Source organism: Nocardiopsis quinghaiensis (genome assembly GCF_008638365.1).
GTDB classification, from domain to species: domain Bacteria; phylum Actinomycetota; class Actinomycetes; order Streptosporangiales; family Streptosporangiaceae; genus Nocardiopsis; species Nocardiopsis quinghaiensis.
Genome location: NZ_VWVU01000002.1, coordinates 115,051 through 230,393, shown reverse-complemented (window position 1 = coordinate 230,393; position 115,343 = coordinate 115,051). Strand labels below are relative to the sequence as shown.

Here is a 115,343-nt window from a genome sequence, read left to right as displayed (position 1 = left end):
ATCCTGCTGGCCGACGAGCCGACCGGAAACATCGACCCCGCGACCTCCATCGGCATCATGAAGGTGCTGGACCGAATCAACCGCACGGGCACCACAGTCGTCATGGCGACCCACGATGCCGCCATCGTCGACTCGATGCGTAAGCGCGTGATCGAGCTTGAAGAGGGCCTGGTAGTGCGCGACCAGACGCGCGGCGTCTACGGCCAGGCGTACTGACCTCTTGCTGCGAGGACCGGCGCGGCAAAGCCCCAAAGGATGGACCTTTAACAGATCATGCGAGCACAATTCGTTCTCTCCGAGACGTGGATCGGCCTTCGCCGAAACCTGACGATGACCATCGCCGTCATCACGACTGTGGCCATCTCACTGACCCTGTTCGGCGCCGGTCTACTGGTCAACCAGCAGGTCTCCGAGATGCGCAGCTACTGGGACGAGCGGATCACGCTCACCGTCTACATGTGCACCGACATCTCGCCGACCCAGACCTGTCAGGAGAACGGCGCGGCCACCGACGAGGACCGTGAGTCCCTCGAGGCCACCCTGAACGGCCTGAACGAGGTCGCGAGTTTCGACTACCTCACCGCGGCCGAGGCCTGGCAGGACTTCCAGGACCGGCTCGGCACCTCCAACGAGGCGTTGGCCAACGCCGCGCAGGAGGGCGACATCCCGGACAACTACCGGGTCCAGCTCACCGACCCGTCCCACTACGACACCGTGCGCAACGCGGTCGAGGGCGCGCCGGGTGTGGACACGGTCTCCGACGACCAGCGTGTACTCGAACAGTTCTTCGGCCTGTTGGACGGTCTGCGGGCGGCAGCGCTGGTGCTCGCGGGTGTACAGCTGGCCGCCGCCGCGCTGCTGATCGGCAACACCATCCGGCTGTCGGCCTACAGCCGCCGCCGGGAGACCGGCATCATGCGCCTGGTCGGCGCGTCGAACTTCTACATCCAGCTCCCCTTCCTGCTGGAGGGCGCGGTCGCCGGTCTCATCGGTGGTCTGATCGCCTCCGGGTTCATCGTGGCGACCCGGTACACACTGCTCACGCAGATCGAGGACTGGTTCCAGTTCGACGTCGCCCTGGGCGCGGGGTCGCTGATGTACGTCATCGGCGTCTCGGTGATCCTCGGTGTCCTGCTGTGCACCATCACCTCGTTCCTCACCCTGCGCCGCTACCTCAAGATCTGACGGGACCATCAGGGGCGGAAGGATTCTCAGCCGGGGGGCCTCGTGCCCCCCGGACGTATGAAGGGACACACCTGTGGCACGGGAAACCGGGCGCAAGCTCATCGCCCAGAACCGGCGAGCCCGGCACGACTACCACCTCGACGAGACCTACGAGGCGGGCATCGCCCTCACCGGCACCGAGGTCAAGTCGCTCAGACAGGGCCGAGCCTCCCTCGTGGACGGGTTCGCCCACATCAGCGACGGCGAGGTGTGGTTGGAGAACGTGCACATCCCCGAGTACTCACAGGGAACGTGGACCAACCACTCCGCAAAACGACCGCGTAAACTACTCCTGCACCGCGAGCAGATCTCCCGGCTGATCGGCAAGACCCGAGAGCCCGGCCGCACACTCGTCCCGCTGTCCCTGTACTTCAACGAGGGGCGGGCCAAGGTCGAGATCGCGCTGGCCCGCGGTAAGCGTGAGTACGACAAGCGCCACGACATCGCCGAGCGCGAGGCGAAGCGGGACATTGAACGCGCGCTCCGCCGCCGTCGATGAGGCGCCCGAAAGGAACACACACGGTGTCCCCCCGTCCCCTTGGCCGGATCACGGCCGCCGGCAGCGGCCTGCTCCTCGCCGCGACACTGGCCGCGTGCACACCGAACCCCAGTCCCGAGGTGGCGGTCAGGTCCTTCCTGCTCGCCTGGCAGGACGGGAACCACGCGGAGGCCGCCACCTACACCGACGGTGACCCCGAGCAGGTGGCGGCGGCGCTCACCGACATGCGCGAGCAGCTCGACCTGGCCTCCCTTCGGTTCGACCTGGGACCGATCTCCCGTGAGGGCGAGTCCGCCGACGCCGAGTTCGGCGTGCACGCCGACCTCGGTATCGGCGACCCGACCTGGAACTACACCGGTCGCATGCCCCTGGAGTGGGGTTCCGACGGCTGGAGGATCTCCTGGTCGACGAGTGTCCTGCACCCGGACCTGAGCGAGGACGAGCGGCTCGCGATCAGCTACGAGAGCCAGGAGCGCGGCCAGATCCTCGACCGTGAGGGCGACCCCCTGGTCACCGCCGACAGCGTGACGGCCTTCGGCGTCATGCCCGGCGAGATGGAGGACAAGGAGGCGGGGGTCACCCAGCTCGCCGAGATCCTGGACGAGGACCCCGACCCCCTGCTGAACCGGGTGCGCTCGGCGCCGCCCGAGCAGTTCCAGCCGCTCGTGCTCCTGCGCGGTTCCAGCGTGAACGAGAAGCTGCTCGACGAGGCGGGGGGGATCTCCGGCGTGGACACGCAGGAGGTCGAGGTCAACATGACTCCGTCGGTGGCGCCCTTCCTGCTGGGCGAGGTCGCGGGCACCGCCGAGCACAGGGTGTCCTCCCGGGTCCCGGGTCCCTACCAGGCGGGCGACACCGTCGGTCTGAGCGGACTGCAGAACATCTTCCAGCACGAGCTGGCCGGTTCGGGAACCACGCGGGTCGTCTCCCTGGACCAGTCCGGTGGGATCACCGACGTCCTGGAGTCCTGGGAGGGCGAGCGCAGCGGCGTCATCGGCACCACCCTGGACATAGACGTGCAGCGGGCCGCGGAGGCCGCCCTGGAGTCGCTTCCGGCGGACGGGTACCTGGTCGCGGTGGACACCGCCAGTGGTGAGATCCTGTCCGCGGCCAGCGCCTCGGGCAGCACCGCCGACGACAACGCGCTCACCGGCTCCTACGTGCCGGGAGGCGCCTTCACCCCGATCTCCACCCTGGCCGCCCTGGAGTCGGGCGCGGCCGGACCGGACGACGTGGTGCCCTGCGGCTACTCCACCGAGATCGGCGGGCGGACCTTCCGCAACCCGGGTTCCGGTTTCCTGTCCGGTCAGCCGGACCTGGCCCGCAACCTCGCCTTCAACTGCAATGTCGGGTTCGCCGACCTGTCCGCCGACGTGGGTCCGGACGCCGTCGCCAAGGCCGCCGGCCACCTGGGGATCGGTGCCGACTGGCAGCTGCCGGTCCCGGCGTCCTCTGGCGCGGTCTCCATCGGCGACGACGACGTGGACGTGGCCTCGGCGATGATCGGCGAGCACGGCGTCCGGGTGAGCCCGCTGTCGATGGCGCTGGCGACGGCGGCGATCGCGGACGGTACCTGGCACGCGCCGACCCTGGTCCCGGAGGAGGGCCCCGCCCCGGACGGTGAGACGGTTGTGGACGAGGCCCACCTGGAGGTGGTCCGCCAGGGGATGCGCGACGCGGTGACCCACCGGATGCCCCAGCTGCTCACCGGCGGGGGAGAGGTGTACGGGCAGGCGGCCGCCACCGAGCAGGACGGTACCGTCCTGCACTGGTTCATCGGCTACAAGGACGGTGTCGCCTTCGCCGTGCTGTCCGAGGTGAACCCGGACATGAGCGAATGGTCGCAGTACGCGGTGGACGCCGCGGGCACCTTCCTGACCTCGATGGCCGACGGCGTGCCCGCGGAGGAGAACGGTCCTCCGCTGGAGGAACCGGGCACCCCGTCCGGCGACGCCGACACGGTCGGCACCGGGGGAACGGCCCAGGGGACCGGCTGATAGTGGTCCGGCCGTCGGTGGAGGCCCGCGCGGGACGTCCCTCCATCCGAACGGGGCGGAGGGCGGAGCCCCGGGCAACCTTCCGGGGCCCCGCCCGCGTCTTCCCCTATGACTGGACCGCGACAGGGGGTAGCGGGCCAGTGTGAGAGGCAGGACCTCATCTCGGGGGAGATCCTGTCGTTTCCCAAGGTCGGCCCGACCCTGCCGACCGCCCCCGCGGGCCGCGTCGACCACCTCTTGAGTCCGCGCCCGCGGGGGTTTCTCCCCGTCCGGGGGGCCGGGAGCGATTTCTTCCCCCGGCGGGGAATCAGCTTGGCCCCCGTACTGTTCAATCAGGTAGAGTGACGAACGCGCAAGCGGTTCGCCGCTCGCATGCCGGCCGCTCCGTCCACCAGGCGGGGAGGCTGTGACAAGTGCACAGGGGGTGATCGGTTTCGACTTCGGTAGTCGTTCCAGGGGAAGCGGGTCGAGGGTTGCGTTTGTGACCTCGTTAATCCTGCATTCGCGTAAACACAAGTGCCAATTCTAAGCGCACTGAGTTCGCTCTCGCTGCTTAAGCGATAGCGTCTCTGTCGGCCTGGGCTCGTCATCGGCCCAGGTACCGGCATCAGCTAGATGACTTACCGCTCAGATCAGGCCACGGGGCCTGAGCGGGACATTCACGTGGCTGGGCCTGTCAGCGATGTGTCCGTGCAAGCGCTGGGGCCGAGTAGAACGACAGCGCGGACTGCACCCGGAGAAGCCCTGGCTCGGTGCTGAAGGACGCGGGTTCGATTCCCGCCACCTCCACGAGACGCGGGCTGTCGCCCGGCGGACTTCGTCCGCCTCGCGGCGGCCCGCGATTCTTTTCGGGGGACGCCCCCCCGGTTTCGAGGCGACCTTGCTCGGTGGACTCCGTCCACCCCGCGGGGTCGCCTCGCCGTGTTCCCGGGGGGAGGACCCCCGGGCCCCCGGTGCGCCTCTCGGCCCTCGGCCGCCGTGCTTCAGGGCACGGCCGGTCCCGGGCCGAGATCGGCTCTCCACCCGGACCCGGTCGCCGCCGCTGCTTCCTGGGTGCCAGGGGCGCACTCGCCATGACGGGCCTGTTCTGGGGCGTCGCCCGGCTGGCGGCGGTCCGACGCGACCGGGTGCGGGACTGACGCCCGTCACCACTCCTGTGGTTACGATGGGCGAGGGGCGGTGTCCCCCTGTCGCAGGCGCCTTCGAGGAACTAGTCTCGGGTCTCCGCCGACCCCGTATCACGGGTGTGCCGGGTCCCTTCGACAGAGAGCCCTTCCGATGCCGAAGAAGACAGCAGCTTCTCTCAACGCCAACCGATCGTCCCTGTCCCACAAGGTGCGCTACGCCCTGCGCAACCCCGGAAGGGTGGTGCCGTACGTACGCCGCTCGGCCCGGGACCTGAAACTGCGCCTGACCCACCGCGACCACGTGGACTACTACCGCGCGGTGATGGCCTCCGACGCGGCCCGCAACCCCAGGGCGGCGGTGGGCACCCCGAGCGAGGAGCACTGGCTGGCACTGGGCCGGATGCAGTTCGACTACCTGGTCGAGCACGGACTCAGACCCGGGCACCGGGTGCTGGACATCGGCTGCGGGAACCTGCGCGCGGGGTGGTGGCTGATCGACCACCTGGACACGGGCGGCTACTACGGGATCGACATCTCCCCGGACATCCTCATCGCGGCCAAGGACGTGCTGGCCGAGCGCGGGTTGCAGGACAAGCTGCCGCACATGACCCTCACGCACGACCTGACCTTCTCCTTCCTGCCGGAGGGGCACTTCGACGTGGTGCACGCGCACAGCGTCTTCTCGCACTCGCCCATCGGGGTGATCGACGAGTGCCTGGCCCACGTGGGGCGGATCCTGGCGCCGGACGGGTTCTTCGACTTCACCTACGACCGGACCGAGGGCACCGAGCACCACGTGCTGCGGGAGGACTTCTACTACCGGACCGAGACGCTGGTGGGGCTCGCGGAGCGGCACGGGCTGTCAGCGCGGTTCATGCGGGACTGGGAGGAGCGGCCGCACGGCCAGTCCAAGATCCGCGTCACCGCGCGTAGCTGAGGGGAGGCCGCCTCACCGCCCCTCCGGTCGGGAGAAGGGCGCGAGCGCGACCGCCAGCCGTTCCCGCGCGGCCGTCATCGACGGTCCGTACCAGGTCAGATCCCTGCCCTCGACGAGCACCGAGGGCAGTCCGGGGAAGGCGTCCGGGCCGTCGTCGGCGGTGAAGCGGTAGGGCTCGTCCGGCAGCACCACGACGTCGGGTCCGGCCGCGGCGACCTCCTCCGGCGGGAGTTGTGGATAGCGTCCCCCGGCGAGCACGTTCACCGCGCCCAGCCGGGACAGCACGTCGTCGGCGTAGGTGTCGCCGCCGACCCACATCCACGGGTCCCGCCAGATCGGCACGGCCACCCGGGGGCCGGAGGGCACGGGTGCCGACCAGGCGGCCTCGGCCCGTGCCAGCCAGTCCGGGGACGCGAAGGCGCAGGCAGCGAACAGGCGGCGCAGGGAGGCGAAAGCGCCCGGGACGGTGCGGATGTCGGTCACCCACACGGGGATCCCGGCCTCCCGCAGCTCCCGTACGTGCCGTTCCCGGTTCTCCTCCCGGTTGGCCACCACCAGGTCCGGCGCCAGTTCCACGATCCGCCGCACGTGCGGGTTCTTGGTGCCGCGCAGCCGTTCCACCTCCAGGTCGGCCGGGTGCGCGCACCACACGGTCGCGCCGACCAGCGCGCCCCGGGCGGTGTGGGCGACCGCCTCGGTCAGCGAGGGGACCAGGGACACGACCCGCCGTACCGGTTCCGGCAGGGGAACGGGATTCCCCAGGTCGTCGACGGGGACTCCTGCGACGCGGGAACTGCTCATGCGGTCGAGTATGGCGCGGCGACGCCACCGGGACCATCGGCCAGCAAGAAAATCTACGTCGTAAAGCCCGGTGGGCCCCGGCCTCCTCCTCGGAGGGGGTCCGGACGTGGGACGGGGGCGGAGCAGGCCTGCTCCGCCCCCGTCCCACGCTGGTGTCACTCCGCGGTGGCTCCCACGAGCCACGCGACCTTGTGGGCCGTGACGCCGAGACTTCCGCTGCTGCCCAGGTAGACCCCGAACGAGGCGATGAACGCGTAGTCGTGTTCGCGACGCTCGCAGATCACGTCCTCGACCGCGCAGGCGGATGACGGGTTGTGCACCCGCAGGCAGGCTGACCGGCCGTCGACCATGTCCGCCCGCAGGTCGTAGCGGGACAGTTCGGCGGCGAGCTTGTCGAGGTGCTCGTGCTCCTCGGAGGACGCATGGGCCGACTGTCCGTCCTTCGCCTGTCTCGACTGGGTCATGGCGCAGATCCTTTCGTGTCGAGCGTGGTGGCTCTCCTCGATGCCCCGCCGCCATTGTCGCCCAGTGTTATGTTACTAGTCCGTAGCGAGGCGACGACACGCCGTTACGCTACCCATTCGCCCCGGTACATCACGTCACGGACCGTGAGATCACCGTCGAGCACGACCAGGTCGGCGCGGCCTCCGGCCTCGATCCGGCCCGCGCCCTCCAGGCCCAGGGCCGCGGCCGGGACCGACGACGCCGACCGCACGGCCTCGGGCACGCCCACGCCCAGCCCCTCCACCGCGTTGCGCACCGCCTGGGGCAGCACGATCGTGCTGGAGGCGATCGCGCCGCTCTCCACCACGCGCGCCTCACCGCCTCTCACCCGCACACGCAGGTCGCCCAGTGTGTACTCGCCGTCTCCCAGGCCCGTCGCCGACATCGCGTCCGTCACCAGCGACACCCGGTCCGCCCCCGCGGCGCGGAACACCAGTCCGGCCGCGCCCGGGTGGACGTGCACGTTGTCCAGGATCAGTTCGACCGTCACCCGGTCGTCGCCCAGCGCCGCCGCGATCGGGCCCGGATCGCGGTGGTTGAGCGGGCGCATCGCGTTGTAGAGGTGCGTGGCCACCGACGCCCCCGCGTCGAAGGCGGCCAGGGTCTGCTCGTAGGACGCCTCGGTGTGCCCCACCGCCGCCACCACGCCGGAGGAGACCGCGGCGCGGATCAACTCCAGCGCGCCCGGCAGCTCCGGTGCCACCGTGATCATGCGGACGTGTCCCCGCCCGGCCGCGAGCCAGCGGTCGAACTCGGCGGTGTCCGGTTCGCGCAGCAGGTCCGGATCGTGCGCTCCGCACTTGGAACGCGCGATGAAGGGGCCCTCCAGGTAGATGCCCGCCAGCTCTCCGGCGTCGCACGACCCGGCCAGCGCCGACACCTGGCGGACGGTGTCCTCGGGCGTGGCCGCGACCAGGCCGCCCACCAGCGCCGTCACCCCGCGGGCACGGTTGAACGCGACGATCTCCCCGGTGCCCTCCGGGTCGGCGTCGGGGAAGGCGTGCCCGGCACCGCCGTGGATGTGGGTGTCGACCATCCCCGGCACGACCCAGGACCCCCCGACGTCGCGGCCCTCTCCACCCGGGGCGGGTTCTCCCGAGCCGAGCGCGGCCACACGGCCGTCCTCGACCCGCAGCCATCCGTCGTGGACTCCGCCGGGGGTCACGACGCGCGCGTTGGTGAGCGTGACGGGGGTGTGGGCCATGTTCGGGCTCTCTCCTGTGTCGTGGGAGCGGACGGTGGGCGGGGCGGCCGGGAAGGGTGTGTCGCACATTACACAGATGTGCGCGGGGCGTTCGCGCGGGGGGAACCTCCCCCCGCCCGGGCCCTCGTTTCCCCGTGGAGCTGGGAAAATCCCGACCCCTGGGACGGTTGTCCGAGGGCTGGACCGCCCCGTGTGCGGCGCGACCGCCCCGAGGAGGGGCGCGCGCACGCATTGACGATAGCGGCCGGGGCGCAGCATGATGGAGGCATGTCCGCCGGTGAGCTGCTTGTCCAGCGCCTGCATGTCGATCTGAGGCATCAGGCGAGCGCGCTCTGTCCTAGTTAGCGCCTTGCGGGGCCGTGCCCCGCGCCACGGGGGTACCCCCGTGCTCCGTGCCCTGACGCAGACACCGGACGCTCATCTCTCCCACCTCTGGGTACCCGGGCCTTTCTTCGGCCCGAGGAGCAACCCTGCCAGGCCCGACACACCGAGTCCCGGACGACGAGGTCCGCTCCCCGTGTCGGAAGAGGAACGACGTCCTCTCCGGTGTCAGTCCGATCACCGCCCCCCGACGTTTCCTCCGGTCGAACCCGGCTCGCTCTGACCGAACCCAGGAGTTCTCGCATGACCCGCTTCACCGTGCTCGTCGCCGCACCCCGGATCCGTTCCTCCGTCTACACCGCCGCGCTGCGCGCCGCCTCCGAGGTGGCCTCCCGCGTCGGCGTCGACTCCGAGCCCGACGTCATCGACATCGCCGAACTGGGCGCCGATCTGCTCGCGGAGTCCTCCGCCGCCGTCGAGGACGCCCTGGGCCTGCTGAGCCGCAGCGACGTCCTGCTCGTCGCCTCCCCGCAGGTGCACGGCACCTACACCGGTCTGCTCAAGGTCTTCCTCGACCGCCTGCCCGAGCTGGGGCTGGGACACACGGTCGCGGTGCCGCTGGCCGTGGTGGAGGACCTGCGCAACAGCCGCGGTATCGAGGAGGACCTGCGCATCCTCCTGGCCGACCTGGGCGCCTGGGTGGCCGAGCCCGGCCTGATCCTGGCCGAGGAGGAGGCCGACACGCCCGACAGCGTCGTGCGCGCCTGGGCCGACGTCGCCGCTCCCGGTCTGCGCGAGGCCGTGTCGGTGGCCGCCTGAGCAGGCGCCGAGGCCGACCGGCCGGCTGAAGGGGCCCGTGCCCGAGGCGGGCGGAGGGGGCCGTCAGGGCTTTTCGGCGCGGGTGCCGCCGACGGGGGCGGGATCCGCGCCCCGCGCGCGCTTGCGGCTGGTGTCGGCCTCGGCCTGGGCCACGTTGCCGCGGACCAGGACGACCACCACCAGGGTCAGGGCGAACCCGCCGATCCGCAGGCCCAGCATGGCCGGGTCCTCGGGGAGCCGCTCGCCGAACAGGAGCGTGCCCATGACGACCATGAACACGTTGCCCGCGACGTTGGCCACCGGGGCGGTGATGGAGGCGCGGGAGCGCTGCATCGAGGTCTGGAAGAGGACGATGCCCACCGCCCAGCCGACCGCGTACAGGTAGGGGTGGGGGGACAGCAGCGCGGGGGCGATGGCGTTCCACAGGCCGTGGTCGGCCAGCAGTCCGCCCAGCCCCTTGCCCTGGAGGCCCGCGCTGCCCTGGGCGAAACCGGCGGCGATGCCCATCGCGGCGGCCGACACGTACCGCCCCCGGCCGCCGGCCAGGCCCACGACGGCCAGGCAGGCCGCCACGGTGGCGAGGCTGACGAGGACCAGCAGCGGGGTGTGGGCGGTGGTCCCGGTCTCGGCGCCGTCGGCGGTGGACAGGCTGAGCAGACCGAGGGCGACCGGCATGACGCCGAGCGCCACGTACTCGCCCCGTGTGAGGCGTTCGCCCAGGACGAGGGTGAGGACGAGGATGCCGCAGGCCACTCCGGCGGCGAAGGCGGGCTGGACCACCGACACCGGGGCCAGGCCGAGCGAGACGATCAGGCCGACGCTGCCCAGGGCGGCGAAGGCGCAGCCGGACACCCAGCGGGGGTTGGTGAGCAGCACCCGTGCCAGGTGGAGCGGCCGGTTGATCGAGATCGGCTCGGAGCCGTGCAGTGCGCGCTGTTCCACGGTCAGGCCGACGGTGTAGACCACGGCGGACAGCAGCGCCACCAGGAGTCCGGTCACGGGGCGGGCCTGCTTTCTTGTGGGAGATCGCGACCGGCTTCGCACCGGGCAGCCGAGACGGGGGGAGCGGCCGCTAACGTCGTTGTCGGGGGGTCCTGCCCGGCCGGGATCGTCGGAAGGTTGACGGCCTCCATGTAACCAGTTCTAGTCTGGTCTGACGAGTCCTTGCTCTTACTTGGTCGGTGTCATGGTCAGCAGGGGTGCTGGAGCAGGGATAGAACCTGTTCCGGAAAAACACGGTCCGACGGCGAGGGATGGGCACGGTGCAGGACCCGCGTGAGCCCGACGAGGAAGTCCCGGACCCCCCGGGCGAGGGGACCTTCCGCTGGAACCGGCGGATCCGGCTCCACCTTCGGGAACTGTCCTGGAGCGACCTCGTCCCGTGGCGCCACCGCTCCTCGCGCTTCGAACCCGGAGCGCTCGGGCTGCTCGGCGTCATGCTCGCGGCGATGGCCGTGACCCTGCTGTTCCTCCAGACCGGCTCGGGTGGAACGGACGGCTCGGGCGGTGACCGCGCCGACGAGCCCGTCACCGTTCCCGGTCCGCCCGGGGGCGAACTGCGCGTCATGGTCGTCGGCGACTCCCTGTCCCAGGGCAGCAGCGGCGACTACACCTGGCGTTACCACCTGTGGTCCCATCTGCGCGAGACCGGGGTGGAGGCCGACTTCGTCGGTCCCCACGACGGCATGTACGGGCTGGACGGGGAGGAGACCGGGAACCAGGACTACGCCGATCCCGGCTTCGACACCGACCACGCCGCCCGCTGGGGCGCCTCCGCCCGGGAACTGGCCTCCGACGCCGCGCGGGTGGCGGCCGAGCACGACCCGCACTACCTGCTGCTCCTGGCCGGGACCGAGGACATCCTGGCCGGGGACGGCGCCGACCGGGCACTGGCGGGGATCGGTGAGACGGTGTCCACGGTGCGCGTCGTGCGGGGGGAGACCCGGTTCGTCCTCGGGGAGCTGCCGCCGGTGGAGGGCACCGGGGACGACGACCGGATCAACGCCGAGATCGACCGGTTCAACATGGGCGTGGTCGACCTCGCCGAGCAGCTCACCGCCGACGAATCGCCCGTGGTGGTCGCCCGGGTCGCCGACGGATACGCCCCGGCCCGTGACAACTGGGACGAGGCGCGTCCCAACACGCGCGGTGAGCTGAAGATCGCCGCGGCCTTCGCCGACGCGCTCGCCGACCCCCTGGGAGTCGGCCGGACCTACCCGCGGCCGCTGCCGAACCCGCCGGTCGGGCCGCTGACCGCTCCCGAGCCGGTCGCGGAGGAGTCCGGCGACGGCCTGGTGCTCAGCTGGGAGGCCGTACCGGGCGCGACCGACTACCGGGTGGTGCAGCGCCGGGTGTCGCCCGACCCGGACGAGCCCTCCGTGCTGCCCATAGACGTGGAGGGCGACGGCGACAGCCGGTCCGTGCTGGTGGATGCGCTGTTCAGCGGGGCCCGGTACGAGTTCGTGATCCGTCCGGTCAAGGGCCGGGACGGGGGCGCGGAGTCCGAGCCCCTCCAGTTGGTGTGGGACGACGATCCGCCCCCGGCGCCGTCCTGGGTGCGGGTCGGCGACGGCGGGGCCACCGTGGAGTGGGAGGAGGTGGAGGGGGCCTCCCACTACGAGGTGTGGGCGCGCGTCCTGGAGTGCTCGGTGGCCGACGACCGGCGCCGGCCCGCGGACACGGTGGTCGGCGAGTCCCCGACGCGTGAACCGACCGACGGAAGCGGGACCGAGCCGCCCGCGGGTGGCGGCGGTTCTCCCCGGCCCGGACCGGAGCCCACGCCCGGGCCCCGGTCCGAGCCCGATCCGGATCCTCCGTCTCCCGTGCCCAGTACCCCGGAGCCGGTCGTCGGCTGCGAGCCGCGTGACGGGCACGGTCCCGAGGACGGGTGGGGATGGCGCACGCTGGGCTCGGTGGGGGAGGATCCGCGCTGGTCGGTGACGCTGTCCGGCTCCTACGAGATCGTGGTCCGCTCCTACCGCGACTACGTGGAGGGCGGCTACTCCGACAGCGTCCTGCTCACGGAGGACTGATGGCCTCCGCGCACGGGGACGGTGCCGGGGGCGGCGCCGCGGGCCGGTGGACGGCCCGGCTGCTGCCGTGGGCGGTGGGGCTGTTCGCCGGGGTGCTGGCGCTCGGCCCGGCGCTGGGGCCGGGGTACGTGCTCCGCTACGACATGGTGTTCGTGCCCGACCTGTCGCTCGGCACGGTGCTGCGGGGCGCGGACGGGTTCCCCCGGGCGATCCCCAGCGACGCCGTGGTGGCGGTGCTGTCCTCCGTCCTGCCCGGGGACGTCGTGCAGTCGCTCGCGCTGCTGGCGGTGTTCGCCGTGGGCGGGGCCGGTGCCGCGCGCCTGGTGCCGCGTGCGTGGTACCGCCGTGGTCCGGCCGGTGGCCCGCACACGGGGGCGGTCGGGGGGCAGCTGGCGTCGGCCGCCGCCGGGCTGGCCTATGTGTGGAATCCGTTCGTGGCCGAACGCCTGCTGCTGGGGCAGTGGGCGGTGCTGCTGGGCTACGCGGGCCTGCCGTGGGTGGTGGGGGCCGCCGCGCGGTTGGCCGCGGCCCGACCGGTGGCGGGCTTCGCGGGCCTGGTGCGCGCGCTCGTACCGGCTGCCGTGGGCGGGTTCTCGTCGGTGGTGCTGACCGCCCTCACCGCCGGTCCCGTCGCGCTGGGGGCCGACGGAGCCCGGGAGGTCCGCACGGGTGCCGGGGAGGCCGTCCGTGGCGGGCGCTGGTGGGTGCGGGCGGGCCTGTTCGCACTGGCCCTGGCGGCGGTCTCCCTTCCGTGGCTGCTGCCGTCCCTGTCCAGCGGCGCGGACACCGACCCGGCGGGGGCGGAGGCGTTCGCGGCCCGTTCGGACACCCCGTTCGGGGTGGTCGGCTCCCTGCTGCTGTTGGGCGGGGTGTGGAACTCCGGCGCGGTCCCGGCGGGCTACGGCGAGCCGGTGGCGGCCTCGGTGCGGCTCGTGCTGTGCCTGGTGGCGCTGTCGGGCTGGGTGTGGTGGCTGTGCCGGAACCGCCCGGGGTTCGGCACGGGCCTGTCGGCGGCCGCCCTCATGGGGTTCGCGCTCGCCCTGCTGGGCGCCACCGGGCCGGGGCGTGAACTGTTGGCCTGGCTGATCGCCCTCTGGCCGGGCTTCGGGCCGCTGCGCGACGGCCAGCTGTACGTGGCGCCGTTGGCACTGGTGCAGGCCCTGGGGCTGGGGGCCTTCGTCCGGTGGCTGACCGGGGGCCGGGCCCCGAGGGGAGCCGGCACCGGTGTGCTGTGGCGGGTGGGAGTAGCGGTGTTCGCGGTACTTCTGCCGGTGGTGGTCCTTCCGGGGTTGCTGTGGGGCGCGGGTGAACGGCTGGTCCCGGTGCGCTATCCCGGGGAGTGGCGGGCGGCGCAGGCGGCGGTGGCCGCCGACGACCGGCCCGGCGCGGTGCTGGTGCTGCCCTGGAACGCCTACCGCGGCCCGGACTGGTCCGGTCGGCCCGTGGTCGTGCTGGATCCGGCGACCAAGCTCTTCGACCGGCGCACCCTGTGGAACGACGACCTGGTGGTCGGTACCCCGGGCGGCGGATCCGTCGTGGTGGCCGGTGAGGACGCACGGGCGGACCGGGTCGCCCGGGTGCTCGAACCGGATCCCCGGACCGGCATGCCCGAGCGGCTGGACGCCGGGGCACTGGGTGCCTTGGGCGTGCGCCACGTGGTGGTCTCCGCGCCGGTCGATAACCAGTTCTGGTCAGAGTCGGAGGGCTTGGCCGTGGTGGTGGAAGGACCGGACATGGTTCTCCTGCGGGTTCCGGAACAGCATGTAAGACCCGACAAAGCTGTCATTCCGGGGTTGGAAGTTACCGGGGGGTTAGTTACAGTTGGGGCAATCATCTGGTCTATGGCTAGATCAGGTTCTAGTCTCGTTTTCCAGCGCTTCGGACCCAGCGCGGGACCGGGCGCGCGGAAGGAGATCCCCAAGTGATCAAGGTAATCGCCGCCTGCGTCATCGGCGCGGCCCTGGCGGGAGGTGCCACCTTCGTGGCCACCAGCCTCGCCACGGACTCGACCGCCACCGCGGAGCCGGTGAACGAAACCCTCTACAACTACGGCGACCGCTAGGTCTTCCGTACGGCGGAGGCCGTGGACGCCCCGCCCCCAGCGGGGCGTCCCACCCCGCGACCCCCCCACGGCCCCGGACACCGCCCCCGGGGCGCACACCACCACTGACGTCCGGTCCACGGGCCTGTCCGGCGTGCGCTCCACCCTTCCCCCGGAAGGTCGCTGTCCGTGTCCGCCATGAAGCCGAGGGTGTCCGTGTTCGCGTTCGGCCGGACACCGCGCGGAAGGAGAGCGTGTGGTCTTCCAGAAGGTCCACCGGGTCCACCAGGACGCGGAGCCCGGCCTGCCCGCGGTCGCCCCCTCCCCGAGGGCGGGGGCCGACGCGGGTGCGCGCGCCGAACCGGAGACCCGCACCGATCCCGGGCCGCGCCTGGACGGCGTCCGCCTGGTCATGATCAACTGGCGCGACCCCTGGCAGTCCGCCGCGGGAGGAGCCGAGGAGTACGCCTGGCGGATCAGCCGCCACCTGGCCGAACGCGGTGCCATCGTCACCTTCCTCACCAGCCGCGAGCCCCACCAGGCCCGCGTGGAGACCCGGGACGGCGTGGTCATCCGCCGCATGGGCGGCAGGTTCACCGTCTACCCGCGCGTCATGGCGTGGCTGACCCTGTGGCGCCGCGAGTACCAGCTCGCCTTCGACTGCATGAACGGCGTCCCCTTCCTCTCCCGGCTCGTGCTGCGTCGCCGCACCAGGGTGGTCAGCGTCGTCCACCACGTCCACGACCTGCAGTTCGACGCCTACTTCTCGCCGCCGATGGCCTGGCTGGGCCGGTTCATCGAGTCCTCCGTGGCCTCGCGCGTCTACCGCGGCTGCACCACCGTCACCGTCTCGGAGTCCTCCCGCCGGGCCATGCGCGACAGACTCGGCTGGCGCGCGCCCATCGAGATCGTCCACAACGGCGGACTCCCGGGGCTCTCCCAGACCCTCGGCGACGCCTCCGAGCCGTCGGCGCGCACTCCCTTCCCGGCGGTGGTGAGCCTGGGCCGCCTGGTGGTCCAGAAGCGCGTCTCCCAGGTGGCCGACCTCGCCCGCCAGCTCCGCGACGACCACCCCGGCCTGAGGGTGCACATCATCGGCCGGGGCCCCGAGGGCGCCCCGTTGGCCGAGCGGACCGAGCGCGACGGCACCGGCGACCGCGTCGTCCTGCACGGCTTCCTGCCGGAGGAGGACAAGAACGGCGTCCTGGCCTCCTGCCACCTCCACGTCACCGCCTCGGAGTTCGAGGGCTGGGGGCTGACCGTCATCGAGGCGGCCCGCCTCGGCGTGCCCACCGTGGCCTACGATGTGGACGGACTTCGCGATTCGGTCCGCGACGGTGAGACCGGGTGGCTGGTGCGCGACGGCGAGAACCTCGCCGACGTCGTCGCCCGGGCCCTCAAGGAGCTCTCCGACCCGCGGCGGGCCCGGGAGGTCCGGCGCGCCTGCCGCGCGTGGGCGTCCCGGTTCACATGGGAGGCCAGCGGCGCGCGGATGACCCGACTCGTCGCCCGGGAGCTCGGCCTCCCCGGCGGCACGGTCCCCGACACTCCCGACGCCCCGTGCGCCCCCGAGGCTCCGGGCACCGCAGGCGTCCCGGACACGGAACCAGGCAGGAAAGCGACAAGGTGACTTCGACGGAATCCACCGCCAGGCGCGAACCGGAGGATTCCAGCACACCGTCCTCCCCGTCCCCCGCTCCCGCCGGGGGCAGGGACGAGCGGCTGCTCACGCGGCTGAAGCTCGTCACGGTGTGCCTGCTCCTGGGAGCGTTGACGGCCAGTATCGACCCCGGCAGGGTCGTCGGCGACACCAAGCTGGACCTGACGGCCAACCCCCTGGGGTTCCTGGAGCGCGCCCTGCACATGTGGGACGCCTCCTACTTCGGCCAGATCCAGAACCAGGCATTCGGGTACTTCTTCCCCAACGGCCCCTTCCACCTGCTGTTCGACCTGCTCGGCATGCCCGACTGGCTCATCCAGCGCCTGTGGATGACCGTCCTGCTCACCGCGGCGTTCACCGGTGTGTACAAGGTCGCCGAGGCGCTGGGCATCGGCACCGTCAACACCCGCATCCTGGCCGGGACCGCCTACGCCCTCGCCCCGCGCGTACTGACGCTGCTGTCGTACAACTCCGCCGAGCTGCAGCCGATGCTGCTCATGCCGTGGATCCTGCTGCCGCTCGTGCTCGGCACCAGGCGCGGGTACCCACCGGTCCGCATGGCCCTGCTCTCGGGGCTGGCCTTCCTGCTGTGCGGCGGCACCAACGCCGCCTCCGAGCTTGCGGTACTGGTCGTTCCCGGCCTGTACCTGCTCACCCGGGAGAACGGTCCCCGCAAGTGGCGGATCACCGCCTGGTGGGCGGTCGCCCTGGCCCTGGCCTCGTTCTGGTACATCGTGCCGCTGCTCGTCATGTCGCGGTACGTGTTCTCGTTCATGCCCTACACCGAGCACGCCGCCGTCACCACCGGCATCACGTCGCTGCTCAACACGCTGCGCGGCACCTCCAACTGGATGGGCTTCCTCCCCGACCAGGGCAACACCGCCCTGCCCTCGGGCGCGGAGCTGTCCGTCACGCCCTGGCTGATCGCGGCGACCGCCCTGGTCGCCGGGCTCGGCCTGGCCGGGCTCATCAACCGGCGCACCCCCGAGCGCCTCTTCCTCACGGCGAGCCTGCTCACCGGCACCGCGATCATCGTCGCGGGCTTCACCGGCGACCTCACCGGCCCCTTCGCGGGGACGGTGCGCGAGCTGTTCGACGGCGCGCTGTCCCCCTTCCGCAACGTGCACAAGTTCGACGCGCTCGTGCGCCTGCCCCTGGTCCTGGGCCTGGCCCACCTGCCCGTGGTGGTGGCCCGGGACCGGGCCGACCGGCACGGCACCCCGGTGTCCGGAAGGGTGCGCCGCGCCGTCGCGGGCGGTACCTCCGCCGTCTTCCTGGTCACCCTCGTGCCCATCGGCACCGTCGGCGTCGCCCCCGCGGGCTCGTACGTGGAGATCCCCGACTACTGGCACGAGGCCACCGACTGGCTGGAGGAGCGCTCCGACGATCGCGGCATGACCATGGCCCTGCCCGGCTCGGCGCGCGGGGAGTACGAGTGGGGCCGTCCCATGGACGAGCCCATGCAGCCGCTGCTGGAGGGCGCGTGGACCAACCACCAGATCGTCCCGTGGGGTTCGGCGGGCATCTCCCGGATCACCCACGAGATCGACCAGCGCGTCTCCTCCGGGCGCGGTTCGGCCGGGCTCACCGCCGCCCTCACCCGCATGGGCGTCACCCACCTCATCGTGCGCAACGACCTCCAGCGCGCCGGTAACGGCGGCGGCTGGCCCTCCCGTGTCCACCAGGCACTGCGGGACTCGCCGGGGATCGCCCTCGCGGCCGAGTTCGGCCCGTTCATCGGCTCCTTGGACCACCAGTCCGCCTCGCAGTGGTTCGACCAGCCCTACCGGTCCCTGACGATCTACGAGGTGGAGGACGCCGCGCCCACCGTCGGTACCGTGCCCGCCGGCGAGACGCTGCGGGTCACCGGCGGCCCCGAGTCCGTGCTCCACCTGGCCGAACAGGGACTGGTCGACGACGACCGCCCGATCCTGCTCGGAGACGATCCCGGAGCCGAGCGGATTGCCGCCGGGGACACGGTCGTCACCGACACCGCCCGCCGCCGCGAGGTCGTCTACCCCGACGTGCGACGCAACGTGTCGGCCACCCTCACCAAGGACGAGGAGATCGAACGCGACGTCCCCGCGCCCGACGTCCTCGATCCGGCGTGGGAGGACCACGTCGCCCACGCCGAGGACGTCGGGATCGCCTCGGTGCGCGCCTCCTCCTCCGAGGGCGGGGCGGGTGCGCGTCCCGCCGACCGCGACCCCGGGCACGCCCCGCACGCCGCGCTCGACGACGACCTCGCCACCTCGTGGCGGTCCAGCGCCTTCACCGGCGCCCTGGGCGAGTGGATCGAGGTCGAGTTCGGCGAGCCGCAGGACCTGACCGGGCTCAGCGTCGCCTTCGAGCGGCTGGACGACGATCCGCCGCCCTCCCGGGTCACCCTCGTCACCGACAACGGCGAGGCGCGGGTACCGGTCGCCGAGACCGGCGAGCCCCAGGAGCTGGCGGCCCCGCCGGGATTGACCACCACACTGCGCGTGCGTGTGGACGAGCTGGCCTGGGAACCGGAGTACCGGTTCGGCACCCGGGTGGGCATCGCCTCGATCTCCGTACCCGGTCTGGACCCGGCCCGTACGCTGCGGGTGCCCGGCCCGGCCGACACCGGGACCCTGCTGTTCACCGGCTCCACCGGTACCGCGCCCGGCTGCATGGAGGGCTCCCATGTGTGGGTGTGCAACCCCCGCCTGCAGGTGCGGGGCGAGGACGCGCGCCGCCTGGACCGCACGTTCGAGCTGTCCGCGGACTCGGCCGCCGCCACGCACACGGTCTCGGGCGAGGTCGTGCTCACCGACCCGAGGGAGGCGGAGAACGCCGCCAACCGCGCCGGCCCCCCTCCGCACGTGACCTCCTCCTCCACCGCCGTGCAGCACCCCGCCGCCATGGGCCGCGGCGCGCTGGACGACGACGAGAGCACCGTCTGGTACCCGGACCCGGAGGAGAAGAACCCCTGGCTCGACATCGAGCTGGGCGCACCCACCGCGGTCGACCACCTGGAGGTCGACTTCCCCCGCGTGGACAGCGTGCTGCGGCCGATCCGGGTCACCGTCGAGGGCGGGGACACCGTCCGCGAGGGATGGCTGGACGGCAGCGGCCGGGTGGACTTCGCCGAGCTCACCGCACAGTCGCTGCGGGTGACCTTCGAGCGTCCCGAGGGCCAGTCCCTGGAGATCGGCACCGTCACCCTGCCCGGGGTGGACCCGGTGGACCCGCTGCCCGGGGGCGGGGCCTCCACCCCCTGCGGGCTCGGCCCCACCCTGCGGGTCAACGGCCAGCGGGTGGAGACCCGCGTCAGCGAGGGCACCCTCGCCGACCAGCTCACCGGCCGCCCGCTGCGCTACGAGAGCTGCACCGACCTGGACCTGGTCGCGGGTGAGAACCGGATCGTGGTCGACCCCGGCAACCGCTACGAGGTGCGCTCGGCCCTGGTGGAGTCCACCGACCCGGTCGCGGACCGGCCCGGGGTCACCATGGCCGGGGTGGAGGCCCTGCACGAGTGGGGGCCTGGTGAGCGCCGCTTCGACGTGGACGTCGACGAGGACAGCCTGCTCGTGGTCAACGAGAACTTCAACGAGGGCTGGGAGGCACGCCTGGAGGGGGCCGGCGGGCCGCTGGAGCCGATCCGGCTGGAGGGGTGGAAGCAGGCCTGGGTGCTCCCCGAAGGCAGCGCGGGCACCGTCACCCTCACCTACGTCCCCGACACCGCCTACCAGCGGGCCCTCGCCGTGGGCGCTGGACTGGCCGTGCTGCTGGCGGTGCTGGCCCTGTGGCCGAGGCGCCTGCTGCCCGGGGGCGCGACGCCGCGGACCTCGCCGCCGCGCGGCGCGCGCGCCCTGCCCGACGCCGGACCCGGGTGGATGAGCCGGTGGGCGGTGCTGCCGCTCGGCCTCGTCTACGGGGTGTGGGTGGCCGGCGCCGTCGGGGCGGCCCTGGTCGGGCTGATCCTGCTGTGCATGTGGTGGCTGGGCCGACGGGCTCCCCGGCGCCTGCGGCACGCCAAACCGGGACGGCCGTTCATGGGCGGACGCCTGCTGCCCCACCTGGCGGGACCGTGGCCGGTGGCGGTGTCGCTCGGGCTGGCCGGGGTGGCCATGGCCGTGGGCACCTACCTGGCGCTGTACATGCCCTTCCACGACGTCACCGGGGTGTTCGGTCCGGCGTTGCGCGATCGGGTCCCCCAGCTGCTGTGCCTGCCCGCGTTGGCCCGGCTCGTCCTGGCCCTGGGACAGCGGGGTGACGGCGAACCCGCCGACGCCGACCCGCCGTCGGTCCGGGCCCGGGACTCCGCCGCCCCTGGTGTGTACGGGCCGTCCGGGGCCGCCGTGAGCGGTGACGCCGCTGGGACGCACGCCGATGGCGGGGCCGGCGGTGCGGTCGCGACACACGCGTCCGGTGGCGGGAGACCGTCCCGGGGCGAGGACCTGCGAGAACCCGCCCCCGAGGAGGCCCCGACATGAGCGCGACCGAGGCCGACGGACCGGCCCGCCACCAGGTCGGGCCGGAACCGGGACCGGGGAGAGCTCCGTCTGCAGGCACCATCCTGGTGGCCGTGGGCGCGTTCCTGTTCACCCTGGCCGCCCTGCTGCCCCTGTACGTGCACGACCGGATGGCCCTGCTGCCCGCCGGGACCGAGTTCGACATCCGCATGGCCGACGAGGGCGCCTGGTACCTGGACACCTCCACATGGTCGTGGGTGGAGGCCTCCGAGCTCACGCGGGTCACCCGGGTGGAGGCCTCGGCGCACGGCGACGACTGGTCGGCGTGGGAGATGTCCGTGGACACCTCCGTGCCCGGGCGGATGATCGACCACTGGAGCCGACGGGTCATCGTCGACCGGGAGACCGGCCGGGCGGTCAACTGCTGCGGAGAGCACGTCGACGGCGACCGCGCGGTCCGGCAGGCGGGGCTGGTGTTCCTCTGGCCGCCCGGCGCCGGGGAGGGCGACCACTCGTTCTACGACGCCGAGGTGCGCGCGGCTCCCGCGGTGGAGTTCCGGGGTGAGGAGGAGATGGCCGGTGTGCCGGTCCGCCGGTACGACCAGACGATCGAGACCACCCAGGTGCCCGACTCGGCGCGTCCGGTACCCGCCGACCTGTTCCGTCCGGGGGCCTCGGGTACGGTCACCGCCACCCGCTGGATCGAGGTCAGCCGCACGTTCTGGGTCGAGCCGGTCAGCGGGATCGTCGTCAACGCCCACGAGACACGTGCGGAGACCCTGCGCCCGCGGAACGACTCCGGCGAGGTACCGCTGCTGTACGCGGAGCTGGGCATGGTGGACCACCAGGTCTCGGCCTACGCCGAGCAGGCCCGCGTCCGCTCGGTGCTGCTGAGTGCTCTGGGCTCCTGGGTGCCGTGGACCCTGGCTCCACTGGGAGCCCTGGCCGTGCTGGCCGGCCTGGTCCGGGCCTGGCGCGCCCGGAACGCGAACGAGGCGGGGGAGGGGACGAGCGGTACCGGGGACACGGGTGTTCGGGGGGAGGACGAGCCGGCCACGCCGTAGGATCACACGCATGTGCGGTCGTTATGCCCAGTCCCGGAACGTGCACCAGTTGCAGCTCGCCTTCGGCCTGCCGGAGCAGGCCCTGCCCGAGGAGGCCGACCCCCGGGCGTGGCCCCCGCTGGAGGAACTGGCGCCGGACTACAACATCTCGCCCGGCAGGCCCGTGTACGCGGTGCTCGGCCCGCCGCCCCGGTCCGAGGACCAGGGGCCGCCCGGTCCGCGCTCCCTGCACACCATGCGCTGGGGCCTGGTCCCCTCCTGGGCCAAGGACCGCAACATCGGCTACCGGATGATCAACGCGCGCGCTGAGACCGTCGCCGACAAGCCCGCCTTCCGCACGGCCTTCCGGCGCCGCCGCTGCCTGCTCCCCGCCGACGCCTACTACGAGTGGCAGCTGGTCGGCAGGGACGGGGCGGTCCAGGCCAGCACCTCGCCCGTCACCGACCCCCACCACAAGAAGCGCAAGTCCAAGGCGGACAAGAAGCCCTACTCCATCCGCTACCGCGACGGCCGGCCGCTGGCCATGGCGGGGGTCTTCGAGCGCTGGCGCGACCCGGAGGCAGCCGAGGACGACCCCGCCGCGTGGGTGTGGAGCTGCGCCGTCATCACCACCGGGGCCGCTCCCGAGCTCGCCCACATCCACGAGCGCATGCCCGTCGTCGTGCCCCCCGAGGACTGGGCCGCCTGGCTGGACCCGGCGACCGGGTCCGACGACCTGACCCACCTGCTGGAGGACACCCCGGTCGACCGTTTCGCGGTCGACGAGGTCTCCACCGACGTCAACAGCATCAAGAACAACCATCCCGACCTGCTCGAACCCGTCCCCTCCACCGAGGGTGGCGAACCGGAGACACTTTTCTGACCCCGGAGACGGTGGACGGACCCGGGGAGCAGCTGGATATGGTGTCCGAGGCCAGCGGGACCGACGGACCGGTCCCGGTGCCCGGGGCGCGTCCCACGTGCCCGCACATCTTCATACGCAACGCGGGAGCTCGCACCATGGCGGGCTGAGAGGGTGACTCAACGGTGTCGCCGACCGCAGAACCTGTTCGGGTAATTCCGACGTAGGGAGGCATGCCATGACGGCTCTCGACGGCCGCGACACCGGTTCCACCGACGAGCACCGGGTGACCACCGGCCCCATCACGGGATCGACCAAGGTCTACCAGGAAGTCGACACCCCCGAGGGACACACGCTCCGCGTCCCGCGTCGACGGGTGGGACTCAGCAACGGCAGCCACTTCGATCTGTACGACACCTCCGGCCCGTACACCGACGACACCGCGCGCGTCGACGTCCACCAGGGCCTTCCCCCGGCCCGGCGGGAGTGGACCGCCGCGCGTACCCCGGCCGGCGGCGCGGTCACCCAGCTGGCCCACGCCAAGGCCGGGACCATCACCCCGGAGATGCGCTTCGCGGCCGCCCGCGAGGGCATGGACCCCGAGTTCGTCCGCCAGGAGGTGGCCATCGGCCGGGCGGTCATCCCCGCCAACCGGTGCCACCCCGAGTCCGAACCGATGATCATCGGCAAGAACTTCCTGGTCAAGATCAACGCCAACATCGGCAACTCCGCCGTCACCTCCTCCGTCCCCGAGGAGGTGGAGAAGATGGTGTGGGCCACCCGCTGGGGCGCCGACACCGTCATGGACCTGTCCACCGGCAAGCGCATCCACGAGACCCGTGAGCGCATCCTGCGCAACTCGCCCGTCCCGATCGGCACCGTGCCCATCTACCAGGCGCTGGAGAAGGTCGACGGCGACCCGGCCGCGCTGAGCTGGGAGGTCTACCGGGACACCGTCATCGAGCAGTGCGAGCAGGGCGTGGACTACATGACCGTGCACGCGGGCGTGCTGCTGCGCTACGTGCCGCTCACCGCCCGCAGGGTCACCGGCATCGTCTCGCGCGGCGGCTCCATCATGGCGGCCTGGTGCCTGGCCCACCACAGGGAGAGCTTCCTGTACACCCACTACGAGGAGCTGTGCGAGATCCTCGGGGAGTACGACGTCACCTTCTCCCTCGGCGACGGGCTGCGCCCGGGCTCGATCGCCGACGCCAACGACGAGGCCCAGTTCGCCGAACTGCGCACCCTCGGCGAGCTCACCCACATCGCCCGCGCACACGACGTGCAGGTGATGATCGAGGGGCCCGGGCACGTGCCGATGCACAAGGTCGCGGAGAACGTGCGGCTGGAGGAGGAGCTGTGCGGGGAGGCGCCGTTCTACACGCTCGGCCCCCTGGCCACCGACGTCGCACCCGGCTACGACCACATCACCTCGGCGATCGGCGCCGCCCAGATCGGCTGGCACGGCACGGCGATGCTGTGCTACGTCACCCCCAAGGAGCACCTGGGGCTGCCCAACCGGGACGACGTCAAGACCGGTGTGATCACCTACAAGCTCGCCGCGCACGCAGCCGACCTGGCCAAGGGACACCCCAGGGCGCAGGAGTGGGACGACGAGCTGTCCAAGGCGCGGTTCGAGTTCCGCTGGCAGGACCAGTTCCACCTGGCGCTGGACCCTGACACCGCGCAGGCCTTCCACGACGAGACCCTGCCCGCCGAACCGGCCAAGACCGCGCACTTCTGCTCCATGTGCGGGCCGAAGTTCTGCTCCATGAAGATCACCCAGGACGTGCGCAGGTACGCCGAGGAGAACGGGCTGGAGACGGTCGCCGCCATCGAGAAGGGCATGGCCGACAAGTCCGCGGAGTTCGCGGAGCACGGCAACCGCGTCTACCTCCCCCTCGCGGAGTAGCCCCGGCGTGCCCGGGAGCCCGTTCCGGCCCCCGGGCACGCCCGCTCACGTTCCCGTGGCGCGGCCGACGCCCTCCGCCGGCCCGCGCTGCCACAGGAGGCACCGGTGGAGCTGACCGCGCGCAGGACCACGGTGCGCTCCAGGGCGCGGGGGACGGTCGCGACCAGGGCGGTCCCCGGTCCCGGACGCACACCGGCGAGGAGCCGGTGGTCGCTGTCCGCGCCGACTCCCACCCCGGTGCCACCGGGCGGGGGAGCGGTACCGGGGGGCGACGCCCTAGCGGGGCTTCCTCGCGCTCGCCACCAGGTGCACGCCCACGTAGTCGTCGGACTCCGTGGCGCGCAGTTCCATCTCCACCAGGCGTCCCATCGACCTCGGGTCGCGCGCCAGCATCATCTCCACGGTGGAGGCGGACAGCACCGTGCGCGGCTTGATCCACTCCAGTTCCAGACCGGCGTCGGTGAGCGTGTCGGTGAGCTGCTCGGCCGTGAAGCACCGCGTGATGGAACCGTCCGGCCAGGGCACCAGGAGCACGTCCGCCGTGGGCGCGTGGCTCAGTTCGGGCCAGCGGTCCTGTTCGGCCAGCAGCGCCATCCCCAGTACCACCGAGTCCACGCACAACAGCGCCCTGCCCCCGGGGCGCAGCACACGGGCGACCTCGGACAGGGCCGCCTCGGTGGCCAGGTGCCGGGACAGCACCCGGTTGTCGGCGATGACCCCGTCGAAGACCTCGGAGGCGAAGTTGCGCAGGAAGGCGGAGTCGCCCACCACGTGGCGCAGCCGACCGCGCGGCGCGGGCGGCGGCACCATCGCGCGGCCGTTCACCAGGGTCAGCGGGCGGCGTACCGCCGTGTCCGCGGAGGGCAGCAGCGTGACCACGTCGTGCCCGGCGGCCACCGCGCGCGGGGTGCCCTGGTAGTCGGGGCTGGACACGTCGAGCAGGCGGGAGGGCGCGTCCGGGAGCCACCGGGCGATCTGGGCCTCGGCGACCGCCCAGTAGAACCGCCAGTAGTCCGACAGCCGGTCGGGGGTGGCGAACTGCGCGGCCGGCGACCGAGGGCGGTTGGAGGCCGGGGTTGAGGACGGTCGCACGTGCACTCCTCTCCCATCCTTAGAAGGTCCTACCCGCACTCTGCCATGCCTCACCACCGATGACGGAGCCAAACGACAAAGTTCCGGACGGAGGGACCGTTCGCGTGTGGCCCGGAATCAGCCCGCGGAGAACGTTGTTGTCTTCGACATCGCGTCCTGCACGGACATCCGGGCGCGTGACACGCGAGTATCTGGGGAGGGTCGTCAGACCATGCCGACTGCCGGGTCGTGCCTTACGCACGAGGAAGCGGTGTCGACGCCACGCGGCGCCGATGCGCGGGTCCGTGCCACGGGACCGTATCGTTGGGGTATGGATGCCCCAGCTGGGACCAGCGCGAGGAGGCCGACGGGCTTGGAACAGGGCCAGGAGCAGGAGACAGCCGAGGAACGGGACGAGCGCTTCGAGAGGGACGTGCTTCCCTACCTCGACCAGCTCTACTCCGCGGCGCTGCGGATGACCCGTAACCCCGCGGACGCGGAGGACCTCGTTCAGGAGACCTTCGCCAAGGCGTTTGGTTCGTTCCACCAGTTCAGACAGGGAACGAACCTCAAGGCGTGGCTCTACCGCATCCTCACCAACACCTTCATCAACTCCTATCGCAAGAAGCAGCGTGAGCCGAAGCAGTCGGGGAACGAGGACGTCGAGGACTGGCAGTTGGCGCAGGCCGCGTCGCACACCGCGGCGGGCCTGAAGTCGGCTGAGGCCGAGGCGCTCGAACACCTCCCCGACACCGACGTCAAGAGGGCGCTCCAGGAGCTGCCCGAGGACTTCCGGATCGCGGTGTACCTCGCCGACGTCGAGGGCTTCGCGTACAAGGAGGTCGCCGAGATCATGGCGACGCCCATCGGGACGGTCATGTCCCGGTTGCACAGGGGGCGCCGCCAGCTCCGGTCTCTTCTTGAGGAGTACGCGATGGAGCGGGGGTTCCTCCCGGCGAGGGCGGCGGCGGAGGCCGCCGCGGTCGCCTCGGGGACGTCCGCGCGTGGGCGGGGACAGGACGGCTCGGATCGAGGAGATCGGCAATGAGCGGTGGCCACGACAAGCACAGCGGCACCCCGTGTAGCGAGGTGCTCAACAAGCTCTACACCTACATCGACGGTGAACTCGAAGAGCCCAACTGCGAGCAGATCCGGCAGCACCTGGACGAGTGCGGCCCCTGCCTGGAGGAACACGGGCTCGAAGAGGCGGTGAAGAAGCTCGTGGCCAAGCACTGCGGCTGCGATCCGGTGCCGATGGACCTGAGGGACAAGGTGCTCGGGCGCCTGTCGCAGGCGCGGACGGAGCAGTTGGCCCGTGAGGCCCGGGCGGAGACCCCCGGTACACGCGCCTGAGGGCACCTCCACGGGATCCCCGCGACCTGGAACACACGGTGGCGGAAGCTGGAATTCCAGCTTCCGCCACTTTTTTGATGCCATTAGCATCTTTCCCGCATATTGATAGCTTGTGTTGTGGTGTGCGAATTTTGTGCGGTTTTGTGCAGGTGTCGCGCTGAAACCCCCATGCCTGTCGGGGTTTTGGTCACGCGTCTTCCGAACCGCATTCTGGGTGCGTCCCCCGACACGCCCGGCGCGCCCGGGGTGTTCTCGTGCGTGACCGACTCGGAATGATTTTTCCTGCGGGTTCCTGGTCTGTTTCATGTAGTTACTACCTGTAGTCATGCCTGGTGGTTCCGCCTGGTGGGGGGTGTGTGCAACCGGCATCGCCGTGGAGCTTTGGCGTCGGACGTCCGGTGTGCCATGGTTACGCATGGTAATCAAAAGGCATCACTAATTGAATTCGTAGTTCCATATTCCGGAACTTGGCGCCGGTGGGGAGGTCCGTGGCGGAGGTGGTTCGGGTTGGTGGTAATCAGGAGTCCGCCGTTGGCCGTTAAACTGGACGCCATATCCAACGAATGGGGTAATTCACGCGGCGTGCCCGGGGAAATGTCGGTGCGCCTGCGTTCGGAAGAGGGGAGAACGATGTTCGTCGGTATGCTCTACGTCGCGATGGTAACTGTTTGGGCGGCAGCCGCCTTCACCGGATGGTCCTGGTGGTAGAACAGAACTGGTGAAATCATGACAGTCCGGTTGTTGTCAGCGGGGGGTGAACGGGGGTGCGGGCTCTTCCTGGGGGCGCGCGTGTCTACGTCGGAATCATCGTTGTCAGTGCTGTCACCATCATGCTCATCGGTCCCTACGAGGGCATCGATCTGCGTACGCTGGCCCTGATCGCGATCCTCTTCGTGGTCGCGGAGTCGATCAGCACACTCGTCCTCACGGGCGTCAAGGCGGGGATCTCCCCGAGTTCGGCGGTGTCCCTGGCCGCGGTCGTCCTGGTCGGACCGGTGGGGGCGGCGGTGGTCGGTTTCGCCTCCTGCTTCTCCATCCGCAGGCAGAACCTCGTCAAGAGGGCCTTCAACGGGGCACAGTTCGCACTGGCGGCCTACGCGGCCGGACACGCCTACCTTCTACTCGGCGGAACGGTGGGGGAGCCGGGACGGGAGGACTTTCCGGCCCTCGTCCTTCCCTACGTCGCCGCCGTCCTGACGCACTCCCTGGTCAACTCGGCGCTCATCGCCGTCCTGATGTGGACGCTGGGCGCCGTGCGGCCCGGCGGCCCCCGGGGCAGGTTCCACTGGCGTCCCCTGATGGCGGTGGAGCTGTCCTCCATGGGGTACCAGATGCTCGGGCTGGCCATCGCCGCGGTCTGGGGCGGGGTCGGTCTCGTCGCACCGCTGCTGGTGCTGCTGCCGCTGTTCATCGCGCGCTGGACCTTCGCCCAGCAGTTGGACGAGACCCGCGCGCACGAGGCCACCCTGGCCACGCTCTGCCAGGCGGTCGAGACCAAGGACTACTACACCCGGGGCCACTGCATGCGCGTCGCGGAGGGCTCCGCCATGATCGCCCGGGAACTGGGTATGCCCGCCGAACGGGTGCAGAAGATCCGGTACGCCGGAATGCTGCACGACATCGGCAAGCTCGGAGTCCCCACCAAGGTGTTGCAGAAGACCGGAAGACTCACCGACGACGAGTACGCGGCCATCAAGCTGCACCCGACACGGGGCTACGAGATCGTGCGGGAGATCAGTTTCCTGGACGAGGCCCTGGCCGGGATCCGGCACCACCACGAGCGGTTGGACGGGCGCGGGTACCCCATGGGGCTGGTCGGGATGGAGATCCCCGAGTCCGCACGCGTCATCAGCGTCGCCGACGTGTTCGACTGCCTGACCTCCACGAGGTCCTACCGCAACGCGTGGTCGGTGGACGAGGCCGTCGCCGAGCTGCGGGCCTGCGCCGGGACCCAGTTCGACCCCAGGATGGTCGAGGCGCTCGTGCGCGCCGTGGAGCGCGAGGGTTGGGAGACGCCGGACATCGCCGAGCCCCCGGGCGGCTGCTACGGGGCGAGGGCCGCCGATGAGTCCGACACCCACGCCGCGGAGGCCGCCCAGGCGGCTGGGGGAGCCCCCGCCGTGGTGGAGGCGATCGCCGGCCCCGAGGACTCCGCCGCCTCCGCTGAGGCTGTGACGGGTGGACGTGACCGATGATGACGCAGCGACAGTCGGAGGGGCCCCGCTCGTCCGGTCCCGTGCTGAGCGGGCCGGAGGGCGGGGCGCTGAGCCACCAGCGTCCGCGCGGGCCGATCTGGCGGACCTCCCGCCCGATGAGCGCCGTGCTGGTCGCCGCGGTGGGGGGCGGTGCCCTGGCCGCTCTGATCTGGACCGCCGCGACCGGGTTCGTGGAACCGTACGTGGCGCTGTCGTTCTGCCTGGTCATCGCGGTCGGCGAACTGGCCAGGATCACCCTGCCGGGTCACCGGGAGGCCGCGCCCATCGCCTCGGCCGGTGCGATCAGCTACGCGTTCCTGCTGACGCTGGGTGCCGGGCCCCTGCACCACTCCGCCTGGCAGGTGGTGGCGGTGGTCGCCCTGGGCGTGGCCCTGGGCGAGCTGCCCCACATCGCCGTGGGGCGCGGTCCGCAGGTCGAGGACGTGGCCCGCCGGGTGTTCGTCGCGGTGCTGCTCGCGGTCACCTTCCGCCCCCTGGCCGAACAGCTCGGCCTGTCGGGTCCGTCGGTGACGGCGACACTGCTGATGGCGGCACTGGTCATGCTCGCCTGGCTTGCGGACGCCCTGGTGGCTGCGGTGCTGCGGGCCGAGCGCCTGCGCACCAGCCTGGGGGTCGCGGTCCGTGACGAGTTGCGGGCACAGTCCGCCATGGGCGCGGCGATCGGTTCCAGCGGTGTGCTCATCGCCCTGGCCTGTACGGTGACCGGCCTGGCGGGCCTGTTGGTGTTCACCGCTCCGCTGCTGGTCTCACAGGTGGCCTTCCGCCGCCACGCGGAGGTGCGGCGGACCTACCTGGAGACGGTGCGGGCGCTGTCGCGCGTCACCGAGGTGGGCGGATACGTGGAGAACGGGCACTCCCGCCGCGTCAGCCACCTGTCGCACGGGATCGCCTGCGAGCTGGGTCTGGCCGAGGCCGAGCTGCTGGAGCTGGAGTACGCCGCCCTGATGCACGACATCGGCCAGCTGTCCCTGCGCGAGCCCATCGCGGGCGGCGCCACCGTGCTCGCCTCGCCGAGGGAGCAGCGCCGGATAGCGGAGCTCGGCTCGGCGATCATCCGCGAGACCGGTGTGCTGGACAACGTGGCCGAGATGGTCCGCCGCCAGTGCGAGCCGCTCGCCGGTGACGGGGACGAGGGCGTGCCGCCGCTGGGCAGCCGGATCATCAAGGTGGCCAACGCCTTCGACGACCTGGTCGGCGAGAACGGCGACCCGGAGCGCCGGGCCGCCGTCCTGGAGCGCCTGCGGATGGACACCGACAGCGAGTACGACCCCCGCGTGGTGGACGCCCTGGCGTCGGTGCTCTGCCGCCCCTGAGGTCCGCTCCGAGCCGCGTGGGACCATCCCCGGCTCCGGCCCCCGAGCCCGTCAGTCCATGGGGGGACGCAGGCGTGTGACGAACTTGTAGCGGTCCCCCCGGTACAGCGAGCGCACCCACTCCACCGGGTGCCCGTCACCGTCGAAGCTGTGCTGGCAGTGCAGTACCAGTGGCAGGCCCACGTCCACGCCCAGCAGGCGCGCCTCGTTGGGAGTGGCCAAGACGGTCTCGATCGACGCCTCCGCCTCGGCCAGGGAGACGTCGTAGGCGCTCGCCAGAGCCTCGTAGAGGGAGGCGTAGCGGTCCAGCTGCCGACGCAGGCCCGGAAAGCGCCGTGCGGCCAGGTGCGCGGTCTCCACGGCCATCGGCTCGCCGTTGGCCAGCCGCAGCCGCTCGATGCGCAGCACGCGCCCGCCGGAGCGGATGGCCAGGAGTTCGGCGAGCTGGTCGTCGGCGTTGATGTAGCTCACGTCCAGGATCCGCGTGGCGGGGTGCAGGCCGTGCGCGCGCATCTCCTGGGTGTAGCTGGTGAGCTGGAGGATCTGGGCCACCTTCGGCTTGGCCACGAAGGTGCCCTTGCCCTGGATGCGCAGCAGGCGGCCCTCGACCACCATCTCGGTGAGGGCCTGGCGCACCGTGGTCCGCGAGGTACCGAACTGCGTCGCCAGGGCACGCTCCGGGGGAACCGGGTTGCCCGCGGCCATCGCCTCGATCAGCTCCAGGAGCTGCTTCTTCACCTGGTAGTACTTCGGCACCCGCGGGTTGCCGTCCAGTGTGCGCTGACCAGTCATCAGTCTCCTCCGCCGAGTTCCGCGCTTGCCACACACGCCTCTCCGGTGTGGCCGGTACGGCGGGTTCGCGACCGCCGATTGGTGTGGACCACTGGTCGAGTGCGTATCTCTTGAGTATGCACGCCTTCATGGGATGATTTGTGAGTGCCTCACCTCAGCGATCTCATCAGACGTCACACTCCTCTCAAGCAGGCCGACCTTGCATGGATCCACTCCCTGGTCTCGGACTGGCAGCTCCTGGCCGACCTGTCCTTCGCCGACCTCGTGCTGTGGGTGCGTCTGCGCGAGGACGACGGCTGGGTGGCAGTCGCCCAGATGCGTCCCACCACCGGCCCGACCGCCTTCCAGGACGACCTGGTCGAGACGGTCCTGCGCGACGACATGGCCGATGTCACGTCCCGTTCCGCGCCGCGCGTGGTCGGGCGCAGGGCCCTCATCGACCGCGCCTGGGAGGAGGGACGTATCTGCCGCGACGGCGACCCGGACTGGTCGGGCGGTGTCCCGGTGCGGGAGGAGACCATCCCGGTACGCCGCGAGGGCAGGCTCATCGGGGTCATCCAGCGCAGTACCAACCTCAGTTCGGCTCGCACGCCCAGCCGGCTGGAGCTCACCTACCTCCAGAGCGCGGGCGACCTGGCGCAGATGATCGCCGAGGGCGCGTTCCCGTTCAGTGACCAGGGGCCGCTGATGGTGCGCTCGCCCAGGGTCGGCGACGGGCTGCTGCGACTGGACCAGAACGGCGAGGTGGTCTACGCCAGCCCCAACGCGCTGTCCGCCTACCGCAGGCTCGGCCTGACCGCCGATCTCGTGGGCGCCCGCCTGGACCGCACCACGCTGGAGCTGTCCGCGCCCGGAGAGGCGCGCGACGAGGCGCTGACCTACACGGCGAGCGGCCGGGCGCCGCAGGAGGCGGAGGTGGACGCGCGCGGGGTCACCGTGCAGTTGCGCGCCATCCCGCTGGTCATCGACGGCGTGCGGATCGGCGCCCTGGTGATGGTGCGCGACGTCACGGAGTTGCGCCGACGTGAGCGCGAGCTGATGACCAAGGACGCCACCATCCGGGAGATCCACCACCGGGTGAAGAACAACCTGCAGACGGTGGCGGCGCTGCTGCGCCTGCAGTCACGACGCCTGGACGTGCCCGAGGCACGGGCCGCGCTGGACGAGGCGGTGGGCCGGGTCGGCTCCATCGCGATCGTGCACGAGATGCTCTCGCACACCCCCGACGAGGTGGTGGACTTCGACGACATCGCCGACCGGGTGATCCAGATGGCGGCCGAGGTGTCCTCGACCGGCAGCGCGGTGGTGCCGCGCCGGACCGGCGGGTTCGGCCTGTTGAACGCGCTGGTGGCCACACCGCTGTCGATGGTCCTGGCCGAGCTGGTGCAGAACGCGGTGGAGCACGGGCTGGGTCAGGGACCGGGCCGGATAGAGGTGCGGGTGCGCAGGTTCGACGCCGTGCCGGGTAGCTCGGGGCCGAGCAGCCTGGAACTGGCCGTCTCCGACGACGGCGGGGGACTGCCCGAGGACTTCGATCTGGAGGGGACCACGAGCCTGGGCCTGCAGATCGTGCGGACCCTCATCGTGGGCGAGTTGGGGGGCACCCTGGCGATCAAGCCCAAGGAGAGCGGTGGGACCGAGGTGGCGATCACCCTGCCGCTGGAACACGAGGAGGGAGAGGTGCCCTGAGGGGAGAGGATCCTGGCGGGCGTCGGCTCCGCCGGGAGCGGACCGACCCGGGGCCGCCCCGTCCGGGGCGTGCCCGCCGCGTGTCCGGCAGGGGAGGGCGTGTCAGCTGCGGACCATGGTGCGGTACGCGCTGCCGCGGCGCTTCTTGAGCATGCGGCGCTCGTCCTCGCTGGTGCCGCCCCAGACACCGCCGTCCTGGCCGCTCTCCAGTGCCCACTTCAGGCATGCGGAGCTGACCGGGCAGCGCTGACAGACTGCCTTCGCCTCCTCGATCTGGATCAGGGCGGGGCCGAAGTTCCCGATGGGGAAGAAGAGTTCGGGGTCTTCGTCACGGCAGGCTGCGTCATGGCGCCAGTCCATGCGGTCCACTCCTCACGGTGAGGCGATCGGGGGCTTGTGAAGCTTTTCACGATCGTGCGCGTGTCAGGATTGTGCGGAGGGCGCCCGATGGATGGGTCCCATCGGGGAGTCGTCCGGACCGGGATGGTCCGGGTTTCATCCCACGGCCACGTGGGAAGCGCCCCATTAACTCGCCCGTAACTCGCGGCGATATCTTGAGCGTGACAGGACCGAACGACCCATGCAAGAGCTCACGGGGCCGAAGGTCCTGTTCGGCGTGTCGGGTGCGTCACAGTGCCCGTGAATGGTCTCTTCCGGCGTAATTAACAGATGATTCGTAATGCCTTTGGTACAGACTGGAAGTTGACCTGTTCGCGGTCTCCCAGGTACTCACCGTCGATTTGGAACGCCCTGGGATGAGATGACGTGATCTGGAGAGAGTCCTGGTCATGCCAGGTCATGTAGCCGTCCCCGCGAGCCGGGAGGCCTTTGGGGAAGAACATTTGGGAAAGGATCCAGCCGGTGACCGCGGGCGAGGAGTGGGTCAGCGCGAAAGCGTCCAGGCCCAGTTCGAAACGCGAGGACGGGGTCGGCTGAAGTGGAAGGGTCCCCGCGTACGTCCAGGGCGTGGTGTTGGTGACGATCGCGAAATACGCCCCCACAAGGGATCTTCCGCGGCTGACCACGCTTAGTGACGGATCCTGGATATCGCCCTGGAAGAACAGCTTCACCGCCACTTCCGCGTACAGCGCCGGGGTGGCCCTGCGGCCTTGCGCGCGCTCGTTCTCCACCTGCTGGACCACATCGGCGTCCCAGCCGAAACCGGCGCAGAAAGTGAAGTACCGGTCGTCCTGGTCGCTGGTGATCCGCCCGAGGCTGATCTCGCGCTCGCGGCCCTCCCGAAGCGCCTCCAGGACCACGCCGGTGGCCTCCACCGGGTCGCCGGGCACGCCGAGGGAGCGGATGAAGACGTTGGCGCTGCCGCCGGGGATCACCGCGTAACGCGGGCGTCGGAGCCCGCTCGGAGTGGACAGGAGCCCGTTGACCACCTCGTTGACGGTGCCGTCGCCGCCGAGGCTCAGCACGAGGTCGTAGCCGTTCCCGGCCGCCTGACGGGCGAGCTCTCCCGCGTGGTCGCGGTACTCGGTCGCGGCGGCGGTGACGTCCAACTCCGACGCCAGGGCGCCCAGGATCACCTCACGCGTGCGCGAGGTGGTCGTGGTCGCCTGGGGGTTCACGATGAAAAGGGCGCGCACCGGGCCAGTCTAGTGCCGGGGGGCGGAGATGGGCCCGCCCGGAACGCGTATAGGCTCGTCAGGTGTCATCTCGCCCCGTCACCGTCGTCATCGCCGCCGCGCTGGAGGCCCTGGTCGGGCTGGCCGCGGTGCTCGGCGGCCTCTACAGCCTCTTCGGCGCCGTCAGCGGTCGGGCCCACGACCTCACCAGCGCGATCCCCCTGACCGCCCTGGGCCTGGGCGTGGGCGTGCTGCTGGTGTTCGTCGCGCGTGGGCTCTGGCGGCTGAGGGACTGGGCGCGGACGCCGGTGTTCCTCACCCAGGTCTTCCTCGCCGTGGTCGCCTACTACATGTTCACCAGCCAGCAGTACGTGTACGGCGTGGTGCTCCTGGGCGTGGCGGTGTGCGCCGCGGCGGCGGTCCTCTCACCGCCGACGACCGCGGCGCTCTTCCCCGAGGAACGGGAGAAGTAGCCCCGCGGCCGTCCGTGGCGACCGGCGTCCGGTCAGTCGTCGGTGGTCAGCGCCTGGCGCAGCTGTGCCAGGGTGCGGGCCAGCAGACGGGACACGTGCATCTGAGATATCCCCAGCTCCTGGGCGATCTGTGACTGTGTCATGTTGCCGAAGAAACGCAGAAGCAGGATGCGCTTCTCCCTGGGCGGGAGCTGTTCCAGGAGCGGCTTGAGCGACTCCCGGTACTCCACGCCCTCCAGGGACTCGTCCACGATGCCCAGCGAGTCGGCCACGGCGGGGGCGTCCTCGTCCCCGCTGTCGGGCGCGTCCAGCGACACCGTCGAGTAGGCGTTGGCGGACTCCAGGCCCTCCAGCACCTCCTCCTCGGACATCTGCAGGTGCGCGGCGAGTTCGGCGACGGTCGGGGAGCGCCCCTCCCGCTGCGACAGGTCGCTGACCGCCTTGGTGAGCGAGAGCTTCAGCTCCTGCAGGCGGCGGGGGACCCGTACAGCCCAGCCCTTGTCGCGGAAGTGCCGTTTGATCTCCCCGACGATCGTCGGGGTCGCGTAGGTGGAGAACTCCACCCCGCGGTCCAGGTCGAACCGGTCGATGGACTTGATCAGCCCGATCGTGGCCACCTGGGTGAGATCGTCCAGCCACTCACCGCGGTTGCGGAACCGGCGGGCCAGGTACTCCACCAAGGGCAGGTGGAGCTCCACCAGTTCGTCGCGGATCCGCCGGCGCTCCTCGGAGTCCGCGTCGAGCTCGCCAAGGCGCTCGAACAACTCTCTGGCGCGGGCCCGGTCGGGCACCGCGTGCTCGGTCTTCGCTGTCAGAGCGGGCCCCCTCTCGCTCACGCCGACTCCAGGGTGCCGCGGCGCTTGTACAGGACGATGTGGACGCGGTCGTCCGGTCCGGCCCCCGCGTCGACCTCTCCCGCCAAAGCGGACAGGACGGTCCAGGCGAAGGTGTCGCGTGCGGGAAGGCGCCCGTCGGCGGTGAGCACCGAGACGGATATACGCATTCCCTCAGGGGTGAGTTCGAACTCCGTGGTCAGTTCCGTACCGGGCAGCGCCTGGGAGAGGAGCATCGCACAGGCCTCGTCGACACCGATCCTCAGATCCTCGATCTCGTCGAGGGTGAAGTCGAGCCGTGCGGCCAGACCCGCCGTCGCCGTCCGCAAGACGGACAAGTAGGCGCTGTCCGCAGGCATGTTGACAGTGACAGCGTCCCGGACACCGATGGCGTCGGCCGTGGGTACAGCGGTTTCTTCGGTCACGTCCCTCCTTCGGGGGAGCGGGGTTGCCGCTTGAGAGCAATGTATCTGGTTTCACCCTGCCACTGCGGCAGGGAGAACGGATCGTGTCCACACGATCCGGAACGAAAGCAAGACGGACGGCATGTCTCAGTCCTGTCCGGCACCCAGTACGGTCAGCGCGTCACCGTCCAGACGGCGGACCGTCCACCCGTCCATCGGCTGGGAGCCCAGGGATTCGTAGAACCGGATCGAGGGTTCGTTCCAGTCGAGCACGGACCACTCCAGGCGCGTGTAACCGCGTTCCACGCAGATCCGCGCCAGGGTACGCAGCAGTCCCAGCCCGTGTCCCCGGCCGCGCGCCTCGGGGCGCACGTACAGGTCCTCCAGGTGGATGCCGTGCCTGCCGGTCCAGGTGGAGTAGTTGCGGAACCAGAGCGCGAACCCGGCGACGGCGGTGCCCCCGTCCACGTGCTCGGCGACGTGCGCGAACACCGCCGGTTCGGGGCCGAACAGGGCCGTGCGCAGGTCCTGCTCGGTGGCCGCGACCGCGTCCGGTTCCTTCTCGTACTCGGCGAGCTCTCCGATCATCGCGTGGATGACGGGGACGTCGTCGGGGCGGGCAGGGCGGATCATCGGACCACCTCGGAGCGGGGACAGCGTTCCTTTCAGGATATGCGCTGGACCGGAGGTGTTCTGCGGTCGGACCGGACCGCTCAGGGACGGTGGGCGACCACCCGCTCGACCAGCCCGAGGAACAGGCGGTCGTGGTGGCCGACCTCGAACCCCACCTCGGCGGCCACCTCCCGTGGCAGGCGGCGCGGGTGCTCACGGCGCTGTTCCAGGAGCCGTCCGGGAAAGCCGGCGTACTCGACGTGGTCGACCATCAGCAGCCTGCCGCCCGGCACCAGCACCCGGTACAGCTCCGACAGGGCGCGGTGCTGGTCGGGGACGGCGCCCATGGCCAGCGTGCACAGAACCGTGTCGAAGCTCTGGTCGGGGAAGTCCAGCGACTGCGCGTCGCCCTCCAGGAACCGGGCGGCCATCCCCAGCTCGTCGGCCCTCCTCCGGGCGCGGGCGAGCATCTCCGGGCTGAGGTCGATGGCGGTGAGGCGGACCTGGGGCGGGTAGTAGGACAGGTTCCGGCCGGTCCCGACCGCCACCTCCAGGGTCCGGCCGCGGGCCCCGGCGCACAGGATCTCGCGGGTGCGGCGCATGGCGGGGCTCTGGAAGCGCTCGCCGTGCTCGCGGTAGGAGGCCATGCGGTTCCAGCGCCTGCGTGTGTGTTCCGTGCGCGCGTCCATGTCCCTCCCCGGGCGGTTCCTACCCCACGACTCTGGGTGTACGCCATCGCGCGGTCAAGACTTCGTGCGGCGTTTCCCGCCCCGGGCGAGGGGGACCGCGGGACGCCGGCGCCCCGCACCCCCGGCGGGGCACGGGGCGTCGGCGGGGATCACCGCGCCTGGTCAGAGCACCTTGGAGAGGAAGGCCTGGGTGCGCTCGTGGCGCGGAGCGGAGAGCACCTCCGCGGGTGTCCCCGACTCCACCACCATGCCGTCGTCCATGAAGACCAGGGAGTCGCCGACCTCGCGGGCGAACCCCATCTCGTGGGTGACGACCACCATCGTCATCCCGCCCTCGGCCAGGTCGCGCATGACGTCCAGGACCTCGCCGACCAGCTCCGGGTCCAGGGCGCTGGTGGGTTCGTCGAACAGCATCAGCGACGGTTCCATGGCCAGCGCGCGGGCGATCGCCACGCGCTGCTGCTGGCCGCCGGAGAGCTGGTCGGGATAGGCGTCGGCCTTGTCCGGCAGGCCCACCCGCTCCAGCAGTTCCACGGCCCTGGCGGTGGCCTCGGCCCTGGGCACCCGCTTGACCTGTACGGGCGCCTCGGTGACGTTGCCGAGGGCGCTCAGGTGCGGGAACAGGTTGAACCGCTGGAAGACCATGCCGATGTCGCTGCGCTGGGCGGCGATCTCGTTGTCGCGCAGCTCGTACAGCCGCCCGCGCTTCTGCCGGTACCCCATCAGGTCGCCGTTGACCCACAGGCGACCCGCGGTGAGCTTCTCCAGGTGGTTGATGCAGCGCAGGAACGTGGACTTGCCGGACCCGGACGGGCCGACGATGCACATGACCTCACCGCGCCTCACGTGCAGGTCGATGCCCTTGAGGACCTCCAGGCGGCCGAAGCTCTTGTGCACGTTCTCCGCCACGACCAGCGCGTCGACGGGTGGACCTGTGCCCTCGGACGCCTCCACGACGGTCCCCTCCTGGATCTGCTCGCTCATCTGTGCGCCCCTCCGACGATGCGGTTCCGGATGCTGCCGTGCTGTCCCGGGTTGAACCTGCGCTCGATGAAGTACTGGCCGACCATCAGCACACTGGTGATGGCCAGGTACCACAGGCACGCCGCCACCAGCATCGGGAAGATCTGGTAGGTCCGGGCGCCGATGGCCTGCAGCTGGTAGAACAGCTCGATGGTCACCGGCACGTACGCCAGCAGCGCGGTGTCCTTGAGCATGGCGATGGTCTCGTTGCCCGTGGGCGGGATGACCACCCGCATCGCCTGCGGGAGGGTGATCCGGCGCAGGACCCTGCCCCGGCTCATGCCGAGCGCCTGCGCGGCCTCGGTCTGGCCCTTGTCCACCGACTGCAGGCCCGCGCGGATGATCTCGGCCATGTAGGCGCCCTCGGACAGCGACAGCGCGAGCAGGCCCGCGGTGTAGCCGCTGAGCGCGGTGCGGGTGTCGATCTCGAAGAAGCGGGCGTCACCCTCCATGCCCAGCCACGCCATCCAGTAGTTGTCGAAGGGCAGGCCGAGCTCGACGGTCTGGTACAGGATGGCGAGGTTGCCGAAGAGCACCGCCAGCACCAGGCGGGGCACACCCCGGAAGAACCAGGTGTACAGCCAGGAGACGGACACCAGGACCGGGTTGCCGGAAAGCCGCATCACCGCCAGGACGATGCCCAGGACGACGCCGATGACCATCGACAGCACGGTGGCGCTGAGGGTGATCCACACACCGCGTACGACCGGCTCCGAGAACATGTGGTCGGCCATGAACGGCCAGTTGAACGCGTCGTTCGTGACCAGCATGTGCACGAACATGGCCGCGAGGACCAGGATGACACCGGCGGCGATCCACCGTTCGGGGTAGCGCACGGGGACGGCGGTGACGGGCTCGGTCGAGCGGGCCGGGGTCGAGGTCTTCGACACCGGCCCGCCCACCGGTTCGGTCGGTGAGGACACGGGTCAGTCTTTCGCTCGGTGGGGGTCGGTGAGGGACTCGGTCTACTCCGAGAGCTCGGGGTTGACCTCGGCGGCCTCCAGTCCGCCGGCGTCCACGCCCCACTGCTCCAGGACCTCGGAGTAGGTGCCGTCCTCCATCAGGGCGTTGAAGGCGGCGGCGACGGCCTCGGCCAGCTCGGTGTCGTCCTGGTGGGTGAGGACGCCGTAGGGGGCGGCGTTGTACTGCTCGCCGACGAACTCCAGGACGCCCTCGCCGGTCTGGTCCAGCGCGTACGCGGAGGTCGGCATGTCGGCGAGCGAGGCGTCGTTGACGCCGGAGACGACCGTCTCGGTGGCCAGCGGCTGGCTCTCGAACTTCTGGATGGTGATGGGATCCTCACCGGCGTCGACGCAGGCCGTGCTGCGCTCCTCGATGTCGGTGTCGTGGGTGGTGTTGGCCTGCACCGCGATCCGCATGCCGCAGGCGTTGTCGGGGTCCACGTCCTGGGGGTTGCCCGCCTGGGCGAACCACTGGGTGCCCGAGGAGAAGTAGCTGACCATGTTGACCTGCTCCATGCGCTCCTCGGTGACGGTGAAGGAGGAGGAGCCGAGGTCGTAGGTGCCCGTGTCCACACCGATGATGATGGAGTCGAAGGCGGTGGGCTCCCACTGGCCCTCCAGGCCGAGCTTGCCCAGCGCGGCGTTGACGAGGTCCACGTTGAAGCCCTGGACGGTCTCGCCGTCCTCCTCCAGGAACTCGCCCGGCGGGTAGGAGGCCTCGACACCGATCTTGACGCTCCCGGCCTCGGCGATGTCGGCGGGGACGAGGGCGGCGAGCTCCTCGTCGGACTCGACGGTGGGCGCCTCGGGCGCGGCGGTCTCCTCGGTGCTCCCGCCGTCGCCGCCGCAGGCGGACAGCGCCAGGACACCGGCGAGGGACAGGGCTCCAAGGGTGAGCGGCGCGGGCAGGGGCTTGTGCAGGGCCATCGTGGTGTCTCCTTCGGGGGCGCGGAGCGCCTGGTCGGAGGCGGGTTCGTGACCTCACCACCCGAGCCAAAACGACATTCAGAACATCATGCTTTAAAAGCTGATAAGTCGGTGCTGTCTCATCGTGCCGACCCGCGATTTTCCTGTGGTCACCGTTGTGAGAGGATTGCGTAACGGGTCATCCCCGTGAGAGCGGCCGCGCAGTAACTCGCATAGGAGTCCAGCGAAGAACGACTCTCCCCGGCGACACCACCGGTCATGGCCGACCGGCGCCGAGGAGGAGTCCCCCTAGCATCTTCACGTCTTCGCGCGCGGTTCGCACCACTGCCGGTCCGTCCCGCCGTCATGGCCGATGGCAGGGTGGAACACGCAAGACCTTGAGGGGTTTGAAGTAGTGACCACCGTTTCGCGTTCCCAGAACCTGGATGAGGATCCCGCCTTCGCGCTGCACCGCGGTGGCAAGCTCCACGTGACCTCGTCCGTCGACGTCCACGACCACGAGGGCCTGTCCCTCGCCTACACCCCCGGTGTCGCCCGCGTCTGCGACGCCATCGCCGAGACCCCCGAACTCGTCGAGACCTACACCTGGAAGAGCAACCTGGTCGCCGTCGTCACCGACGGCACCGCGGTCCTGGGCCTGGGCGACATCGGTCCCGAGGCCTCCCTGCCGGTCATGGAGGGCAAGTCGCTGCTGTTCAAGCAGTTCGGCGACGTCGACTCCGTGCCGATCGCGCTGGGCTGCACCGGGGTCGACGAGATCGTCGAGACCGTCGTGCGCATGGCCCCCTCCTTCGGCGGGATCAACCTGGAGGACATCTCCGCCCCCCGCTGCTTCGAGATCGAGCGGCAACTGCGCGAGCGCCTGGACATCCCCGTCTTCCACGACGACCAGCACGGCACCGCGATCGTCACCGTCGCCGCTCTGCGCAACGCCGCCCGGCTGACCGGGCGCACCCTGGGCGACCTGCGCGTCGTGGTCTCCGGGGCGGGCGCCGCGGGCGTGGCCGTCACCAAGATGCTCCTCGACGGCGGGATCGGCGACATCGCCGTGGCCGACTCCAAGGGCATGATCCACGACGGCCGGGAGGGTCTGACGGCCGTCAAGCAGGAGTTGGCCTCCATCAGCAACAAGGCGGGGGTGAGCGGGTCCATCGAGAGCGCGCTGGAGGGGGCCGACGTGTTCATCGGCCTGTCCGCCGGGGAGGTCCCCGAGTCCGTGGTCTCCACCATGGCCGAGAACGCGATCATCTTCGCGATGGCCAACCCCAACCCGGAGGTGCACCCCGACGTCGCCCGCCGGCACGCGAGCGTCGTCGCCACCGGGCGCAGCGACTTCCCGAACCAGATCAACAACGTGCTGGCCTTCCCCGGCGTGTTCCGGGGCGCCCTCGACGCGGGCGCGACGGACATCACCGAGAACATGAAGCTGGCCGCCGCCACGGCGCTGGCGGACCTGGTCGGGGACGACCTGGCCGCCGACTACATCCTCCCCAGCTCCTTCGACGGGCGGGTGGTCCCGGCGGTGTCCGCAGCGGTCGCCGCCCAGGCCCGTGAGGACGGCGTCGCCCGCCGCTAGACACCCAGGCGCGGGAGGGGCCCGGCACCGTGTGGTGCCGGGCCCCGACCGTTCCTGCCCGGCGAGGGCCCGGAGGACGCGCCCCTGCGGTGTCCTCCGGGCGTCCTCACCGGACTACCTGCCGTCGCCGGTGTCGTCGACCGCCTGGCTCCACGGGTCGCCGCCGGAGGGCGGCTCCGGCGGCGACCCGGGCTTCTCGGCGGCCCCCTCGGCGGACTCCTCCGTAGGCTTCTCGGCGGGTTCCCCGGAGGAGGGCTCCGGCTCGGCGGCGCCTCCCTCCCCCGAGGCGGCGGGCTCCCCGGTGGTCCCCGGGCCCTCCTCCGGGCGGTCGGCGGGCGGGCCCCAGTGCCGCATGTCCCGGCGGATCACCTCGACCGTGTCGTCCAGGATGCGCCGCAGGTCGCCGGCGGCGGCCTCTCCCACGTGGCCCGCCTCGCGGAAGGTGTCGCGGACCCGGTCGCCGAAGTCGCGCAGCGCCCGCTCGAACTCCGGGGCCTGTGAGGCGCGCTCGGAGTCGCCCCGGCCCCAGGCGGCGCCGAAGGCACCGAAACCCTGGGAGAAGCGCCCCCACTCACGGGTCCACCGCGAGCCCTCCTCGCAGCCCTGCCTCCCGTGCCGCTCACGGTGCTCCCCGGACGGCTCCCCGGCCTCCTCGGAGCCCTCGGAGCCGCGCGGGCCCTCCCCGGAATCGGGGCGGCGCGCCTCTCCGGAGGCGAACTTCAGCTCCTCACGCAGCGAGCTGATCGTCGCCCGCACGTCCTGCTTGACCGCGCGGGCGATGTCGCGCACCGAGTCGGTGATCTCCCGCTCCAGGTCGTTCAGGTCGCCGCTGCGCTCACGCAGTTCCTCGCGGCCCTTGTCGGTGAGGCGGTAGACCTTGCGGCCGCCCTCCTCGGTGTGGGTGACCAGCCCCTCCTCCTCCAGCCGCGCGAGCCGGGGGTAGATGGTTCCGGGCGAGGGCGAGTACACCCCGAGGAAGCGGTCGCGGAGCAGGCTGATGATCTCGTAACCGTGCCGCGGGTTCTCGTCCAGCAGCTTGAGCAGGTAGAGCCGGAGTCTTCCGTGGCCGAAGATGGTGCTCATTCAGGCCCCCTCGGGAATCGCGGCCGGAGCCTCGGGCGCGCGCCGCAGCAGCGCCGTCCGGCCGGACGCGGAGTTGATGGTGATGGACGCCGGGTCGACGCCGCCGCCGATCTTCCCGCTCAGGACCGTCCTGCCCGGGGCGTTGCGGCGGTCCAGGCCGAAGTCGGACTCCACCGGGGCCTTCGCGGTGCGCAGCTCCACGGCCGCCGAGGTCTCGGAGGGCACCCGCAGGGCGATCTCGCCGGAGATCGAGTTGAGCCGGACCCGCCCCGCCGGGGCGATGTCGGTGTCGGCCAGCAGCTGTCCGGAGACGGTCTTGGCCTTCATCGCGGAGAGCCGTCCACCCGCCACCGCCAGCTGACCGCTGACGCTGTTGAACTTGAGGGTGCCGTGGGGGTTGCGCACGGCGGTGCTGCCCGAGACGGTGCCGATCTCGGTCTCCCCAGCGGTGTCGTCGAGGGTGATCTCCCCGGAGGCGGTCCGCAGATGGCTGCGGGCGCTGAGCCCGGCGGCCACGATCGACGCGCTGGCCGTGCTGACCTCGACCGGGCAGTCCTTGGGTAGCCGCAGGTTCACGGTGGCCTTCCGGTGCTGCACCCGCTTGTAGCCGCTGAGCTGGACGGGCCGCAGCCGGTCCAGGAGTCCCTGACTGGTGAGGTCCTCGTAGTGGATGGTGAGGATGCCCGCCTCCTGCGTGACCAGGAGGGGCTCGCCGACGATGTCGGTGACCTCGAAGGTGACCGGGTCGTCGGTGGGAAGAATGTTGACGTGGCCTCCGATGATCCGGACCCGCAACGCGACGATGCCGTCCAGTGTCTGGGTCATCGGCCTGTCGATGGTCCAACGTGCCATCGTGTGACCCCTTTCGCTCGCTCCGTGGCTTCACGATATGTCGCGTGTCTGGGGAACTCAAGATATGTCGCGGATCTACGGGTCGGTTCAGGGAGACCCCCGGGTGTACCCCGAGGCCACGGGGGCCCGGACCGGGGCGGCACCGGGGTCGCCGGGGCCTGCGGTCGAGTGGCCGACCGGGCCGTCCGGGCCGTCCGCACGGCCTGGGGAAACCGAGGACGCACCATCCCCCGAAGCCCGCCCCCATACGGCGGGAGGCGGTCGGGCACCCGCACGTGCCCCGCGCCCTCAGGTTCCCGCGCGACCGGAGCCCGACCCGGCCCGGAACACGCGAAGGGGCCCGGGTCGTGGTGACCCGGGCCCCTCACCGTTCGCGCCGCGAACGGTTCCTACTCGTCGTCCTCGTCGTCCAGCCGGGCCAGCCAGGTGGCCAGCCGGTCGACCGGGGTCTCGAACTCGGGGTTGATGTCGGTGAACGCCCGCAGCTGCTCGGCGAGCCAGGCGAAGCTGACCTCCTCGTCGCCGCGGCGGCTCTCCAACTCCTCGATTCCGCGATCGGTGTAGTACACGTCGTTCCCCCGCCTGCTAGTCGGCGGGCGGGAACACCGTGTCCACCAGGGCACGCTGTTCGGCCTCGTGGCGCTTGGCCGAACCGGCCGCGGGCGCGGAGGAGGCCGGACGCGAGATCCGGGTGAACGGTCGGTCGAGCTGTTCGGAGAAGACCAGCGCGACGAAGGGCCACGGGCCCATGTTCGCCGGCTCCTCCTGCACCCACAGGACCTCGCCCGCGTTCGGGTAGGCCCTGAGCTGCTCGCGGATCTCCTCGATCGGCAGCGGGTAGAGCCGCTCCGTCCGGATGATCGCGGTGTGCTTGTCACCGCTCTTGCGGCGCGCGGCGTCCAGCTCGTAGTAGACCTTGCCCGTGCACAGCACCACGCGGCGCACCTTGTCCGGCGCGATCGAGCCGTCCGTGATCAGCGGCTGGAAGTGGCCCGAGGTGAAGTCCTCGGTGGCCGAGGTCGCGGTCTTCAGACGCAGCAGCGACTTGGGCGTGAACACCACCAGCGGACGCTGGAACGGCGACTTGGCCTGCCAGCGCAGCAGGTGGAAGTAGCTCGCCGGGTTGCTCGGGTAGGCCACCGTCATGTTCTCCTGCGCGCACAGCTGCAGGAAGCGCTCGATGCGCGCGGAGGAGTGGTCCGGCCCCTGGCCCTCGTAGCCGTGCGGCAGCAGCAGGGTCACGCTGGAGCGCTGGCCCCACTTCTGCTCGCCCGCGCTCATGTACTCGTCGATGATGGTCTGGGCGCCGTTGACGAAGTCGCCGAACTGGGCCTCCCACATCACCAGCGCGTCGGGGCGGGTGAGCGAGTAGCCGTACTCGAAGCCCAGCGCCGCGTACTCGCTCAGCAGCGAGTCGTGCACGTGGAACCGGGTGATGCCGTCGTCGAACGTCTTGAGCGGCGTGTGGGTCTCACCGGTCTCGCGGTCCATCAGCGTGGCGTGGCGCTGGCCGAAGGTACCGCGGCGGGTGTCCTGGCCGATCAGGCGGACCGGGTGGCCGTCCATCAGCAGACCGCCGAAGGCCAGCAGCTCACCGGTCGCCCAGTCGATGGCGTCGGACTCGACCATCGACGCGCGCCGGGCCAGCTGGGGAGCCAGCCGCGGGTGCGGGGTGAAGCCCTCGGGCAGCGACACCTGGGTGTCCACGATCCGCTTGACCGCCTCGGTGCTGATCGCGGTCTCGACCGCGGTGTGGTCCAGGCGGCTCTCGGTGAACACCTCGGGCTTGACCACCGCACCCGGCTCGACCGGCTTCTTCTCGACCTCGCGGGTCTCGGTGAAGGCCCGTTCCAGCTCGGACTGGTAGTCGCGCAGCGCCGACTCCGCGTCCTCCACCGTGATGTCGCCGCGGCCGATGAGGGCCTCGGTGAACAGCTTGCGGGTGGAGCGCTTGGCGTCGATGACGTCGTACATCAGAGGCTGGGTGAACGCCGGGTTGTCGCCCTCGTTGTGACCGCGGCGGCGGTAGCAGACCAGGTCGATCACGACGTCCTTGTTGAACGTCTGCCGGTAGGCGAAGGCCAGGTGCGCGACCCGGACCACGGCCTCGGGGTCGTCCCCGTTGACGTGGAAGATCGGCGCCTGCACCATCCGGGCCACGTCCGTGGCGTAGACGCTGGAGCGGCTGTCGTCCGGCGAGGTGGTGAAGCCCACCTGGTTGTTCACGATGACGTGCACCGTGCCGCCGGTCCGGTAGCCGCGCAGCTGCGACAGGTTCAGCGTCTCGGCGACCACGCCCTGTCCGGCGAACGCGGCGTCGCCGTGGATCAGGATCGGCAGCACCGTGAAGCCCTGCGGGCCCTTGTTGAGCACGTCCTGCTTGGCGCGAACGATGCCCTCGGCGACCGGGTCGACCGTCTCCAGGTGGGAGGGGTTGGCCGACAGCGAGATGTTGATCCTGTTGCCGTCGTGGGTCTCGAAGGTGCCCTCGGTGCCCAGGTGGTACTTGACGTCGCCTGAGCCGTGCGCGCTGCGCGGGTCGAGGTTGCCCTCGAACTCACCGAAGATCTGCCCGTAGGACTTGCCGCAGATGTTGGCCAGCACGTTCAGGCGGCCGCGGTGGGCCATGCCGATGACGGCCTCGTCCAGCTCGGCCCTGGCCGCCCTGGAGATCACGCCGTCCAGCAGCGGAATCAGCGACTCGCCGCCCTCCAGGGAGAAGCGCTTCTGACCCACGTACTTGGTCTGCAGGAAGGTCTCGAAGGCCTCGGCGCTGTTGAGCCGGTGCAGGATGTGCAGCTGCTCGTCGCGGTCGAGCTTCTCGTGCTCGCGCTCGACGTGCGTCTGGATCCACTCCCGCTCCTCCGGGCTCTGGATGTGCATGTACTCGATACCCACCGTGCGGCAGTAGGTGTTGCGGAGTACGCCCAGGACGTCGCGGAGCTTCATGACCTGCTTGCCGCCGAAGCCCCCGGTCGGGAACTCGCGGTCCAGGTCCCACAGGGTCAGGCCGTGTTCGAGCACGTCCAGGTCGGGGTGCTTGCGCTGCTCGTGGTCGAGCGGGTTGGTGTCGGCCATCAGGTGGCCGCGCACGCGGTAGGCGTGGACCAGCTCCTGGACCCGGGTGGCCTTGTCGAGCTGGGTGGCCTTGTTGACGTGGATGTCCTGCACCCAGCGCACCGGCTCGTAGGGGATGCGCAGCGAGTTGAAGACCTCGTCGTAGAAACCGTCCTCGCCCAGCAGCAGCTGGTGGATCCGGCGCAGGAACTCACCGGACTGCGCACCCTGGATGATGCGGTGGTCGTAGGTGGAGGTCAGCGTCATGACCTTGCTGATGCCCAGCTCGGCCAGGGTGTCGGAGGAGGCGCCCTGGAACTCGGCCGGGTACTCCATCGCGCCCACGCCCAGGATGGTGCCCTGGCCCGGCATCAGGCGCGGGACCGAGTGCACGGTGCCGATGCCGCCGGGGTTGGTGAGGCTGATGGTGGTGCCCTGGAAGTCCGGCACGCCCAGCTTGTTGTTGCGGGCCTTGCGGACCAGGTCCTCGTAGCCGCCCCAGAACTCCTTGAAGTCCATCTCGTCGGACTTCTTGATGGAGGGGACGACGAGCTGGCGCGAGCCGTCGGGCTTCTGCAGGTCGATCGCCAGTCCGAAGTTCACGTGTTCGGGCTTGGCGACGCCGGGCTTGCCGTCGACCTCCGCGTAGGAGTGGTTCATCTCCGGCAGGGCCTTGAGGGCCCTGACCATCGCGTAGCCGATGAGGTGGGTGAAGGAGACCTTCCCGCCACGGCCGCGTCGGAGGTGGTTGTTGATGACGATGCGGTTGTCGAAGAGCAGTTTGACCGGTACCGCGCGCACACTCGTCGCGGTGGGCAGCCCCAGGCTCGACTCCATGTTGGTCGCGGTCCGCGCGGACGCCCCGCGCAGGCGCTCCTGCTTGACCTGGAGGGCCTCGTCCTTGCTCTCCTTGTCGTCCTTCTTCTTGCTGTCGTCCTTCTTGCCGCTCTGCTTGGAGGCAGGGGCGCTGGGGGCACTCGGCTTCTTCTCGGGTGAGGAGGCCGTGGGGGCCTTCTCGGCCTGCGCCTTCGCGCCGCCCCCACCCTTCGCACCAGCAGTCTCCGCGGGCTTGTAGTCCGCGAAGAAGTTCCACCAGGCCTTGTCAACGGAGTTCGGGTCGTTCAAGTACTTCTGATAAAGCTCCTCGACCAACCACTCGTTGGGACCGAAATCTGTCAGGGGTTGAGACGCCTCAGACGACACGGCGGAGATCGCCCACTTCCGCAGCTCGCTTGTGAATGTGTAGGAAGACGGGTGGCTGCTGGCAAGGCGGCTCAAAGGAACGTGGGAGCTGTCCCGCGCATGCGGGAAGCATCTGCCCTGGCCAGCACTCGTCGGTTACCAGGCTACTTGTAGCAACCTGCCCACGGGGAACGCGTGCGTTGACGAAACTAGGAGATAGGTAACAATCTTTCACATCTGCGTTGCCTCTACGTGCAGGGATCCAAGCCCAGGGTAGTAAATGTGCCGGATTTGTGCCTTTCTGTGGTGATTCTATGATGTGAAGACGCTGGCCGTGTCCGGCCAGGAAGAGTGTGGCGTGTAACACGACGCGCCGACGGGAACCCGCCGGGACGGGCCCGCGCCTCCCGGTCCGGTCCGGCCCACTGCCTGTTTCTCTTGCGTCCGGTGGCCGTTCGCTGGTGAAACGCCGGTGACCGGTGCCGAGGATGTACGGATCTGTGCGCTCTTCGGCGTTCTCCCACGCCGGGGACCGCGCCGTGCCTACGATCTCCGGGATGAGCACAACCGAGGGCGAACGCGTGCGAGGGAGACCCATGAGGGGGCTGGGGGAACTGGAGGCGGCGATCATGGACGCGCTGTGGCGGTCCGACGAGCCGCTTCCGGTGCGCCGGGTCCGCGAGACCATGGTCTACGACCGGGAGGTCGCCTACACGACCGTCATGACGGTCGCCGACATCCTCTTCCACAAGGGACTGCTGGACCGGGAGAAGACCGGCCGCGCCTGGACGTACTGGCCGTGCGAGTCACACGCCGAGTACACCGCCAGGATGATGGACGAGGTGCTCAACACCGGCCCGGACCCCGGCGTCACCCTGATGCGCTTCGTGGAGCGCTTCAGCGACGAGGACACGGCGCGCTTCCACCGACTCCTGAGCCAGGCCCGGGGCAGCCGGGGCGCCGCGAGGTAGCCGTGCCTGTTCCGGGGCTCCGCTTCGCCCCGTGTCCGGGTGCCCCGAGGCGGGGACCCTCGGAGCCCGGGCCACGCCCCCAGGGGCCGGGCGGGCACTCGCCGACATGGTCCCCGGGGTGCCGCTCAGCGGCGGCGCAGGGTCCGCACACCGCGCGAGGAGACCGCCGTCAGCGTGGCCAGCAGGGTCAGCGCCGACACCAGTACCAGGGCCGGGCCCGGCCCGAACGACTCGGCGAACGGGCCGATCGCGATCTGCCCGACGGGCATCGCGACGAACGACCCCAGCGCGTCGTAGGAGTAGACCCGAGACAGCTTCTCCTGGGGGACGTTCTCCTGGACCGAGACCTCCCAGGCCACGGTGAACTGCTCCACGGCCACGCCCGCGACGAACATCGCGGCGAACAGGACCGGTAGCGGCGAGGGCCCCGTCAGAGCGAGGAACGGCAGTGCGTGCGTCGCCACCAGGGCCGTGCCGAAGACCAGTGCCCGCCGAGGCTGCCAGCGGGCCGCCAGCACCCCGCCGACCAGCAGGCCGACGCTGTTGGCGGCCATGAGCAGGCCCCAGGCGGTCCGGCCGAAGGTCTCGTCGGCGATCGCCGGGCCCAGCACGGCCGTGACCGCCGACCAGCCCGCGTTGACCACCGTGAACTGCAGCACGATGATCCACACCCACGGGCGGGAGACGAACTCGCCCCACCCGTCCCGGAGGTCGCGCAGCACGTCGGCGGACCCGGCCTCCCCGGCCCGGGCGGTCGGGGGGACCCGCACGGACAGCAGGGCCGCGCCGGCGCAGGCGAACAGCACCCCGTCCACGGTGATCGCCCAACCCGCGCCCAGCAGGCCCACCACCACACCGCCCGCCGACATGCCGAGGAACGTGCCGCCCTGGACGCCCACGCCCGCCACGGCGTTGGCCTGGCGCAGCAGGTTCCGGGGCACGGTCTGCGGGGTCAGCGCCGCCGAGGCGGGCAGGTTCACGGCCGCGGCGGCGCCGTTGACCAGGCTCAGCGCGACCATCAGCGGAAGCGACGCGGCTCCCGCCAGCAGTGTCCCGCCCAGGACCCCCTGGGAGAGCGCGGCCAGGGCGCATCCTCCCTGGAGCACCAGTGTCCGCGGCAGCCGGTCCGCGACGACGCCGCCGAGCAGCAGCAGGGACACGTTGGCGACCGAGCGCGCGCCCACCACCAGCCCCACGTGGGTCAGGGAGCCCGTCACGTCCAGTACGGCGAAGGCCAGCGCCACCGACGCCATGCCGTTGCCGAAGGCCATCAGGGTCCGGCCCAGGGCCAGCCCGCGGAAGGCCGGATGCCTCAGCGGAGCGGCGAACCCCGCACCCGGACCTGATCCGGTACGCACCATGGCCCCCGCCCCGCTCGCCCGCCCAACCGCCCGCCCGCCCGACCCCGGAGCACGATTCCGACCGCGCGGCGGGCCGTCAACCGGTTTTCCCGCCAACGGAGCGGAACCGCCGGAGGGGAGCGGCCCGGTGCGTGTCCGCCGAACGCGGACGGGGAGCGTGCCTCAGAAGGCCTTCGGGTCAGCGGGGGACAGGGCCTGCCCCAGGACCCAGCTGCGCCCCTCGGCGGCCAGCTTCTCCACCAGGGTGGTGCTGTCGTGCTCCTTGGCGAACAGGTGCTCGGGACGGGTGACCGGCACGATCCACAGCCACCGCACGGGATCGCCCTGGAAGGAGAGCCCGGAGGTGTCCGGGGGCCGGTGGTCGGGATGGGCGACCAGGGGGGAGGGGTCCTCCAGCAGCAGGACCGCGCCCGCGCCGCCGCGCATGGCCCGGTCCTCGGGGTTGTCCAGCCACTTGACGGTGTGCCCGGTACCGAACCAGGTCACCGCCCGCCAGGGGAAGGCGCCGATCCACCGGAAGACGCGGGCGGCGTGGTGCGCGGGCATGGTCGTGGCCAGGGCCAGCTCCACCCGGGCGTACCGGGAGGTGTCGGCCATGTAGCGGTCCAGGGTGGGCATCCGCTGACCGCACATGCCGACCGTGGACAGCACCGTGAACGGGCGCTCCGCGGTGGGCGGGCGCTCCGAGACGCGCAGCAGCGGCGGGTGGCCGTCGGACACGTCCCAGTAGTGGCCGGGCTCGCCCACGTGCCGGTTCAGGTGGCTGAGCACGGTGCGCTGCACGCTGCGCCAGGCACCCGAGGCACGCCGCCAGTCCCAGTAGGCCTCGGCGTGGACCACGCGCGGCCACAGCTGGTCGCGTACCGGGTCCAGCTCCCAGGCGTAGGCGCTGCGGCCGATCGCCTCGCGCGCGTACCCGGGCAGGCCGCTGTCGGCCTCGGCCCAGCCGGGGATGACGGCGAGCAGCCCCTCTCCGTCCACGAGGGCGACCCCGTCACCCTCCTCGAACCACACGGCGCGCAGGCGGTCGGGGTCGAGGCGGGGGAGGCCCTGGGGGTGCTTGGTGTGGGCCTCGGGCATGAGCGGAGCCCGGCCCTCGTACAGTCCGCCGGACTCGCTGGCGCGGGGCGCGATCTCGTGGTTGGCCAGCCACACCGGGACGCGGATGCGGCCGCGCGCGTCCAGCAGGTAGGCGGCCGTGGTGTGGGAGTCGCACTCGACGACGACCCTGCGGCTCTGGTACGGGCTGATCTCGTCGAGTAGGACGTCGATCCCTGTCACCGGCCCTCCCACACGCCGATCCCGGTTGTCGTGATCCGGCGGACCCGTCCGGCCCGTCCACACAGTGCGTAGAATCGACGGTAGTGCCCTGACAGGCGGAGCTGCAGCGCGGCGGCGTATAGGTCGTATAACGACCCGGGTCGCCGCCGTCCCGCGCCGGGCCGAGACCACCGACTCCACTTCCTACGGACTGTCTATGCCCGCCGAGCTCAACTTCGTCGCACCCCGTCGCGCCAAGCCTCCCCGGCACCTGGCCGACCTCAGTCCCGAGGAGCGGGCCGAGGTCGTCAACGAGCTGGGGGAGAAGCCCTTCCGCGCCAAACAGCTCGCCCAGCACTACTTCGGCGCCCTGGAGTCGGACACCACGGCGATGACCGACCTGCCCGCCTCCTCCCGGGAGCGGCTGGGCGAGGCGCTGCTGCCCACCCTGCTCACCCCGGTACGCCACATCACCTGTGACAACGGGATGACCCGCAAGACCCTGTGGAAGGCCTTCGACGGGGTGATGTTCGAGTCGGTGCTCATGCGCTACCCCGACCGCGTCACCCTGTGCATCTCCTCACAGGCCGGATGCGGCATGAACTGCCCGTTCTGCGCCACCGGCCAGGCGGGCCTGACCCGCAACCTGTCCACCGGCGAGATCGTCGAGCAGGTGGTCGCCAGCGCCCGGGACCTGGCGCGCGGCGAGGTCACCGGGGGCCCGGGCCGGATCAGCAACATCGTGTTCATGGGCATGGGCGAGCCCATGGCCAACTACAAGCGCGTGCTGCAGACGGTGCGCCGTATCACCGACCCCGTCCCGAACGGGCTCGGCATCTCCCAGCGCGGCGTGACCGTGTCCACGGTCGGCCTGGTGCCCGCGATCAACAAGCTCATCGACGAGGACATGCAGGTCCGCCTTGCGATCTCCCTGCACGCCCCCGACGACGAGCTGCGCGACGAGCTGGTGCCGGTCAACAACCGCTGGAAGGTCGAGGAGGTCCTGGACTCGGCCTGGCGCTACGCCGGTACCACCGGTCGCCGGGTCTCCATCGAGTACGCGCTGATCAAGGACATCAACGACCAGGCGTGGCGGGCGGATCTGCTCGGCGAGCTCCTCAAGGGGCACCTGGTGCACGTCAACCTCATCCCGCTCAACCCCACCCCGGGCTCCAAGTGGACGGCCTCGCGCCCCGAGGACGAGCGCGAGTTCGTCCGCAGGCTGCAGGCGCACGGGGTGTCCGTCACCGTCCGCGACACCCGTGGCCAGGAGATCGACGGGGCGTGCGGGCAGCTCGCGGCGGCCGAGAACTGACCGGCCGGCCGGCGGAGTCCGGGGGCGCGGTGTGATCGAGACCGCGCTGGCCTTCGTGGCCGCCCTCGTCTTCGGGGTCGTCCCGGTCTTCAGCATCGAGGTCTACCTGGTGGGCGCCGTCGTCGCGGTGGACGACGGCGCCCTGGCCCCGATGGCGGTCGCGGCGGGAGCGGGGCAGGCCCTCGGCAAGCTGCCCTACTACTACGTCGGCCGAGGATCGCTCTCCCTCCCGTGGCTCCGGCGCCGGGCGCGGACCCCGGGCAAGTGGGCCGCGCGCGCCGAGGACTGGCGGCGCAGGGCCGAGGAACACCCGGTGTGGGGCGCGGGCCTGGTGGCGCTGAGCTCCTTCGCGAGTGTCCCGCCGTTCCTGATGGTGTCCGTCCTGGCCGGAGTGACGCGGATGAACGCCGTGCTGTTCCTCGCGGTCACCTTCGTCACCCGCACGGCGCGCTTCCTCATCGTGGTGTTCGGCCCCGCCTGGGGCCTGTCCTTCCTCCCGGGGTGACGGCGGTCTCCGGCCGGTGGACCGGCCGGGCGGCACGGGTTCACCGGACGTGGCCGGCCAGGCGGGTGAACGCGGCCACCACCCTCGGCCCGTGCACCAGCTCCGCGTCGTTGTGCCCGACGCCCTCCAGGACGACCTCCTCGACCAGGTTCGGGCTGGCCCCGGCCACCTCCCGGCTCTGTTCGGCGGGCACGATCGTGTCGGCTTCACCCATCGCGACGGAGGTGGGCACGTCGACGTCCCCGACGGTCTCGACCACCGGGTAGGTGTCGCGCAGCAGCGAACTCGACACGAAGGGGTAGTGCGTCCGGGCCATGTCGGCCAGTGAGCTGAACGGCGAGCGCAGGAACAGCCCGGCGGGCGGGCGCTCGTCGGCCAGGCCGACCACGACGGCGGCGCCGAGGCTCTCGCCGAAGTAGAGGGTGCCGTCCGGGCCGTGGCCGCGCTCGGCCAGGGCGTCGGCCGCCGCACGCGCGTCCGACGCCAGCCCCTCCTCGGAGGGGGTGCCGGGGTTGCCGCCGTAGCCCCGGTAGTCGAACAGCAGCACGGAGAAGCCCCGCTCGGACAACGCGCGGGCCAGCGGCGCCCGCATCTCGCGGTTCCCGGCGTTGCCGTTGGCGACCAGGACCGCCGTCCCGCGGTCCCCGTCCCGGGCGGGGACGTACCACGCGCCGAGTTCCAGCCCGTCGTCCGTGTGCAGGCGCACGTCCTCAGCGCCCTCGATCACCTCTCCGGCGGAGGGCGGCTCGCCGCCCGTCGGAAGGTAGATGAGTGAGCGCTGCAGGCCCCACACGAGTCCTCCCAGCAGTACGAGCACGGCGACGGCGGTGACGGTCACGACGGCGGCGCGGCGGAGGCGCCGCCGGGGACGTCCCCCGTCCGTCACGGTCATGGCGCGGCCCCCTCCCGAAAGCGGTCCGCCATGTGGGGTACCCGCGCCCTCCTGCCGCTCACCGGATTCTCCCGGGCGATTCGGCCCGTGACGCAACAGGCCCACGTTGCGAACCGCCGCCTTCCGCCCTGCCGCGAGGCCGCCGACAGGTGGGACGGCACCGGGACCCGACCGGGACGTGCACCCGTGCCCACGGGAGGCGGGCGCGCCGTCGGTCCCCCGGACTCCGACGGCGCGCCCGCGCCAGGGACCTGTCCTGTCAGACGGTGGCCAGGTCGCGGCGGCGGAAGCCCGCCAGGGCGACCGCGCTGACCGCGAGCACCGCCCCCAGCGCGATGGCCACCGGAACGGCGTCGAACTCCTCGCTCGGCAGCTTGGGCAGCAGCTCGAACGCGCTCAGGTTCAGCAGCCACTCGTCCAGACCGAGCAGGTCGCCGAACATGGACGCCAGGAGGCTGTAGCCCAGCCACGCCCACACGAGCGGGATCAGGCGCGGCGCCGCCCCCACCAGCAGCGCGGTCAGCGCGGCGAACAGCAGCGCCACCGGCAGCTGGGCCAGCGCGGCCCCGATCATCGTCCACGTCCAGGAGGAGTCCCCCAGGGCGGCGGACGCGCTCAGGCCCATGCCGAGGCCGCCCATCACCACGATCAGGGCCGAGGACAGCACGCTGACCAGCAGCGCGTTGCCGAACCAGCGGACCCTGCCGACGGCCGTGGACAGGGTGAGCTCGGCGCGTCCGGAGGTCTCCTCGGTCCGCGTCCGCAGCACCGAGACGGCGGCGTAGGCCGAGGCGGCCATCAGTACGTAGCCGCCCATGACACCGAGGAAGCCCTCCGTGGCGTCCTCGGCGGCGTCGCTCACCATGGCCATCAGGTCGGGGTTCTCCTCCAGCATCCCCTCCACCTCGGTGGCCAGCGAGCCGAACGAGAGGGCGAAGAGGAAGGTGGCGGCCGTCCAGGCGAGGACGGCCCCGCGCTGCTGGTGCAGGTGCAGCGCGAACGTGTTGCCGAGCAGCCTGCCCGCACCGGCCGGACCGGGCCGGGAGGCGACCAGGCCCGCGCCGAGGTCGCGCCGCCTCGCCAGGGCGTAGGTCAGGGCGAAGAGCACCACGATGAGGGCCGCGTACAGCGTCAGCGGCCACCAGCGCAGGTCGTCGAACACACGGGTCTGCTGGCCCCAGGCGAACGGCGACAGCCAGGACAGGGCGTTGCCGCCGTCCTCGGCCATGTCGCCGACGACCCGGAACATGAACAGCGCTCCGATGGACAGGAAGGCCAGTCCGGCGGCGCTGCGCCCGTGCTCCACGATCTGGGCGCACACGGCGGCGATGGCGCCGAAGGAGACGCCCGCCAGGGCCAGGCCCAGACCGTAGGCCACCGAGTCGGCGGCATCCAGGCCGTTGCCGACCAGGACCAGGGTGGTCAGGCCGCCGATGAGCAGGTTGACGAGCGAGACGGTGACCAGCGCGGCGGTCATCTGGGCGCTCGCCCCGAGCACGTTGGCGCGCAGCAGTTCGGCGCGTCCGCTCTCCTCCTCGGCGCGGGTGTGCCGGACCACGTGCAGGATGCTCATGACCGCCAGGGCGATGAGCATGCTCATGGTCAGCTCGTTGACGATCATCGGGCCGAGCTGGTAGTCGTCCAGCCCGTACCCGGGACCGCCGAAGACGATCCCGGTCGGGGTGTCCATGAGCGCGGCCCGGGCCTGGCGCTGGGCGTCGGTGGAGAACATGTCGTTGAGCGCCGGGATGGTCGCGACGACGGTGCCGACCAGGGCGAGGACCCAGACCGTCAGCCGGATGCGGTCGCGGCGCAGGACGAACCGGACGAGGGTGCCGGTGCCGGTGAACGCGCTCATGCCGCCGTGCTCCCGTTCCCGTGGCCGTTGAGTGCGGCCAGCTCGTCGCCGTAGTGGCGCATGAACAGCTCCTCCAGGGAGGGCGGGTTGCTCACCAGGGAGCGGATCCCGAGGCCGGTGAGCGTGCGCATGGCGGCGTCCATGTGGATGTTGTCGACGTCGAAGGTGACCGTGTCACCGTCGGTCCGCAGGTTGTGCACCCCCTCCACGCCCTCCAGGGCCCCGGCGTCGCCGTCGATGGTGGCGCGCACGGTGGAGCGGGTCAGGTGGCGCAGGTCGTCCAGGGTCCCGGACTCGACCGAGCGGCCCTTGCGGATGATGGTGACGGTGTCACACAGCTTCTCCACCTCGGACAGGATGTGGCTGGAGAGCAGCACGGTGCGCCCCTGGGCCTTGGCCTCCAGGACACACTCGGTGAACACGGACTCCATGAGCGGGTCCAGGCCGGAGGTGGGCTCGTCCAGGATGAGCAGTTCGGCCTCGGAGGACAGGGCGGCGACCAGGGCGACCTTCTGCCGGTTGCCCTTGGAGTAGGTGCGCGCCTTCTTGGTCGGGTCCAGCTCGAAGCGGGCCAGCAGGTCCTTCTTGCGCGCGGGGTCGAGCCCGCCGCGCAGCCGCCCGAGCAGGTCGATCGCCTGCCCTCCGGTCAGGTTGGGCCACAGGGTGACGTCGCCGGGGACGTAGGCCAGGCGTCGGTGCAGGGTGACGGCGTCCCTCCAGGGGTCGCCGCCGAGCAGGCCGACCGATCCGGCGTCGGCCCTGAGCAGGCCGAGCAGCACGCGGATGGTGGTGGACTTACCGGAGCCGTTGGGCCCGAGGAAACCCGCGACCTCGCCCGTGTGGACGGTCAGGTCCAGCTTGTCCAGGGCCTGGAAGCGGCCGAAGTACTTGTCGACGCCGCGGACTTCGATGGCGGTTGATGGCATGGGCGGGGTTCCTCTGTACGTGGTGGGGATCGTGGTCGTGGGTTCACCGTGGTCAACCGGACTCCGCGGGAGGGTCGCTGACGTAGAGGAGATAGGCGTCGAGCATCGTGCGCTCGGTCAGGAGACCCTCGGTGTAGACCTCAAGGGCTGGGAGTATGTACTCCTCCGACCACTCGCGGATGATCCGGACGAAGTCGATCTGCTGTCCGGGCTGCTGCATGGTGATGAGCACGAGCACCGCCCCGAAGGAGTTGGCCGCCATCCAGCGGGCCCGCTTGGCGGGGTCCCGGCTCGGGCGGACCGTGCCCTCGGCCTCGCCCGCGGCGAGGTAGCCCTCGACGTCGGCGATCATGCGCTCGTAGAGCGAGACCGCGATCGGCCCCCCGGCCTGGACCGCCCGGAAGACGTAGGCGATGTAGGGGGTGTACTCCTCCACCGCCGCGAGCTGGTGGAGGAAGGTCCTGCTGTCGTGGCTGGTGATCGACTCCGTCTTGATCTCGTTGACGAGGGCGATCACGTGGTCGTCACAGGCCTGCCTGAGCTTGTCCTTGGACCCGAAGTGGTGGATCACCAGGCCGGGGGAGACCCCGGCCTGTTCGGCGACCGCTCGCACGGTCACGCCGAACCCGTGCTGGCCGAAGCACTCGATGGCCGCGTCCCGGATGCGGGCGCGCGCCGTCAGGTCCGACGCGCTGTCGGAGCGCTTGGCTGAACTCATGTTCAATAGGTTAAACGCCCGTTCAGCCCCCTGGCAAGAGGAGTGGGGCTCGCCGTGCGCCGGGCCCCGGAGAAGCCTCCCGCGTCCGGTCCCCCGGGTGCGGGCGCGGCCCCGGGAGCTGGTCGTACACTCGGGGCACGGCGTACGCCGGAACGCCCCACGCCGACGAGGAGAGGTCTGATGGTGCAGGTCGCGGTCGCCCAGTTCGCCCCCGGTCAGGACAAGGCCGAGAACCAGCGCTCGGTGGCGGAGCTGACCGCCCGTGCGGCGTCCGAGGGCGCCGACGTGGTCCTGCTGCCCGAGTACACGATGTTCACCGCCTCGCGCACCGACCACCGCTACGTGGCGGCGGCCGAGCCCCTGGACGGGCCCTTCGTCGCCGCGGCGGCCGACGCCGCCCGCAGGGAGGGCGTGCACCTGGTGCTGGGGGTCAACGAGGCCGAGGACGGAGCCGACGCCACCCACTTCACCAACACGCTCGTGGCGCTGTCGCCGGAGGGGAAGCGGGTCGCGCACTACCGCAAGATCCACCTGTACGACGCGTTCGGGGCCAGGGAGTCGGACGTGCTGCGCCCCGGTCCGATCGAGGAGCCGGAGACCTTCACCGCGGACGGCGTGGTGTTCGGCCTGCAGACCTGCTATGACCTGCGCTTCCCGGAGGTGACGCGCCGTGTCGCGGACGCCGGTGCGCACGTGCTGCTGCTGGCCGCGCAGTGGGTGCCCGGGCCGCTGAAGGAGGAGCACTGGCGGACGCTGGTGCGGGCGCGTGCCATCGAGAACACCGTGTACGTGGCGGCCTCCGGGCAGGCGGCGCCCACGGGCGCGGGCAACAGCATGGTGGTCGACCCCATGGGGACACCGCTCGCGGCGCTGGGGGAGCAGACCTTCGCCGTCACCTCGGCCAGGGTTTCGGCCGCTCGGGTGGAAGAGGTGCGGAACATTAATCCGGCTCTATCGCTGCGCCGTTTTTCGGTCTCTGCGCGGGTGGAGAGCTGAGGCGCCGGACCGCCACTGCTTGGTAGATACTCAGGCAAAACGGATGAAAATCTTCCTATCGAGCAGGGTCTTCCCAGGGTTCGTCACCTACGGTTATGCTTCACCTGCATGATGTGATGGAAATCGGTCAGGAACCTTCCAGGCGTTCAAAGCTTCTGATTCAATAAAGAGCCGGTAACTATCGGCCCGCCAGACTGTCCTAAACCACGGGGGGAGCAAGGACATTGCGCGGAACGAGCATGATGTGCGAACCAGATACGCGGCCCGCAATCGATGCCTACGTCTACGACCCGAACCTGCTGAGCTGGGCGCAGTGCATGGGGGATGCCTGCGTCGCCTGCCACACCAAGTGGCCCCGGCCCCGTCGGCTCCTCGGCGAACTGCCGGACGGAAGCCACGTGTTCGGTTGTGAGGAGTGCGCGGGCATCATCGGCGCGGAACCCCGGGTTTCCGCTGGTGAACGGCTGTTCGCGGCCCGCTAGGAGGAGACGGTCGCGCTCCGGGTCCAGGGGGAGAGGCGGACCCGGAGCGCTTCCGTTGACGCGCCCGCTTCCATCGGGGAGGAGGGGAAATGAGCGCGTCCTTCCCGGGATGGTTCGTGTGCCGCCGACAGCGTCGACCACGCCCCGTGAGGAGCGTCTGACGACAACGATACTCCCTGTCGTTCGTGGTCGACCGACAGTGAGGCGGATCCATCCGCTATTTCCGTGAAGTCCCGTTCAGCCGTTGGTGGGAAAGCCCAGGTCGACGCCGCCCTCGGGCCTCTGGCCCGGGTCCGTCCAGCGCGCGGTGACCGCCTTCGTGCGGGTGTAGAAGTGGACACCCTCCGTGCCGTGCGCGTGCGAGTCGCCGAACAGCGACTGCTTCCAGCCGCCGAAGGAGTAGTAGGCCATCGGCACCGGGATGGGGACGTTGATCCCCACCATGCCGACCTCGATCTCGTTCTGGAAGCGCCGTGCGGCACCGCCGTCGTTGGTGAAGATCGCCGTCCCGTTGCCGTAGGGATTGCCGTTGACGAGCTTCACGGCCTCGTCGTAGTCGCCCACCCGCACCATGCTCAGCACCGGGCCGAAGATCTCGTCCCCGTAGCAGGACATCTCCGGGCCGACGTGGTCCAGCAGTGAGGGGCCCAGCCAGAAACCGTCCGGGTCCCCGCCCAGCACCGGGTGCATCCGTCCGTCGATCGCCAGGGTCGCGCCCTCGCGCACCCCCGACTCCAGGTAGGAGGCGACCTTGTCGCGGTGCTCGCGGGTGACCAGCGGGCCCATCTCGCTCCGGTCGTCGTCGCCGGGGCCCACGCGCAGGCGCGCCACCCGCTCGCGGATCCGCTCCACCAGTTCGTCGGCGACCGAGTCCACCACGGCCAGCGCCGAGATGGCCATGCACCGCTCGCCGGCCGAGCCGAACCCGGCCGAGACCGCCGCGTCCGCGGCCAGGTCCAGGTCGGCGTCGGGCAGTACCACCATGTGGTTCTTCGCCCCGCCCAGGGCCTGGACGCGCTTGCCGTGCTCGGCGGCGGTCCGGTAGATGTACCGGGCGATCGGGGTCGAGCCCACGAAGCTGACCGCCGCCACGTCCGGGTGCTCCAGGAGGGCGTCGACCGCGGTCCTGTCACCGTGCACGACGCTGAACACCCCGTCGGGCAGCCCCGCCTCGGCCCACAGCTCGGCCATCACGACGGCCGCGGACGGGTCCTTCTCGCTGGGCTTGAGCACGAACGTGTTGCCGCAGGCTATGGCCACCGGGAACATCCACATCGGCACCATCGCGGGGAAGTTGAACGGTGTGACGCCGGTCACCACGCCGAGCGGCTGCATGATCGAGTAGGAGTCCACGCCCGTGGACACGTTCTCGGAGTAGCCGCCCTTGAGCAGGTGCGGGATGCCGCAGGCGAAGTCGACGACGTCCAGGCCGCGGGACACCTCGCCCAGGGCGTCGGAGAGGACCTTGCCGTGCTCGGCGCTGATCAGCTCCGCCAGCCGCTCCTTGTTTCCGTTGAGCAGTTCGCGGAAGCGGAACAGGATCTGGACCCGCTTGGAGAGCGAGGTGTCGCGCCACCCCGGGAAGGCCTCCCGCGCCGCGGTCACCGCCGCGTCGACCTCCCGCGGTCCCGCGAGGTCGACCGTGCCGGTGACCTGGCCGGACGCCGGATTGTAGATGTCCCCCCGGCGCTGTGCCGGCCCCTCGTGGGCGGCCCCGCCGATCCAGTGGGTGACGTGCTTGCTCATACCGTTCTCTTCCTTGTCCACAGGCGGGGAGTGTCCGCTTGTACGGGCGGGATTCGGGGAACCCCTCGAAATGGGGGACCCCGGTTCACATCGGTCCCAGGGGCCGCGCAAGGCCGGGTCAGGCCCCGGCGTCCACCGAGCGCACCGCGTCCAGCAGCGCGTCGCGGCCCTCCGCGGCGTCCTCCTGGGACAGCGTCAGCGGCGGCGCCATCCGCAGCACGTTGCCGTGCACACCGCCCTTGCCCACCAGCAGCCCGCGCTCGCGCGCGGCCTCCAGCACCTTCCCCGCGAGCGGCGACGAGGGAGCGCCGGTGGCGGGGTCGGCCATCTCCACGGCGAACATCAGGCCCTTGCCGCGCACGTCCCGCACGCTCGGCAGCGCGGTCAGCGCCTTGAGGCCCTCCAGGATCAGGGAACCCTGCCGCCGGGCGTTGCTCTGGAGGTCGTGCTCCAGGACGTAGTCCAGGGTCGCCCCGGCCGCCGCCATCGACACGGGGTTGCCGCCGAAGGTGGCCACGCCCAGTGCGCCCAGCCGGTCCATCAGGTCGCCGCGCGCCACGACGCCGCCCACGGCGAAGCCGTTGCCCAGCCCCTTGGCGAAGGTCATGGCGTCCGGGGTCACGCCGTGGTCGCCGATGCCGAAGAAGCTCGTGCCGGTGCGGCCCCACCCGGTCTGCACCTCGTCGGACACGAACAGGATGCCGTGTTCGTCCAGCACCTCCTTGTAGGCGGCGTACAGTCCGTCCGGCGGCATCGCGAACCCGCCCACGCCCTGGACCGGCTCGGCGATCAGGCACGCCACGTTCGGCGCGGTGGTGTCCAGCACGTCGCGCAGGTCGGCGACGCACGCCTCGACGTACTCCTGGTCGGTCATCCCGCGAAAGGCCGGGGAGGCGTGGTCGGTGCCGTGCAGGTAGTGCACGTTCAGCGGCGACAGCGAGGAGTTCTTCCACGCCCGGTTGCCGGTCACCGCCACGGTGCCGAACGAGCGCCCGTGGTAGCTGCCGCGCATCGCGAGCACCTCGTCGCTGCCGCGCGCGTACGTGGCCAGGAGCAGGGCGGTCTCGTTGGCCTCGGTACCGGAGTTGGTGAAGAAGACCTTGGCGTCCGGGATCCCCGAGAGGCGGGCGATCTTCTCCGCCAGCTCGACCTGGTTGCGGATGAGGTACAGGGTGGAGGTGTGCACGACCCCCCTGGCGATCTGGCGCTCCACGGCCTCGCGCACCTCGGCCACGTCGTAGCCGAGCATGTTGGTCACGATGCCGGTGAAGAAGTCCAGGTAGGTGTTGCCGTCGGCGTCCGTGACACGGGCGCCCTTGCCGCTGGTGATCTCCAGCGGGGACTCGTAGTACAGGGGCAGCCAGGAGGGCATGACCGCGCGGTGGCGCGAGAGAAGTTCCGACATGCATCCAGTCTCGCCCCGCCCTCCGCGCTTGGCCAGGATCAGCATGTTGACAACGTGGTGGTTGGGCTTACGACATGTAAGGACCCCCGGGTGGCTACGCGACCTGGGGACGGGGCGCGTGCCGACGTACACACTGTAATTGGAGGAGTCCGGTATCTGACACTACGTTCGGTTCTTCGTCCCTAGAATGGAAACCGTGCTTCCCACCCTTGCCGAGGTCCTCCAGCTGCCCGCCCTCCAACGTGCCCGCCCCCGGGTCGTGGTGGGCTCCGAACACCTGGACGTGGCCGTGCGCTGGGTCCACATCGCCGAGGTCACCGACCTCGCCCACCTGCTTCGGGGCGGTGAGCTGGTGCTCAGCACCGGTATCGCCATGCCCGACGACCCCGACGCGCTGCGCCGCTACATCGACGACCTCTCCGCGGTCGGGGTCAGCGGTATCGCGGTCGAGCTCGGCCGCAAGTACCATGCCGAGCTTCCACGCGCCTTCCTCGACGCCGCCCGCGACGCGGGCGTGCCGGTCATCCTGCTCGACCGCGAGGCCCGCTTCGTGGAGATCACCGAGGCCGTGCACATCCGGGTGGTCAACGAGCAGCTGGAGGAACTGCGCGAGTCCGAGAAGCTGCACTCGGTGTTCACCCGGCTGTCGGTGGAGGGTGCCGACGCCGGGCGCATCCTGCACGAGGTCGTCCAGCTCTCCGACTGTCCGGTGGTCCTGGAGAACCTCACCCACCAGGTGCTGGCCTGTGACCTCAACGGCGAGGACCCCGGCACCCTGCTCACCTCGTGGGAGAGCCGCTCGCGCGCGGCCCGCTCGGGTTCGCGCACCGTCCACACGCCCGCCACCGGGTGGCTGGTCACCATGGTCGGGGCGCGTGGCCAGGACTGGGGACGGCTGATCCTCGTCGTCGGGGCCAGCCCCACCCCCCGCCAGAGCATGCTCGTCGAACGCGCCGCCACCACCCTGGCCCTGGGCCGACTGCTGGAACGCCACCAGGAGAGCCTGGAGCGGCAGACGCACCGCACGATCATCGCGGGCATCATCGACCGCGCCTACTCCGACCCGGAGGAGGCCCTGGTCCGGGCCCGCGCGGTGGGCGTGCCGCTCAAGGACCGTGCCCTGGTGGGGCTGGTGCTGCGCCTGCGTGAGAGCGGTACCGGCCTGGCAGCCCAGGCGCGCCTGTCCGACACGGCCGAGGGCGCCGCGCGCGCCTGCCGCGAGCTGCGCCTGCCCGCCCTGGTGGGCTCGCTCGACGACCTGCGGGTGGGCATCCTGCTGGCATTGCCCGGACGCCAGAGCCTGGACACGACGCTGCACATGCTCGCCGACCGCGTCCGGGGCACCGTGGGCGACGCCGCGGTCCTGGCGGTGGGCTCCTCCGCGGACGGCGTCCGCGAGGTACGGCGCTCCTTCCTGGAGGCCCGCCAGGTCGGCGACGTGGCCATCCGACAGAACGACCGGCGCCCCTTCTACCGGCTGCCCGACCTGCACCTGCGCGGCCTGCTGCACCTGTTCCGCGACGACGAGCGACTGCAGACCTACGTCGAGCGCGAGCTGGGACCGCTGCTGGACCACGACGCGCGGCACGGCGGCGACCTGACCGACATGCTCCGCCACTACCTGGGCGCGGGCCGCAACAAGGCGCTGGCGGCCGGACGCGCCCACCTCTCACGGCCCGCGTTCTACGACCGGCTGCGACGGATCTCCCACGTGCTGGACACGGACCTGGAGTCGGTGGAGACCTGCCTGTCCCTGCACGTGGCGCTGCTGTCGCTGGACTCGGTCCGCGACGAGTGCTGAACCGGTGCTCCCGGAACGCCGGCGGCCGGGCGGACCGCCGCCGAGCAGGGCGAACCCCGGCCCCATGAGCGCGCTCCGACTCCGTTGCACGCGTGCAGTACCTTGGAATCCGTTGTGCGGTGCGCAGGCAACAATGAAATCCACTGGTCGGCGCACTGGCAGAAACTGGATTCCATTCACCGAAAGCCGAGGGACCCCGTGGTCGAGCAGCCGGACCCCAGCCCCACGCGCAGGATCAACGGTGTCGTCCTCGACGACACCGCCAAGCGCATCATCGAGGTGCTGCAGGAGGACGGCCGACGGTCCTACGCGGCCATCGGCAAGGCCGTCGGCCTGTCGGAGGCGGCGGTGCGCCAGCGTGTGCAGCGCCTGCTGGAGGCCGGAGCGGTCCAGGTGGTGGGCGTCACCGACCCCATGATGCTGGGCTTCAACCGCCAGGCCATGATCGGCGTGCGCACCACCGGCGACCTCAACGCCGCCGCAGACGCCGTCGCGGAGGTCGAGGGCGTGGAGTACGTGGTGATCACGGCGGGCTCCTTCGACCTGATGGTCGAGGTCGTCGCCGAGGACGACCCCAAACTGCTGGACATCCTGGCGAACATCCGTGCCATCGACACCGTGTCCACCACCGAGACGTTCCTCTACCTCAAGCTGCGCAAGCAGACCTACGCCTGGGGCACCCGGTAGACGAGTCCGGCGGCGGCACCGGGACCGGGACGGACGGCCCCGGCGGTCCTCACAGCTGGGCGAAGGCCTCCTCCAGCAGGTCCAGCCCCTCGTGCAGCAGCTCGTCGCCGATCACCAGCGGCGGCAGCATGCGGATCACGTTGCCGTAGGTTCCCGCGCTCAGCAGCACCAGGCCCCGGGAGTGGCAGTAGGACAGCACCTTGGCCAGCGCCTCGGGGTCGGGCGTCCTGTCCCCGTCCCTGACCAGCTCGATCGCGACCATCGCGCCGCGTCCGCGCACGTCGCCGACGACCTCGTACCTGGCGGCCAGCTCGCGCAGGCGTCCCAGCATCAGGTCGCCGATCTCGCGGGCCCGCTCCACCAGGCCGTCGGACCCGATGGCCTCCAGCGTGGCCAGCGCGGCGGCGCACGCCGCCGGGTTGCCGCCGTAGGTGCCGCCGAGGCCACCGCCGTGCACGGCGTCCATCAGCTCGGCGCGACCGGTCACGGCGGCCAGCGGCAGGCCGCCCGCGATGCCCTTGGCGGTCGCGACCAGGTCCGGGACCACGCCCTCGTGCTCGCAGGCGAACATGTGGCCGGTGCGCGCGAAGCCGGTCTGTACCTCGTCGGCGACGAACACGATGCCGTTCGAGCGGCAGAACTCCGCCAGCGCGGGCAGGAAGCCGGCGCCGGGCTCGATGAGGCCGCCCTCGCCCTGGATCGGCTCGATCACCACGGCCGCGACGTTCGAGGCACCGATCTGCTTGGTGATCTGGTCGGCCACCATGGCCGCGGCCTCGGGCCCGCAGCGGTCCGGGCCGGTCGGCCAGCGGTACGGGTAGGCCATCGGCATCCGGTGGATCTCACCGGCGAACGGACCGAAGCCCTGCTTGTAGGGCATGTTCTTCGCGGTCAGCCCCATGGTGAGGTTGGTGCGGCCGTGGTAGGCGTGGTCGAACACCACCACCGCCTGGCGTCCGGTCGCGCTGCGGGCGACCTTCACCGCGTTCTCGACCGCCTCGGCGCCCGAGTTGAGCAGGACCGACCGCTTCTCGTGGTCGCCCGGCGTAATCCGGTTCAGCGCCTCGCACACGTCCACGTACGCCTCGTACGGGTTCACCATGAAACAGGTGTGCGTGAACCGGCCGAGCTGCTCGGCGGCACGCTCCACCACACGCGGGTCGGCGTTGCCGACGTTGGCCACGGCGATGCCGGAGCCGAAGTCGATCAGGGCGTTGCCGTCGACGTCCTCGACGATGCCGCCGCCCGCGCGCTCGACGTAGACGGGCAGGACGCTGCCGACGCCCTGGGCGACGGCCGAACGGCGGCGCTCCTGGATCGCGAGGGACTTGGGGCCGGGGATCCCGGTGACGATCCGGCGGGACTGGGCGACCTCGGTCGCTGCCATGCGGCTGCCTCCTTCTGCGGTGGGCGGGGAGGGGAGATCGGGGGTGGTCTCCCCGACCCGCATGACACTAGGGCGCTCCGAACCCCTCGCACATGGACACAGTGGATAATCGAAGCAGAGCCTTGTGCCAACGCGTCAGGGTTCGGACGGCGCACGTCTGCCGGAGCGAGAGCGGACGGCCCGACAGCCGGAGCGGGAGGAAAGCGATGCCACCGACCCTGGGGGCCCTGACGCGGGCACCGCGCCTGCGGCTGAACCTGCTCACCGGGCAGGAGAGCCTGGACCGGCAGGTGGAGTGGGTCGCGGTCAGCGAACTGGAGGATCCCACCCCCTACCTGGCGGGCGGCGAGCTCCTCCTCACCACCGGCGTGCGCTGGGCGGCCGGCGTCCCCGACCTGCGCGACTACACCCGCCGCCTGGCCGAGCGCCGGATCGCCGGACTGGGCTTCGCCGTCGGCGTGGTCCTGGACGAGACCCCCGCCGAACTCCGCGAGGCCGCCGCCGAGTTCGGTCTCGCCCTGTTGGAGGTCCCCCGGCGGACCCCCTTCATCGCGATCGGCAAGGAGGTGTCCCGGCTCCTGGCCAAGGAGGAGTACGAGGGCCTGAGCCGGACCTTCGCCGCACAGCGCGACCTCACCCGCGCCGCGCTCACCGGCGCATCGGCGATCGTGGACCGGCTGGCCGGCGACCTCGGCGCCTGGGTGCTGCTGCTCTCCGCCGACGGCACCGCCCGGCACGCCGCTCCCGCCCGGGCCGCCACACGCGCCGCCGGACTGGCCGGCGAACTCGACCGGCTGCGAGAGGCGGGTGTGCGCGCCAGTGCCTCCCTGAACTCCGGAAGCGAACGCGTCTCGGTGCAGCCCCTGGCCACCGGTCGGCGGGTTCGCGGGTTCCTCGCCGTGGGCACCGGCGGGAGGCTCGGCTCGGACGAGCGCACCCTGGTCAACGCCGCGGTCTCCCTGCTCTCCCTCGAACTGGAGCGCACCGTCCACAGCGTCACGGACCGGGTGCGTGAGGGGGTGCTCGCGGCGCTGTTCGCCGGGGCCCTGGACCCCCTCCACCCGGGGGCGGAGCGTCTGCGGGAGGTTCTTCCCGACGAACCCGTCGTGGTGGCGGTGGCCGAGGGGACCGGGCCCGCCCAGCCGCCCGAGGGCGTCCTGGTCACCGAGCACGACGGGCGCGCTCTGCTGCTGGCCCCCGCGGGCACGGACACGGGGGTGATCGGCGGGGTGCTGGAGGGGCCGGTCGGTGTGAGTGACCCCTCCCCCTACACGGAGCTGTCCGCGGCGCTGTCCCAGGCCGAGCGCGCGCTGGAGGCCGCACGCGGCGCGGGGGAGGGCCTGCTCCGGGCCGGGGACCTGCCCGGCGGTCTGCTCGGCCTGGCGGACACCCCCGCCGGGGCCCGGATGGCCGCGGACCTGCTCGCCCCGCTCATGCGGCAGCGGACCTCCGCCGAACTGCTCGCCTCACTGCGCGCCTACCTCGCGGCCTCGGGCCGGTGGGAGGCCGCGGCGGAGGCCCTGGGCGTCCACAGGCACACGCTCCGCTACCGCATGCGGCGCATCCGCGACCTGCTCCCCGGGGACCTCGACGACCCCGACCACCGGGCCGAGCTCTGGATAGCCCTGCGCGTCCACGGCGCCAGGGAGGCGTCCACACGCTCCCAGAGGCATCACGCAGGGTGAAAGTCGTGACGGTTTCCGGCGTTCCGCGGGTCCGGGGCGGACCGGTCCACGACAATGGGCGTTGCTGTCGGGGAGTAATCACCTGATCACGGGGTCAGGGGCCGGGGGGATACGTGAGGTCACTACGCGACGACGAGCACGGGATCGGGTACGCGCCGGGAACGGAGCAGAGGGTCCCCGTGATCCTCCCCGCCGCCCCCGGCCAGGTCAGCCGGTCGGGGGTCGGTACCGCCTCGCTGCGCTGGAAACCGCCGATCGACCGCGACGAGGTCCGGTCCCTCCTGGCCTACCTGCGCGCCTGCCTGCGCCGGGAGGCCGTGCACACCCACGCCGTCCACGCCGGAGAGATCGGCTCCGACGCCTGCGCCTGCCTGCCCGCGGGGCCCGAGGTCCTGTTCAGCGGAGCCCGGGAGACCCTCACGCTGCCCCCGGAGGCCGCCCGGGTCCTGCGCCTGGCACGGAGCCGGGGCCAGGCGCCGCGCTACGGCTACCCGCTCGTGTTCCTGGGAGAAGGGGACGACCGCCTCGCCCTGCCCCTGCTCATCGTCGACGTGCTGGCGGTGGAGGACACCGGTGACCCCCGTGCCGCGCCCGAGGGCACGCTGGTCCGCGCGGTCGGCCCGCCCGACGTCAACCCCGCCCTCCTGGAGCGGCTCGGCGTCACCGACCCCGAGGACCTGCTCGAACTGCGCACCCGGTTGCGTTCCGGGGCCCCCGATCCCCTGCGCCGCCCCGCCGCCGTCGCCGGCCTCGCCGACAAGATCCGTGCCCTGCTCGCCCGGCTGGAGGTCGAGAGGGTGGACGACATCGCCCCACCCGGCACCCGGAGCGCCCCGCGCACCGATATCGACGGCGCCCACAACGTCGCCGTGTTCCTCCGCGCCGGACCCGGCGGCCGGCACGGGACCGAGGAGCATGGCCCCGCCGGTGTCGAGAGCGTCCTGGCCGACCTGGACCCCTCCGAACGGGACGGCCTCAACCCCGACGACATCGGAGGGACGGCTCTGGAGTCCCTCCTCGGACGGACCACGGCGGCCCGGCGGGCCGACACCACCGCACCGGCTCCCCCCGGACGGCTCTTCGGCGGTGGCCGGGGGAGTCCTCGGCGCGCGGCCCGCGTCGTCCCCCCGCACGCAGGCGCCGGCGGCTCCACCGTCCCGGTCTGCGCGACCCCCCTCGACCAGTCCCAGTACGCCGTCCTGGGCGCCGCCATGCGCGATCAGCTCACCGTGGCCGCCGCTCCCCCCGGAAGCGGTGTGCACGACCTGGTCGACGCCCTCGTCCGCACCGCCGTCAGCAACGGCCAGCGCGTCCTGGTCTGCGGGCACGCCGAGACCGACATCGCCGAGACCCGCGCACGCGCCGGCACCTCGACCGCGCACACCCTCGTACGCGCCGGCGGGAACGAGCACCGCGCCGCCGAGGTACTGCTGCTCACCCGGCTCCTCACCGAGCACGCCCGGAGCATGTCCACCGCCTGCGCCGACTCCGGCGGGGAGGACCCCCTCACCCGCTGGACGGACCTGGCCGAGGACTGGGCGCGGGTCCGCGCGGCGTGGCGGACGATGGACGCCATGGCCTCCGGCGGGTACGCGCTCGCCCACCTGGCGGAGGAACGCGGCCGCGTCATCGCCCAGGGCTGGGACCCCGACTCCCTCTTCACCCCGGAGCGGGGCGGCCCCGAGTACTGGCTGCAGCGGGCCGAGCGCGCCAGGGCGGGATCCCTGACGGGGCTGCGCCACCGCGGCGCCGTCCGCCGTGAGCTGGGGGTGGGCACCGACCCCGAGAGCCTCGCCCGGCTGTGCGTGGTCGCCCGTATGGAGAGCGAGTGGCGGTCGGCGGTGGACCGGCGTACCCGCTGTGCTCCGCTGGGAGAGCTGACCGCCGAGCTGGCCGAGGCCCTGGACCGGCACCGCGGGTCCAGCGCCGCCTACCTGCGCTCGGTCGTCGAACCCCGGCTGTGGCGGGGCCGCGCCGCCGTCGAGAACCGGCTGGAGAGCCTCAACTGGCACCACGGCAACGGCTGGCCCGGGCTGGACAACCTCCTCGACACCCTGCCCGCGTGGGTGTGCCGCACCGACCAGGTCAGGGCGCTGCCCCCGCGTGCGGGCCTGTTCGACCTGGTCGTCGTGGTCGGCGCGGAGCGCACCCGGGTGGCCGAACTGCTGCCGGCGCTCTACCGCGCCAACCGCGCCGTGGTCTTCGGCGACCCGGCGCACCCCGGGCCGGCGAGCTCGCTGGAACCGGACGAGGAGCGCCGTGCGCTGGCCACCGCGGGGCTGGTCGCGGACCAGTTGGACGACCGGGGCCTGCGCCACGGCACGGGTTCGGCGATGCGCGCCCTGTACCGGGCGGCGTCGCCCCTGATGTGGCTGGACGAGCACGACGGAGCGCCGCCCCGGCTCGCCGAGGCCGCCTCACGGCACTGCTACGGGGGCAGGCTCGCGGTGCGCACCACCCCCGATCCCGCCGGGGGCCCGGCGTTCGAGTGGCGCGACGTCACCGGGGTCTGCGAGGCGGCTCCCGGCGCGTCCCACGTCAACCGGGACGAGGCCTACCGGGTGGCGGTGGTGGTGGACGAGATCGACGAGCACCTGCCGCATGGCAGGGTGATCGCGGTCGTCGCGCCGACCCAGCCCCAGGTCGCCCTGGTCCGCCGCCTGCTGCGCAAGCGCGTCCTGCGGCACGAGGTGCGGGTCGGCGGCCCGGACCTCCTGGCGTGCGACCGCGACGCGGTGGACGTCACCGTGCTCTCGCCGATGCTCACCCCCGGCGCGCCCACCATCGTCGAGCACCGGGTCCGCCGGATGGGCCACCTGTGGTCGTCGGTGCTGACCCGCACCCGCCAGCGGCTGGTCGTGGTGGGCGACCGCGGGTACTGGTCGGGCGACGACGGGCCGTTGGGCGGTCTGGAGGCGATGGCCGCGGGCACCCGCGCGGTGCGGGCCGACCCGGCCGCTTCCGCGCTGGTGGCGGAGCTGCGCCGGGTGGGGACGGAGGTGACCCTCCAGCAGACGGTCGAGGGCTGGACCGCCGACATGGTGGTCCGGTTCGGCTCCCGCCGCCTGCTGCTCCTGCTCGACCGCGAACCCGACGGCCGGTCCCTGCGCCACCTGCTCGCCCGGGGCGAGTCGCTCAACCGCGTCACCGGGGATCCCGTGGTGCTGGTGCCCTCCTGGCGCTGCCTGGCCGACCCGGGAACCCTCGTGGAAGAGATCCTCACCGCCCGCTGACACACCGGCCGGCCGGCGCTCGGAGGAGCACTACCCTGGATCCGGACGCCCGGAACGCGGTGGTTCGTCCACCGTTCCGGGCCGGCAGGAGAGGGGAACACGGGTGCCTGAGGGCCACACGCTGCACCGGCTGGCGGCGCACTTCGACAAGACCTTCGGCGGCGGCACGGTGCGCGCGAGCAGCCCGCAGGGCCGCTTCGCCGACGGCGCCGCCCGCGTGGACGGCCGGGTCCTCACCGAGAGCGAGGCGCACGGCAAGCACCTCTTCCTCGGGTTCGACTCGGGGGAGTGGCTACGGGTCCACCTGGGCCTGTACGGCGCCTGGTCCTTCGGCGGCGCCGACGGCGCACGCCACCTGGGCGCGCCGCGCGCCGGGGCCGGAGCCCGCCTGGACCTGGTCCGCGACGAGGAGGGCTTCGCCGTGCCGCCGGCGCCGGTCGGCGCGGTACGCGCCCGGCTGGTCAACTCCTCGGGCTGGGCCGACCTGCGCGGGCCCTCCGCCTGCGAGGTCATCACCGAGGGGGAGAAGCGGTCCGTCCAGGACCGGCTGGGTCCCGACCCCCTGCGCGACGACGCCGACCCCGAGCGGGCCTGGCGCGTGGTCAACCGCTCCCGGACCAGTATCGCCGCGCTGCTCATGCGCCAGGACGTCGTGGCGGGGATCGGCAACATCTACCGGGCCGAGTCGCTGTTCCGGGCGGGCCTGGACCCCCTGACACCGGGCCGCGACCTCACGTCCGACCAGTGGGCGCGGCTGTGGGACGACCTCGCCGGGCTGCTTCGCGACGGCGTGCGCGACGGCTCCATCATCACCACCCTGCCCGAGCACCGCCCCGAACCCGACGCCCACCCCGTCCCCCGACCGGACACCCTCTACGTCTGCTACCGCACGGGCGACCCCTGCCGCGTGTGCTCCTCGCCGATCGCCTCCTCCGAACTGGCCGGGCGCACCCTCTACTGGTGCCCCGGGTGCCAGGGGGGCTCGCGGCGTTGACAGGGCCTTTGTTCGAATAGGCCCCGAGGGCATGCAGTAGAATCCCTAGCCGTCTGCTTAACCGGTTCAGTTTTCTGTGATCAGGGGGACGAATGGGGGGACTGATGCGGCGTCCGACCATCATGGACATCGCCAAGGCCGCCGGGGTGTCCAAGGGTGCCGTATCGTATGCCCTCAACGGGCGGCCGGGGGTCTCGGAGGAGACCCGCGGCCGCATCCTGGCGATCGCCCGTGATCTGGGCTGGGCGCCCAGCAGCCCGGCGCGGGCGCTCTCGCCCGGCGGCCGGGTCGGGGCGATCGGCCTGGTGGTCGACCGCCCCGCCCACTCTCTGGGCCTGGAACCCTTCTTCATGCAGTTGGTCTCGGGAATCGAGACGGAGCTGGCCTCCTCGGGGGTGGACCTCCTGCTGCAGGTCACCGAGGACATGGGCGCCGAGATCGCGGCCTACCGGCGCTGGTCGGCCGAGCGCCGGGTCGACGGCGTGGTCATGGTGGACCTGCGCGTGGACGACCCCCGCGTTCGGCTGGTGGAGGAACTCCCCCTGCCCGCCGTGCTGCTGGGCGGCCCCGAGGGCGTGGGCTCCCTGCCCTGCCTGTACACCGACGACGCCGGCGCCATGCGCGAGGTCGTCCACTACCTGGCCGCGCTCGGCCACCGGCGTATCGTCCAGGTGGCGGGCCCGGAGGAGTTCATGCACACACGTGCGCGTGTGAGGGCCTTCCTGGACGCGGCGGAGCAGGCCGGGCTGGGTGAGGCCCGCTCGGTGTACGCCGACTACACGGGTGAGGCGGGCACGAGGACCACGCGCAGGCTGTTGGCGACCACCGACCGGCCGACCGCGCTGGTCTACGACAACGACCTGATGGCCGTGGCCGGCCTGGGCGTGGCCCGCGAGATGGGCGTCGGCGTGCCCTCCCAGCTGTCCATCGTGGCCTGGGACGACTCGGTGCTGTGCCGGCTGGTCCGCCCGTCGCTGACCGCGATCGCCCGCGACGTCATCTCCTACGGCCGCCAGGCCGCGCTGATGCTGGGTGCGGCGATCGGGGGCGGTTCGGTGGAGAACCGGGAGGCATCCCGGGGCGAGCTGTACCCGCGGGCGAGCACCGGCCCCCTGAGCGCCTGATTCGACCGGGCCCGTTCCGTCTCCGCGCTCCTGAGCGGCGACCGGGCGCCCCACTTCTGGTCCACCCTGCCGGGACAGGGCGTGAGCACGCGTGCGGAACCGGTTCAGTAAGGGCAAAGTTACTGACATACCCGCATCTGTGCTGTTACAAGCGAGTAACAGCGAAGTGTCGGGCATTGACGGGCTTCCCGTGGACGTGTTGTTGTTAACATCACTTACCCGGTTCAGCAACGACCCTGCGCACTCACTACTGGGAGCGCTCCCACCCCTCCGCGTCATGGAGGGGATCCCCCCCACGGGTCGGCCGGGTGGAAGGAGGAGTCGAGATGAAAACTCTGCGGCTTCCGGCGGCACTCGCGGCACTGGCCATCGCGGCCACTGCATGCTCGGGTGGCGGCGGGGACGACGGCGGCGCCGAGTCCGGGCAGTATCCCCGGAACGAAACGCTGTACACCACGGGTACGGCGTGGTCGGCGCCGACCAGCTGGAACCCCATGATGAGGGGAGGTTACGCGGTCGGCACGATCGGCCTGGTCTACGAGTCGCTCTTCCACTACGACCCGGAGACCGGCGAGTACGTGCACTGGCTCGCCGAGAGCGACGAGTGGACCTCGGACACCGTGCACGAGATCACCCTGCGCGAGGGCATCACGTGGACCGACGGTGAACCCCTGGTCGCCGAGGACGTGGTCGCCACGCTGGAGCTCGGTCAGATCGACGGAGTCTCCTACAGCAACGTCTGGGACTACATCGAGAGCGTCGAGGCCACCGACGAGCGCACGGTCGCCGTCACCTTCTCGGAGAGCCGTCCGCAGGAGTGGATGAACTGGGCCTACTCCAACCCCATCCTCCCCGCGCACGTCTGGTCCGACATGGAGGAGACCGCGGTCACCGACAGCGCCAACGAGGACCCCGTCGGCACCGGCCCCTACGTCTACGAGTCGCACGCCGACGATCGCATGATCTGGGAGCGCAACGACGACTGGTGGGGCGTCGAAGCCCTCGACATGGACATGGACGCGCGCTACATCGTCGACATCGTCAACGCCTCCAACGAGGTGACGATGGGCATGCTGAACCAGGACGAGGTCGACCTCTCGAACAACTTCCTTCCGGGAATCGACCAGGTCCTCAACAGCAACGACAACGTCACCAGCTTCTTCGACGGTCCCCCGTACATGAAGAGCGCCAACACGGCGTGGCTGGTGCCGAACACCACCCGCGCTCCGCTCGACGACGTGGAGTTCCGCCAGGCCCTGGCCCACTCCGTCAACATCACCGAGATCGTCGAGGGCCCCTACGCCAACCTCGTCGAGCCGGCCAGCCCCACCGGCCTGCTGCCCGAGTGGGACGCCTACGTCGACCAGGAACTGGTCGCGGACGAGGGCTTCAGGTACGACGCGGGTGAGGCTGTGGGCCTCCTCGAGGAGGCCGGCTACCTCGACGAGGACGGCGACGGCTTCGTCGAGACGCCCGACGGCGAGCCCATCGCCCTGACCCTGGAGGTTCCCTCCGGCTGGACCGACTGGATGGAGGCGGCCCGCCTGATCGCGGAGCACGCCCAGGAGGTCGGCATCAACATCGAGGCCGAGTTCCCCGACGAGGCCCTGCTCAGGGACCACCGCAACTCGGGTGAGTTCGACCTGGTCATCAACAACGAGCGGCAGCTGAGCAACACGCCGTGGACCTACTACGACTACCTCTTCCAGATGCCCGTCCAGGAGCAGCAGACCACGGTGAACTTCCACCGTTACGAGAACGAGGAGGCGTGGGACCTCACCGAGCAGCTCGCGGCGGTGCCCGTGGACGACGTCGAGGCCGCGGCCGACATCACCTCGCAGCTGCAGGCGATCCAGCTGGCCGAACTTCCGGCCATCCCGCTCTGGTACAACGGCCTCTGGGCGCAGTCCACCAACTCGACCTGGACCAACTGGCCCAGTGAGCACGAGGACACGCCCAACAGCGCGCCCACCCTCTGGAACGGCTGGATGGAGCAGGGCGGCGTCACCACTCTCGCGGAGATCGAACCGGTCGAGTAGGGGCGGGGGAGACACTCCCCCTCCATCCCGCTGACCATCCCCCACCCCCGGCCGAGGCACGGCGCGAGAGATGCCCTGCCGGGGGAGCCCCGGGCGAGCGGGCACGGTACGGGTCTTCCACAGGGCCCGCACCGTGCCCCCGCCGGGGCCGCTCGACTGTCCGCCGCCATCACCTGGAGGAACGTGTGTGGCGCTACATCGGTCGTAAGCTCTTCGTCTACCTGCTTACGTTCATCGTCGCGGTCACCATCAACTGGATGATTCCGCGCTTCATGCCTGGCGATCCCGTCCAGAGCATGCTCTCCCGCGCTCAGGTCAGTGACCCCGAGGCCCTGGAGGCCATGACCAGCTACTACGAGAACCTGTTCGGCCTCGACTCGCCTCTGTACGAGCAGTACCTGAACTTCTGGTGGGGTCTGCTCCAGGGCGACCTGGGCATCAGCGTGATGCGCTACCCCGAGCCGGTCACCGACATCATCCTGGGGGCGGTGCCCTACACCCTGGCCCTGCTGCTCCCCGCGATCCTGCTCAGCTGGATCGTCGGCAACCGCTTCGGCGCCTTCGCCGCCCGGAGCAAGATCCTGGACAACACGGTCCTGCCGGTCGGGTACATCCTCACCGCCACGCCGTACATGTGGCTGGCCCTGCTGCTGGCCTGGAGCCTGGGCATCGTCGCCGGGATCTTCCCGGCCTCCGGCGGCTACAGCTTCTCCCTGCGCCCCGAGTTCAGCTGGCTGTTCGTCTCCGACCTGATCGCCCACTGGTTCCTGCCGTTCCTGTCCATGTTCCTGGTGGCGCTCGGCGGTTGGGCGATCGGTATGCGCAACATGATCATCTACGAGCTGGAGGCGGACTACGCCAACTACCTCCAGGCCCTCGGCGCCCCGCGCAAGCTGATCCGCCGCTACGCGTTCCGCAACGCGATGCTGCCGCAGATCACCGGTCTGGCGGTCCAGCTGGGCACGATCATCGCGGGCTCCCTGCTCACCGAGATCGTGTTCAACTACCCCGGCCTCGGCAGTCTCATCCTGGACTCCCTGAACAACCGGGACTTCTTCCTGCTCCAGGGGGTCTTCCTGTTCGTGGTCGTCGGGGTACTGATCGCCAACTTCATCATCGACATCGTCTACGTACTGATCGACCCGCGCACCCGGGTCCAGATGACGGGAGGCTCCTCATGACGAGCGTCGCTGGAGCATCGGGGACCGCGGACTCCGCCGACTCCCCGAAACCGGTCGGCGAGCGCAGGTTCTCCGAGACCCTGCACTTCGCCCGGCGCAACCCCAAGCTGCTCATCGGCCTGGGCATCGTCCTCGCGTTCCTGCTGCTCGGGATCATCGGCCCGTTCTTCGTCGGCCACGACCCCAACGAGTACGTCGGCCCGCAGACCCAGCCGCCCAGCGGTGAGTACTGGTTGGGCACCACCACGTTCGGCCAGGACATCTGGGCCCAGTTCGTGTACGGGCTGCGCTCCACGTTCCTCATCGGCGTGTTCGGCGGCGGCGTCGCCTTCGTCATCGGCACGGCGGTCGGCTTCGTCGCCGGGTACAAGGGCGGGATCATCGACGAGATCCTCAACATGATCACGAACGTGGTCCTGGTCCTGCCCGCCATGGTCGTCCTCATCGTCGCGATCGCCTACCTGGAGGCGCGCGGCCTGTTCGTGCAGGGCCTGTTCATCGGCCTGACCTCCTGGCCGTGGGCGGCGCGCGCCGTCCGCTCCCAGGCGCTGTCGCTGGCCACCCGCGACTACGTGGACCTGGCCCGGCTCAGCGGCCGGCGCACGTGGAAGATCATCACCACCGAGATCGCTCCCAACATGAGCTCCTACCTGGTGATGTCCTTCATCCTGCTCTTCGGCGGAGCCATCCTGATCGCCGCCGGCCTGGACTTCATCGGCCTCGGCCCGGCGGGCGGCGTGTCCCTCGGACTGATGCTGCAGAGCGCCAGCCAGTGGAGCGCCCTGCAGCTCAGCATGTGGTGGTGGTTCATCCCGCCGGGGCTCGGCATCACGGCGATCGTGGGCTCGCTGTACATCCTCAACGTCGGGTTGGACGAAGTGTTCAACCCCAAGCTGCGGGAGCTGTAATGACCCTGCGCGTCAACGACCTGAAGGTCTACTACCAGACCCTGCGCGGGGACGTCCACGCCCTCGACGGCGTCACGTTCGACCTCGCGGACGGGGAGATCATGGGCCTGGCCGGCGAGTCCGGCTGCGGCAAGACCACCCTGGGCAAGAGCATGATCCGCCTGGACTCGCGGATGCGCCACGTCGGCGGCACCATCGAGTTGAACGGTAAGGACGTGCCCATCGCGGACGACAACGCGATGGTCCCCCTCCGGTACCACGAGATCTCGCTCATCCCGCAGTACGCGATGAGCGCCCTCAACCCCACCCGCAAGATCGGGCGGATGGTCAACGAGCTGCTGCGCGCACGCGGTGTCCGGCCCGCCGACATCGCCGACGAGCTCAACCGTCGGCTGGAGCTGGTCGGTCTGGACACGGATGTGCTCAACCGGTTCCCGATCGAGCTGTCCGGCGGCATGAAGCAGCGCGTCGTCATGGTGATCTCCACCCTGCTCGACCCGTCGCTGCTGATCGCGGACGAGGTCACCTCGGCCCTGGACGTGTCCACGCAGCGGGCCGTCGCCGAGTCGATGGTGGAGTTCCGCGACCGCGGATACGTCAAGAGCATGATCTTCGTGACCCACGACATCTCGCTCGTGTACCAGATGGCGGACACGATCATGGTGATGTACGCGGGCCACATCGTGGAGAAGGCGCCCGCCACGACCATCATCAACGAGCCCAAGCACCCCTACACCCAGATGCTCATCGGTGCTCTGCCCGAGGTCGGCTCCACCACGGTGCAGGGTCGGCTGGAGGGCATCCCCGGTACCCCGCCGGGCCTGCTCGATCCGCCCACCGGCTGCCGGTTCAAGGACCGCTGCCCGATGGCGTTCTCCAAGTGCTCCGAACAGCCGCCGCTGGTGGAGATCGAACCCGGCCACTGGGCCGCCTGCTGGAAGACGGGGTGAGACAGACCATGCTGGAACTCAGCCAAGTGCACAAGGTGTACAAGGTGGGCGCGTTCGGCGGCGGCCGCCTGCGTGCCGTACGCGACGTCAACCTGACGGTGGAGCCGGGCGAGGTCGTCTCACTGATCGGTGAGAGCGGAAGCGGCAAGAGCACCCTCGGCAAGATGGTGCTGGGGCTGTCCACGCCCTCCTCCGGACGGATCACCTTCGAGGGCACCGACATCACCACGATCCGGGGCCACTCCGCGCGCAAGGAGTACTACCGCCGGGTGCAGGGGGTCTTCCAGGACCCGTTCAGCTGCTTCAACCCGATCTTCAAGGCCGACCGGGTCTTCGAGATGGTCCACACCTCCTACTTCCCGCGGACGTCGTCCGCGGACTGGAAGGACAAGGTGCTGGACGCACTGGCCACGGTGCGCCTGGACCCGGGCAACGTCCTCGGCAAGTACCCGCACCAGCTCAGCGGCGGCCAGCTGCAGCGGCTGCTGATCGCGCGGGCGCTGCTACTGGACATCAAGCTGCTGGTGGCCGACGAGATCATCAGCATGTTGGACGCCTCCACGCGTATCGACGTGCTGAACCTGCTCGCCGACCTCAAGGAGCGCGGGCTCGGCATCCTGTTCGTCACCCACGACCTGTCGCTGGGCAACTACGTCAGCGACAAGTCGGTGATCCTGCGCAAGGGCGCGATCGCGGAGATGGGGCCCACGGCCAGGGTGTTCGACAACCCGTTGCACCCCTACAGCCGCCACCTGCTCTCCTGCGTGCCCCAGCTGCACCGCACCTGGGCGGAGGTCGACGCCGAACTGAAGGCCAACCCGCCCGAGGACGTCACACTGCCGACGGCTCCCGACGAGGAGTCGGCACCGCTCATCGAGGTCGAGGAGAACCACTTCGTGGGGATCGACCAGGGCTGAGGTTCCCGCCCTTCCCCGTCCGGCGCCCGTTCACCCCCCGCGGGCGCCTCGGCTTTTCCCGCCGCCTTCTCCCGTGACGGCGGTACCGACCACCGAAAGGCGGAATTCGATGCCGCTCCGGCGGCTCCGCCGTCCGGGAGCCCGCGCACCCTCCTGGTCACCGTAGGTGTGGGCCCGGGCCGGAGGCGTTCACGGACACGGGCATCCTGACGTGCGTGAACGAAGCTCCGACACCCACGACCCGAACAGAACGTGACATCGGGGCGGCTGTCACGCGCGCCCCGCGCTTACCCCGTTCGGCCCACGGGTATTCCCTGGCGGGGCCGTGCTCGTCGCCACACCGAGATCCTCCGCCAGGGCGCGGGGCTGTGGTAAGTTCGAGGAAGATTGTTAGTCGTTGAATTTCGCAGTTGGTGTCTTGCCCGCGGAGTTTGTGACCGGCGGGCGGTTTCTCTTGGAGTCGGCTCGCGGCAATTTTCGGACGTGAGTATGCGTCCGTGTACACCGAGCTGAAGGAGAAAACATGGCTCAGGGAACTGTGAAGTGGTTCAACGGCGAGAAGGGCTTCGGCTTCATCTCCCCCGACGACGGTGGCCCCGACGCCTTCGTTCACTACAGCGCGATCCAGGGTAGCGGCTTCCGCAACCTTGAGGAGAACCAGCGCGTGGAGTTCGACGTCGTCGCCGGCACCCGCGGCCCGCAGGCCGAGAACGTCGTCGGCATCTAAGACGTAGACGTCGCAGAACGCCCCGGAAGGCAGAGCCTCCCGGGGCGTTCGCGTTTCCTGCGGACCCCACGCGCTCCGCGCGGTCCCTCCCCTCAACCGCCCTCGACGGGCGACTCGCTCCCCAACAGGGCCTCGGTGCGCCGGCGCACCTCCGGGGTGGCCAGTCCGCGCACGGTCACGGTGGTGCGTCGGCGCAGCACGTCGTCCGCGGTCACCGCCCACTCGTGGTCCCGGGCGAACACCACCTGCGCCCAGATGTCGGGACCGTCGGGGTGGATGCGCTCTCCCAGCTCCGGCTCCTCGCGCACCAGCGCCGCGATGTCCATCGCCAGACTGCCGTAGTGCGACGCCAGGTGCCGGGACACCAGCGGGTCCAGCCGGGCTCCGGGAACACGGTCGGTGATCAGCCGCTGGGTCACCGCGTCCGGGCTGGCCAGACCGGGCAGCGGTACCGTCCGCAGCGGGTCGGCCATGTCCTCGGCCAGCGGTACCGCGCTCACCCGGCGCAGTTCCTCCAGGACGGTCCGGCCGATGTGCCGGTAGGTCGTCCACTTTCCGCCCGCCACCGAGAGCATCCCGCCCCGGCCCTGGCTGACCACGGTCTCCCGCTTGGCCGCGCTGGTGCCGCCGGGCCCGCCGGGCAGCACCCGCAGGCCCGCGAACGAGTAGTCGACGTGGGAGGCGTCCAGGTAGGGGGCGTCGATGCCCAGCTTCGCCTCGCCCAGGATCTGGTCGACGTCCGAGGGCAGCACCGACACCTCGGCCGGGTCGCCGGTGTACTCCTCGTCGGTGGTGCCCAGGAGCAGCCTGCCCTCCCACGGGATGGCGAACGACACCCGGTACTTGTCCACGGGGATGGTCAGTGCGGCACGCCACGGCTCCGGGGTGCGCAGTACCAGGTGGGCGCCCTTGGAGAGCCGGACGCTGGGTGAGGCGGACGGGTCCTCCATGTGACGCAGCCGGTCCACCCACGGGCCGGTGGCGTTGAGGACCACCCGCGCGTCGATCCCGAACTCGCCGCCGTCGACGCGGTCGCGCAGGTCGGCGCCGCTGACCCGGCCCCGGGTGGTGCGCAGGCCCGCGACCTCGGCGTGGTTGAGCACCACGGCCCCGGCGTCCACGGCCGCGCGCACGGTCATGACGGCCATCCGGCTGTCGTTCATTTGGTGGTCGCTGTAGGCGGCCACCGACCTGAGTCCGTCGGTGCGCAGGCCGGGGGCGAGGCGCCGCGCCTGGGCGGGGGAGAGCAGGCGGCCCACACCGTCGCCGAAGGCCGACAGGGCCGAGTACAGGAACACCCCGGCGCCCATCTTCGCCGAGCTGTGCGGTCCGCCGGAGTAGACGGGGACCAGGAACGGCATGTGGCTGACCAGGTGCGGTGCCACGTCCGAGGCCAGGGAGCGGCGTTCGCGGTGGTTCTCCGCGACCAGGCGCACGTTGCCCGTCTGGAGGTAGCGCAGGCCGCCGTGCACCAGCTTGGAGGAGGCGCTGGAGGTGGCGCCGGCGAAGTCCCCGGCGTCGACCATGGCCACGCGCAGACCCGCCTGGGTGGCGGTCCAGGCGACGGAGGTGCCGAGGATGCCGCCGCCGATGACCAGGAGGTCGAAGGTTCCCCGGGTGAGCTCGTCCCGCGTGCGGGAGCGCGCGGAGGCGGTGCGGTTCGGGCTGGTGTTGGTGGTCATGGCTGGTGCTCCGTCCGTTCGGAGGGATGGCGGGGGTCTCGCGTGCGGCTGAACGGGCTCCGCGTTTCAGGCGAGTACCAATCACATAATACGACAATGCCGAACGCTAGTGAAAGAGGAGGGGGTGTACGGTCCCTGTTGGGGCATAATGTCGGGATTTTCACGGGAAGCTGGATCTCTTGGGTTGCTGAGGGGATGCATGTGGGCACATGTTGTGCAAGTAGTGCGGCATTGTCGAACATGATGTGTTCATGCGCGGTGCCGGTCCCCGCCCGGCCGCTCCGTGCTCCGGGGGAGACGTACGACCGCGCACGGCGGAACCCGCGTGGGTTGCTCCGCCGTGGGTCCCGCCGCCGAGGGGGCCCCTCTCCGCGCCGCCCGCCGGACGTCCTCCCGCGGCCGGCTCCGGCAGAGCGAGGGCGCCCGGCGAACACGCCGGACGCCCTGGGTGGCGGTGCGGGGGCCGGATCAGCTCCCGAAGCCGGTCAGCCGCCAGATCCACGCGCCGGTCACACCGCCCACCAGCGGTGCCACCACGGGGAGCCAGGCGTACCCCCAGTCGGACGGGCCCTTGCCCGGGATGGGCAGCAGCGCGTGCGCGATACGCGGGCCCAGGTCACGGGCCGGGTTGATGGCGTATCCCGTCGGGCCGCCCAGCGACAGGCCGATCGCCAGCACCAGCAGGCCGATCAGCAGCGGCGCGAGGCCGTTGGTGAACAGGCCGCTCAGGTCGACGCCCTCGTCGACGGAGACGTACCCCGAGTTCGCGCCGATGCCCAGCACCCCCAGGAGCAGCATCGCGGTACCGATGACCTCGGTGACGAAGTTGGCGACCGTGTTGCGCATGGCCGGGATCGTGCTGAAGACGCCCAGCTTCGTCTCCGGGTCCTCGGTCACCTTCCAGTGCGGAAGGTAGACCAGGTAGACGAGGACGGCACCGGTGAACGCGCCGGCCAGCTGGGCCAGCACGTAGCCGGGCACCCGTGCCCAGTCGAACTCGCCGACGCTGGCCAGGCCGAGTGTGACCGCCGGGTTGATGTGGGCGCCGCTGGTGGCGCCGACGACGTAGACGGCCATCGCGACCGCCATGCCCCAGCCGAACGTGACGACGATCCAGCCTCCGCTGAGGGCCTTGGACCGTGCGAGCGAGACACCGGCGACGACGCCGCAGCCGAGGAGTGTCAGGATCGCCGTACCGATGAACTCTGCCAGATACACCATGGGGACCTCCGCCCGTGAGGGGGAAACAGGGTCACGGGGGGTCTCATCCTCCGGTGTGGACCGATGGAGCGGTGCACAAGGGGATAATCAGACACACCCGTCACACAGGGATGGGATGGAGCGGGTCGCTTTCGGCGTCCCGCGGACCGCTCCCAGGGGCCGAAGGTGGCAGCCGGGGCCCCTGGGAGCCGGTCGTTCGGTGGGTGGGGTGTGCGCCCCGCGCTACTCGCCGTCCTCGTGCTCGACCCAGTCCAGGGTGCGGCGCACGGCCTTCTTCCAGTTGTGGTACTCGCGCTCGCGGACGGCGGAGTCCATCTTCGGGGTCCACTCGGCGGCCTTGTGCCAGTTGACGCGCAGGGTCTCCACGTCGGGCCAGTAGCCCACCGCCAGTCCGGCGGCGTAGGCGGCGCCCAGGCAGGTGGTCTCGGCGACCATCGGACGGACGACCTCGGTGTCGAGCACGTCGGAGAGGATCTGCATGAGCAGGTTGTCGGCGGTCATGCCGCCGTCCACCTTCAGCGTGGTCGGCTCCGTCGGCGCGTCGGCGTTCATCGCGTCGACGACCTCGCGGGTCTGCCAGGCGGTCGCCTCCAGGACGGCGCGCGCGATGTGGCCCTTGTTGACGTAGCCGGTCAGACCCGCCATGACGCCGCGCGCGTCGCTGCGCCAGTGCGGGGCGAACAGGCCGGAGAAGGCGGGCACGATGTAGCAGCCGCCGTTGTCCTCCACGGTGCGGGCGAGCGTCTCGATCTCCGGCGCGGTGGAGATCAGGCCCAGGTTGTCGCGCAGCCACTGCACCAGGGAGCCGGTGACGGCGATGGAGCCCTCCAGGGCGTACACGGCCGGCTCGTCGCCGAGCTTGTAGCCCAGGGTGGTGAGCAGGCCGTTCTCGGAGGTCACCGGCTCGGTGCCGGTGTTCATGACCAGGAAGGTCCCGGTGCCGTAGGTGCCCTTGACGTCGCCGGGGTCGAAGCAGGTCTGGCCGAACAGGGCCGCGTGCTGGTCGCCGAGCGCGGACGCGACGGGGGTACCCGCCAGGTGGCCGCGGGCCTCGCCGTAGACCTCCGAGGACGAGCGGATCTCGGGCAGGATGCCCGCGGGGATGCCCATGGCGTCCAGGATCTCGGGGTCCCACTGCAGCGTGGACAGGTTCATCAGCATGGTGCGGCTGGCGTTGGTCACGTCGGTGACGTGGCGGCCGGTCAGCTTCCAGATGATCCAGGTGTCCATGGTGCCGAACAGGACCTCGCCGCGTTCGGCGCGCTCGCTGAGGCCGTCGACGTTGTCGAGCAGCCAGCGCAGCTTGGGGCCGGAGAAGTAGGTGGCCAGCGGCAGCCCGCACCTGTCGCGGAAGCGGTCCTGTCCGGCCTCGCCGCCGAGTTCGCGGGCCAGGCCGTCGGTGCGGGTGTCCTGCCAGACGATGGCGTTGTGTACGGGCTTGCCGGTCTCGCGGTCCCAGACCAGGGTGGTCTCGCGCTGGTTGGTGATACCGACGGCGGCGATCTGGTCGGGAGTGATGTCGTTCTTTTCGAGGGACTCCCGGATGACCACCTCGACGTTGGCCCAGATCTCCTCGGCGTCGTGCTCGACCCATCCGGGCTTGGGGAAGATCTGCCTGTGCTCGCGTTGGTCGACCGAGACGATACGCCCGTCGTGGTCGAAGAGGATGCAGCGGCTCGACGTGGTGCCCTGGTCGATCGCGGCGACGTACTGCTGGCTCATCGGATGCTCGCCTTCAGGATGGGGAGGGCTCGGAACGGGGCGGGGCCGCACGTACGTGGATCCGGTCATACCCGCACGTTGTACGACATTGACGTATGGTTAGGCGTTAGTTTCATCCGTCTTTCCTTCCCATGTCAAGGCGGTGTGACCCAATCGTGTCGCGTGCGTCACGTCGTCCGTCGGGTGGCGAACGGTGCCAGGGAAGGGCGGCGAGCGGAAGCCGACGCGCGGGGGCGACGCGGCGGACGGGCCCGTACCGGCCTCAGTACGGCGTGGAGCCGAGATCGCGGGAGACGGCCCGGGCGGCGTCGCGCACGTAGGAGACCTGCTCCATGTCGGGCTTGCCGCCCTCCTCGCGCAGGCGCTCGACCGCGCCGCGCACCCCGATGGCGCCGACGGTGGTGCCGCGCCGGTCCCGGATGGGCGCGGCGATGGACACCTCGCCGTCCACGAGTTCCTCGGCCTCCCAGGCCCAGCCGTTGTCCCGTACCTCGTCCAGCTGCCGTTCCAGCGCGGCGGGGGAGGTGACGGTGTGCCGGGTGAAGGAGGTCAGGAACGTGGCCCCGTCCGCCTCGGCGGCGGCCGGGTCCTCCTCCGGCGCGGCCAGGGGGTCGAAGGCCATGAGCACCTTGCCGATGGCCGTGGCGTGCAGCGGCAGGAGGGCGCCCACGTCGAGCGTCTGCTGGGAGGCGTCCGGGCGGAACACGTGGTGCACCACGAGCACCTGGTGCTTGTGCAGCGTGCCGATCCGCACGCTCTCGCCGCTACGCGAGGCCAGGCTGTCCGCCCAGTTCAGGGCGCGTGTGCGCAGCTCGTTGCCGTCCAGGTAGCGGGTGCCGAGGCTGAGCATGCCCCCGCCCAGGCGGTAGCGCCCCGACTCGGGGTCCTGTTCGACGAAGCCGACGTGCTGGAGGGTGCGCAGGATACCGAGGGCGGTGCCCTTGGGCAGTTCCAGGGAGCGGGAGATCTCCGCCAGGCTCAGCCCCCGGGCGCCGGTGGCCAGGATCCGAAGGATGGCCGCGGCGCGTTCGATCGACTGGATTCTTCCCGGCATCGCGGTGCTACCACTCTCTAGTACGACAATGTCATACGCTCATGCTACTACGCGGTGTGACGCGCGGCATGTCCCGGTCGGCGGCACGGGCGATCGGCACAGTTTAGGGCGTGTCCGACAGGCGCTCGTCCCGGCCGACCGCCGCCGCGCCGACCGGGGCGGCCGCGGCGTTCACAGTTCCACGGCGGCCTTGGCCACGCTCCGGGCGGCCTCCCCGACCTCGCGGTCGGTGGTCTCCAGGTGCACCACCAGGCGGACCGCGTCGCCGATCCCCATTCCCGCGACCCCGTGGCGTGCGAAGGCCTCGGCGTAGCGGGCGCCCTGCCCGGCCGGTGTCCGCACCAGCACCATGTTGGTCCGCGCCCGTGCGTCCAACCCGGACAGCTCGGTGACCAGCCGGGCCAGCTCCGCGGCGCGCTCGTGGTCCTGCGCCACCCGCTCCCGGTGGTGGCGCAGCGCGTACAGGGCCCCGGCGGCGATGATGCCGACCTGGCGCATCCCCGCACCGAGCATCTTGCGCCCGCGCCGGGCCCGCCGCACGGTGTCGGCGTCCCCCGCCAGCGCTGAGCCCACCGGTGCGCCCAGGCCCTTGGAGAAGCACACCGACACGGTGTCGAACCCGTCGGCGACCTCGGAGGGGACCGCCCCGAGGGCGGTGGCCGCGTTCCACAGCCGCGCCCCGTCCAGGTGCGCGCGGAGCCCGTGGCGGTGCGCGAAACCGGTCACGCGCCGCTGCTCGGCCAGCGGCACCACCCGGCCGGTGAAGGTGTTCTCCACCCACACCAGCGCGGGCTCGGCCCGGTGGATGTCGCCCCGGCCGGCGATCCACGACTCCAGCAGCTCGTCGGTCGGGAGGAGCCCGTCCGAGTACAGGCGCGGAAGCGCCCGCGCCAGCACCGCCGTGGCGCCCTGCTCGTCCCCGATGAGGTGGTGGTGTTCGTGTGCCCACACCTCCTCGCCGCCGCGGGTGGACACGTACAGACCCAGCTGGTTGGCCATGTGCCCGGACGGCACGTACAGCGCGGCCTCCTTGCCCAGCAGCCCGGCGGTCTCCTCCTCCAGCTCCCGCACGGTCGGGTCCTCACCCCACACGTCGTCGCCGACCTCGGCCTCGGCCATGGCCCTGCGCATGGCCGGGGTGGGACGGGTGACGGTGTCGGAGCGCAGGTCGATCATGGCGGATTCCTCCTCGTGGGACGCGTGCCCGGCCGGACTCGGAGACGGGATCACGGGGCCGGGGCACGTCACCGACGATACTGCCCCGGCCTCACCCGCCTCCGATCCGGTCCAGAGCTCGTGAGAGCCGGCGCAGCGACTCCAGCGCGCGCTCGGCGTCCTTCTCCCCGAGCTCGGCCACCAGGGCCTCGGCCACCCTGCTGTGGTCGGGGTCGATCCGGTGCAGGGCGGTCAGGCCCCGCTCGGTGGGCGCGAGCAGCTTGGCCCGACTGTGCGCGGGGTTGGGGCGGTACTCGGCCAGTCCCTGCTCCACCAGCAGGTCGGCGATGCGCTGCACGCTCTGGCGGGTGGTGCCGAAGCGGCGCGCGACCGCCGACACCGGCAGGGGCTCGTCGATCACCGCACCGAGCACCTGCCAGCGCGCGGCCGTCAGGCCGGCGGTGCGGGCCAGCTCCTCGGCCACCGACAGGAACTGGCCGTTGAGGCGGAAGACGGTGAGCGCGGCCCCGGTGAGCAGTTCGGAGTGACTCTCCTCGGACTGCGTCATGCTCAGGCCCCCTCCAACAGCACGTGGTAGGCCTCCGGGTCGTGTTCGGCGTGCAGCCGGTACCAGGCGTCGAGGACGCGGGGGGTGTAGAGGTCCAGGGCCGCGAAGACCTCACGGGCGAACTCCAGGGGAGCGGTGGGGCCGGCGGTGATGAGCCCGTCGTCGGTGACCGCGAGGGCGGAGCGGTAGCGCCCGGTTCCGGCGTAGCCGGTGGACAGCAGGTACTCCGGCGCGGCACTGGTGTGGTCGCGGTAGTCGAGCAGGCCCTCGCGGGCGAGCCCGGCGGTGGCGCCGCAGATGGCGGCGACCGGTACCCCGGCGTCGAGCCAGATCCCCGCGGCCGAGGCGAAGAGGGAGAGGGACTCGGGGTCGGTGTCCCAGCCGTCGGCGCCGGGCAGGAGCAGCATCGCGCTGGAGGAGGGCTTGAGCTGGGGGAGGGTGATGTCCGGCAGGATGGTCAGCCCTCCGGCGGTCGTGACGGGGGCACCGGTGAGCCCGACGGTCACCACGTCGTAGCGGCCGGGGGCGCGCTGCCAGTCGCCGTTGCGGACGGTGGCGACGGCGTGCCCGATCTCCCAGTCGGCGAGCTGGTCGTAGACGGCGAGGTGAACGATCTTCCTGGTGTCTGCGCTCATGACAACATGCTGTCAAATCGACAGTTTGCTGTCAATGCTGGAGTGCGAGCGGACCCCGCCCGCGGTGCCGTTCACACCTGGGGCGGGACGCGTCCCTGCTCCTGCGGGGCCAGCTTCGCAGGGTTCGGGCGTCCACGTGAGCGTTTTCGCGTCATTTCCGCCTGGTGGGGGCACTGCGCCGCGCGATGGCGCCACGTGCCGCCCCGCATGGTCCGGGGCGCCCCGGGGGGATGGCCGGAGCCACGTTCCGATCGCATGGGGGAAGTGTGGCGCGAGTGTTCACAGAACCTCACAAATGGTATTACCATTCTCGGAGCCTGCCCCCAGAGCAGGCGGGGCCCGCGCTCCGGCGCGACCCAGCACCACCGCACACCGACGGAAGGCTCCGGCGTGGAGAACTTCGAGCCCGTCTACGGGACGGGCCCCCTCCTCGGGATCGCTGCGGGCGCCATCGCCCTCCTGCTGTTCCTGATCATCCGCTTCAAACTGCACGCGTTCGTCGCGCTCATCCTGGTCAGCGTCCTGACCGCGCTCGCGGCCGGCATCCCGGTCTCCGGGGTGGTGCCCACCCTCCTGGACGGCTTCGGCGGGACCCTGGCCAGCGTCGCCCTGCTCGTGGGTCTCGGCGTGATGATCGGTCGCCTGCTGGAGATCACCGGGGGCGCCGCCGTCCTCGCCGGCGTGCTGATCAGGACCTTCGGCGAGAGGCGGGCGCCCCTGGCGCTGGGGGTGGCCTCGCTGCTCTTCGGCTTCCCGATCTTCTTCGACGCCGGCCTCATCGTCATGCTGCCGATCGTCTTCAGCGTGGCCCGCCGCGTCGGCGGGTCCGTGCTCACCTACGCCCTGCCCACGGCGGGCGCCTTCGCGGTCATGCACGCCTTCGTGCCCCCGCACCCCGGGCCGGTCACCGCCGCCGTCGAGATCGGCGCCGACATGGGCCTGACCCTGCTCGTCGGACTCCTCCTGGCCATCCCCACCTGGTACCTGGCCAGCTACCTGTTCGGCCTGTGGGCCGGGAGGAAGTGGGAGCTCCCGGTTCCCGAGGACATCATGTCCGACGGCACCGTCGACCACGAGGACCCCCCGAGCCTGGGCACCGTCCTGGCCGTCCTCCTGCTGCCGATGCTGCTGATCTTCGCCAACACCGGCGTGAGCACCCTGGTCTCCGTCGGTACCCTCCCCGAGGGAGTCCTGTGGGTGGAGAGCCTCCAGCTGGTCGGGCAGACCCCGGTCGCGCTGCTCATCACCGTGCTCTTCGCGATGGTCGTGCTCAGCAGCGGGCGCTTCACCCGCCAGCGGGTCGAGGAGATCGTCGGCGGTGCGCTCGGCCCGGTCTGCGCGATCATCCTCATCACCGGCGCGGGCGGCATGTTCGGCGGCGTGCTGCAGGCCAGCGGCATCGGTGGCGCCCTCGCCGACACCCTGGAGACCACCGGCCTGCCGGTGATCGTGGCGGCCTTCGTCATCGCGCTCGCGCTGCGCGTCGCCCAGGGCTCGGCGACCGTCGCCCTCACCACGGCGGCCGGGCTCATCGCCCCGGCCGTGCAGGCCTCCACCGGTCTGTCCTCGATCGACCTGGCGCTGATCGTCATCGCGATCGCCTCCGGGGCCACCGCCCTGTCGCACGTCAACGACTCCGGGTTCTGGCTTGTCGGCCGCTTCCTGGGTATGGATGTCAAGACCACACTCAAGACCTGGACCGTCATGGAGACCCTGATCGGCTTCATCGGGTTCGGGTTCGCGTTCGGTCTCAGCCTGGTGCTGTGACACACGGGGGCGGGTGGTGGGCCGCCCGCCCCCTCAGGGCGCGGGCCGCGCGCTCCGATCGCCGTCCGGGTCCTCCAGGGCGACGGCCACCTCGGTGACGATGGAGCGCATCGCGGCCTCGGCGACGTCGGGGAGGCCGTCCCGGATGGCCTGGGCCACGGCCTTGTGCAGCCGCAGTGCCTCGGGGCGCGGGTTGCGCGGCATCAGGTGGTAGGAGGTGCGTCCGACCAGGACCTCCGACACCACCTGGGCCAGGCCGACGAACATCTCGTTGTCGGACAACTCCAGGATGCGACGGTGAAAGGTGATGTCCAGATCCAGAAAGGTCTCCAGGTCACCGGCGCGGCCGGTACGGACCATCTGGTCGGCGACCACCACCAGCTGGGCCCGTTCCTCGGCGCCGCCGCGCTCCGCGGCGAGGGCCGCGGCACCGGGCTCCACGGCGGCACGCAGTTCGTTGAGCGAGCGCAGCTGCTCCATCCGCCGGGGCCCGGCCAGGCGCCAGCGGATCAGCTGGGGGTCGAAGACGCTCCAGTCCCTGCGCGGGCGCACACGGATGCCGGTGCGGGGACGGCTGACCACCAACCGCATGGACTCCAGGACACGGACGGCCTCGCGCGCGACGGTCCGGGAGACGCCGAAGTCCTGTTCGAGGCCCTGGAGGGTGAAGGTGTGGCCGGTAGCGTACTCGTCTGCGGCGATGGCGGGCCCGAGCACCGCCAGCACCCGGTTGTGCAGTGTGCGGTGATCAGTGCCCATCGTTCTCCTCAAAGCTCCGGAGCCCTCCGAACCGGCCACATCCGGTCGGGGGTCAGGCTGCAGCCTAGCCGGATTGATTGATATCACTATTAATGGTGGCGCTTGCGGCCGCGCAGGGGCACCACGACACGGAGAAACCATGCATTTCGTCTTCATGGGCGTATCGGGCAGCGGTAAGACCACCGTCGCCGAAGGTGTGGCCAAGCAGCTCGGGCTCCCCTTCGCCGAGGCCGACGACTTCCACCCACAGGCCAACATCGACAGGATGGCGGTGGGGACCCCCCTGACCGACCAGGACCGCTGGCCGTGGCTGCGCAAGCTGGCCGGATGGATCGCCGAGCACGACGCCCTCGGCGAGTCCACGGCCATGGCGTGTTCCGCCCTCAAGCACAGCTACCGCGACGTCCTGCGCCAGGGCGCTCCCGGGGTGCACTTCCTGCACATGCACGGCAGCTTCGAGGTGGTCTGGGCGCGTATCGACGCACGCCAGGACCACTTCATGCCACCCGCGCTGCTGGAGTCGCAGTTCGAGACCCTCGAACCGCTCGGACCCGACGAGCCGGGCCGGGAGTTCGACATCCGCGACGACGCCGGGACGCTCACCGGGCAGGCCCTGGAGTACGTGGAGCGGCGGCTGCGGTCGGCGCGGACGCCGCACGCCGGGGACTGAGGCCCCGGCGCGGCCGCGGGCACGTCACCGTCGGGTCACCATTCGCACGCGGGTTCGCAGGAACCTTGCACGGGCACGCCCGGCACGCGACCCTGTTCGTCATGCAAGATTCCGTTTCGTCCCCCGCCGCACCCCCCGAAGCGCCTGCCGAAGGGCTTCCGAAGGCCTCCTCCGAAGTGTCCCCGGAAGCCTCTTCCGAGGCGTCCTCCACGCCGCGGCCCGCGGCATCCGCGGCGGCGACCGCGGCGACCGCGGCGGTGACAGCGGCGGCGACCGCCCTCAGGTTCCTCAGTTCGGCCTGGGCCAACGCGCTGGGCCTCGTGGCGGTGCGCCGGCCCGGTGTGCGGCCTCCACCGGACGTGCGGCAGACCTGTGTCCTCATGTTCGCCGTGATGCCCGCCTACGGCCTGCTCGCCTATCTGTCCTGGGACCGGACGGCCTCCGGCCTGCCCGGGGACTTCGTCGACGACCTGCGCGTCCTGACGGCCGCCGCCGTCCTGGTGGGCGTCCTCCTGGCGGTCCTGGCCGTGCCGGTGCGCCGCGGCGGCCACGCCCTGTGGCGCGCCGCCCAGGTCGGGGCCGTGGCCGCTCTGGGCGTCGCCCTGTCCACGCTGCACATGGCCGCGCGGCTGGCGGACACGCCGCTGCTGCTGGCCGGGATCCTCGTGGCGGCGGCCGCCATCGTCGTGAACATAGCGCTGTGGAGCACCGATGTCCGCCGCTGGTGCGGCCTGTAGCACCTGTGGCACCGGGCCGGCGCCGTTCCCGGCCCGGCCCGGCTACCCCTCGTCGCCGTCGCCGTCGGCGATGACGTGCAGCCGTGCCAGGTGCTCGCCGCCGTCCTCCCCGTGGTGGCTGAGGTAGATCTCGCGCGCCTCGTCGGCGATGTCGGCCGCCTCGTCCTCGAACCCGTAGTCGGTGAGGTCGTCCAGCAGGTCCAGGACCCTGTGCAGGGCGTCGTCGTCGGAGCTCCCCGCGGCCTCCTGCGGCACATGGTCCGCCACACCGGTGAGGACGGCGGTACGCGCTCCGTCCACGGCGCTCTCGGATCCGGCCGCGGCGACCAGCCGGATCCGGGTGATGGGGTCCTCGTCGGCGACCAGCATGAGCTGTTCGGCCAGCCAGGTGGGCTCCTGGCCTTCGAGGAACGCGGTCAGAGCCGCGTCGTCAAGGGGTGTGGTCATCCGCAGATCATAAGCCGGGCGGGACCCGCCGACGACATCGGAGTCCGGGGACCGGAAACGGACACCGTGCCGAGAACATTGATTCGTCCCATGACCGGATAATGTGCGTGCCATTGTGCGCGGCGCCGCGCACGGAACAACGGGGGTGTTGTCCGATGGGCTTCCGTGGTAGGGGCGCCCCGTTCGACACGCCGTCATCGAAAATACGCCTATGGATCGCGGCACAGATGTGAAACGGTTGTATTAATACCCAGCCGTCTATCTTCACAGTCGCTCGCGAAGCGGTCTAGGGTCCACTCAATCGTTCCAGGGCCCACGCCCCCACATTGAGGTGGACCATGTTCGCGAAGTCTTCCCGAAAGCCGCTGGCCCTCCTGGCCACCGCGGCGGCGCTCACGCTGGTGGCCACGGCGTGTGCCGAGAGCACCCGAGACGACGGCGGTGCCGACGAGTCGGAGCCGTTCGTCTTCGCCTCCGCAGGTGACATCAAGACCCTCGACCCCTTCCTCACCAGCGACGGTGAGACCTTCCGCTACAGCCGACAGGTCTTCGAGACCCTCCTGGAGCACGAGTCGGGCGGAAGCGAGATCGTCGGCGGCCTGGCCGAGGAGTGGGAGCAGTCCGAGGACGGCACCGAATGGACCTTCGAACTGCGTGAGGGCGTGCTGTTCCACGACGGCGACGAACTCGACGCCGAGGCGGTCTGCGCCAACTTCGACCGGTGGTACAACCTCTCGGGCGGTTACCAGAGCTCGAACAACTCCTATTACTGGCAGTCGATCTTCGGTGGTTTCGCGGAGAACGAGAGCGAGGACATCTCCGAACCCCGGTTCGTCTCCTGTGAGGCCCCGGACGAACTGACCGCGGTCATCACGATCGACGAGTACTCCTCGGTCTTCCCGGGCGGCTTCAGCCTCGCCTCGTTCGGCATCATGAGCCCCAGCACCCTGGAGGCCATCGCCGACCAGGAGATCACCGGCGAGGAGGGCAACTACACCCTGCCCGAGTACAGCCAGACGGCCGGGACGGTCGCGGGCACCGGCCCGTTCACCGTCGAGGAGTGGGACCACGACCAGGCCGCGGTGACCCTCAACCGCTTCGACGACTACTGGGGCGACGCCGCGGGCTTCGAGACGATGATCCTGCGCGCCATCCCGGACGAGACCGCCCGTCGCCAGGCGCTGGAGGCCGGTGACATCCACGGCTACGACCTGGTCGCGCCCGCCGACGTGGACCCGCTGACCGAGGCCGGTTTCCAGGTGCCCACCCGCGACGTGTTCAACATCCTGTACATGGCCTACCAGCAGGAGGCCGAGGAGGCCCTCGCCGACCTGGAGGTGCGCCAGGCCCTCGCGCACGCGGTGGACCGCCAGCGCATCGTCGACACGATCCTCCCCGAGGGCGGTGAGGTCGCGACGCAGTTCCACCCCGACACCCTCGACGGCTGGTCCCCGGACGTGCAGACCTACGAGTACGACCCCGACCTGGCCCAGGAGATGCTGGCCGACGCCGGGCAGGAGGACCTGACCCTGGAGTTCTGCTACCCGACCGACGTCACCCGCCCCTACATGCCCGCGCCGCGCGACATCTTCGACGTCGTCGCCGCGGACCTGGAGGCGGTCGGCGTCACCGTGGAGCCGGTCACCTACGAGTGGACCGAGTACATCCCCAAGACCAACTCCGGTGAGTGCCCGCTGTACCTGCTCGGCTGGACCGGCGACTACAACGACGCCTACAACTTCATCGGCACCTGGTTCTCCGGGTACAACAGCGAGTTCGGCTTCCGCGACGAGGACCTGTTCTCGGCCATGGAGGAGGCGAGCGGCAACCCGAACGACGAGGAGCGCGTCGCCGCCTACCAGGAGCTGAACAACCAGATCATGGACATCCTGCCGGGGCTGCCCATCTCCAGCTCCCCGCCGTCCATCGCCTTCGCCGAGAACGTCAACCCGCCCAACGTCAGCGCGCTGACCCAGGAGAACTTCGCCGAGGCCTCCTGGAAGTAGCCTGACCCGCTCCCCGGAGGAGAGGGAGGGCCCGACCGGCCCCGACAACGGCCGGTCGGGCCCGCGCACTGCCCGGGACACCGGGCTCCGCGGGGCACGGCCCCGGGGCGGGATCCCGCGAGAGCCGGCGGGACCCGACGGCGTGCGGGCACACCGACCGCCCTCCCGGGAGGGCGCGTCACCTCCCCGGCGGCACGTCCACCGGCCGCGCCACACACACGCGGGGCGCACGTGCCTCCGAGTGCCCGCATCCCCACAGTTCCCGAACTCCCCGCCCCACCCCGGCGGGGACGCTTCGCGTCCATCGTTCCCACCACTGGCGAAAGGCGGCGAAGGTGCTGCGATTCATCGTCAGGCGTCTCCTCCAGCTGATCCCGACACTGGGCGGCCTGTCGATCCTGCTGTTCGTCTGGCTGCAGCGGCTGCCGGGCGGCCCGGAGTACGCCCTCCTTCCCGACGACGCGACAGCCGAACAGCGCGCCGCGCTGCGGCGGTCCCTGGGCCTGGACGAGCCGATCACGGTTCAGTACCTGGCCTTCCTGCGCCGTATCCTCCAAGGCGACCTCGGTACCTCGCTCAACACCGGGCGGTCGGTCACCGAGGAGTTCTTCACACGTTTCCCGGCCACGTTCGAACTGGGCTTCACCGCGATGCTGATCGCGGTCGCCGCGGGCGTCCCCCTCGGCTACCTCGCCGCGCGCAGGCGGGGGACCGTACTGGACTTCGCCGCCGTCGGCGGCTCCCTGCTGGGCATCTGCACGCCGGTGTTCTTCCTCGCCTTCATCCTGAAGGTGGTCTTCGCCGAGCGCCTCGGCCTGTTCCCCTCGGCCTTCCGGCTCTCACCCGGGATGAACCGCACCGACCTCACCGGCTTCGTCGTCCTGGACGGCCTCAGGACCGGAGAGTTCGACGTGGTGTGGGACGCCCTGCTCCACCTGGTGCTGCCCGGGCTCGCCCTGGCCTCGATCCCGCTCGCCGTGATCGTCCGCATGACCCGAGCCAGCGTCCTGGAGGTGCTCGGCGAGGACTACGTGCGCACCGCCAACGCCAAGGGCCTGCACCGCAACACCGTGCGCACCCGCCACGTGATGCGCAACGCCATGCTCCCCGTGGTGACCGCCGTCGGCCTGCTCACCGGAAGCCTGTTCGCCGGGGCGGTGCTCACCGAGAGCGTCTTCGCCTTCCCCGGCATCGGCTCGTTCGTCTACGCCGCCACGCAGGGGCGCGACTACCCCGTGCTCACCGGATTCATCCTGCTCATCGCCACCATGTACGTGCTCATCAACCTCCTGGTGGACATCTCCTACAGCCTCCTCGACCCGAGAGTGCGGGCCCAGTGATGCCAACGACACCGAGCTCCCAGAACCGGTCCGGACCCGAGAGCGCCCCGGAGACCCCGGCGGACGCCCCGGACGGGCACGCGCCCCTCCTGGGGCGCAAGGCGGCCAGGATCGACCGGCTGGCCGAACTCATGGGCCACCGCGAGGAGGGCGACCACGGCGCCGGGGTCTGGCGCACCGCGTTCGCCCGCATGCGCCGCAGCCCCATGGCCATCACCGGGGCCGTCATCGTCGTGGTGTTCCTGGTCGTGGCGCTGTTCTCCCCGCTCATCGCCCCCTACAGCCCCACGTCCCAGGCCTGGGGCGCGGAGGTCTTCCCCAACCGCAACGTGTTCGTCGGCCCGCGCGCCGAGAACTGGCTCGGCCTGGACAACCTCGGCCGCGACCAGTTCTCCCGCATGGTGATCGGAGCCCGGCAGACCCTCCTGGTCGGCGTGGTCGCCACCCTGGTCGGCTTCGGCGTCGGCGCGCTGCTCGGCGGCGCGGCGGGCGCGGCGTCGGTCCTGGGCGGACGGTGGGGGCGCCAGGTCGACAACCTCGTCATGCGCGTCATCGACATGATGCTGGCGCTGCCCACCCTGCTGCTCGCGGTCACCATCGCCGCCCTCGTCGGCTCCAGCCTCACCACGGTCATGATCGCGGTCGGTGTCGCCCAGGTCCCCATCTTCGCCCGCCTGCTGCGCGGCGCGATGCTCTCCCAGGGCAGCCGCGACTACGTGCTGGCCGCCCGCGCGCTGGGCGTGCGCAAGCACAGGATCGCGCTCGTGCACATCCTGCCCAACTCGCTCGGCCCGGTGATCGTGCAGTCCACGCTCACCCTGGCCACCGCCATCATCGACGCGGCGGCCCTGTCCTACCTGGGTCTGGGCAACCCGGACCCGGCCTTCCCCGAGTGGGGGACGATGCTCGCCGACGCCCAGCGGTTCCTGTCCAGCGCACCGCAGCTGGCCGTGTACCCGGCGCTGGCCATCATCGTCACCGCCCTGGGCTTCACCCTGCTGGGTGAGGCGATGCGGGAAGCGCTCGACCCCAAGCTGAGGAAGTGACCATGAGTTCCAGCACGCCGCTTCTGGCGGTGGACGAGCTGTCCGTGGTGTTCCGCGGACGCGGCTCCGACGAGGTGCGGGCCGTGGACGGGGTGTCCTTCACCCTGGAGGAGGGGCGGGTGACCGGCCTGGTCGGCGAGTCCGGCTGCGGCAAGAGCGTCACCTCGCTCGCCCTCATGGGCCTGCTCCCCGACCGGGGGGTGGAGGTCGGCGGCAGCGCCGTCATGCGGCTGCCCGAGGGCAGGGCCGACCTGCTGAAGCTGTCACAGAGGCGCATGCGCGACCTGCGCGGCTCGCAGATGGCGATGATCTTCCAGGATCCGCTCAGCTCCCTCAACCCCGTGGTGCCCATCGGCCGCCAGGTCACCGAGATCCTTCGGAGGCACCGGGGCATGCGCGGACCGGCCGCCGGCAAGGAGGCCGCGGAGCTGCTGAACCGGGTGGGCATCCCCGACCCCGACCGGCGGCTGCGCGAGTACCCGCACCAGCTGTCGGGCGGCATGCGCCAGCGCGCGCTCATCGCCATGGCGGTGGCCTGCCGTCCCAAGGTGATGATCGCCGACGAGCCCACCACCGCCCTGGACGTCACCATCCAGGCGCAGATCCTGGAGCTGCTCAGGGACCTGGTCACCGAGGAGGGCACCGCCCTGCTGATGATCACCCACGACCTGGGCGTGGTCGCCGGGCTGTGCGACGACATCAACGTCCTGTACGCGGGCCGGGCGGTGGAGAAGGCGCCGCGCGCGCCGCTGTTCTCCGGCCCCACCCACCCCTACACGGTCGGCCTGCTGGGCTCCATCCCCCGGCTGGACGCCCCGCGCGGCGAACCGCTCACCCCCATCCGGGGGTCGATCAACGACAACATCGCCTGGTCGCAGGGGTGCGCGTTCGCGCCCCGCTGCGACCACTACACGATGGAGTGCCTGCAGGGACCGCCCGCGCTGGTGGCGGCGGGCACCGCCGCCGGGGCGGACGCCCGCGGGCCGGACGGCGGTTCCGGGGGGAACCCCGCCACCGCACACGTGCACCGGTGCGTGAACCCCCTCCGCCGCGCGGACACGGCGGACCGGTCCGCGCCGGAGAATCCGGCCGCGGCCGGCGAAGACGAGGAGGCGCAGGGATGAGCCTGCTGCGGATCAACGACCTCAAGGTGCACTTCCCCATCCGGCGGGGGGTGCTCTTCGACCGCACCATCGGCCACGTGCGCGCGGTCGACGGCGTGAGCCTGGAGGTCCGGAGGGGCCAGACCTACGGTTTGGTCGGAGAGTCCGGGTGCGGCAAGACCACCCTGGGCCGGGCCGTGCTGCGGCTGGTGGACATCACGGAGGGCGAGGTGTCCTTCGACGGCCGGGACCTGGCCGGGCTGGACAACGAGTCGATGCGCCGCGAGCGCAAGCACCTGCAGATGGTGTTCCAGGACCCGCTGGGCAGCCTCAACCCCCGGCAGAACATCGGCTCCATCCTCCTGGAGGGACTGCAGACCCACGGGATCGGCGGACCCGCCGAGGGGGAGGGGCCGCCGGCGGGCAGGGAGCGGCGCGCCCTGGTGCTGGAGGACCAGCGCAGGCGCGTGGTCGGCGCCCTGGAGAGGGTGGGCCTGTCGGCGAAGGCGCTCACCCGCTACCCGCACGAGTTCTCCGGGGGGCAGCGCCAGCGCATCGGCATCGCCCGCGCGCTGGTGCTGGAGCCCGACCTGATCATCTGCGACGAGCCGGTGTCGGCGCTGGACGTGTCGATCCAGGCCCAGGTGCTCAACCTGCTGGAGGAGCTGCAGGACGAGCTGGGGCTGACCTACCTGGTGATCGCGCACGACCTGGCGGTGGTCCGCCACGTCAGCGACGTGGTCGGGGTGATGTACCTGGGTGGGCTGGTGGAGGAGGCCTCCGGCGACGAGCTGTACGAGACGCCGATGCACCCGTACACGCGGTCGCTGATGTCGGCGGTGCCGGTCCCGGACCCGCGGGTGGAGGACACCCGCGAGCGCATCCTGCTCGCCGGGGACCTGCCCTCGCCCGCCGATCCGCCGCAGGGGTGCCGGTTCCACACCCGCTGCCCGTGGCGGCAGGAGGAGCGGTGCGACACCGAGCGGCCCGAGCTGCGCCCGGTCGAGGGCGCTGTGGAGGGCAGCACCCACCGCGTGGCCTGCCACTACGCCGAGCGGATCCTCTCCGGTGAGATCCGCCCCAACGAGGAGATGGCCGAGCGCATCGTGCACGGCGCCGGTTGAGCCGACCGGCGGGGCGGCCGTCCGCGTCGGGGTGGCCGCCCCACCGGGCGGGCCCGGGTCACCGGGCGGCGGACCGCTCGTTGGCGGCCTCCCGGGCCAGGAGGTCCGCCCACACCAGGTTCCGGCCGTGGCGCTGCCACAGGTAGGCGGCCAGGAGCAGGGCGAGCCCGTACAGCCCCCAGGGGTCGGGCACCAGTCCCAGGAGGAGGAGGGAGGCGGGCATGAGCACCAGCCCCGTCATCCAGCCGGTGAACCCGTCGAAACCGCGCATGTAGCGCCGCACGTTCGCGGGGATGGTCACGATCCTGGCCACGTGCCACACGGACGGTGCGGTCACGCTCAGGGTCACCACGAGCGCGAGCAGGAGCGGGCCGAGGTCGTCCGACGTCGTGAGCGCCCCTGTCAACAGGGCGAACGGCGCGGCGAGGACGGAGTGCCGGTTCACCCGCAGCCCGGTCCTGGCGATACCCGTGTACATGATCCTCGCGGCTCCCCGGGCACGCGGGTTGAGCGACATCAGCAGCGCGCTGTGGGCCGCCGCGCCGCGCAGTCTGCCCCGCAGCGCGTCGACGGCGCTCAGGCCCCTCAACGCGCCCTCGTGCTGCGGCTCCAGCTCCAGCGCCCGGCGGTAGGCGGCCTCCGCGTGGGAGAGCAGGTTCAGCTCGCGGTACATGTCTCCCGCCTGGCTGTGCGCGGACGCCCTGTCCGCGTCCAGCGTGCCCGCGCGTGTCAGCGCCTCGTGGATGGTGTTGAGCGACCGGGGGTTGTGCACGCCCATGGAGAGGTGGAGGCGGGTCAGGGCCTCGGCCGCCAGCAGGTGGCCGACGCCCTCCTCGGGCTTCCTGGCCACCAGGTCGTTGAAGACCCGCAGTGCCTCGTCGGCGCGCCCGCCCAGCAGCAGGGACTGCCCCAGCATGTTGAGGGCCGCGGTGTCGTCCGGATCGATCCGCAGGCACTGGCGGGCGGCCTCGTAGGAGTCCGGGAGCTGGTGCAGGGCCAGATGGCAGAAGGCCTTGAGCCGCCAGCCCGCCGAGAGGCCGGGATGCCTCCCGACGAAGGGGTCGATCTCGGCCAGCGCCTGCCCGTACCGGCCGGTCCCGACGAGCATGTGGACCCGCCGCAGCGACTCCGCGCCCTCCTCCGTCACCGCCAGAACCCGCCGCGCCCGTGCAGGTAGTCGGCCAGCTCCTGGTAGCTGTTGTCCTTGTTGGCGAAGGCCACGGCGGCGCGGGCGCCCTCGAACCAGTCACCGGTCGAGGCGCGCACCTCCGCCAGGGCGTGCTCGAAGTCGGGCATGCCGATGGGGCGGACCCGGCCCAGCCGGGAGGAGTCCAGCAGCGCACGCTCGGCGGCGCTCTCGCCCAGGTGGGACAGGTCGGCCCCGGACAGTCCCTCGGTGCGCCGGGCCAGCGTGGTGACGTTCAGCCCCTCGGTGGGGCGGTCCCTGAGGCCCGAGGTGAGGATGGCGGCACGGGCGGTCCCGTCCGGCGGCGGCACGAACAGCATGCGGTCGAGGCGGCCCGGCCTGCGCAGCGCCGGGTCGACGTCCCAGGGGTGGTTGGTGGCGGCCAGGAGGAACACGCCCTCGTTGTCCTCGGCGACCGAGTCCAGTTCCGTGAGCAGCTGGGTGACGACGTTGCGCAGGTAGGGGCCGACCTTGTTGCGGCGTCCGCCGATGGCGTCGAGTTCGTCCAGGAAGACGACACACGGGCTGTACTCGCGGGCACGCTGGAACAGCGCCTGGATGTTGCGCTCGCTGTTGCCGATGTAGCGGTCCAGGACGTCGGCGAGGGAGACGGTGAGGAAGTCCGCGCCCATCTCGCCGGCGACGCCCCGGGCGAGGAAGGTCTTGCCGCAGCCGGGCGGCCCGTACAGCAGCAGGCCGCCGCGCAGGCTCTTGCCGAAGGCCCTGCGCAGCTCGGCGTTGCGCATGGGAGCCAGGAACGCCGCCTCCAGGCGGTCCTTGACGGACCGCATGCCCGCGACGTCGGCGAGGGTGACGCGGGAGGAGGTGAACTCGTAGTCGTCGGGACGCAGGGGAGCCCCGTCGTCCTGGGAAGTCCCGGAGCGGCCGGAGCGCTCGGCGGACGGGGGAGGCGGGGCGGTCGCGGGAGCGGGCCGGGCCCCGGAGACCTCAGGGTCGGCGGTGGGGGCGGATCGCGGACCGGTGCCCAGGGCACGTGCCATCAGCGCCCGGGCCCGTTCCGAGCCGGGGTCCTGCTGCAGGGCCGTGGCCAGATGGGGGATGGCGGTCTGGGAGTCCCCGGAGTCCACTAACAGCTCACCCAGGTGCAGGCGCAGGACCGGATCGTCGGGGGCCGCTGCCACGGCGGAGGCCATACTGGTGATCAGCCGGGAGTCGGGGGAGGACATCACTGCCCTTTCGTGGTCACGGTGTAACGGATCCTCGCGGTCGGAACCTTATCCGTGCTCGATGACAGGAGGTGTGCCGCCCTGTCCGGACGACGCCGGCCACCGCCGTTGACGGTGTCGGTGCGGACCGGAGGGGGATCCCGCCCGTCCGCGCGCCGGCGCGGGGCGCGGAGGCGGTGATGACACGTGTCATCCCGAAGCCGCCGAATCCTCACGGTCCACAGGTGACAGCGGCGACTTCTGCCGGGATGCCGTCCGCGGCAGCCTGGGGGCATGGCTTTCGTCCGCCCCCGGACCAGGCCACCGGCCCCCGCCCGGATCCCAGGCCCCGGCGACCGCGTCCAACCCGGTGACGACTCTCCTGATGGTGGTGTTTCCGCCCATGCTGCTGATCTCCCTCATACTGCGCCGCCGCACCCGGATCGCCCGGCGCCTGCTGGAACGGCTGCGGACCGTGTCCCTGTCCCTGGGACCCACCGCCTGGCCGGCCGCGGGTCAGCGCTGGGGAGACTGGGCGGCGGCCCCGATGATCCTGTGGGCGCTGGGCGCGGGTTTGGTGGCCGCCGGGATCACCGTCGGCGTGTGGCACTTCCGCCGGGTTCCTACCGAGGCCGGAAAGGAGCGCTGGCCGCACGTGTCGGTGTTCGTCCTGTCGGTCGTGTTCTCCCTGACCCTCGGTTCCCTGATGGTGTGGAGCGTGGTCGCCACGGCCTGATCCGGTGGGGGAGGAGGGCGGAAGAGGCAGGTGGGAGGCGGTATTTCTTTGGCGATCTGTGATGTGTGTACCGCTGCGGGGAGCGGGGAAGGAAGATAAGTTTGACTCGCGCTTCAACATGAGCCCGCTCTGCTCCCGCGGGCATCTCTACAAATCAGGAGTCCCCTTGTCCCCCAATCCTGGTACGGGCGCGCTCGGTGCCCGTCTCCTGCTCGGTGCCGCCCTGGTCGCGGGCACCGTTCTCGGCGGCACCTCCGCGGCGTTCGCCAGCCCCAACCCTCCCGGCGACAACGGAACCGTCAAGGTCCACAAGCCGGGGACCCCCGACGAAGAGCGGAAGCACGAGCCCAAGGTCTGCGACTTCCAGCTCAACGCCTTCAACTTCGACAGTGCCCAGGAGGCCACCTGGGAGATCAAGGTGAAGGAGGAGAACGGCGGTTGGTCGAAGGAGCCCGTGCTGGAGGGCGCCATCACCCTGGACGAGGAGGGTGACGGCAGCACGGAGGTCCTCGACCTTCCCAACGGCCACTACAAGCTCTACTGGCAGAACACCAAGAACAAGAAGCACAAGGTCTTCAAGGTCGTCTGCGAGGAGGAGCCGGAGGACCCGGAGCCGACCGCTCCCGAGGAGACCCCCGGCGAGGAGCCCACCACGCCTCCGGGCGAGGAGGAGACCCCGGGCGAGTCCCCCGACCCGACGGACCCGACCGATCCGACGGACCCGACCGACCCGGCCGAGCCGACCGTTCCCGAGGAGACCGACGGGCCCGAGCCGACGACCGGCCCCGACGCCCCCGAGGCCGATGAAGAGAAGGCCCCGGCCGACGAGGACGAGGAGGCCGCTCCCAGCCTTCCCGTGACCGGCTCGGCCCTGACCGCCCTGGTGGCCGCCGGAGCCGTCGCCGTCGCCGGTGGTGGCGCGGCCGTCTACTTCACCCGCAAGCGGAGGAACGCCGGCGCGCAGGAGTAGGAACCGCGAGTCCTGAGGGGGTGGTCACGGTCGTGGCCGCCCCCTTCGGCGTGTCCGGGCCCCGGGGGTCTCGGGCCCCGTTGCGGTCACCCGTCCGCCGGAGGGCACCGGATCCCGCACGACGACGGCTGTGCGGTTGCCCACTCCGGGACGCGGAGTGCCAGGTGGGACCGGGGAGGAGCGCCCGTTCCCGGCGGAGCCGGAGAAACACCGAGGAGGACCGGGAGAAACCAGCCGACACCGGGCACGATGGTGGCATGAGGCCTTCGCTGGACACCGTCCCCGGCACCGGGGCGTTCCTGTACGACCGGGACTGTGGTTTCTGCAGGCGTTCGGTCGTCCTCGCCCGCGACCGGCTGCGCGTGCGCAGCCGCTTCGTGGCCTGGCAGGACTTCGACCTCGACTCGGTGGGCCTGACCCCGGAGCAGACCGACGCCAGCGCCTGGTTCGTGTACGCGGACGGACGCCGTTTCTCGGGCGGCGACGCCGTCGCCGAACTCCTGCTCCACGGGCGGCCCCTCACCCGGCCGCTGGGCCGCCTGGCACGCTTTCCGCTGCTGCGCGCGCTCAACCGGGCCGCCTACCGCTGGGTGTCCGCCAACCGCCACCGCCTGCCCGTGCCGTAGTCCCTCCCGCGGCTTCGTCCCCGTCCGCCGGAGAACGGGGTGGCACCGGGCGGCGCGGTGCGCGCGCCGCTCCCGCCGGGCACTCAGGCGGCGCGTAGGGCCCGGCACACGTCGAGCAGGCGCTCACGCAGCACCGCTCCGCGTTCGGCGAAGTCCTGCTGCGCCTCCATGTACGCGGCCTTGCCCCCGGCGGTCTCGATGCGCACCGGCTCGTACCCCCACTCCGTCAGGTCGTAGGGGGAGGCGCGCATGTCCAGCGTCCGGATCTCCCGCGAGAGCTCGAAGCAGTCCACCACCAGCTCCGAGGGGACCGCGGGGGCGAGCTTGTACGCCCACTTGTACAGGTCCATGTTGGCGTGCAGGCACCCCGGCTGGTCCAGCTCGGCCTGCCGCTCCCGCGTGGGCCGCAGGGTGTTGCGCGGGCGCGCGGGCTCGGTGAAGAACCGGAACGCGTCGAAGTGCGAGCACCGGATCCGGTGCGACTCCACCACCCGGTCGGTGCCCTCGTGGCCCAGCCGCAGCGGCACCTGTCCGTGCCGCACCTCCTCGGTCCGGTACACCATCGCCCACTCGTGCAACCCGAAGCAGCCCAGGTGGGCGGGGCGCGAGGCGACCGACGACAGCAGACGCTCCACGAAGTCCAGCACCGGCCGGGCCGCCAGGAACGCCCCGGTGTCCAGGCCCACCGCCCCGCCGGGCAGCTCCTTGTAGAACCGCTCGTCCAGGCGGGCGCGGGCGCCCCCGCCCAGCAGCACCGTTCCCACACCCGGGTGCCAGCGCCGCAGTTGGGCGGGCTTGAGGTTGTAGTAGGTGAACAGGAAGTCCTCCACCGGGTGGCGCGCACCCTCCCTGCGGCGCCGCAGGTGGTCGGCGACCAGCGCGTCCACGCGGCGCCCGTGCTGGTCGGCGCGCTCGCGCCACAGCGCCTCGGCGAGGGCGGTCGGTGCCTGAGAGCTCGTTCCCGTCACGGCGCCCAGGGTACGCGGAGTCAGTTCGACTGCTGTACGGGCAGGTGGCGGCCCAGGTAGCCGATGTACACGCGGTTGGTGGTGCCCGGGCCCAGGTGCGGGTAGAAGTACAGCCTCGGGCAGATCCCGTACTCGATGTCGAGCTTGATGTGCGCGTACATGGGCACCCGTCCGTTGGGCTCGACCTCCTCGGGGACCCGGAAGAGGCGCTTGTCGTTGAGCTTGCCCCGGTTGCGCACGTAGTCCGACTCCTGGGAGGCCAGCCGTTTGACGGGGATCACCTGGTACCCGTCGGGCGTCTCCCTCAGATAGGAGTGGAAACCCAGCCCGCTGCCCGGGTTGTCGAACTGGTAGCGGGCGTAGTCGTTCAGGGCCAGCAGCGCCTCCCAGGCGCGGGTGACCCACAGGGACTCCTTGCGGCTGTCGGACAGCTCGTACACCGTCTGGTCCTCGATGGTGAAGTACAGGTGCGGCAGCACGGAGTCGTCGGTGATGCGCTCCAGGAGCTCGCTCACGCTCGCGGGCGGCCGCCGTTGCGGGTCGCGGGGTGCGGGCGCGGCGGCCAGCCGGAACAGCCCGGCCTCGCGTGCCTGCTCGCGCAGCCAGCGGGTCTCGTAGCGGGCGGCGCGCAACTGCTCCCGGGCGGTGCCGAGCTCCTCGCCCAGGTCGGCGGTCTCGGCCAGGAGCCCCTGGCGCTCCTCGGAGAGCTCGTTGATCCGCGTGCCGAGCCGGGTGACCTCCTCGCGCAGCCGCTGGGCCTGCTGTTCCAGCGCCTCGCGCTCCTGGGCGGAGGCGGTGTCGGCCGGTCCCTGCGCCGTGCGGTGGACGACGGCCGAACCCCTGGACGCGGGCACGGCCGCCCGGGACCGGGCGGCCGTACCGCTGCCCCACGGGGCTCGTCGTACGTCGTCGGTCTCCTCGCCCAGGAAGGCGTCCACAGCCTGGAGCGGATCGGGCAGGCACACGTCCAGCGCGTTGTCGCGTACCCGCCGCGACAGGGCGGAGCCCACCCAGTTGCGGATGCGCTCGCCGTCGCGGGCGGTGTCGAGCGTGGTGGGGCTCATCCGGGGGTGGCGCGCCGCGTCCCCCTCGTCGAGCAGGTCCACATGGGGTAAGAACGTGCGCACCCCGCCGGACGGCACGTCCAGGATCCGGGGCAGGAGGGCGCCGACACGCTCCTGGGCGGCGGCGTCGAGCACGTACCCGGCGCACATGCCGGTACACCGGGACAGGGCGCCGGCCATGGCGATCCGCCAGTCGGCGACGGTGACGTCCCGGGGGGCGCCGGTGGCCACCACCGCCATGCGCCGCCGGGGATCGCGGATCGTGGCCACGAGCGTGTCGACGAGGGAGTCGTCGCGCCCGCGCACGATCTTGGGTGTGGGCGGCAGCGGGTGGTCACCGTCGTGGCCGTTCACGGCGTCCAGGAGCATGCGGGCCGCCTCAGGCGGCATGACGTCCAACCGGGGCGACTCGGAGCCGAGCCGGGCGGAGGCGGCCGGGTCCACGGTCATGTCGATCCACGCGTACTGCCACGGGGACAGTTCGGGGTCCACGACCACGGTGGCGATGGTGCGCCATGTCCCGTCCGGCTTGTCGGACTCCGTGGTCAGCCGCAGGAAGGACAGTCCCTCATCGGGGTTGTCGTGCCGGACGACCAGCGCGCGGGAGCGGTTGCTCAGTTCGAAGCGGCCCGAGGCCGCGAAGTCCACCCGCGCACCCGAGTTCCCGCGCTTGCTCAGCCACCGGGACAGGACCGTGGCGGTGGCGGCGACCAGATCGCCGTCGTGTTCCGGGGCTGCGACGAGTGTGCGATAGACAAGCGGCAATGAGCACTCCCGGGCTCCCGTCGACGGCGGTGGACCCGAGGGTCCGGCCGAACACACTGGCAGAGCCCTCCTGACCACTCTGAACGAAGGAGCCCGCTGACGCCAGTCGGTCGGCCAAAGATCCCCGGCCAGGAGGTCGGTTCCGCGGAGAGCGTGACCGCGGGCCCGGCCCCTCCGGGCGCTCGCGCGCCCGGTCCGGGGACTGGTGGTCCTCAAGGTACTACTTCGTCGGCCACGCCGTACCCGTCGGACGCGTGACCGGGGAGGGGGCCGTCTACGGGGCGGGTCGGCGTCCCGGCGGAGGGCGTCCCGCGATGGTGGTTACTCCACTGTGGCCAATCCTCGTGCGGGGATTGGCGAACCTGGACAAGGCGCCTGGAGGGAAGGGGGCACTAGCGTCACGGTCATGTCTACGCGTCCGTTCTGGCTGGCCGGCACCGCCGCGACCGGCGACACCGAGATCACCGTCGTCAACCCCTACACCGGCGAGGACGCGGGTAAGGTCTCCGTCCCCACCGTCGAGCAGGTCGAGGAGGCCGTGGCCGCCGCGCACGCGGTCGCCGCCGAGGCCGCCGCCCTGCCGGCCCATGTTCGGGCCGACGCCCTCGGCCACGTCTCACGGCGTATCGGCGAGCGCGCCGAGGAGATCGCCCGCACCATCACCGCCGAGAGCGGCAAGCCGATCAAGTGGGCCCGGGCCGAGGCCGGACGCGCCGTGTCCGTGTTCCGCTGGGCGGCCGAGGAGGCCCGCCGCGACAGCGGAGAACTCCAGCGCCTGGACACCGACCCCGGCGGTACCGGGCGCATGGCCGTGGTCCGGCGCGTTCCCAAGGGGCCGGTCCTGGGCATCTCCCCGTTCAACTTCCCCCTCAACCTGGTCGCCCACAAGGTCGCCCCGGCGCTCGCCGTCGGCGCCCCCATCATCCTCAAGCCCGCCCCCGCCACCCCGATGACCGCCCTGGTCCTGGGCGGGATCATCGCCGAGACGGACCTGCCCGGCGGCATGGTGTCGGTGTTGCCCATGCCCAACGACCGTGCCGCCTCGCTGATCACCGACGAGCGCCTGCCCGTCATCTCCTTCACCGGAGGCCCGTTCGGCTGGAAGCTGCCCGAGCTGGCCCCGCGCAAGCACGTCACCCTGGAGCTGGGCGGCAACGCCGCGGCCGTTGTGCTCTCCGACGCCGACCTGGACTGGGCGGCCCGGCGCGTGGCGCTGTTCGGCAACAACCAGGCGGGGCAGGTCTGCATCGGCGTGCAGCGCGTCATCGTCGAGGACTCCGTCTACGACGAGTTCGTGCCGCGCCTGGTGGAGCGGGTGGAGGCCCTCGGCACGGGCGACCCCGCGGATCCGGCCACCGACGTGGGCCCGCTCGTGGAGGAGGCCGCCGCCGAGCGCGTCGCCGAGTGGATCGAGGAGGCCGTCACCGCCGGGGCCGAGCTCCTGACCGGCGGCACCCGCGAGGGGGTCACGGTGGCGCCGACCGTGCTCGCGGACGTGCCCGCCGACGCCAGGGTGGTGCGCGAGGAGGTCTTCGGCCCGGTGCTGGTCCTCCAGCGCGCGGCCGGCGTCGACGCGGCCTTCGCCGCGGTCAACGACAGCGACTTCGGACTCCAGGCGGGCGTGTTCACCCGTGACCTGCCCACCGCGTTCCGGGCCCACCGGGAACTGGAGGTCGGCGGCGTGGTGATCGGCGACGTGCCCAGCTTCCGTGCCGACCAGATGCCCTACGGCGGCGTCAAGGGGTCGGGCGTGGGCAAGGAGGGCGTGCGCGCCGCCATGACCGACCTGAGCTACGAGCGGGTCCTGGTGCTCACCGGTATCGACCTGTAGCTGTGCTTGTTCCGGGGCTCCGCCCCGCCCCGTGTCCGGGCCCCGGAGGCGGGAACCTCCGGCGCCTCCGGGCCCGAACCGGCGGCGCCCGGAGAGGGCGCCGCCGCACCGGGACGAGTGACTAGAGCCGGGCAGCGCGGTCGTAGAGCTTGCGCGCCTGCTCGCCGAGCCGGGGGCCGTACTGGGTGTGGCGGTCGTCGGCGTACTTGAAGCTGATCACCGAGGAGATCGTCCCCCTGCCGGTCCGGGGATCGAAGGCGGTGAACCAGGGGCCGCCGCTGGAGCCCTGGGTCATGGCGCAGCGCACCCCGTTGGCGGTGGTGCCGCCGGTGTCGGGCGTGGTGCGGCCCGAGCAGTAGTGCAGGTGCCTGCCCCCGTACGGCGACGACGACGGGTACCCGAACGCGTACACCTGCACCCCGTCGCGCACCCCGTCCTCCGTCCAGGAGTCGAACGCGATCCGCTGGGCGCCGACCCGGTCCTGGACGGGCGTGCCGTCGTCGGTGTTGACCACCACCATGGCGAAGTCGTAGCTGTCGTCGGCCCGGCGCGACCACTCGGGCGACACCAGCATGTCGCTGGCGGTGAACCTGCCGTACGGGCTGTCCCCGGCCGAGTAGGCGGGCACGAAGGTCCAGTTGCGCGCCCAGGACCCCCTGCCGTCCTTGGCGCAGTGTCCGGCGGTGACCAGGGTGCTCCTGTTCGCGGCGTCCACGACCGACGCCGAACAGGTGAAGTCGCGCCCGTTCATGGTCAGGTAGACCTTGCCGGTGGTCCTGGTGACCAGGCCGTCCGCGGGCCAGCGCTCACCCCTGCTGTCGGAGCGCGGCGAGGACTGGTGCTCGACCCCGCCGTCGGGGAGCAGGCCGTCCCCGGCCATCGGGAGGACCCCCTCCAGCATGCTGGTGATGGGTTTGGCGGCGGCCATGCGCTCGTCGGTCCAGTAGTCCAGGACGGCCTGGCTCGCGTCACCGGTCACCGCGGCCGCCTGGTGGGAGACCCCGTCCACGTGCGACAGCTCTTCACGGTCCCGGCCCACGGCCGTACCGGGGGAGTACGCCGTGTGCACGGCCTGGGTGACGGCGGAGGCGGGTGCGGGGAGCTTGTCGGCGAGGGCGAGGCCCCCCAGGGCGACCGCCGCGGCGGCCAGGGGGGCGAGGATCTTGTGTGTGGTGGACGAGGTCATAACCAGATCCTTGCACACTTAGAGTAACCATACTGCTACTTCAGGTTTGTGTCGCGGATCTGAGGGGCAGAAAGGGCCGCCTCCGGCGCGGGGGTTCCGCCGGAGGCGGCCGAAGGTGTCCGGGGCGGACGCCGCGGGAGCTGGCGCGCGCCCCGGACACCGGTCAGGCGAACGGCACCGTGATCCGTGCGGGCGCGCCCTCGGGGGAGGTCACGCGCACCCGGTCTCCGATGTCGCTCTCGCTTCGGTAGCGGGCGTCCCGGCTGTCCACCACCACGGCCAGGCGGTGCCCCGCGGGCACGTCCCACACCACCGGGGCCAGTTCGGTGTCCACCGTGACGGGCTCACCGGGGGCGGCGTCCCGCAGGGTGTGGGGCGCGTGCGAGAGCAGGGAGCCCCTCCCGTCGCCGTCGAGCGCGTACAGGTACACGTACACCGACTGGTCACCCGCGGTCGGCGTGAGCGTGAGCGAAACCTCCGGTGTGCCCGCCACGCGCGCCCCGTCGGGGTAGGCGGGGCCGGTCCACACGGCCGCCCTGTAGCGGTCCACCGTCGGCAGCAGCACTCCGGTCGGAACGTCGAAGAACTGCTGGAGAGCCCCGGACAGCATCACCGTGCCGCTCTCGGCGGAGGTGCCGATCCCGGTCCGGAAGCCGTAGCCCCAGCCGGTGGAGGGTTGGGGCCCCATGGCGCCGCTGGCACGCCAGCGGAACCAGTCGGTGCTCGGCCTGGCCAGGTGGTACCGCTCGGTGTCGCCGGTCACCGACGGCCAGTCGGCGTGCGAGGTCCACCCTCCGCGTCCGTTGTTGGGCCTGACGTGCACGGGACCCCCGGTGTCCGTCTCGTTGCCCCGGCCCTGGAGGTGGTGGTCGAACCAGTCGCCGAGGGCCTCCCAGACCTCGTCGGGCAGCCCGGCGGCACCGAACAGCTCCTGTGTGGCGTGGTCGCCGGGGGAGAGCATCAGCCGCTTGGGGACCTCCAACTCCTCGTAGAAGTCGGTGATGTGGCCGACGGGGAAGATGCCGTCGTTCCAGGCGTGGGCCATCATCACGGCCGTGCCGTTGGCGTTGAGGGCGTCGACCTTGGTGGCCGCCGAGCGGTCGGCGGCAATATCCAGGGCGGGCTGGATATTGCCGCGCCGGTACTCGCGCCCGATCTCCCGCAGTTCCTCGCCGGGATCGCCCGTGAGGTGGCCCGCCGTCAGGAGGAGCTCGGCCGACTGCGTGTCGACGGTTCCGTTGGGATACAGGGAGGTGGCCAGGTCGGCCCAGCCGCTCAGCGAGGCCACGGCCCGGACCCGGTCGTCCTCGGCGGCGGTCAGCAGGCTGATGCCGCCGCCGTAGGAGATCCCGGCCATGCCGATGCGTTCGGGGTCGGCGTCGGTGTTCTCCAGGGCCCAGTCGATGACGGCGCTGGCGTCGGCGCGGTCCTCGGGGCCGGCGACCCCGATCCCGCCACCGGAGTCCCAGAAGCCGCGCGAGGTGTAGGCGACGACCTGGTAGCCGGACTCGTGCGCCAGCTTGGCGGCGGCGCCGACGTAGAGGAGGTGTGGTGTGCCCCAGGCCGAGGGCATGACCAGCAGCGGGTGCGGGCCCTCCACACCGGTGGGGGTGATGACCTTGGCCCTCAGCTCGGTGCCGTCATGGCTGACGACGGTCTCGTAGCTGATGGTGGCGCTGACGGCGGCGGCCGGTGCCGGGGAGAGCGTCGCCGCGGCGACCACGGCCGCGAGGACGCAGGACAGCAGGCGGGGCAGGAGACGTGCGGAGGTGCGGAGCCCGGATCCGGGCCCGTTCGCCGCGGAGGGGGGTCCGGATCCGGGAGGAGCGGGGGCTTTCCTGGCATGGCGCATGGTGGGGGACCTCGGGGCCGGCGGGGAGGGGGGACCGATGGGTCGTCGCGCCGTCTCGCCATCGGGAGGGGGCCGGTGCTGGTCGGACCGGCGGGGAGTGGGACAGGGGGGTCGCTTAACCGTGGGTCAACTTACTCACCGGTTAAGTTAGATCACCGGACACCGGTTGTAAAGACCCGGTGACATCCGGAGGCGCGCCCCCTTCTTTCCGGAGGCCGGGGGATCCCGGTGAGACCCGCCGGGCGGACTTCCCCGCCCCTTCCTCCCGTACGCCCAGGGAGGAGCGGGCGCCTCCCCGCCATCCCCGACGCGGCCTCCTCCCGCGCGGCTTCCCCGGTGCGGAACAATGGAACCGTGCGAGAAGAACAGCAGCGAACAGTAGCGATCCTCGGTTCCACCGGCTCGATCGGAACCCAGGCCATCGACATCGTCCAGCGCAACCCCCACCGCTTCCGCGTGGTGGGTCTGGCGGCGGGCGGCGGGCGCGCGGACCTGCTCGCCAAGCAGGCCGCCGAACTCGACGTCGCGCTGGTCGCCGTCGCCGACCCCGGCCGTGCCGCCGAACTCTCGCGCTCCCTGGCCGAACACGGCAGCCGTGCCACCGTCCTGGCCGGACCCGACGGGGTCGCCGAACTCGCCGGGAGCGAGTGCGACGTCGTCCTCAACGGCATCACCGGCGCCCTGGGCCTGGAGTCCACCCTCGCCGCGCTGCGCGCCGGGAGCACCCTCGCCCTGGCCAACAAGGAGTCCCTCATCATCGGCGGGCCGCTCGTGCGCGACCTGGCCCGGCCGGGCCAGATCCTCCCCGTCGACTCCGAGCACTTCGCCATCGCCCAGTGCTTCCCCCACCTGCCCGAGGACGAACTCGCCAGTCCCGCCCAGGGCCACGTGCACGCCCGCCGCGACGAGGTGCGCCGCCTCGTCGTCACCGCCAGCGGCGGTCCCTTCCGCGGCAGGGGGCGGGACGAGTTGGCCTCCGTCACCCCGGCCGACGCCCTCAACCACCCCACCTGGAGCATGGGGCCCGTCATCACCGTCAACTCCGCCACCCTGGTCAACAAGGGGCTGGAGGTCATCGAGGCCAACCTGCTGTTCGACGTGCCCTTCGACCGGATCGACGTGGTGGTCCACCCGCAGTCGATCGTCCACTCCATGGTCGAGTACGTGGACGGTTCCACCATCGCCAAGGCCAGCCCGCCCAGCATGATGATCCCCATCGCCTACGGCCTCGGTGCGCCCGACAGGGTGCCCGACGCCGCACCCGGCATGGACTGGACCCGTGCCCAGACCTGGACCTTCGAACCCCTGGACCACGAGGCCTTCCCCGCCGTCCGCCTGGCCTGTGAGGTCGGCGCGGCGGGCGGGACGGCGCCCGCGGTCTACAACGCGGCCAACGAGGAGGCGGTCGACGCCTTCCTTCGGGGAAACCTCGCGTTTCCGGCGATCATGGACACCGTCTCCCGGGTAGTCTCGGAGCACCAGCGAACAGACCGTCCCGGGGGAGCGTCCCACCACGGCGGGGGACTGAGCCTGGATGACGTGTACGCCGCTGACACCTGGGCCCGCTCGCGCGCGCGCGAGCTGTTGGCGCGCCGGGTCTGACACCGCCTTGAGGAGAGATGCATGGTCGCTCTGATGACCGTGGTCGGGATCGTCCTGTTCGTCTTCGGCCTGCTGTTCTCGATCGCCTGGCACGAGCTGGGGCACATGTCCACGGCCAAGATGTTCGGGATCAAGTGCACCGAGTTCATGGTGGGTTTCGGCAGGACCCTGTGGTCCGTCCGCAGGGGTGAGACCGAGTACGGCGTCAAGGCGATCCCGCTGGGCGGGTTCGTACGCATGGTCGGCATGCTCCCGCCCGCACGGCAGGCCTCCGACGGCGGCTCCCGCAAGCTCTCCCGCTGGCGGGCCATGGCCGAGGACGCCCGTGAGGCCTCCTACGTCGAACTCTCCCCCGAGGACGAGGACCGGCAGTTCTACCAGCGGGCGCCGTGGAAGCGGCTCATCGTGATGTTCGCCGGACCCGGCATGAACGTCATCCTGGCCGCGATCCTGCTCGGCGTGCTGTTCATGGGCATCGGCGTTCCCCAGAGCACCACCCAGATCGGCCAGGTCAGCGAGTGCGTGGTCCCCGCCGGCAGCGCCGTCACCGACTGCGAGGACGCGCCGCCCACCCCGGCCGCCGAGGCGGGGATCCAGCCCGGCGACGTCATCGTCGCGATCGACGGCGAGCCCACCCCGGACTGGAACGCCGCCAACCAGCAGATCCGCGAGTCCCTGGGCAGCACCGAGATCGTGGTCGAGCGCGACGGCGAGCGCCTGCCGCTGGACGTCGGCATCGTGGAGAACGAGCTTCCGGCCCGCGACGCCGAGGGCGAGATCCTCTACGAGACCGACGCCGACGGCGACTACGTCTACGACGAGCAGGGCTACCGGACCTACGAGACCGAGACCGTGGGCTTCCTCGGCATCGTCTTCGCCACCGAGCGCGCTCCGCTCACCCTCGGCGAGTCCGCCGCGGAGATGGGCGGCATGATGGTCGGTGTCTTCGACGCGCTCATCTCCCTGCCCAGCAAGGTCCCCGAGGTGTTCGCCGCCGCATTCCTGGGCGAGGAGCGCACACAGGACTCCCCGGTGGGCATCGTCGGCATCTCCCGCATCGGCGGCGAGATCATGGCCCAGGGGCTGCCCGTGGCGGACACCGCCGCGATCATGCTCCAGATCCTGGCCGGGGTGAACCTCTTCCTGTTCGCCTTCAACATGCTGCCGATCCTGCCGCTGGACGGCGGGCACATGGCCGGTGCCTTCTGGGAGTGGGCCAAGCGCGGCTGGGCCAGGCTGTTCCGCCGCCCCGAGCCCGCTCCGGTGGACGTGGCGATGCTGACACCGGTGGCCTACGTCGTGGTGGCCTGCTTCCTGGTGTTCAGCGTGGTCCTCCTGGTGGCCGACCTGTTCAATCCGGTCAAGCTCTTCGGCTGACCCTCCGTGGCCCGGCGCCAGGCCGGGCCACGGGCGCTGCGCGACCGCTGCCGGCCACCCCGGTGACACCGGGCGTTCACACTGGTCCCGGACATGCTCCTGTGAGGTGAGGCACCTCCCCGGGTGCGGGTAACCTGGTGGTCGCGATCCGGGAACGACGGTGTCGCCGAGGCCACCGCGCGCGGTGGCACCCGGACGCGTCTCCGTGCGCTGCGCCGGACACCCATTCCCGAAACGGACGAATCAAGTGCCGCCCCCCTCCGGCGGCAGACGAGGTGAATCAAGCGTGACCGTCGAGCTCGGTATTCCCACCGCACCGCCGCGCCCGCTGGCGACCCGGCGCAGGACGCGGCAGATCATGGTCGGAAACGTCCCCGTCGGCGGGGACGCTCCGGTGTCCGTGCAGTCGATGACGACCACCCGTACCTCCGACATCAACGCGACGCTCCAGCAGATCGCGGAGCTGACCGCCTCGGGCTGCCAGATCGTCCGCGTGGCCGTGCCCACCAACGACGACGCCGACGCGCTGGCGACCATCGCCAAGAAGTCGCAGATCCCGGTGATCGCCGACATCCACTTCCAGCCCAAGTACGTGTTCGCGGCCATCGACGCCGGCTGCGCGGCCGTGCGCGTCAACCCGGGCAACATCAAGAAGTTCGACGACAAGGTCGCCGAGATCGCCAAGGCGGCCGGTGACGCCGGTACGCCGATCCGCATCGGCGTCAACGCCGGCTCGCTGGACAAGCGCCTGCTGGAGAAGTACGGCAGGGCCACCCCGGAGGCCCTGGTCGAGTCGGCGCTGTGGGA

Annotated in this window: 97 protein-coding genes and 1 other RNA gene (2 of these 98 only partly in view); 55 read left to right on the top strand and 43 right to left on the bottom strand. The window is 71.4% G+C overall.

Annotation, left to right across the window (positions count from 1 at the left end):
- From ftsE to FYX01_RS07860, 7 genes are all read left to right on the top strand, one after another.
- Positions 1–216 carry the 3' end of a cell division ATP-binding protein FtsE gene (gene ftsE / locus FYX01_RS07890; protein ID WP_073704190.1) on the top strand. It extends 474 nt beyond the left edge of the window, so only the last 216 of its 690 coding nucleotides appear in the window; its start codon lies off the left edge, out of view; the stop codon is at positions 214–216.
- A gap of 57 nt (positions 217–273) precedes the next feature.
- Positions 274–1,185, top strand: coding sequence for a permease-like cell division protein FtsX (ftsX, locus tag FYX01_RS07885; protein ID WP_223830349.1), 912 nt, complete (start codon positions 274–276; stop codon positions 1,183–1,185).
- 73 nt (positions 1,186–1,258) lie between these two features.
- The gene (smpB, locus tag FYX01_RS07880; protein WP_150239076.1) at positions 1,259–1,723 is read left to right on the top strand and encodes an SsrA-binding protein SmpB; all 465 of its coding nucleotides are present in this window, start codon (positions 1,259–1,261) and stop codon (positions 1,721–1,723) included.
- A gap of 23 nt (positions 1,724–1,746) precedes the next feature.
- Positions 1,747–3,720 carry a penicillin-binding transpeptidase domain-containing protein gene (locus FYX01_RS07875; protein ID WP_150239074.1) on the top strand — a complete coding sequence of 658 codons (1,974 nt, stop codon included), beginning with the start codon at positions 1,747–1,749 and terminating at the stop codon, positions 3,718–3,720.
- A gap of 420 nt (positions 3,721–4,140) precedes the next feature.
- Positions 4,141–4,512: a transfer-messenger RNA gene (gene ssrA, locus FYX01_RS07870) on the top strand.
- A gap of 161 nt (positions 4,513–4,673) precedes the next feature.
- Positions 4,674–4,859 (top strand): hypothetical protein, encoded by a 186-nt coding sequence (locus FYX01_RS26535; RefSeq protein WP_150239072.1) that lies wholly within the window; start codon positions 4,674–4,676, stop codon positions 4,857–4,859.
- A 139-nt stretch (positions 4,860–4,998) separates the two neighbouring features.
- Complete coding sequence (locus tag FYX01_RS07860; RefSeq protein WP_150239070.1) at positions 4,999–5,784, top strand: class I SAM-dependent methyltransferase; 786 nt, start codon at positions 4,999–5,001, stop codon at positions 5,782–5,784.
- Between the two features lie 12 nt (positions 5,785–5,796).
- On the opposite strand, the gene FYX01_RS07855 is transcribed toward FYX01_RS07860, so the two are convergent.
- From FYX01_RS07855 to nagA, 3 genes are all read right to left on the bottom strand, one after another.
- Positions 5,797–6,585, bottom strand: coding sequence for a helical backbone metal receptor (locus FYX01_RS07855; RefSeq protein ID WP_150239068.1), 789 nt, complete (start codon positions 6,583–6,585; stop codon positions 5,797–5,799).
- Positions 6,586–6,740: 155 nt separating this feature from the next.
- Positions 6,741–7,049, bottom strand: coding sequence for a hypothetical protein (locus FYX01_RS07850; RefSeq protein WP_150239066.1), 309 nt, complete (start codon positions 7,047–7,049; stop codon positions 6,741–6,743).
- Between the two features lie 104 nt (positions 7,050–7,153).
- The gene (gene nagA, locus FYX01_RS07845; protein WP_150239064.1) at positions 7,154–8,293 is read right to left on the bottom strand and encodes an N-acetylglucosamine-6-phosphate deacetylase; all 1,140 of its coding nucleotides are present in this window, start codon (positions 8,291–8,293) and stop codon (positions 7,154–7,156) included.
- A 624-nt stretch (positions 8,294–8,917) separates the two neighbouring features.
- Between nagA and FYX01_RS07835 the strand changes: the two genes are divergently transcribed.
- Positions 8,918–9,433, top strand: coding sequence for an NADPH-dependent FMN reductase (locus FYX01_RS07835; protein ID WP_150239062.1), 516 nt, complete (start codon positions 8,918–8,920; stop codon positions 9,431–9,433).
- A gap of 63 nt (positions 9,434–9,496) precedes the next feature.
- On the opposite strand, the gene FYX01_RS07830 is transcribed toward FYX01_RS07835, so the two are convergent.
- Positions 9,497–10,432, bottom strand: coding sequence for a hypothetical protein (locus tag FYX01_RS07830; protein ID WP_150239060.1), 936 nt, complete (start codon positions 10,430–10,432; stop codon positions 9,497–9,499).
- A gap of 254 nt (positions 10,433–10,686) precedes the next feature.
- Here FYX01_RS07830 and FYX01_RS07825 point away from each other — a divergent pair, with 254 nt between their 5' ends.
- From FYX01_RS07825 to thiC, 8 genes are all read left to right on the top strand, one after another.
- Positions 10,687–12,465 carry an SGNH/GDSL hydrolase family protein gene (locus FYX01_RS07825; protein ID WP_150239057.1) on the top strand — a complete coding sequence of 593 codons (1,779 nt, stop codon included), beginning with the start codon at positions 10,687–10,689 and terminating at the stop codon, positions 12,463–12,465.
- Positions 12,465–14,390, top strand: coding sequence for an MmpA family trehalose lipid delivery protein (locus FYX01_RS07820; protein WP_190394224.1), 1,926 nt, complete (start codon positions 12,465–12,467; stop codon positions 14,388–14,390). Before FYX01_RS07825 ends, FYX01_RS07820 begins: the two co-directional genes overlap by 1 nt.
- The gene (locus FYX01_RS26060) at positions 14,387–14,527 is read left to right on the top strand and encodes a hypothetical protein (RefSeq protein ID WP_013154713.1); all 141 of its coding nucleotides are present in this window, start codon (positions 14,387–14,389) and stop codon (positions 14,525–14,527) included. The genes FYX01_RS07820 and FYX01_RS26060 overlap by 4 nt, the downstream gene beginning before the upstream one ends.
- A gap of 235 nt (positions 14,528–14,762) precedes the next feature.
- Positions 14,763–16,136, top strand: coding sequence for a glycosyltransferase family 4 protein (locus tag FYX01_RS07815; protein WP_150239055.1), 1,374 nt, complete (start codon positions 14,763–14,765; stop codon positions 16,134–16,136).
- The gene (locus FYX01_RS07810; RefSeq protein ID WP_150239053.1) at positions 16,133–20,626 is read left to right on the top strand and encodes an alpha-(1->3)-arabinofuranosyltransferase; all 4,494 of its coding nucleotides are present in this window, start codon (positions 16,133–16,135) and stop codon (positions 20,624–20,626) included. The genes FYX01_RS07815 and FYX01_RS07810 overlap by 4 nt, the downstream gene beginning before the upstream one ends.
- Positions 20,623–21,669, top strand: a complete 1,047-nt coding sequence (locus FYX01_RS07805) for a cell envelope lipid trafficking protein PgfA (protein ID WP_150239051.1) — start codon at positions 20,623–20,625, stop codon at positions 21,667–21,669. Before FYX01_RS07810 ends, FYX01_RS07805 begins: the two co-directional genes overlap by 4 nt.
- A 10-nt stretch (positions 21,670–21,679) precedes the next feature.
- Complete coding sequence (locus FYX01_RS07800) at positions 21,680–22,531, top strand: SOS response-associated peptidase (RefSeq protein WP_150239050.1); 852 nt, start codon at positions 21,680–21,682, stop codon at positions 22,529–22,531.
- 217 nt (positions 22,532–22,748) lie between these two features.
- Positions 22,749–24,422: a phosphomethylpyrimidine synthase ThiC gene (gene thiC / locus FYX01_RS07795; RefSeq protein WP_223830348.1), complete on the top strand. Its 1,674-nt coding sequence runs from the start codon at positions 22,749–22,751 to the stop codon at positions 24,420–24,422.
- 276 nt (positions 24,423–24,698) lie between these two features.
- On the opposite strand, the gene FYX01_RS07790 is transcribed toward thiC, so the two are convergent.
- Positions 24,699–25,520: a class I SAM-dependent methyltransferase gene (locus FYX01_RS07790; RefSeq protein WP_150239048.1), complete on the bottom strand. Its 822-nt coding sequence runs from the start codon at positions 25,518–25,520 to the stop codon at positions 24,699–24,701.
- 346 nt (positions 25,521–25,866) lie between these two features.
- Here FYX01_RS07790 and FYX01_RS07785 point away from each other — a divergent pair, with 346 nt between their 5' ends.
- The 4 genes from FYX01_RS07785 (at position 25,867) to FYX01_RS07770 (ending at position 30,375) form a co-directional block, all read left to right on the top strand.
- Positions 25,867–26,541, top strand: a complete 675-nt coding sequence (locus FYX01_RS07785; protein ID WP_317846053.1) for a sigma-70 family RNA polymerase sigma factor — start codon at positions 25,867–25,869, stop codon at positions 26,539–26,541.
- Positions 26,538–26,846, top strand: a complete 309-nt coding sequence (rsrA, locus tag FYX01_RS07780) for a mycothiol system anti-sigma-R factor (protein WP_150239044.1) — start codon at positions 26,538–26,540, stop codon at positions 26,844–26,846. Before FYX01_RS07785 ends, rsrA begins: the two co-directional genes overlap by 4 nt.
- An 830-nt stretch (positions 26,847–27,676) precedes the next feature.
- Positions 27,677–29,041, top strand: coding sequence for an HD-GYP domain-containing protein (locus FYX01_RS07775; protein ID WP_190394222.1), 1,365 nt, complete (start codon positions 27,677–27,679; stop codon positions 29,039–29,041).
- The gene (locus tag FYX01_RS07770) at positions 29,041–30,375 is read left to right on the top strand and encodes an HD-GYP domain-containing protein (RefSeq protein ID WP_150239412.1); all 1,335 of its coding nucleotides are present in this window, start codon (positions 29,041–29,043) and stop codon (positions 30,373–30,375) included. The genes FYX01_RS07775 and FYX01_RS07770 overlap by 1 nt, the downstream gene beginning before the upstream one ends.
- A gap of 51 nt (positions 30,376–30,426) precedes the next feature.
- On the opposite strand, the gene FYX01_RS07765 is transcribed toward FYX01_RS07770, so the two are convergent.
- Entirely contained in the window at positions 30,427–31,167 is a 741-nt protein-coding gene (locus tag FYX01_RS07765; protein WP_077691700.1) for a GntR family transcriptional regulator, read from the bottom strand.
- Between the two features lie 144 nt (positions 31,168–31,311).
- On the opposite strand from FYX01_RS07765, the gene FYX01_RS07760 reads away from it, so the two are divergent.
- Positions 31,312–32,856 carry a sensor histidine kinase gene (locus FYX01_RS07760; protein WP_150239039.1) on the top strand — a complete coding sequence of 515 codons (1,545 nt, stop codon included), beginning with the start codon at positions 31,312–31,314 and terminating at the stop codon, positions 32,854–32,856.
- Positions 32,857–32,958: 102 nt separating this feature from the next.
- Here the strand turns inward: FYX01_RS07760 and FYX01_RS07755 are convergent, their stop codons facing one another.
- On the bottom strand, positions 32,959–33,216 hold the full coding sequence (locus FYX01_RS07755) for a WhiB family transcriptional regulator (protein WP_073704219.1): 258 nt from the start codon (positions 33,214–33,216) through the stop codon (positions 32,959–32,961).
- Positions 33,217–33,518: 302 nt separating this feature from the next.
- The gene (locus tag FYX01_RS07750) at positions 33,519–34,451 is read right to left on the bottom strand and encodes a diacylglycerol/lipid kinase family protein (protein ID WP_150239037.1); all 933 of its coding nucleotides are present in this window, start codon (positions 34,449–34,451) and stop codon (positions 33,519–33,521) included.
- Between the two features lie 62 nt (positions 34,452–34,513).
- Between FYX01_RS07750 and FYX01_RS07745 the strand changes: the two genes are divergently transcribed.
- Complete coding sequence (locus FYX01_RS07745) at positions 34,514–34,903, top strand: hypothetical protein (RefSeq protein ID WP_150239035.1); 390 nt, start codon at positions 34,514–34,516, stop codon at positions 34,901–34,903.
- A 32-nt stretch (positions 34,904–34,935) separates the two neighbouring features.
- Here FYX01_RS07745 and FYX01_RS07740 read toward each other — a convergent pair whose 3' ends face one another.
- From FYX01_RS07740 to FYX01_RS07710, 7 genes are all read right to left on the bottom strand, one after another.
- The gene (locus tag FYX01_RS07740) at positions 34,936–35,694 is read right to left on the bottom strand and encodes an RNA polymerase sigma factor SigF (protein ID WP_077691695.1); all 759 of its coding nucleotides are present in this window, start codon (positions 35,692–35,694) and stop codon (positions 34,936–34,938) included.
- Positions 35,695–35,735: 41 nt separating this feature from the next.
- Positions 35,736–36,161: an ATP-binding protein gene (locus FYX01_RS07735; protein WP_077691694.1), complete on the bottom strand. Its 426-nt coding sequence runs from the start codon at positions 36,159–36,161 to the stop codon at positions 35,736–35,738.
- A gap of 126 nt (positions 36,162–36,287) precedes the next feature.
- Positions 36,288–36,773, bottom strand: coding sequence for a GNAT family N-acetyltransferase (locus tag FYX01_RS07730; RefSeq protein ID WP_150239034.1), 486 nt, complete (start codon positions 36,771–36,773; stop codon positions 36,288–36,290).
- Positions 36,774–36,853: 80 nt separating this feature from the next.
- Positions 36,854–37,441 carry a class I SAM-dependent methyltransferase gene (locus FYX01_RS07725; protein WP_150239032.1) on the bottom strand — a complete coding sequence of 196 codons (588 nt, stop codon included), beginning with the start codon at positions 37,439–37,441 and terminating at the stop codon, positions 36,854–36,856.
- A gap of 162 nt (positions 37,442–37,603) precedes the next feature.
- Positions 37,604–38,425, bottom strand: coding sequence for an amino acid ABC transporter ATP-binding protein (locus FYX01_RS07720; protein ID WP_150239030.1), 822 nt, complete (start codon positions 38,423–38,425; stop codon positions 37,604–37,606).
- Positions 38,422–39,387, bottom strand: a complete 966-nt coding sequence (locus FYX01_RS07715; protein WP_150239028.1) for an amino acid ABC transporter permease — start codon at positions 39,385–39,387, stop codon at positions 38,422–38,424. Before FYX01_RS07715 ends, FYX01_RS07720 begins: the two co-directional genes overlap by 4 nt.
- A gap of 42 nt (positions 39,388–39,429) precedes the next feature.
- The gene (locus FYX01_RS07710) at positions 39,430–40,353 is read right to left on the bottom strand and encodes an ABC transporter substrate-binding protein (protein ID WP_150239026.1); all 924 of its coding nucleotides are present in this window, start codon (positions 40,351–40,353) and stop codon (positions 39,430–39,432) included.
- A 352-nt stretch (positions 40,354–40,705) separates the two neighbouring features.
- On the opposite strand from FYX01_RS07710, the gene FYX01_RS07705 reads away from it, so the two are divergent.
- Complete coding sequence (locus FYX01_RS07705) at positions 40,706–41,929, top strand: NAD(P)-dependent malic enzyme (RefSeq protein WP_150239024.1); 1,224 nt, start codon at positions 40,706–40,708, stop codon at positions 41,927–41,929.
- 114 nt (positions 41,930–42,043) lie between these two features.
- On the opposite strand, the gene FYX01_RS07700 is transcribed toward FYX01_RS07705, so the two are convergent.
- The 4 genes from FYX01_RS07700 to FYX01_RS07685 form a co-directional block, all read right to left on the bottom strand.
- Positions 42,044–43,012, bottom strand: a complete 969-nt coding sequence (locus FYX01_RS07700) for a PadR family transcriptional regulator (protein ID WP_150239022.1) — start codon at positions 43,010–43,012, stop codon at positions 42,044–42,046.
- A complete protein-coding gene (locus FYX01_RS07695) occupies positions 43,013–43,864 on the bottom strand; it encodes a DUF4097 family beta strand repeat-containing protein (protein WP_190394220.1) in 852 nt (283 codons plus the stop codon).
- A gap of 389 nt (positions 43,865–44,253) precedes the next feature.
- Positions 44,254–44,433, bottom strand: coding sequence for a DUF6104 family protein (locus tag FYX01_RS07690; protein ID WP_150239016.1), 180 nt, complete (start codon positions 44,431–44,433; stop codon positions 44,254–44,256).
- 16 nt (positions 44,434–44,449) lie between these two features.
- Positions 44,450–48,124 (bottom strand): multifunctional oxoglutarate decarboxylase/oxoglutarate dehydrogenase thiamine pyrophosphate-binding subunit/dihydrolipoyllysine-residue succinyltransferase subunit, encoded by a 3,675-nt coding sequence (locus FYX01_RS07685; protein ID WP_150239014.1) that lies wholly within the window; start codon positions 48,122–48,124, stop codon positions 44,450–44,452.
- A gap of 575 nt (positions 48,125–48,699) precedes the next feature.
- On the opposite strand from FYX01_RS07685, the gene FYX01_RS07680 reads away from it, so the two are divergent.
- On the top strand, positions 48,700–49,074 hold the full coding sequence (locus tag FYX01_RS07680; RefSeq protein ID WP_150239408.1) for a BlaI/MecI/CopY family transcriptional regulator: 375 nt from the start codon (positions 48,700–48,702) through the stop codon (positions 49,072–49,074).
- Between the two features lie 125 nt (positions 49,075–49,199).
- On the opposite strand, the gene FYX01_RS07675 is transcribed toward FYX01_RS07680, so the two are convergent.
- The gene (locus tag FYX01_RS07675) at positions 49,200–50,435 is read right to left on the bottom strand and encodes an MFS transporter (RefSeq protein WP_150239012.1); all 1,236 of its coding nucleotides are present in this window, start codon (positions 50,433–50,435) and stop codon (positions 49,200–49,202) included.
- 162 nt (positions 50,436–50,597) lie between these two features.
- The gene (locus FYX01_RS07670; RefSeq protein WP_150239010.1) at positions 50,598–51,716 is read right to left on the bottom strand and encodes a suppressor of fused domain protein; all 1,119 of its coding nucleotides are present in this window, start codon (positions 51,714–51,716) and stop codon (positions 50,598–50,600) included.
- Between the two features lie 196 nt (positions 51,717–51,912).
- Here FYX01_RS07670 and rlmN point away from each other — a divergent pair, with 196 nt between their 5' ends.
- Together rlmN and FYX01_RS07660 are read left to right on the top strand one after the other, a co-directional pair.
- A complete protein-coding gene (gene rlmN / locus FYX01_RS07665) occupies positions 51,913–53,010 on the top strand; it encodes a dual-specificity RNA methyltransferase RlmN (RefSeq protein WP_150239007.1) in 1,098 nt (365 codons plus the stop codon).
- Between the two features lie 31 nt (positions 53,011–53,041).
- Positions 53,042–53,515, top strand: coding sequence for a YqaA family protein (locus tag FYX01_RS07660; RefSeq protein ID WP_150239005.1), 474 nt, complete (start codon positions 53,042–53,044; stop codon positions 53,513–53,515).
- Between the two features lie 40 nt (positions 53,516–53,555).
- Here FYX01_RS07660 and FYX01_RS07655 read toward each other — a convergent pair whose 3' ends face one another.
- From FYX01_RS07655 to FYX01_RS07640, 4 genes are all read right to left on the bottom strand, one after another.
- The gene (locus tag FYX01_RS07655) at positions 53,556–54,407 is read right to left on the bottom strand and encodes an alpha/beta hydrolase (RefSeq protein ID WP_150239003.1); all 852 of its coding nucleotides are present in this window, start codon (positions 54,405–54,407) and stop codon (positions 53,556–53,558) included.
- 259 nt (positions 54,408–54,666) lie between these two features.
- Positions 54,667–56,265 (bottom strand): ABC transporter permease, encoded by a 1,599-nt coding sequence (locus FYX01_RS07650; protein ID WP_150239001.1) that lies wholly within the window; start codon positions 56,263–56,265, stop codon positions 54,667–54,669.
- Positions 56,262–57,191 carry an ABC transporter ATP-binding protein gene (locus FYX01_RS07645; protein WP_150239000.1) on the bottom strand — a complete coding sequence of 310 codons (930 nt, stop codon included), beginning with the start codon at positions 57,189–57,191 and terminating at the stop codon, positions 56,262–56,264. The genes FYX01_RS07650 and FYX01_RS07645 overlap by 4 nt, the downstream gene beginning before the upstream one ends.
- A 52-nt stretch (positions 57,192–57,243) precedes the next feature.
- The gene (locus FYX01_RS07640) at positions 57,244–57,909 is read right to left on the bottom strand and encodes a TetR/AcrR family transcriptional regulator (RefSeq protein WP_150238998.1); all 666 of its coding nucleotides are present in this window, start codon (positions 57,907–57,909) and stop codon (positions 57,244–57,246) included.
- A gap of 180 nt (positions 57,910–58,089) precedes the next feature.
- On the opposite strand from FYX01_RS07640, the gene FYX01_RS07635 reads away from it, so the two are divergent.
- Together FYX01_RS07635 and FYX01_RS07630 are read left to right on the top strand one after the other, a co-directional pair.
- Positions 58,090–58,905, top strand: coding sequence for a carbon-nitrogen hydrolase family protein (locus FYX01_RS07635; protein ID WP_150238996.1), 816 nt, complete (start codon positions 58,090–58,092; stop codon positions 58,903–58,905).
- A 239-nt stretch (positions 58,906–59,144) separates the two neighbouring features.
- The gene (locus FYX01_RS07630) at positions 59,145–59,387 is read left to right on the top strand and encodes a hypothetical protein (protein ID WP_223830347.1); all 243 of its coding nucleotides are present in this window, start codon (positions 59,145–59,147) and stop codon (positions 59,385–59,387) included.
- 237 nt (positions 59,388–59,624) lie between these two features.
- On the opposite strand, the gene FYX01_RS07625 is transcribed toward FYX01_RS07630, so the two are convergent.
- Together FYX01_RS07625 and FYX01_RS07620 are read right to left on the bottom strand one after the other, a co-directional pair.
- Positions 59,625–61,133, bottom strand: coding sequence for a CoA-acylating methylmalonate-semialdehyde dehydrogenase (locus FYX01_RS07625; RefSeq protein WP_150238993.1), 1,509 nt, complete (start codon positions 61,131–61,133; stop codon positions 59,625–59,627).
- Between the two features lie 118 nt (positions 61,134–61,251).
- A complete protein-coding gene (locus tag FYX01_RS07620; RefSeq protein ID WP_150238991.1) occupies positions 61,252–62,538 on the bottom strand; it encodes an aspartate aminotransferase family protein in 1,287 nt (428 codons plus the stop codon).
- A 196-nt stretch (positions 62,539–62,734) separates the two neighbouring features.
- On the opposite strand from FYX01_RS07620, the gene FYX01_RS07615 reads away from it, so the two are divergent.
- Entirely contained in the window at positions 62,735–64,339 is a 1,605-nt protein-coding gene (locus FYX01_RS07615) for a PucR family transcriptional regulator (protein WP_150238989.1), read from the top strand.
- A gap of 198 nt (positions 64,340–64,537) precedes the next feature.
- The gene (locus tag FYX01_RS07610) at positions 64,538–65,026 is read left to right on the top strand and encodes an Lrp/AsnC family transcriptional regulator (protein WP_150238987.1); all 489 of its coding nucleotides are present in this window, start codon (positions 64,538–64,540) and stop codon (positions 65,024–65,026) included.
- Positions 65,027–65,075: 49 nt separating this feature from the next.
- Here FYX01_RS07610 and gabT read toward each other — a convergent pair whose 3' ends face one another.
- Positions 65,076–66,413 carry a 4-aminobutyrate--2-oxoglutarate transaminase gene (gabT, locus tag FYX01_RS07605; protein WP_150238986.1) on the bottom strand — a complete coding sequence of 446 codons (1,338 nt, stop codon included), beginning with the start codon at positions 66,411–66,413 and terminating at the stop codon, positions 65,076–65,078.
- A 206-nt stretch (positions 66,414–66,619) separates the two neighbouring features.
- Here gabT and FYX01_RS07600 point away from each other — a divergent pair, with 206 nt between their 5' ends.
- From FYX01_RS07600 to FYX01_RS07555, 10 genes are all read left to right on the top strand, one after another.
- Positions 66,620–68,098 carry a PucR family transcriptional regulator gene (locus FYX01_RS07600; RefSeq protein ID WP_150238984.1) on the top strand — a complete coding sequence of 493 codons (1,479 nt, stop codon included), beginning with the start codon at positions 66,620–66,622 and terminating at the stop codon, positions 68,096–68,098.
- 113 nt (positions 68,099–68,211) lie between these two features.
- Positions 68,212–71,331, top strand: a complete 3,120-nt coding sequence (locus FYX01_RS07595; RefSeq protein WP_150238982.1) for a DEAD/DEAH box helicase family protein — start codon at positions 68,212–68,214, stop codon at positions 71,329–71,331.
- A 103-nt stretch (positions 71,332–71,434) separates the two neighbouring features.
- A complete protein-coding gene (locus FYX01_RS07590) occupies positions 71,435–72,325 on the top strand; it encodes an Fpg/Nei family DNA glycosylase (RefSeq protein WP_150238980.1) in 891 nt (296 codons plus the stop codon).
- 104 nt (positions 72,326–72,429) lie between these two features.
- Entirely contained in the window at positions 72,430–73,449 is a 1,020-nt protein-coding gene (locus FYX01_RS07585) for a LacI family DNA-binding transcriptional regulator (protein WP_150238978.1), read from the top strand.
- Positions 73,450–73,775: 326 nt separating this feature from the next.
- Positions 73,776–75,488 (top strand): ABC transporter substrate-binding protein, encoded by a 1,713-nt coding sequence (locus FYX01_RS07580; RefSeq protein WP_150238976.1) that lies wholly within the window; start codon positions 73,776–73,778, stop codon positions 75,486–75,488.
- 185 nt (positions 75,489–75,673) lie between these two features.
- Entirely contained in the window at positions 75,674–76,669 is a 996-nt protein-coding gene (locus FYX01_RS07575; protein ID WP_150238974.1) for an ABC transporter permease, read from the top strand.
- Entirely contained in the window at positions 76,666–77,577 is a 912-nt protein-coding gene (locus tag FYX01_RS07570; protein WP_150238972.1) for an ABC transporter permease, read from the top strand. Before FYX01_RS07575 ends, FYX01_RS07570 begins: the two co-directional genes overlap by 4 nt.
- A complete protein-coding gene (locus FYX01_RS07565) occupies positions 77,577–78,527 on the top strand; it encodes an ABC transporter ATP-binding protein (RefSeq protein ID WP_150238970.1) in 951 nt (316 codons plus the stop codon). Before FYX01_RS07570 ends, FYX01_RS07565 begins: the two co-directional genes overlap by 1 nt.
- An 8-nt stretch (positions 78,528–78,535) precedes the next feature.
- Positions 78,536–79,444, top strand: a complete 909-nt coding sequence (locus FYX01_RS07560) for an ABC transporter ATP-binding protein (RefSeq protein WP_150239404.1) — start codon at positions 78,536–78,538, stop codon at positions 79,442–79,444.
- Positions 79,445–79,967: 523 nt separating this feature from the next.
- Positions 79,968–80,171: a cold-shock protein gene (locus FYX01_RS07555; RefSeq protein ID WP_077691661.1), complete on the top strand. Its 204-nt coding sequence runs from the start codon at positions 79,968–79,970 to the stop codon at positions 80,169–80,171.
- 92 nt (positions 80,172–80,263) lie between these two features.
- Here the strand turns inward: FYX01_RS07555 and FYX01_RS07550 are convergent, their stop codons facing one another.
- The 7 genes from FYX01_RS07550 to FYX01_RS07520 form a co-directional block, all read right to left on the bottom strand.
- Positions 80,264–81,853 (bottom strand): glycerol-3-phosphate dehydrogenase/oxidase, encoded by a 1,590-nt coding sequence (locus FYX01_RS07550; protein WP_150238968.1) that lies wholly within the window; start codon positions 81,851–81,853, stop codon positions 80,264–80,266.
- A 468-nt stretch (positions 81,854–82,321) separates the two neighbouring features.
- Complete coding sequence (locus tag FYX01_RS07545) at positions 82,322–83,074, bottom strand: MIP/aquaporin family protein (protein WP_150238966.1); 753 nt, start codon at positions 83,072–83,074, stop codon at positions 82,322–82,324.
- 222 nt (positions 83,075–83,296) lie between these two features.
- On the bottom strand, positions 83,297–84,796 hold the full coding sequence (gene glpK / locus FYX01_RS07540) for a glycerol kinase GlpK (RefSeq protein ID WP_150238964.1): 1,500 nt from the start codon (positions 84,794–84,796) through the stop codon (positions 83,297–83,299).
- A 262-nt stretch (positions 84,797–85,058) separates the two neighbouring features.
- Positions 85,059–85,850, bottom strand: coding sequence for an IclR family transcriptional regulator (locus FYX01_RS07535; RefSeq protein WP_150238962.1), 792 nt, complete (start codon positions 85,848–85,850; stop codon positions 85,059–85,061).
- Between the two features lie 171 nt (positions 85,851–86,021).
- A complete protein-coding gene (locus tag FYX01_RS07530; protein WP_150238959.1) occupies positions 86,022–87,026 on the bottom strand; it encodes a threonine aldolase family protein in 1,005 nt (334 codons plus the stop codon).
- A 91-nt stretch (positions 87,027–87,117) separates the two neighbouring features.
- Positions 87,118–87,573: a MarR family winged helix-turn-helix transcriptional regulator gene (locus FYX01_RS07525; protein ID WP_150238957.1), complete on the bottom strand. Its 456-nt coding sequence runs from the start codon at positions 87,571–87,573 to the stop codon at positions 87,118–87,120.
- A gap of 2 nt (positions 87,574–87,575) precedes the next feature.
- A complete protein-coding gene (locus tag FYX01_RS07520) occupies positions 87,576–88,208 on the bottom strand; it encodes a DJ-1/PfpI family protein (RefSeq protein ID WP_150238956.1) in 633 nt (210 codons plus the stop codon).
- A gap of 390 nt (positions 88,209–88,598) precedes the next feature.
- Between FYX01_RS07520 and FYX01_RS07515 the strand changes: the two genes are divergently transcribed.
- Positions 88,599–89,975 carry a GntP family permease gene (locus tag FYX01_RS07515; protein ID WP_150238953.1) on the top strand — a complete coding sequence of 459 codons (1,377 nt, stop codon included), beginning with the start codon at positions 88,599–88,601 and terminating at the stop codon, positions 89,973–89,975.
- A 33-nt stretch (positions 89,976–90,008) separates the two neighbouring features.
- Here the strand turns inward: FYX01_RS07515 and FYX01_RS07510 are convergent, their stop codons facing one another.
- Positions 90,009–90,734 carry a FadR/GntR family transcriptional regulator gene (locus tag FYX01_RS07510; protein ID WP_150238951.1) on the bottom strand — a complete coding sequence of 242 codons (726 nt, stop codon included), beginning with the start codon at positions 90,732–90,734 and terminating at the stop codon, positions 90,009–90,011.
- 139 nt (positions 90,735–90,873) lie between these two features.
- Between FYX01_RS07510 and FYX01_RS07505 the strand changes: the two genes are divergently transcribed.
- Both FYX01_RS07505 and FYX01_RS07500 read left to right on the top strand, forming a co-directional pair.
- On the top strand, positions 90,874–91,404 hold the full coding sequence (locus tag FYX01_RS07505; protein ID WP_150238949.1) for a gluconokinase: 531 nt from the start codon (positions 90,874–90,876) through the stop codon (positions 91,402–91,404).
- A gap of 257 nt (positions 91,405–91,661) precedes the next feature.
- Positions 91,662–92,141 (top strand): hypothetical protein, encoded by a 480-nt coding sequence (locus FYX01_RS07500; RefSeq protein WP_223830346.1) that lies wholly within the window; start codon positions 91,662–91,664, stop codon positions 92,139–92,141.
- Between the two features lie 42 nt (positions 92,142–92,183).
- Here FYX01_RS07500 and FYX01_RS07495 read toward each other — a convergent pair whose 3' ends face one another.
- Positions 92,184–92,588, bottom strand: a complete 405-nt coding sequence (locus FYX01_RS07495) for a hypothetical protein (RefSeq protein WP_150238947.1) — start codon at positions 92,586–92,588, stop codon at positions 92,184–92,186.
- A 338-nt stretch (positions 92,589–92,926) separates the two neighbouring features.
- On the opposite strand from FYX01_RS07495, the gene FYX01_RS07490 reads away from it, so the two are divergent.
- The 5 genes from FYX01_RS07490 (at position 92,927) to FYX01_RS07470 (ending at position 99,207) form a co-directional block, all read left to right on the top strand.
- Positions 92,927–94,594 (top strand): ABC transporter substrate-binding protein, encoded by a 1,668-nt coding sequence (locus FYX01_RS07490; protein ID WP_150238945.1) that lies wholly within the window; start codon positions 92,927–92,929, stop codon positions 94,592–94,594.
- A gap of 335 nt (positions 94,595–94,929) precedes the next feature.
- Positions 94,930–95,934 carry an ABC transporter permease gene (locus FYX01_RS07485; protein WP_150238943.1) on the top strand — a complete coding sequence of 335 codons (1,005 nt, stop codon included), beginning with the start codon at positions 94,930–94,932 and terminating at the stop codon, positions 95,932–95,934.
- The gene (locus tag FYX01_RS07480; protein WP_150238941.1) at positions 95,934–96,980 is read left to right on the top strand and encodes an ABC transporter permease; all 1,047 of its coding nucleotides are present in this window, start codon (positions 95,934–95,936) and stop codon (positions 96,978–96,980) included. The genes FYX01_RS07485 and FYX01_RS07480 overlap by 1 nt, the downstream gene beginning before the upstream one ends.
- 2 nt (positions 96,981–96,982) lie before the next feature.
- Positions 96,983–98,104, top strand: coding sequence for an ABC transporter ATP-binding protein (locus FYX01_RS07475; protein ID WP_150238939.1), 1,122 nt, complete (start codon positions 96,983–96,985; stop codon positions 98,102–98,104).
- Positions 98,101–99,207, top strand: a complete 1,107-nt coding sequence (locus FYX01_RS07470) for an ABC transporter ATP-binding protein (protein ID WP_150238937.1) — start codon at positions 98,101–98,103, stop codon at positions 99,205–99,207. The genes FYX01_RS07475 and FYX01_RS07470 overlap by 4 nt, the downstream gene beginning before the upstream one ends.
- A 58-nt stretch (positions 99,208–99,265) precedes the next feature.
- On the opposite strand, the gene FYX01_RS07465 is transcribed toward FYX01_RS07470, so the two are convergent.
- Entirely contained in the window at positions 99,266–100,354 is a 1,089-nt protein-coding gene (locus tag FYX01_RS07465) for a tetratricopeptide repeat protein (protein WP_150238935.1), read from the bottom strand.
- Positions 100,351–101,580 carry an AAA family ATPase gene (locus FYX01_RS07460; protein WP_190394219.1) on the bottom strand — a complete coding sequence of 410 codons (1,230 nt, stop codon included), beginning with the start codon at positions 101,578–101,580 and terminating at the stop codon, positions 100,351–100,353. Before FYX01_RS07460 ends, FYX01_RS07465 begins: the two co-directional genes overlap by 4 nt.
- A 382-nt stretch (positions 101,581–101,962) precedes the next feature.
- Here FYX01_RS07460 and FYX01_RS07455 point away from each other — a divergent pair, with 382 nt between their 5' ends.
- From FYX01_RS07455 to FYX01_RS07445, 3 genes are all read left to right on the top strand, one after another.
- Positions 101,963–102,295, top strand: coding sequence for a hypothetical protein (locus FYX01_RS07455; RefSeq protein WP_150238933.1), 333 nt, complete (start codon positions 101,963–101,965; stop codon positions 102,293–102,295).
- A 166-nt stretch (positions 102,296–102,461) separates the two neighbouring features.
- Complete coding sequence (locus FYX01_RS07450; protein ID WP_150238931.1) at positions 102,462–103,265, top strand: LPXTG cell wall anchor domain-containing protein; 804 nt, start codon at positions 102,462–102,464, stop codon at positions 103,263–103,265.
- Positions 103,266–103,522: 257 nt separating this feature from the next.
- Positions 103,523–103,891 carry a thiol-disulfide oxidoreductase DCC family protein gene (locus FYX01_RS07445; RefSeq protein WP_150238929.1) on the top strand — a complete coding sequence of 123 codons (369 nt, stop codon included), beginning with the start codon at positions 103,523–103,525 and terminating at the stop codon, positions 103,889–103,891.
- An 83-nt stretch (positions 103,892–103,974) separates the two neighbouring features.
- Here FYX01_RS07445 and FYX01_RS07440 read toward each other — a convergent pair whose 3' ends face one another.
- Together FYX01_RS07440 and FYX01_RS07435 are read right to left on the bottom strand one after the other, a co-directional pair.
- On the bottom strand, positions 103,975–104,868 hold the full coding sequence (locus tag FYX01_RS07440) for a 3-methyladenine DNA glycosylase (RefSeq protein WP_394350442.1): 894 nt from the start codon (positions 104,866–104,868) through the stop codon (positions 103,975–103,977).
- A gap of 11 nt (positions 104,869–104,879) precedes the next feature.
- A complete protein-coding gene (locus FYX01_RS07435; protein WP_150238925.1) occupies positions 104,880–106,688 on the bottom strand; it encodes a coiled-coil domain-containing protein in 1,809 nt (602 codons plus the stop codon).
- A gap of 406 nt (positions 106,689–107,094) precedes the next feature.
- On the opposite strand from FYX01_RS07435, the gene FYX01_RS07430 reads away from it, so the two are divergent.
- Positions 107,095–108,519, top strand: a complete 1,425-nt coding sequence (locus FYX01_RS07430; RefSeq protein ID WP_150238924.1) for an aldehyde dehydrogenase family protein — start codon at positions 107,095–107,097, stop codon at positions 108,517–108,519.
- A gap of 121 nt (positions 108,520–108,640) precedes the next feature.
- On the opposite strand, the gene FYX01_RS07425 is transcribed toward FYX01_RS07430, so the two are convergent.
- Positions 108,641–109,705 (bottom strand): trypsin-like serine peptidase, encoded by a 1,065-nt coding sequence (locus tag FYX01_RS07425; protein WP_150238922.1) that lies wholly within the window; start codon positions 109,703–109,705, stop codon positions 108,641–108,643.
- Between the two features lie 163 nt (positions 109,706–109,868).
- A complete protein-coding gene (locus FYX01_RS07420) occupies positions 109,869–111,557 on the bottom strand; it encodes an alpha/beta fold hydrolase (RefSeq protein WP_150238920.1) in 1,689 nt (562 codons plus the stop codon).
- A gap of 354 nt (positions 111,558–111,911) precedes the next feature.
- Between FYX01_RS07420 and dxr the strand changes: the two genes are divergently transcribed.
- The 3 genes from dxr to ispG form a co-directional block, all read left to right on the top strand.
- Complete coding sequence (dxr, locus tag FYX01_RS07415) at positions 111,912–113,159, top strand: 1-deoxy-D-xylulose-5-phosphate reductoisomerase (protein ID WP_150238918.1); 1,248 nt, start codon at positions 111,912–111,914, stop codon at positions 113,157–113,159.
- Positions 113,160–113,180: 21 nt separating this feature from the next.
- Entirely contained in the window at positions 113,181–114,536 is a 1,356-nt protein-coding gene (locus FYX01_RS07410) for a M50 family metallopeptidase (protein ID WP_150238916.1), read from the top strand.
- A gap of 286 nt (positions 114,537–114,822) precedes the next feature.
- Positions 114,823–115,343: the 5' portion of a flavodoxin-dependent (E)-4-hydroxy-3-methylbut-2-enyl-diphosphate synthase gene (gene ispG, locus FYX01_RS07405; RefSeq protein WP_150238914.1), read on the top strand. The gene runs 637 nt beyond the window's last position; only the first 521 of its 1,158 coding nucleotides appear in the window; the start codon lies at positions 114,823–114,825; the stop codon falls past the right edge of the window.

Coding starts and splice junctions, on each gene's coding strand:
- FYX01_RS07600 (WP_150238984.1), top strand. CDS start 66,620: ATGCCACCGACCCTGGGGGCCCTGACGCGGGCACCGCGCCTGCGGCTG.
- FYX01_RS07460 (WP_190394219.1), bottom strand. CDS start 101,580: ATGTCCTCCCCCGACTCCCGGCTGATCACCAGTATGGCCTCCGCCGTG.
- FYX01_RS07425 (WP_150238922.1), bottom strand. CDS start 109,705: ATGACCTCGTCCACCACACACAAGATCCTCGCCCCCCTGGCCGCCGCG.
- FYX01_RS07775 (WP_190394222.1), top strand. CDS start 27,677: ATGCTCATCGGTCCCTACGAGGGCATCGATCTGCGTACGCTGGCCCTG.
- glpK (WP_150238964.1), bottom strand. CDS start 84,796: ATGAGCCAGCAGTACGTCGCCGCGATCGACCAGGGCACCACGTCGAGC.
- nagA (WP_150239064.1), bottom strand. CDS start 8,293: ATGGCCCACACCCCCGTCACGCTCACCAACGCGCGCGTCGTGACCCCC.
- FYX01_RS07825 (WP_150239057.1), top strand. CDS start 10,687: ATGGGCACGGTGCAGGACCCGCGTGAGCCCGACGAGGAAGTCCCGGAC.
- FYX01_RS07730 (WP_150239034.1), bottom strand. CDS start 36,773: ATGATCCGCCCTGCCCGCCCCGACGACGTCCCCGTCATCCACGCGATG.
- FYX01_RS07525 (WP_150238957.1), bottom strand. CDS start 87,573: ATGACGCAGTCCGAGGAGAGTCACTCCGAACTGCTCACCGGGGCCGCG.
- FYX01_RS07720 (WP_150239030.1), bottom strand. CDS start 38,425: ATGAGCGAGCAGATCCAGGAGGGGACCGTCGTGGAGGCGTCCGAGGGC.
- FYX01_RS07530 (WP_150238959.1), bottom strand. CDS start 87,026: ATGATCGACCTGCGCTCCGACACCGTCACCCGTCCCACCCCGGCCATG.
- FYX01_RS07555 (WP_077691661.1), top strand. CDS start 79,968: ATGGCTCAGGGAACTGTGAAGTGGTTCAACGGCGAGAAGGGCTTCGGC.
- FYX01_RS07705 (WP_150239024.1), top strand. CDS start 40,706: ATGGCAGGGTGGAACACGCAAGACCTTGAGGGGTTTGAAGTAGTGACC.
- FYX01_RS07635 (WP_150238996.1), top strand. CDS start 58,090: ATGGTGCAGGTCGCGGTCGCCCAGTTCGCCCCCGGTCAGGACAAGGCC.
- FYX01_RS07410 (WP_150238916.1), top strand. CDS start 113,181: ATGGTCGCTCTGATGACCGTGGTCGGGATCGTCCTGTTCGTCTTCGGC.
- FYX01_RS07755 (WP_073704219.1), bottom strand. CDS start 33,216: ATGGACTGGCGCCATGACGCAGCCTGCCGTGACGAAGACCCCGAACTC.
- FYX01_RS07860 (WP_150239070.1), top strand. CDS start 4,999: ATGCCGAAGAAGACAGCAGCTTCTCTCAACGCCAACCGATCGTCCCTG.
- FYX01_RS07455 (WP_150238933.1), top strand. CDS start 101,963: ATGCTGCTGATCTCCCTCATACTGCGCCGCCGCACCCGGATCGCCCGG.
- FYX01_RS07550 (WP_150238968.1), bottom strand. CDS start 81,853: ATGACCACCAACACCAGCCCGAACCGCACCGCCTCCGCGCGCTCCCGC.
- FYX01_RS07420 (WP_150238920.1), bottom strand. CDS start 111,557: ATGCGCCATGCCAGGAAAGCCCCCGCTCCTCCCGGATCCGGACCCCCC.
- FYX01_RS07580 (WP_150238976.1), top strand. CDS start 73,776: ATGAAAACTCTGCGGCTTCCGGCGGCACTCGCGGCACTGGCCATCGCG.
- FYX01_RS07585 (WP_150238978.1), top strand. CDS start 72,430: ATGCGGCGTCCGACCATCATGGACATCGCCAAGGCCGCCGGGGTGTCC.
- FYX01_RS07710 (WP_150239026.1), bottom strand. CDS start 40,353: ATGGCCCTGCACAAGCCCCTGCCCGCGCCGCTCACCCTTGGAGCCCTG.
- FYX01_RS07850 (WP_150239066.1), bottom strand. CDS start 7,049: ATGACCCAGTCGAGACAGGCGAAGGACGGACAGTCGGCCCATGCGTCC.
- FYX01_RS07490 (WP_150238945.1), top strand. CDS start 92,927: ATGTTCGCGAAGTCTTCCCGAAAGCCGCTGGCCCTCCTGGCCACCGCG.
- FYX01_RS07445 (WP_150238929.1), top strand. CDS start 103,523: ATGAGGCCTTCGCTGGACACCGTCCCCGGCACCGGGGCGTTCCTGTAC.
- FYX01_RS07725 (WP_150239032.1), bottom strand. CDS start 37,441: ATGGACGCGCGCACGGAACACACACGCAGGCGCTGGAACCGCATGGCC.
- FYX01_RS07820 (WP_190394224.1), top strand. CDS start 12,465: ATGGCCTCCGCGCACGGGGACGGTGCCGGGGGCGGCGCCGCGGGCCGG.
- FYX01_RS07505 (WP_150238949.1), top strand. CDS start 90,874: ATGCATTTCGTCTTCATGGGCGTATCGGGCAGCGGTAAGACCACCGTC.
- FYX01_RS07520 (WP_150238956.1), bottom strand. CDS start 88,208: ATGAGCGCAGACACCAGGAAGATCGTTCACCTCGCCGTCTACGACCAG.
- FYX01_RS07855 (WP_150239068.1), bottom strand. CDS start 6,585: ATGAGCAGTTCCCGCGTCGCAGGAGTCCCCGTCGACGACCTGGGGAAT.
- FYX01_RS07650 (WP_150239001.1), bottom strand. CDS start 56,265: ATGAGCGCGTTCACCGGCACCGGCACCCTCGTCCGGTTCGTCCTGCGC.
- FYX01_RS07510 (WP_150238951.1), bottom strand. CDS start 90,734: ATGGGCACTGATCACCGCACACTGCACAACCGGGTGCTGGCGGTGCTC.
- ftsX (WP_223830349.1), top strand. CDS start 274: ATGCGAGCACAATTCGTTCTCTCCGAGACGTGGATCGGCCTTCGCCGA.
- rsrA (WP_150239044.1), top strand. CDS start 26,538: ATGAGCGGTGGCCACGACAAGCACAGCGGCACCCCGTGTAGCGAGGTG.
- FYX01_RS07835 (WP_150239062.1), top strand. CDS start 8,918: ATGACCCGCTTCACCGTGCTCGTCGCCGCACCCCGGATCCGTTCCTCC.
- gabT (WP_150238986.1), bottom strand. CDS start 66,413: ATGGCAGCGACCGAGGTCGCCCAGTCCCGCCGGATCGTCACCGGGATC.
- FYX01_RS07570 (WP_150238972.1), top strand. CDS start 76,666: ATGACGAGCGTCGCTGGAGCATCGGGGACCGCGGACTCCGCCGACTCC.
- FYX01_RS07560 (WP_150239404.1), top strand. CDS start 78,536: ATGCTGGAACTCAGCCAAGTGCACAAGGTGTACAAGGTGGGCGCGTTC.
- FYX01_RS07645 (WP_150239000.1), bottom strand. CDS start 57,191: ATGCCATCAACCGCCATCGAAGTCCGCGGCGTCGACAAGTACTTCGGC.
- FYX01_RS07430 (WP_150238924.1), top strand. CDS start 107,095: ATGTCTACGCGTCCGTTCTGGCTGGCCGGCACCGCCGCGACCGGCGAC.
- rlmN (WP_150239007.1), top strand. CDS start 51,913: ATGCCCGCCGAGCTCAACTTCGTCGCACCCCGTCGCGCCAAGCCTCCC.
- FYX01_RS07565 (WP_150238970.1), top strand. CDS start 77,577: ATGACCCTGCGCGTCAACGACCTGAAGGTCTACTACCAGACCCTGCGC.
- thiC (WP_223830348.1), top strand. CDS start 22,749: ATGACGGCTCTCGACGGCCGCGACACCGGTTCCACCGACGAGCACCGG.
- FYX01_RS07680 (WP_150239408.1), top strand. CDS start 48,700: ATGAGGGGGCTGGGGGAACTGGAGGCGGCGATCATGGACGCGCTGTGG.
- FYX01_RS07620 (WP_150238991.1), bottom strand. CDS start 62,538: ATGTCGGAACTTCTCTCGCGCCACCGCGCGGTCATGCCCTCCTGGCTG.
- FYX01_RS07470 (WP_150238937.1), top strand. CDS start 98,101: ATGAGCCTGCTGCGGATCAACGACCTCAAGGTGCACTTCCCCATCCGG.
- FYX01_RS07545 (WP_150238966.1), bottom strand. CDS start 83,074: ATGGTGTATCTGGCAGAGTTCATCGGTACGGCGATCCTGACACTCCTC.
- FYX01_RS07480 (WP_150238941.1), top strand. CDS start 95,934: ATGCCAACGACACCGAGCTCCCAGAACCGGTCCGGACCCGAGAGCGCC.
- FYX01_RS07765 (WP_077691700.1), bottom strand. CDS start 31,167: ATGACTGGTCAGCGCACACTGGACGGCAACCCGCGGGTGCCGAAGTAC.
- FYX01_RS07630 (WP_223830347.1), top strand. CDS start 59,145: ATGATGTGCGAACCAGATACGCGGCCCGCAATCGATGCCTACGTCTAC.
- FYX01_RS07655 (WP_150239003.1), bottom strand. CDS start 54,407: ATGACCGTGACGGACGGGGGACGTCCCCGGCGGCGCCTCCGCCGCGCC.
- FYX01_RS07625 (WP_150238993.1), bottom strand. CDS start 61,133: ATGAGCAAGCACGTCACCCACTGGATCGGCGGGGCCGCCCACGAGGGG.
- FYX01_RS07475 (WP_150238939.1), top strand. CDS start 96,983: ATGAGTTCCAGCACGCCGCTTCTGGCGGTGGACGAGCTGTCCGTGGTG.
- FYX01_RS07495 (WP_150238947.1), bottom strand. CDS start 92,588: ATGACCACACCCCTTGACGACGCGGCTCTGACCGCGTTCCTCGAAGGC.
- FYX01_RS07675 (WP_150239012.1), bottom strand. CDS start 50,435: ATGGTGCGTACCGGATCAGGTCCGGGTGCGGGGTTCGCCGCTCCGCTG.
- FYX01_RS07640 (WP_150238998.1), bottom strand. CDS start 57,909: ATGAGTTCAGCCAAGCGCTCCGACAGCGCGTCGGACCTGACGGCGCGC.
- FYX01_RS07805 (WP_150239051.1), top strand. CDS start 20,623: ATGAGCGCGACCGAGGCCGACGGACCGGCCCGCCACCAGGTCGGGCCG.
- FYX01_RS07800 (WP_150239050.1), top strand. CDS start 21,680: ATGTGCGGTCGTTATGCCCAGTCCCGGAACGTGCACCAGTTGCAGCTC.
- FYX01_RS07695 (WP_190394220.1), bottom strand. CDS start 43,864: ATGGCACGTTGGACCATCGACAGGCCGATGACCCAGACACTGGACGGC.
- FYX01_RS07700 (WP_150239022.1), bottom strand. CDS start 43,012: ATGAGCACCATCTTCGGCCACGGAAGACTCCGGCTCTACCTGCTCAAG.
- FYX01_RS07770 (WP_150239412.1), top strand. CDS start 29,041: ATGACGCAGCGACAGTCGGAGGGGCCCCGCTCGTCCGGTCCCGTGCTG.
- FYX01_RS07535 (WP_150238962.1), bottom strand. CDS start 85,850: ATGCCGGGAAGAATCCAGTCGATCGAACGCGCCGCGGCCATCCTTCGG.